Below are 115,343 nucleotides of genomic sequence, written 5' to 3'. Positions count from 1 at the left end.
TCGGATAATTAGTATTTCCACTCCTTTGCGGCTTCATACATGGCCACCACATTTTCAACGGGCGTTTCTACCTTTAGCTTGTGTGAGGGTCCCAAAATAAAACCACCGCCGGGTGCCATGGTGTCGAGCAGTCGCTTAACCCCTTCCTTTACTGATGCCGGGGTTCCCTGCCGGAGCAAAAGCTCCTCATCAAGCGCTCCACTGAAGGTTATGTAATGTCCGAAATCTTCTTTCAGACCATCAGGTGCCATGCCATTGGCTCTTGTCTGAATGGGGTCAAGCACATCAGCACCCAAACTGATAAACTCAGGTAAGAGCTTACGCACACCGCCACAGGAATGCATGTAAAATTTCACCCCCTGAGAACGAGGCAGCGCCACAAAGTCTTCAATAGCCGGCTTGCAATATTGCTCCCATATGTCATTACTAATGGCCAAACCCGACTGAGAGCCAAAGTCATCAGCCACCCTGATAAAATCTACACCCCCCTGGGCCTTGTCAAAAAACTTCTCGATAAAATCGAGGTAAAAAATCTTGACCTTAGCGCTTAAGGCAGCAAAAAATTTGGGGTGATACATGATGACATCCAAGAAGGCATCGCGCCCAAGCAGGCGCTGAATAATACGAAATAGTCCGGGCGAAGAATAACCCGGAGCCGTCATTACCGCATAGTTCTTGTACTTCTCAATTTTCTTTGGTAACGAGTCAAAATCAAACAAATCGGTTGTAGGCCATTCGAAATCATCCAGCGCGGCCGGGTCAGTCTGTCCTTCCAAAGGAAAATTAGTGGCTTCCCAATATGAGAAGTCACCATTTTTTACTTTTGAATAACCTACCCCCCATATATCGGTCTTTGTAAGACCATCATCACCCACTAAATTTTTTCCAATATAATCTGGTTCAACCCAACGAAAGTCAACATCCAGAAACTCCATCAACTGATCACGATTCTGAAACCCCAGATGCGCCATCAACTTCGCACCAAATTCAGGGACGTCCCAGTAAAAAAACGGCACCCGGTCCACCTCTTCGTGATCCAGTGCCTTCAGGACTCTTTCCTTGTGAATCATAAGCGTTGCTTTTGATTAAAAAAAATGATTTTTCTCATCGCAAAACTTGTCGAATTTAGAAAAGATATGATAAAAATCAAATTTTTAACGATGAAAGCAATCTTTAGCCGGATAAATATCCACCGGAAAAGTTGTCAGATAATCAGTGTTTACAGGTATTCTAACCCGATAGAGATAGAAATGTTAAATCTTTACCCTAATTACATAGATAAAGTTATACTACCTAACTTTTACCATTTCGTAGAGTAAAATGCCGGCTGCCACAGATACGTTTAATGACTCAATTTCACCTAAAATAGGAATCCTGCTTTTCACATCGGCTGTATTCAGTATTTTCGGATGAACACCCTTATCCTCAGCACCCATTACCAAAGCCACAGGCCCTCGGTAGTTGGCTTTATCATAGTCGATAGCTCCCTTTTCGGTAGCTGCCACAATCTTCAGTCCACTTGCCTGCAAAAACTCAACCGCTGAAATCAAACTTCGAACACGGCACACGGGCAGTGAATGCAAGGCACCTGCCGATGTTTTAATGGCATCCGCCGTTACAGCTGCGGCCCCGGTATCCGGAATCACAATGGCATGAACACCGGCACACTCAGCCGTACGGGCGATGGCGCCAAAATTTCGCACATCGGTAATATGGTCGAGCACCAATACAAAAGGATCTTTCCCTTCTTCAAACAAAGTAGGTAGCAGCTGCTCGATATTCTGATAGCTAACAGGTGAAATCATGGCAATAACACCCTGATGATTCTGACGGGTGAGGCGGTTCAATTTTTCCATGGGGACAAACTGAAACGGTACATTATTCGCCCGCACATCGTCCAGAAAGTTTTGAAAGAGTGTACCCTGCAAACCCTTTTTAATCATTACTTTCTCAATCTCTTTACCCGCGCTGATTGCCTCTTGTACCGCGCGAATACCAAATACCATTTGTTGTTCTTTATCTTGCTTTACCATTGTCTAATCCATTTCTGATTTTTGTACCTGTAATTCCTCCAGCTGTTCCTGTGCCGATTCCCAAGTGCTCATCTCCTGCTCCAGGGCATTCTCCACTTCCTTAAAGGTGGTGAATATTTCTGTGTCGGCAGCATACTCGGGCTGACTGATTTTATCTGTCAATTGTGCCATCTTATCCTCCAGCTCCGCAATATTTGTCTCACATTGCTCCACTTGCTTCTCGGCACGCTTAATCCTTTTATTTAATTCTTTGCGCTCTTCGAACGACAGCTTCGCCTGTGAACGCTCTGTTTTCTGATTATTATTTTTCTTAGCCGACAATCCGGCGTTCAGGTCATTAAGTGTATCCAGCTTCTTTTTTTGGAGAAACTCATAAATACCCCCCAAGTGTTCCTTTATCTGCCGGTTTCTGAACTCAAAAACCTTATCCACCAATCCATCCAAAAACTCACGGTCGTGCGACACCAGGATCACGGTCCCCTCAAAATCGCGCAAAGCCTGCTTCAATATGTCTTTGGAGCGCATATCCAAGTGGTTGGTAGGCTCATCGAGAATAAGCAGATTAACAGGCTCCAACAACAGGCGCACCATAGCCAGACGCGTTCGTTCCCCGCCCGATAGCACCCCTACCTTCTTATCCACATCCTCACCCGAGAACATAAAAGCACCCAGCAGGTCGCGTATCTTAGTGCGTATATCGCCTACGGCCACATGGTCAATGGTTTCAAACACGGTTTGTTTTTCATCCAGCCGCTCGGCCTGATCCTGTGCGAAATAACCAATTTTAACGTTGTGACCGACAGTAAGCTTACCCTGATGAGCCAGTTCGCTCATAATAATGCGCGCCATGGTTGTTTTACCTTCCCCATTGCGCCCCACAAAGGCGATCTTCTCTCCCCGCTCGATATTCAGATCCACGGCATCGAGTACCAACAGATCACCATAAGCCTTGGTCACACCTTCACCTTTTACCACTACATTACCAGATCGTGGGGCGGCCGGAAACTTAATGTTCAGCGCAGAGTTATCAAACTCATCCACCTCAATACGTTCTATTTTTTCGAGTTGTTTAATGCGCGACTGCACCTGCACGGCCTTGGTTGCCTTATAGCGAAATCGCTCTATAAACTTCTCGGTATCTTCAATCTTCTTCTGCTGATTATTAAAGGCATTAAGCTGTTGTTCGCGTCGCTCTTTTCGCAACTCGATAAATCTCGAGTAGCTGGCTTTATAATCATATATCTTACCCAGTGATATCTCTATACTACGCGTTGTAATAGCATCCAAAAAGGCCTTATCGTGCGATATGAGTACTACGGCACCGCTGTAGGTCTTCAGAAAATCCTCGAGCCACTGTATGGAATCGATATCTAGGTGGTTGGTAGGCTCATCCAACAGAAAAATATCGGGCTGCTCCAGTAAAATCTTAGCCAGCTCAATACGCATGCGCCAGCCACCGCTAAACTCCCCGGTATTACGACCAAAGTCGCTGCGTTCAAAACCTAAACCCTTAAGGGTTGTTTCAATCAGTGCCTCGTGGTTACTGCCTCCCAGAAGATTAAAGCGCTCCGTTAGCTCATTCAGTCGATCAAGCAAAGCCATGTATGCATCTGATTCATAATCGGTGCGCTCCCCGATCTCCGTATTCACGTTGGCAATCTTTTTCTCCAGCCCCTTAAGCTCTGAAAAGGCCAGCTCCACCTCTTCCGTTACGGTACGCGTATCGGTATATTTCATATGCTGCGGCAGGTATCCCACCTTTATCCCCTTGGGCATGGTCACAGCTCCACTGGTTGGCTCCTGATGGCCGGCAATTATTTTGAGCAAAGTTGATTTACCGGCGCCATTTTTTCCGATTAAGCCAATCCGATCCTTGTTATTGATCAAAAACGAGACTGCCTCAAACAGCTTAAAACCACCAAAATCAACCGTTAACTGATTTATTGATACCATTCATTAAAATTTGTGCAAAGATAGCATAAAAAAGCTGATGACTCGGTGTCATCAGCCCTTTGAATTTTTCACTTACAAGTTCAATATCCCTTATTGAACCGTCTCTATCTCAACCTCGTAATTGGGTCGAAAATTTATTAAAAATAAACCCTTATTATAAAAACCACCCCAATTTGAGATACGTTCGAATTGCAAGGCCGACTGCAGGGTATGCGGATGATGATATTGCAGGCAATGAGTAAACTCACGACCATAATCGCGCAGGGCACTCAAAAAATAATAGCTCAGGTCGTAGCCCCACAAGCTATAACGACTCATATTGGAATGCACGCCGGCTGTTTCAAAAAAGGGCGATATGGCCATAGGCTCCGTCCCAAACCACTGACGGTAAGCTTCGATACGCCCTTCAGAGAGGGTATCCTTATAATCCACAGCATAGTAACTAAACATCTGTCCGTTTAAACGATGGATATCCTCGGGGTTAACCGTATTATACTTCAGCCAGTCGGGTAAGCCCCACAGGGTTACATCGGCCTTTGTTTTATCAGCAGCCCCTTTCACCGTGGTGATGATGCGATTTACCTGAGCCTCCTCCACCGAGGGAATAAGTACCGTATTTTTCTTGTTTTTATCAAACATACGTTCCAGGCTTACCAAATCGTCCTGTTTAAATTTATACTCCACAAAGTCAGGTATTTCACCATTTTTAAAGCTCTCCCAGTATACTTTATCGCGCAGTAACTTACTGAGGCGTTGCTCAAATTCATTCTCTTCACTCTCGGTACGAATCATCACCATCCGGCTACCATTGGATTCCTCAATCATCTTCTGCGCCATTCGTTCGAGCATGAGCGTATCGGCGGCATTGGCCTGAAACAAGAGTGGGTTATTATACAACTCACTATTGGTTGTTGACAAGGGATACACCATAGGAATCGAAAACCTACGTGAAAAATCAGACACATACTTAAGGTTGGTTGAGTATGCCGGTCCAATAATCAGATCTGCATGCATCAGCTCGGGCTGCATTAATATTTCCTTCACCCGGTTGGTATCGGGCGCTGTGTCATACACAAACATATCAATGTTTACGCCTTCCTTCTTGAGGGTCTCTAAGGCCAGTAAGGTACCCTGATAAAATTCCACAAATACCTTTGAGCGAACTGATAATCGACGTTTTTCACGCACCACCTCAATGGTATCGCCATCTACCTCTTTCATCTCCAGGTTACCCTGCTGTGTGGCCTCCACATTAAACGGTAATAACAAGGCTACTTTTAGTGCAGGCGAGTTAAGGCCATAGTCATAACGCTCACACTCTTTCTTTTCAAAGGTCACAAACTCACTCATATCCACCGCATCCTGCACCTCAACGGTGCTTTGTCGCTGTGCATAGTAATCCTCCACCCATTGCTTAGTAGGCACTTTAATAACCATACCCTTGCGCCAGTCGGCAAGATCAATACCCTCGGCCTTGTTGACCTTTTCAATCAGCTCGACGGGTACACCGTAACGCTCTTCCACATCAGTGAGTGATTCACGTCTTTTGATTTTATGCTCCACAATGGCAGCATCAGCATAAGCATCTTCGTTTTTAGCTTGTTTTATACTTGCCTTGGGAATGCGCACCAAGTAGCCCAAAGGCAGATCGTTGGCATCCACCGAAGCGTTTGCTGCAGCTACTTCCTGCATTTTGGCATTGTAAGCTTCCGCAATGCTGTATAGTGTCTCACCCTGCTTAATGGTGTGATAAATAAAATTGGCATCTTCACTACCATCCAGTTCAACACTGGTTTCTTCCTGTTCTGCCACAGCCTTTTCCATGGGTATGCGCACCAGCGATCCCACGCTCAAAACACCCGACTCAAGGCCTTCGTTATGACGGATGATAGTAGGTATATCAACACCATACTGACGTGCAATACCATACAAAGTTTCCTTGGGTGCTACCTTGTGAAGGTGATACCCCTCTTCGGGAAGCACTTCTTCGTCAGGCACAATCTCATTCTTCGGAATTTTAATAATTACGCCTTCCAGCAGCTGTTGTCGGCTGCCGGGGTTATTGGCATAGATATCTTCCAGCTCTACCCGATAACGCTTAGCAATGTAATAGGCCGTCTGCCCTTTCTCCACCGTGTGATAGATGTATTGTTCGGCATTCAGTTGCGCTGCCGTATTATTGCGTCCCTTAATTACAGGCACACGTACCAGCTGACCTTCCTTTAACCCAAGTGCCACCGCCGGATTCACTTCCAGTATCTCTTTCTGCGATACACCATATGACACACTGATGCGATACAAACCCTCACCTTTTCGCACTTTATGGAGGTAATATTCCTTACCATCAATGATGATTTTTCCGGTTCCCTCCGGTATATTCTCCTGTGCCACAAGTGACTGCTGCGGCAAAGACAGAAAAATAATAATTAGACTTAACAGGGTAGCTGTAAAATACTTCATAGTTATACTCGTCCGTTATGCGCCATCGGCTGAACAACAGAAACTACTGAATGCTGCCGCCAGGCGTTTAAAAGTCCAAAAGTAAAAAATTGCACTGAAATGACATAAGGCAGGCGAAGCAATTAACCGTTTTTAGCTAAGTGAGAGGAACTATGTGTGAATAAAGTCGCCTATTTATTAAGCCCGGCAAGAAAAATGCAGGAATCGTGAGTCATGAAAAACAATGTTCACAACTTACAATTCCTGCATTTCTTTTAACATCCTTTACTTAAATCTTAAGTACCTGACATCCTCCTGTATTCCTACCTTAATAATAACTGCATCGGATAGTTCGGACTGGTCAACATGGTTTTATCGAAAGTTTTAAGCTTGCCTCGTTTCACGTAAGGTGCTCCCCGCTCCCTCAGGTGCTTTACCATGGCCTTGCGCCATGTCTTAAGCGCCTTCTTATAATTGTCATCATCAATCAGGTTACGTTCTTCGCCCGGATCCTTTATCAAATCGAACAACTGCTCCTCACCACTGCGAAAGAACCACACATACTTTTGCTGCCCATCAGTTAGTGCACACCAGTAATTATGAGCATCATAGGTAGTCGCATGCTCCAGATCGATGTAAGGGCGCCACCGGGCATCATGATGCTCCACTATATCCATCAGCGAACGACCATCCATGTTATTGGGCTGCTTTATGTCGGCCACACTCAGCATAGTAGGCAACACATCGCGCAGCTCCACGCAATTCAGAAGTTCAGTTCCTTTGTTCATCACGGCAGGTGTACTTTCGGGCCATTTCAATATAAAAGGCACCTTTGTAGAGCCCTCATAGGCGTAGGTCTTTCGCCAATGGTGATGGTCGCCCAACATATCACCATGATCGGATATGAATATTATTAAAGCATTATCGTACATCCCTTTCTGCTTAAGGGTAGCGATAAAGCGGCCTATCTGATCATCGATAAAAGTAATGGCGGCATAATAATGACGGCGCGATTTAATAGCATGCTCCTGCCCATAATCACCAAAGGCAGCCTCCTTATTCGGCGGATAAGCTGCAAAATCATCTGCCCAATCGCCGATGTAAGGTGCCGGTATGTCCGCATCCTTATAGAGATCGAGGTAACGTTTGGGCGGGTCATAAGGGCTGTGCGGACGCGCAAAACTCAGCTTCATAAACAGCGGCTTTTCGTCATTATAGGCATCCACAAAGTCAATGGCGGTTTGCGCCGCCCAATAGGTAGGGTGTAAATCTTCGGCCAACACATAGGTAGCAGCCCGATGCTCATTCCAGCCAATGCCTGTCGCATCAGGATTGAGCCCAGGCGCCTGTTGTGCAAACCACTGACGATAATCGCTGATAAAACCATCGGATTCTACACGCCCACTCTCATCCAATAATGTTTGATGAAAACCATGCAGGTTACGTTGTGGATGCCAGTGCATCTTACCAATACCCAGGGTGTGATAACCGGCATCACGGAGCATCTGCGGCATTTCATTGGGATATTCCTCAGCTACTCTATAATACCCCAGCATTCCATGCTGCCAGGGAGAACAGCCCGTTAATAATCCGGCACGTGCCGGCGTGCAGCTGGGCACCGACGAGTAACCATTGGAAAACCACACACCATCATCGGCCAGGGCATCCAGGTTGGGCGTTATAATCACCTCATTTTCCTTACCAATACAATCACCTCGCTGCTGATCGGTCATGATTAAGAATATATGTGGCTTCGTTTGTGCGAAACCAAGCGTTAGCCAAAACATCAGTAAAAAACCAAGCGTATATTTCATCGTCTTACCATTTAATTTTAGACCAAAGCTAAAGTAAAAAATTACCGATCATCGGGTCTTCCTGTTCAAAAAGGAGAAAGACCGTTATTCCGTCTCCAATTTACCATCCGCTTTGAGCACCAGGCGCGCATTAAATTTCTCCTGGGTTTGCAGGTTTACAAATCCTTTGATAACAGGTGTCTTCTGTTTCAATACCAGTGCCTCCACCTGCTTTTCACTTAACTTCTTGCCCATAAACTCAAAAGGAATACGCAGTCGACATCCGTTCTTAAAGTTATTACAGCCATAAGCCGCTTTTCCTTTTACAATCTCTCCCTGCTGACACAGCGGACAAGTCCATCGCACCGCTTCTGCCTCCTCCAGGCTAAGCTTAAAATCGCTATTCAGGATAAGGCTTCCATCCACCTTATCGCCCTCTTTATCAAAACCCTTTATCTTAGCTGTCTTTCCTTTAACTATAAGCTGTTCAATTTGCTTATCGCTTAACTTTTTACCCATAAAATCAAAGGGAATGAGCGTTTTACAGCCTTCCGTGTAGCGCGAACACCCCCAGGCGCTCTTGCCTTTCAGCATCTGCCCCTGCTTACACTGCGGACACTTTAGCACCTCGGGCTTTGTATCCTTTCGGGGGGCAGTTTTCTTCTCTGCCTCTTTAGCCGCTTCCTCAGCCACTTCAATTTTTTTCTCACTTCGATCGTGCTTCACATGAAACACAATGTCGGACACCATCTGCTTCAACTCATTCATAAAGGCAGCTGCATCGTACTGCCCCTTTTCAATCTCACGCAGTTTCTTCTCCCATATACCTGTTAACTCAGCCGATTTCAGCAACTCATTCTGAATCGTATCGATCAATTGAGTACCGGTAACAGTTGGATGCAGATTCTTACGCACCTTGGTAATATACTTACGTCGCAGGATGGTTTCAATAATGGCCGCACGCGTTGATGGACGTCCGATACCATTCTCTTTCATGGCATCGCGCAGCTCTTCATCATCTACCTGCTTACCGGCTGTTTCCATGGCACGCAGTAGGGTGGCTTCGGTGTAAGGCTTTGGTGGCTGGGTCTCCTTCTCGATCAGTAGCGGATCATGCGGTCCCTTTTCTCCCACGGTAAAATCGGGCATAATGTCATCCTGCTTCTTCTCAGTCTCTTTACCATCCATAAAAACAATACGCCAACCGGGCAATAACAACTGCTTACCAGTGGCCTTAAACTCAACCCCGTTGACATCGCCCATCACCTGTGTATTTGAGATACTGGCATCGGGATAAAAAGCCGCTATAAAACGACGGGCCACCAACTCATACACCAGCTTCTCATTGCGGCTCATTGCATTGGCATACACTCCTGTAGGAATAATGGCGTGGTGATCGGTTACCTTTTTATCATCAAATACTTTTTTTGACTTTTTAATTTTGCTCTTTAAAAGCGGAGCCGTCAATGCTTCATGATCCTTCATCCCTTTGAGGATATTAGGCACCTTGGGGTAGATATCGTTACTCAAAAAAGTGGTATCCACCCTGGGATAGGTAGTTAGCTTCTTCTCGTAGAGCGACTGGATGGTCTTCAGGGTTTCCTCGGCTGAGAAACCAAACTTTTTATTGCACTCCACCTGCAGCGAGGTAAGGTCAAAAAGGCGCGGCGGCGCTTCCTTACCCTTTTTACGGGAGAAATCCTTCACCACAAAATCATGCGGCTTGATGGTTTCAAGGTAGGCATTCCCCTCTTCTTCCTTGGTAAATCGTCCCTTGGTAGCCGAGAAAATCACATTGCGATAGGTGGTTTTCAATTCCCAAAAAGGCTCTGGAGTAAAGTTATCAATGGATTTTTGACGCTCTACAATCAATGCAAGCGTGGGTGTTTGCACCCGCCCTATGGACAGTACTTGCCCTTGCTGACCGTATTTTAGGGTATAAAGTCTTGTGGCATTAATCCCAAGCAACCAATCGCCAATAGCACGTGAACTACCTGCGGCATAAAGGTTAGCAAAATCGCGGGCATCCCGCAGTTTCTCAAAACCTTCGCGAATTGCCTCTTCGGTCAGCGAGGATATCCACAAGCGCTTTATCGGGCATTTGGTACCGGCCTTGTGCAACACCCACCGTTGAATCAGCTCCCCTTCCTGACCGGCATCACCGCAGTTAACCACCTGCTCGGCACCCTGCACCAGCGTGCGAATGGTATTAAACTGCTTCTGAATACCCGAATCGTTAATTAGCTTAATTCCAAAACGTGAAGGAATCATGGGCAGCCAGCCCATACTCCAGCGCTTCCATTCGGCCAAATATTCATGCGGCTCCTTCAAGGTGCACAAGTGACCAAAAGTCCAGGTTACCTGATAATTATTGCCTTCATAATACCCATCGCGCTTCGATTTTGCGCCAACAATCTGGGCAATTTCATAGGCTACACTTGGTTTCTCTGCAATACATACTATCATCGGCATTTTCGTTTCAATTACAGCGAAGATACTCATTTCTATAAACCATGTTTTTTTACTTTACAAAAGAGTTTTCAACAACGCTCACAATGAGCTGATTAATAGTCAAATGGGTGAATAATGAATATTTATCATCATCATTTGAGTTACAGCGAGATAAGAAAAATGAAAATTTTTACATTAAATACTTCAAAAAAGTCTGTATATGTCAAAATTGTTCCTACATTTGTTACCGAACAATTATTTACACGAGGCTCCTTATTACAAAAAATGCCTCACAATTTTATTTTTAAATGAATAAAGGTACAGTTAAGTTCTTCAATGATTCAAAAGGTTATGGATTCATTAAAGACGAAGAAAGCAGCAAAGAGTACTTTGTGCACGTAACAGGTCTTATTGACGAAATCAAAGAAAATGACGAAGTAACTTACGAGCTTCAAGAAGGTCGTAAGGGTTTAAACGCGGTGAATGTAAAACTAGCATAGATTAGATTTATATTTAATGAGATTAAAGAAAGGCTGTTTCGTTTGAAACAGCTTTTTTTCGTTTATTCTACTCCTTTCCCACCCCAACATTCTGCTTGCCCTTTTATCAAATTATTGATCGTATTTCCTATCTTGCGTCTTTCCTTAATACGCTAAAAAAAGATAGAGTATGACCAATGCACATAACCATGCACAAGCACTAATTGATTTTATACACCAGAGCCCCACAGCTTTTCATGTGATTGCCAATACGGCAGCCGAACTGGAAGCCAACGGATACCGTTACCTGGATATAACCCATCCATGGCAGATTGAAAAGGGCGGTAAGTATTATACTACCAAGAGCGGCTCTGCATTGTTTGCCTTCCAGATAGGTACCGATGAACCTGAGGAAAAAGGCATGAAACTGATTAGTGCCCACAGCGACTCGCCCGGCTTTAAGGTAAAACCACAGCCTGAGATACTGGCTGACGATTGCTATCTGAAGCTGAATACCGAAGTATATGGCGGCCCCATCCTTATGTCGTGGCTCGACCGCCCCCTATCGCTTGCAGGTCGTGTACTGCTAAAGGGAGATAATCCCTTAAACCCCAAGTCCAAGCTCATTGACTTTAAAAAGCCGCTACTAATTATCCCAAGTATGGCCATCCACCTGAACCGTGGTGTAAACGATGGGATGGAGCTCAACAAACAGGTTGATATGCTGCCCCTGATGGGCATGATTAATGACACCCTGGAAAAAGACAACTACCTGCTGCATCAAATAGCTGATGAACTAAAGTTGGACCCCAGTGAAATACTGGATTTCGACCTTTTTGTTTATGAGTATGAGAAGGGCTGCCTACTGGGGCCACAACAGGAGTTTATCTCCTCGCCCAAGTTGGATGACCTTGCCATGGTACACGCCGGCCTCAAAGCACTGCTGGCCAACACCAACACGGCCAATACCAACATCCTATGTATCTTCGACAACGAAGAGGTAGGCAGCGTAACCAAGCAGGGTGCCGGATCGCCTGTATTGCGGAATATTCTGGAGCGATTGATGGAACAGCTTGGTAAATCGAAAGAGGACTACCAGCGCGCCATCTACCAATCATTTATGATATCGGCTGATATGGCCCACTCCGTTCATCCTAATCATCCCGAAAAACATGACCCTGTGCTACACCCCATAATGAACGGCGGCCCCGTTATAAAAATTCATGCCAATCAGAAATACACCACCGATGGCGAGAGTAGTGCCATTTTTGAGAGCATATGTAAACTCGCTGAGGTACCCGTCCAAAAATTTGTAAACCGCTCCGACATGGTGGGAGGCTCAACCCTGGGCAACGTATCAACGGGTAAGATTGATATGCGCACCGTGGACATTGGCAACCCTATGCTGGCCATGCATTCGGTTCGCGAGCTGGGAGGAACACAAGATCATAGCTATGTAACAAAGGCATTTAACACGTTTTATCAGTTATAACGAGCGCTATTTTTTAGAATAGAAACGGCGGTACTCTTAGTGATACTGCCGTTTTTAATTAAAAAGATTATATTTATCACCTATTAATGCAACAGAAAAAGCCAACAGCAATCAGAAACCATACACAAGCTTGCTAATGGCTTATCACCAGCAGATCGCTGCGAATATATACTTTTACCACAACAAAAAACCATGACACACACAGAACTCTCCGATACTGACAAGGCCTTTTATCAGGATGGCCTTCGCCTGGCAGAAGCCGCCGGCAAAGATAAAATTGAAGCAAGACCCTTATGGCAATCCACCCGACAGGAGCAAGATGCCATGGAAGGACTCATAGAAGTACTTACAGAAGAAGCCGGTCGACAGAATATCACTATCGACTGCCATAAGGGTTGTAATTGGTGTTGCCATCAACCCATTTTTGGTGTGTCGCACGAGTTTCATTACCTGTGGCAGTTTATGCTGCTAAATATGAATGAGGAAGAACGTAAAAAGGTACTACAAAGGGCTTTTGACAATTACCAGAAACGCGGTCGCCTGTCGCAGGAGGCACTAGCCAAAAGCAAGCTGCCTTGCCCACTACTGATCAATGGTACCTGTGGCGCCTATGCAGCCCGCCCCATGGCCTGCCGCATTTACCTGTCCATGTCGGAGGAGAGCTGTAAAAAGTTTCATGACGATCCGGATAAGGAGGAACATTACCCGCAACTACTGGGTTTTCCCTTGCGTGCCGGACAGATGATGAACGAAGGCTTTAGTGCCGGACTGAAAAATGCCGGCCTCATCAATAACGAATACCTGATGGAGGAAGGCCTTTTGATTGCCCATAATCATGGTGAAGCCATCGATCCCGATAAGCTGCACGAACATCCTCTGTTTAAAGAACACTAAGGAAAGGGCAAAAAACAGAAGGGGATGTCCTCTGACATCCCCTTCCTCACACAACTAAACCTTTAATCTACTTTCCATCACAGCTTAAAAGTTTGAAGTTTTATATTATTGTGGTGTTAATACTAAAACCCAATTGTCGCCCCATAAATCAGCTACACCACTAATTGTAATTACTCCAGTTTCCGGATCCACAGAACCTGTTCCTGAAATTGGAGATCCAAATGGACCTGTTGTATTGAAATAGCTTAAGCCACCACAAACATCCTTAAGAAAACCGGGATACTCTCCGCTTAATCCGTAAATATCATACCAGTAAGTAAACAGACCACCTGAAAAATCAGAAATCGTATATTCACCATTGATATCTCCTTCCGTTAATGTAACAATTGATTCGAAGTCGACTGCAGGATTCTCGTCTGGTGTAGGACCCGGATCGGTAGATTGACCATTGGCAATACAGAGGTATGTGCCCGACAAATCAGATTCACACGCTACACTGGCATTAATAGCCACACTTGATCTGGTTGTTTGACCATTAGCGGTTACTAAAACTTCATAATTAAACACATCACCTAACGCTAATGAATTTTTATCAATACCAAGTGCTGATGTAATATTATCCGCAGTAATATAAATTGAAGCAGGGAAATCTGAACTTTTGAAAACCTCAACTCTTTCTCCTTGCCCATTATATGAACCCTGAACAATAATCTCACTAGCAGTATCTCCTTCTTTAAGAACTACCGTAAATTCAACATAGGAATTATCCAAATCATTTAAATCATAGAAAGACGATGTTACGTTTTCAATAACAGGAATCACTGCCCCCTTCTTTGCACTGGGAAGCAATATTTCCTCTTCGCTATCAAAGCAACCTGGGAGTACCATGAAAATGATAGCAGACAAACTACATATTATAATTTTTTTCATATTTACTTTATTTAATGTTCACACTACTTCGCCCACCAAACCTTACTAGCACTATTCCTATCCGGCACATTTGGATTAGAGGATACTTCATCATTCGCGTAAGGAATACGTTCAGGTGGCGCTGAAATGCTGTTTTGCATAGTTGGAATTCGCGTTCTGCGATAGTCATTATAGGCTTCGATCGATTGGAACAACCATAACGAAATATACTTTTGCTCCATAATATGATTGAGTGTCAAATTATCAGATCCAGGACTTACAGTTGATAATTCCAAATAGGCTGTCCTCTCATCTTCTTCAACCCCAGCGCGTATAAGAGCTTCTTTCACTGCTTCAAGATAAGCACTATAGGCCTCTGTTGCCTGGTTTAGTCGTAAATTGGCTTCTGCTTCAATAAATTTCAATTCATCAAATGTTATGATAGGAAGAGGCGATGTTGCTTTGAGATAGTCTCCACTTGCTCTTGAATAAATGTCGCCTGATTGATCGGTTGCTGCAGAACCATTCGGAGCCGGCACATATTCACCTCCTACTGTTCCAAACCAAAGGTCAATGCGAGGATCATTCAATCCATCCATCAAATCAAATAAAGTTTCACTAATGGCATGATGACTGCGATCATTAGATTCTTGATACCAGGGATGCTCTCCCGTTGCATCTGTTGTAAAGCTATCAAATACCATATTGTCATCCGCTGATTCAAAAGCGTTATTTATAGCGGCTAGTGCATCATCTGCAGAACCCGTGGCATCGATATTACTCTTTCTGTTATACAACCTTGCTTTTAATGCGTATGCCGCCTTAATCCAGGCATCAGCATCGCCACCATAGTAAAAATCAGAGGCACCCGGAGTTCCGATGGACTCCTTTCTAAGATCGGCAATGGCCTCATCTAACAAAACAAATAGACTATCATAAACCACCTCTTGACTATCAAACATCGGAGTACGATTTTCGCTACCAGCCAAGGCTTCTTTCATAGGCACCTCACCCCACAAGTCTGTGGCTACAGAGTAATTTAACGCGCTTAGAACCTTGGCAATACCCACAGTCGTCCAATTACCAGCTTCCGAGCCTTCGCTACCGGCTTCTATTACGATTCTCAGATCATTTAAAACTGTAGAATACAAACTATTCCAACTATTATTACCAATTGTTGAGTTAATACCAGTTCGTTTATCAGCCGTTTCTAACTGTCCATGAACTCCTGTTGTATGCTCACAAAAGACAGACGAATACCAAGCCAGATCCGTTCCTAATACGTCAAATGCAGTTGCCACGGTCGATTGTGAAATCAACAGCTTTGTAGGAACATCGGTAGGGCTGTTAGGGTTGGTTCCAATTTCATCCATGGTGTCTTCGGAACAAGCAACTACCAGCAGTACCATCATTATTAAGAAATAAAATATATTCTTTCTCATTTCATCATTTTTTAATTGTTAGAATTCCAAAACAACCTTTCCACCAAAACTAGAGGTCTGCGGGAAGGCTACATACTCTAAACCTTGTCCATTTACAGCACCAGTTGTACTAGTTTCAGGGTCGAAATTTGGATAGGATGTCCAAAGTCCAAGATTCCTTGCAACAAATGATAGGGAAGCATTTTTAATGAAAAGATTTTCGAGCCAACTCTTGGGAAGCGTGTAACCAACTGACAATTCTCTAAACCTCACATATGATGTTTCGTGCACATGAGCTTCATCGATACCGCCCAATATATCATTCCAATATTCTTCACCTCTTAGAATAGCAATATCATTTTCACCTGTAACAACCAATTCTCCATCAGCATCTAAATAGCCTTTTACACCATTTAATACCATAGGAGTTTCTCTATCTTCGGTTATATCAAGCATTCCATACAACCTACCCAATCTATTATTTCCAGAATACATTTCTCCACCATTTTTCCAATCAACTTGCGCAGTTACGGTGACTCCATAAATTGTGAAAGTATTTACAAAACCTAATAGAAAATCAGCTTGTACATCTCCTATCTTCTTTGAGTTTTCGTCAGCAATTGGCATCCCGTGATACGGATTACCGGGGTCATCTAAGAGGACAATATTCCCACTATCATCTCTTAAATACCCAACACCAAATATAGATGGATAGGTTTGCCCCTCTAGCGCTCTAATACTTGGAGTTGTAAACCCTCCTAAATAAATATCCGAAACACCCGGAGCCAACTCAAGAACCTTATTCTTATATTTCGTAAAGTTTGCGGCAAAATCCCACTGGAAATTTCTGGATTTGTATGGCGTAATTTGAAACATTATCTCGTGTCCAATACTTTCCAACTTACCAGCATTTCTCAGTTCTTCCTGATAACCAGTTGAAGCAGCAACGGGCACTGCAAATATCTGATCTTCAACTTTCGAATTAAAATATGTATAATCTAACGTAATTCTATTATCCCAGAAGTGCAATTCTGTTCCCAGTTCAAGTGTATTTGTATTTTGAGGCTGTAAATCAGCACTCCGCAGTGTGGATGATTGACTAAAGGCATTTACACCATTAAATGGGAATTCGATACCATCATTTAAAAATCCACTTCCTGCGCCACCTTTAACATATATGTTAGTTATAGGATAAGCTCCAGGAGGTGCCTGTCCAACCTGAGCATAACCAAAACGAATCTTACCAAAAGTTAATAACTGAGGTGAAACATCTAATAATTCGGTAAACACAAAACTACCCCCTATAGATGGATAGAAGAAGTCGCGATTTCCTCTTGCCAGATTTGATACCCGGTCGTTTCTTCCGGTCATTGTTAAATAAATCATGGATTTATACCCTAGCGTGGCACTTCCATATAAACCTGCAACCCTTCGCTGAGACACGGCTTCGGTGGTTACTTGTGAGGAAGTATTACTCATATTATGAAATCCTCCAATATCAAAGCCAGAGCCAATCACAGACAACTCCCTTGAGTACACATCATAGATTTCGTTACCTACGACTGCGCTAACGTCAAAATCTCCAAATTTCTTATTAAACATTGCACTTAAATTGGAGTTATACTGACGCTGAACATACATAAAATCAGTTATCTCTCCACCCGAAGGAGGATTCGTACGACCACCTGTTCGTCCCGATCCTAATTCATAAACTTCCTTTTGATGGTTCGAAATATAATCTATTCCAATCTGATATTTAAAAGTAAGATAATCAAAGGGCTGATAACTAAAATGTACGTTACCAATCATCCGATCATTATACTCTGAAAAATCATTATTAGCCAGCGACCACCTGGGATTATCCATTGCCGAACGATAATGAATCTGTGCATAAGGATCATCTTCCTTTGCATAAGGCGTTCCCCATAAATCATATGACCGAGGTGCAAAATAAGTTGTAAAAAGTGGATTAGATAAGTTACTACCACTTGGTAATTTACCTACTTCCATATCAGCAAACATGGCCGTACCACCCACTTTAAGCTTATCTGTAATATTAAAATCTGCATTAACTTTTCCGGTATAACGCGTCATACCGGTCGTCGGAATAATTCCTGTCTGATCTGTATAACCAAAGCTTACCGAATAATTACCCGTGTCAGTACCCCGGGAAAAATTCACATTTGTGGTGAGTGTTCCTCCGTCACGAAAAAGTGGATCAACATTATCGTAGACCCGTCCGGTTACAGTTTTTCCAACATTATTTACATATTCCCCAAGTTCCGAAATACGAGGTCCCCATGACATTGAGGTTCCCTGACTAAAGCTTCCACCATTACCTTGTGCAAAGGTACTTTGCAGATTAGGAGTTTTTGTTACCACATCCATTGTATAAGAAGTCGATACCGTAACTCTTCCTTCTTTCGACTTTAACCCTTTTCCACTTTTCGTAGTAATCAAAACAACACCATTACTGGCACGAAGACCATAAAGTGCTGATGCAGCCGGGCCTTTCAGTACATCTACCGACTCAATATCTTCCGGATCAATATCTAAAGAACGGCTGGAAGCATCACTACCAGACACGCGGTCAACGGTTGCTGCACTCACAAAAATAGATCCTGATTCGATAGGCATTCCATCTACCACAAATAAGGGTTGATTATCTCCTGATAAAGAGGTAGCTCCCCGAATTGTCATGTAGGAAGAGGCACCGGGCATACCCGATGACTGCTGAACCGACACACCCGCAACTTTTCCCTGCAAGGCATTGGTAACATTAGGCTGTGAAGCATTTGTAATTAACTCTGATTCTACTTTCTGAGTAGAGTAGTTAAGTGCTTTTTTCTCTTTCCGAATACCCATAGCCGTAACAACGACTTCATCTACACCGATGGATTCTGATTCGAGCACGATGTTAATACTCGTTCTTCCTCCAATTATCACATCCTGCGTTTTCATCCCCACAAAGGAGAATAAAAGGTTGGTGGCATCATCCGGCACACTCAAAGAGTAGTAACCGTCAACATTGGTAACCGTACCAATGGTTGTTCCTCGCACAACTACGGATACACCCGGCATGGGCTCACCCGACTCGCTATCGGTAACAGTACCGGTAATGGTCGTTGTTTGAGCAAACATTGCGTTCAGTCCTGTGAATAGCAACAAGGACATGATTAATGCTAATCTGCGCATAAAACAAAAGGTTTAAGTTAATAATAGTGATAAACGATTGGCGCCGGTGGCGCACATTCTGTATAATATTCCGAACTAACGTTGCTTGTGTAAATTCTGGCGAGTATCTGCACAAACCATCCCTCCGAAATACAATTAATAAATAGGAACTCTAATTTCTGTAAGAACTGTGTCAGGTAATCATTTGATTAAAGGTTTAAAAGGTGAATAATGGTGATAAAAGTTAAAGTTGATAAAATTTCTACGTGTGCAGATACAAGCTGTCAACTGGCGATTTTGACACTGTAAAACTATTTATTTTATAATTTGAAATTAATTCATCTTAAAACAAAGTATACTGTAAACACATACGCTGGATTCTTTGTATTTTATTATATCCTAAAAAAACAAAGAACTACCCAAATTTATGATATTGAACAACAAAGTCAAAATATTAATCAATTTTTGTTAATTTTCCTTAAATATTTAGTGGTTTGCCTGCAAGGAATTGTTTTCAGAAGGTTTATTACTACTAAGACTAAATATAAATTACTCAGATATTGCCATTTATCGATGGTTATATCTATTTATCTACATATTTTTGGTTTTGGATTATTAGATACAATGTTCAACCCGATTTATCATTTCCACCCTGCCTTAAGCAGAATGTAAGTGGTAAATTAACAAACAAAGCAGCGGATGAATAAAACAATAACCATCGCGGTATTACTAACGTTCATTGTTTTGTTACTGATGAATTTCTTTCATCGTGACAAGCCCCTTAATTTATCGCAATATCAGCTTAAGCAAAGCTTTGCCAATAAGCATGAGCCCTCGGTGGACCACCGTCAATTCGACATTCTCAAACAGAATTTTAAAACCCCTCAAGAAGTAACGGAGGCCTGTCTTACCTGCCATAATAAGCGGCACGAAGAAATTATGCGGTCGAGCCACTGGAACTGGGAACGGGTGGCCTATGTAGAGGGCAAGGGCATCTCAAAAATGGGGAAAAAAAATGTGTTGAACAACTTCTGCATTGGCGCCAGCACCAACGAGCAAGCTTGCGCTGCCTGCCACATCGGCTTTGGTATGTCGCACAATACTTTCGACTTTAACAATGCCCGTAATGTGGATTGCATGGTTTGCCACGACCGCAGCGAGGAATACATCAAAGGCTCGGCTCAGGCGGGTTACCCCGATCGTAGCGTGAACCTGATTAAAGTGGCCCAAAGCGTGGGACGTCCCAATAAAATCAATTGCGGTGCCTGCCATTTCTACAGTGGCGGCGGCAACAATGTGAAGCATGGCGATCTGGAAGAAGCACTATTATCCTGCGACCGTGATGTGGATGTGCACATGGCGGCCAATGGCATTAACATGGACTGTGTTGATTGTCATTCGGCCGATGAGCACCGCATAAAGGGAAAACTCTACTCGGTATCATCAACCGATGTTGATCGATTGCGCTGTGAAGAGTGCCACACTACCAAACCCCACCTCGATGATGTATTGAACCGACACTTCTCAAAAGTTGCCTGCCAGACCTGTCACATACCCATTTACGCCAAAGAAAACTCTACCAAGATGGCCTGGCGCTGGTCAGAAGCAGGCCGCCTGGATGAGCAAGGCATGCCTTATCACGAGGAGGATTCGCTGGGCAACCACACCTACCTATCGATTAAAGGTGAGTTCGAATGGGCTAATAAGGTAAAGCCTGAATACAAATGGTTTAACGGCAATGCCCAACATTACAAACTGGGTGATACGGTAACAAGTTTGCCGGTACAAATCAATCGTTTATTGGGCTCGGCCAGCGACAGTCATTCAAAAATATACCCCGTGAAGGTGCACCGTGGCGATCAGATTTACGATCCGAACACCCAACTGCTTATCCAACCCAAAGTTTATGCCGAAGCCAAGGGCGACAGTGCCTATTGGAAGGACTTTGACTGGAAACTGGCTGCCGAAGCCGGTATGAAAGGGGTCGGGCTACCATTCAGCGGTGAGTTTGAGTTTATCGAAACGGAAATGTACTGGCCCGTCAACCACATGGTATCCCCGGCAGAACAAGCCTTATCGTGCGAGGAATGCCATGCACGGGAGAACGGTCGCCTGGCATCGCTGAATGACTTCTACCTACCGGGCCGCGATAAAAACGACTGGATTGACCTATTGGGAAGCCTGCTATTGTGGGGCGCCCTGGCCGGTGTGACGATTCATGGCAGCGCCCGCCTGATTAATGCCTACCGTCGTAACGAACTGGAATCAAAATAAGACCATTATGAAACAAGTATATATCTATAAGAAATTTGAGCGATTCTGGCACTGGAGCCAGGCCGCACTCATCCTGTTTTTGGCTCTTACAGGCTTTGAAATACACGGATCCTTTTCTTTACTGGGCTTCGAAAAAGCAGTCAGCTTCCACCGTGTTGCCTCCTACTTATTACTGGCCCTTATAGCCTTCTCCATCTTCTGGCATTTCACCACCGGTGAGTGGAAGCAATACATCCCTACCCTCTCGAAACTAAAGGATCAGGTTCAATATTACACCGTGGGCATTTTCATAAATGCCCCCCATCCCACTATTAAATCAGCACGCAAAAAGCTCAATCCACTGCAGGCCATTACCTACCTGGGCTTTAAGCTGTTGATGGCGCCGGTTATGATACTTACCGGTTTACTGTATCTGTACTACAAAACCTTTGATGTGAATGATATTATCGTGGTTAGCGACATACCATTGTCCTGGATTGCCTGGCTGCATACCCTGGGAGCCTGGTTACTCATGGCCTTTATTGTTGTGCATGTGTACATGACCACTACGGGGCACAGCGTTACCAGTAATATTAAAGCCATGCTAACAGGCTGGGACTTACTGGAGGATGATACAGAAGAAAAAAAGGACCTTAACAACACTCAAAATGAAGCATCATGAACGAAGCACCTAAAAAATATATGAACCCCTATTTGGCCGGATTCTTTCTGGGATTTGTGCTACTAACTACCATTTATGTAACAGGACGTGGATTGGGAGCCAGCGGTGCCATCAAAAGTTTTGTAGTTCAAACAGTAGAGACGCTGGCACCGGCGCATGCCGCCACCACTGACTATTACATCAGTCAGAAGGAAAATAACCCCGGTGGGCCTCTTAAGTCGTGGCTGGTATTTGAGGTAATAGGAGTGGTTATCGGTGCCTTTTTGTCGGCCGTTATTGCCAACCGCGTAAGTGTGAAGATTGAAAAGGGGCCGGGCGTACGCAATGGTGTTCGCATTGCCGGTGCCGTTTTTGGCGGTGCCCTCTTTGGTTTTGGCAGTCAGCTGGCACGCGGTTGTACCAGCGGAGCGGCACTCAGCGGTATGGCAGTCATGTCTTTTGGTGGCATTATCACCATGATGTCGATCTTTGGCATGGCCTATGCGATCGCCTGGTTTTTCAGAAAATTGTGGATCAATAAAACGAATTAAGATGGGACCATTAGTACCGGATATTATCAGTAACGAATTCAACTTTATTATTGCCATCATCGTTGGAATGGGCTTCGGCTTTGCCCTTGAGCAGGCCGGATTTGGCTCAACGCGTAAATTAGTAGGGCTGTTCTACGGATACGACTTTACCGTGCTCAAGGTGTTTTTCACGGCCGGTGTGACGGCTATGGTAGGCATCACGGCTCTTAATCACCTCCAATTGCTGGATGTAGACATTATATTTATCAACCCAACCTTCCTGTGGGCGGCCATCATAGGCGGCGTAATTATGGGGGCCGGCTTTATTATCGGCGGTTTTTGTCCGGGCACCAGCGTGGTGGCGGCTGCCAGCGGTAAAATCGACGGCTGGGCCTTTGTGTTTGGTGCCGGACTGGGCATCTTTGCCTTTGTGGAGAGTTATCCGCTGGTTAAAGATTTAATGGTAGCCGAAAACCTGGGCTACCTGCTGGTATTTGAGATGATGGGCATCTCGCGCGAGGCCTTTGCGCTTATGATGATTTTTGTGGCTACTGGAGCTTTTATCGGGGTAACTTTTATCGAAAACAAAGTGAATAACCGAACCACACAATGGCTCAAAAAAGATATAAGTAAATACAGCATTGCTGTGGGCCTGGCCGTCATCACAGTACTCCTTACGATCATCACCCCCAGCAGAGGCGAGTTAATGAATAAACGCATTGATGCCAAGCTGGCCGCCGGGGAGTGTAAGCCACAGATGATGGCCGATGACAAGCTGGCTTACGAGCTAATGAACCAGTATTATTTATACAATGTGGTGGATGTACGATCGCCCGAAGAATTCAAGAAATTTCACATCCCCACGGCGATTAACATTCCACTGGAAGAGTTGCATAAACACGATAACATAAACCGAATAGTGCAGAATATTAAAACCAACGTATTCTATGGAGCCTCATATGAACAAGCGCAACGCGCCTGTTTGGTATCGAAATACCATGGAAAAGCCGACAACTATGCCCTCAACAGCACAGCCGATCAGTTTCAGCAGAACTTTTTTATGCTGGGTGATGAACAGCCCAAAAACAAAATGGATCATGAAACCTATGTCTTTAGAAAAGAAGCAGCACAAAAACTCATAGAAATTGGCGAAGCAGTGGCCAACCTGGATAAACCGGTGGTTAAAAAAACCAAACGCGTGCAAGGAGGCTGCAGCTAAAACACAAGACGATTCATTTACCGCACCACAATCCTCTGGCTCTATGTCAGAGGATTTTTATTTCAACATCGCCTTCGTAACAGCATAATAAAATACACGAACTACCCAAAAAGAATACACTATAGCAAGCACAGCACTAACCTAATATCGTTAGCATTATTTTGTTATATTTTGGTAAATCAATATAAATGATTAATTTATGCACTCAAAATACCAACATCAATTAGGCTAAGATGGAACCATTTGTAAGAGAAGCGACCAACAAAACGCCTTATTTGAATTTTAATGCCCGCGAGGGATATATTCAAATTAAAGGAAGATCTATTCCGGAAAATGCGCACTTGTTATTCGATCCGATCATGGAATGGCTTGATAAGTACATATCAAATCCATCACCGGTAACCCGCGTAGATATTCAACTGGAATATTTTAATACCATTTCATCCATTAACCTGCTCAATGTATTCAAAAAAATAAATGAGCTCTATAAACGCAACAACAAAGCTACTATCAGCTGGTATTGCGATAAGGACGATGAGGATATGATTGAAGCGGGCGAAGATTATCAGGCCGTCGTGGATATTCCCATCAAAATCATTGAGGTTTAACGGTTAGTCCAACCCGGTAAAAACTAAAAAGGACACTCCGAATTCAACTGCCGAGGTCAATAAGCTGAAAAATCCTCCATTACTTTTTAAAAAAGCATTATCTTTGTTCGCAATATTACGAACAAGTAGTTTATCTATGATTCAGGATCCACAAAAAAGACTTGCCCGCTACGCCAAAGCACTTGGTCATCCGGTGCGTATTTTTGTTTTGCAAACGCTATCGAATCAAGCCTGCTGCTACAGTGGGGATCTGACAGAAGTACTGCCCATTGCCAAATCAACCCTGTCGCAGCACCTGAAAGAGCTGAAAGAAGCCGGACTGATTCAGGGTGAAACAGAGGCTCCCCGCATTAAATACTGCATTAACAAGGAGAACTGGAAAGAAGCACAGCAACTATTAAAAGCATTTTTCGACTTGTAAAAATTTTTGATACATAAATTCGTATTTTCACGAACAACGAACAACTAAATAATTGACTATGGAAATTAAAGTATTAGGTACAGGATGCGCCAAATGTACATCACTGGAGGATGTAACCCGAAAAGCGGTTGAGGAGAAGGGCATCAGTGCCAACATTGAAAAGGTAGAGGACATTATGCAGATAATGACTTATGGCGTAATGACTACCCCGGCATTGGTGATAGACGGCAAGGTTGTGGTCAAAGGGCGAGTACCATCGCTTGAAGAGATTAAAGAACTACTTTAAAACAGAATATTATGAACAAATTAATCTACGCATTTTTGATGCTAGCCGGAATGACACTGGCTGCAAGCTGCAATAGCAGCACCAAAAACAACAAAGAAAAAACAGTTAGCAAAACGGAAACAGCCTGTAGCGGTTGTGCCTCTCAGAGCTGCGGCAGCTCAACACCCACTACCCCATCTATCGATGCCAGTAAAGTGAGCGTGGTTTACTTTCATGCCACACGCCGCTGTGCCACATGCGAAGCCGTTGAGAAAGTAAGTAAGGAAACGCTGGCTAAGTATTTTAACGACTCGGTTCCCTTTCATTCGATTAATCGCGAGGAAGAAAAAGAGTTAGCTAAAAAATACAAGGTAGACGGACAAACACTGATCATCATAAAAGGCGATAAGGTGAAGAGCTTAACCAACGAAGCCTTTTTGAATGCCCGCACAAAACCTGAAAAGCTGGAAGCAACCATAAAAGAAACCATAGAATCGATGTCGTAACATGGAGGTGCTACAGAATTTATTGGAGAACTCACAACTCCCCCTTCTTTCAGCATTTTTACTGGGGCTGATGACAGCTGTCAGCCCCTGCCCGCTGGCTACAAACATCACTGCCATAGGCTTTATAAGCAAGGACATTAAAAGCCAGAAACGGGTATTTATCAGCGGCCTGGTATACACTTTAGGACGCGCACTATCTTACACAGGCCTGGGGCTGATCTTTTATTTTGGCTTGAGCCAGTTTCAACTATCCGGCTTCTTTCAGGAATGGGGCGAAAAACTACTGGGGCCTTTGCTAATCATTGTTGGCCTGTTTATGCTGGGGCTTATCAGACTGACTATTCCCGGCCTTGATTTCATCAATAACAAACTGGAAAAAAAAGCGAGTAAGGGTTACTGGGGAGCACTTTTGTTAGGCCTTGTTTTTGCCCTGGCCTTTTGCCCCTATAGCGGTGTGCTATACTTTGGCATGCTCATCCCCATGACAGTAGCCAGTGCAAGCGGGCTTTTATTACCTATTGTTTTTGCGCTTGCCACGGGCATACCGGTCATCCTCTTCGCCTGGCTACTTGCCTACAGCGTGGGATCCATTGGTAATTTCTACAACAAGATAAAAAGCTTTGAAACCTGGTTTCGCCGTGTGATAGCCCTTGTGTTTATTGGCACCGGGGTTTACTTCGTGATTATACTGCTTTTATAGATAAACCGTATCACTATTTTTTTAATTTTTCAATTCGCCTTTTTACGAACAACCTAAGATGGAACAGCAAAGAAAATTAAAATGGATGGGCGCAATAATCATTATTTTGCCCTCTTTATTAGCGCTTTATACCCACCTGCAATCTCTTATTGACTATTTTACCTATCAAATATTGCCCTTATCTTCCGAAAGTCATTTTGGGCAGGCCATCAACTTCTTCTTGTACGACACAATAAAAATAGTGATTCTGCTATTTCTTATCAGCTCGTTAATGGGGCTGGTAAATGCCTATTTCCCGGTTGAGAGATTGCGGGTATATCTCACTACCAAGAAGATGTATGGATTACAATACTTCTTTGCATCCTTCTTTGGCGCCATCACCCCCTTTTGCTCCTGCTCCTCCATCCCACTGTTTATTGGTTTTGTGCAGGGCGGAATTCCGCTGGGTGTAACCTTTGCTTACCTGATTACATCGCCCCTGGTTAACGAAGTGGCCGTGGCCATGTTCCTGGGTTTATTCGGATGGAAAGCCACCCTGATTTACGCCGGCAGTGGTATTCTATTGGGCATGATAGGTGGCTACATATTGGGGAAATTTAAATTGGATCGATACCTCAGCGACTGGGTGAAGCAGATTCAGCAAAATGCACATATCGAGGCCGGCCGCTGGGAAGGTGAAAGAAGATCGTTTTTCGACCGCTTACCGGCCATTATTAAAGATGGCTGGGGCATTGTACAAAAAGTTCTTCTCTACATCATTATTGGCATTGCCATTGGTGCCACTATGCATGGTTATGTACCCGAAAACTTCTTTACCGAGTACCTCTCAGAAGATAAATGGTACGCCATTCCTCTGGCCGTCATCCTGGCTGTTCCACTTTATGCCAATGCGGCGGGTATCGTACCGGTTATTCAGGTGTTTGTTGCCAAAGGTGTACCGCTGGGCACCGCCATCGCCTTTATGATGGCCGTTGTAGGACTGTCGCTACCCGAAGCTACTTTACTAAAAAAGGTAATGCAATGGAAGTTGATCGGCATCTTCTTTGGCACCATCACCTTATTCATTATTCTGTTGGGCTATCTGTTTAACTGGATCATTTAATGAGCTTGTCTAAAAACATGACTAATAGCTCGCAAAGTCCGCAAGGTTTTGAATAACAACATTCTAAAACTTTGCGCCCTTTTGCGATATTCTTAGCGCACTTAGCGTGAAACTTTGTTTTTGGACACCTTCATATTAAAAAGCAATTAATTTTTAATCCTTAGAAAATTCAATCTTTAAGTGTAATTTCCCAAACGGATGCGTAGGCAATAGCCGGAATCATCCACCCTCCATGCTGTAACCACTGCTCTGACCAGCGCCAGCGTTGTGCCGGATCCTCATCATAGGGCAATGGGCGGAAAGCGATGTCTGTTTCATCATCAAAACCTGCGGTAATACCATTGCAGATGCCCCCAAGGTAATTCATTGACTTACCGTCTTCTTTATAATCGGGGTTATTACGTCCGGCGCCATGCAGCATGCACACATCATACGGATTAAGACCCAAGACCCAGTTAATTTGATCAGCCGCATAACGACGGGCTAAGGATTGAGTTTCACCCGATAAAACATGCTGTGCTTTTAACATGGCAGTAGCCAAAGAAGCCAAACGGGCATTCTCACCCTGCCACCAATAAGCCGTTTCATTTTGATGCGGTAAAAAGAAAGCCGAGCGTGGCGCAGCTTCATCAGCAGCCTTTACATACTGCCGGGCATAGCCAAAGGGGTTATTCACTTCGTTGGTGATGGTCAACTCAAAAGTAATTGCCTTATTCACGAAGTCTTTAGCCTGATTAATCCGTTCCGGCTCCGACTCTATACCCATATAATGCATCATAGCAATAAGCGGCAGACCCGCTTCCGCGCCATGAAAATAAGGGCGCTTACCCGCTTCATCTGCTCTTAGCCAATTACTGAAGTTAGTATCGGCTGATAAACGTAAGTGAAGTGACTCAGCCCTATTACGCGCATCGTAGAGGTAAGTCTCATCGTCGGTTGCCTTGAATAGCTCAATAGCAGCCATTAAAGCGCAATAATCATCAATAATATTTTCTTTCCCATCATCGCAATAGCTTAAATTATTGTGCTTTAAGTGCGCATATCCTTTTTTCGCAGCGCCTAGGTATTTATCGCTGTTAAACTCACCCTGAATACCCGCTGCAGCACTGCGCGCAAGAGCTGCTATGGCCATGCCTCCTCCTTCGCGAAAAGCTGCCTGGTAACGATCATTTCGTTTACCATCCTGCCCTTCATAAGCACATATCTCACGTTGCTCCGGATCCTTGGTCCAACCGGCAAAGATCGTAGCATAAAAATACCCTTCCGGATCCTGCACACGCACCAAGTAGTCGGCACCAAAGGCCGCTTCAACGAGCATATCATGCATCACCGACTCTGCCATATTCATCTCACTAGAACGAAGCACATCAACGGCCTCAAGCATATTCCATACCATCATGGGCAGTTGCTGTGGTATCATGAAATTAGAGAAACTAAGGTGACTTAAATACTTTCCCTTCTCACCCGAAGCATCGTACCAGCCACCACTTACATCCACCACATCATTGCGTTCTCCGTAGAAGGACAAAGCCTTATCTTTTGCATTATACGGATCAATACAGCGTTGCAGCTGAAAAGCTTTGGTCAGCAGCGGTAATATCTCACTTACCAAGGGTACTTCACTAATAGAAAAAGGAGCCGACATAATGTGGTTCTTCCCAACAATGGCCTTAAGGGTATAGATACCGCAAGTTTTAAATTCAGTAAAATCAGCGCGATAAGCATTGCCGGTATGCCAATTATCAATTTTTCCTCCCTGATCAAAATCTCCCGAATAGACTTCCTTACCCTTCTGATCGAGCAAGACAAAGCTTAGAGGCATATCCTCTCCTGTTGACTGAAAAACAGCGGATTTAAAACCATTTTGCTGATAGCCCAAATGATTAATTAACAGAATGCCATCGGCCTGCTCACCAGCATGACAGGCCATTAATAAGATACTTAACAAAGTAAACACTAAGGATTTAAACATCTTGGGTTATTTTTGGGTTTGTTTTTAAAAAGGTAATTGGTATCGGCTGGAGCTGAGATATGCATGATAAAGCTGCATTACATTATTGCATCGTAATACAGTGCTGCTGCCCCCAGTACTGCAATATCAGGCTGCTCGCTTACTTCAATCTTCAGTCGTTCAACGGTTTTCTCATATTGAAATTTACGCACCACCTTCCACATGGACGCTTCGAAGTAGGGAAAGAAACGACTGACACTGCCGCCAATTACAATGCACTCCGGGTCATAGGCGTAAAGAATGGTTTTTATGGCATTACCAAAATCAAAACCAAACTGTTCCAGAATGGCCAGGGCTATCTTGTCCTGCTTACGGGCACGACGGTACAACACATCGGGCTTTAAACCATATTTGGTTTCGAAATACTGGGTGGTGCAGTAGTACTCATAGTTATGATCGCGATAGGGAATGCAACCAAATTCTCCGGCACCGCAATTGGTACCGGAGTATAAATGATTGTCAGTAATTACGCCACAGCCTAGTCCTACCCCAACAACTACACCCACCACATTGGCATATTTTTTTGCTTTGCCAAAATATTTCTCACCCATGGCAAAGCAGTTGGCATCGTTATTTACATAAACCCCCACTTTATAGCGCTGCTGCAACAGGTCACCCAGATGCACCTCGCGCCATGAGGGCACGTGTTCAACATTGTACACAATACCTTTTGCCACATCAACAAGACTGGGCACTCCAATTCCGATACCGCCTACATCATCGGTAAAAACCTGATCAATAGCGTCCATTATTTCTTTCAAAATCACTTCTTCAGAATTGTAATTATCAATTTCCAGAGCCAGAGAGGCCTCTACGGTATTGTTGCGTACGCGACCCGCCAACAGGGTTTTTCCTCCCAGAAAAACACCTACAGCACACTGATTGCGAACGGTCATGTCTTGTATCATATTATTGGTATCAAATACATTATTATCTATCAGTCGGCAGCCGCATCAATATAGAGGGCCGCCGCTCCCAAAATAGCAATTTCCTTCACAACAGAGGGAACGATTACAAAGTTTTCGAGTACGAACTGATAGGGAAAAGTAGCTATTTCGCGCCACATGGCTTCCTTATAGTACGGATAAGATCGAACTACGGATCCGCCTAGTACCACAGCATTAGGATCAACACTAAATAATATCGTTTTAATTGCATTCCCCAGTTGCTTACCATATTCAGCAAAAATTGCCAGAGCCTTGGCATCACCAGTGGACGCTCTCTGCGCCAGCTCAGCACCACTTATGCCATGAACACTTTCGAAATACTGGCCACTGCAATAATATTCATAATGATGATCACGGTAAGGAATCATACCAAACTCACCGGCTCCACAATTTTGATCCGGCAAGAGATGCCCGTTTTTTATGATGCCGGCACCCAGACCGGTGCCGGTGATCAAACCTACAAAATCATCATAATCGCGACCTGCACCATACACACGCTCACCCACGGCAAAGCAGTTGGCGTCATTATTAATGTATACCGGCCTGTCAAATTCCTTTTCTAAAATTTTTTTCAGTGGTATTTTTTTCCATGAAGGAATATTCTGCAAATCATAAACAACACCTGTACTAGCTTTCACCAAACCGGGAACACCAATACCAATGCCTTCCACCTCCGGCGTAATGATGTTATTTATTGTGTCTATCAGCGCTTGGGTGACCACATCGGCATCCATGGTTTTGGGCACCAAACATTGCGACACATCCCGCAGCTGATCTCCCACCACCAGACCGGCACGCATATTAGTACCGCCCAGGTCAACACCTATAATTGTTCTATTTTGTTCCATTTGCTTACTCTGTTTTATTCCATCCCTTCACCCAAAAGTCAAGCTCTGCGGGCAAATCTTTAGTAGCCACACGGGCGCGCAGTGTTTTTGTTTCTCCGGGCATCAGGCTCACATAATTATCATCCCAAAACACAGGTACTACGCGTCGGTTATTTTGCTTATTAACAATGGCGGCCTCATTGAAAAAGGCAATATGATTGCTCGCATTTTCAAGCTGACAAGTAAATACGGTAAACTCACCATCCTCCTCTTGCTGCCATTTTTCGCGAAGCTCAACTTTAGGCAGGTTATTTAAGGCTTGCAGATTGGCAAATTCAGATTGTGGGGTGTAAACCCAGGTTGTTTTATCAAAATCCATTTTATCGGCCTTGGTAGATAACCAGTAGAAGTTATCGGCCACCGTACTTCCCGCTTCATTCTGTAATTTTAGTTTTACGAAATAAGTATCGCTCACCTTCTTCAGCTCCGGCATATCAAGGGCAAGCCCGGCACTGTGTGCCTCCATCGCAACTGTTACATCTTTTGAAAATACCTTATTGGATTGAATATCATACACCTCAACTGATAAGGTATGATTGAGTACATCATGGTTATAATCATTCACCCAATAAATATTTTTATCGCCATAATTATACACAGCGCTCAGGGGCTGACAGGCTTTTTTGGCACCATAGTAGGCTCCGTTGGGCACCAGGTAGTAGTCGTACAACTGCCAGAAAAATTCGGGCCAGGCTGAGTTAAGCATCCATTGTATCACCCCGGTTGCTTCGTATTTATTGGTTTGAAAAGCTTCAAACATAGGACGGATAGCTTCGTAGTTGGATATCTGCGACTTAAAGGCAAACTCTTCCAGGCTGCCCGCCTCACCATAGCGCTGATTAAAAGCATTCAGGTAACGATCCAAGGAGCCAAACTGATGGCGTCCGCAATGAAAGTTCCAGTCCTCGTTAATGGGCCACAGCTTATCTTCGGGCAACATACGCTTGATGCTCTCCAGAGGTGGCACCTGCGGACCAGGACCCGTTTCGGTATTAAAGCCGTAAGCTCCACCGGCAATACTATCGATATACCAATATACAGGAGGCACATAACCATAAGGCCCTAACATCTTCACGGCTGTGGCGCCGCTTACCTCGCTATGATTGTAATGATCGGTACCAAAATCCTGATACTTACACGCTGCCAAAATGGGACGTGAATCATCCACACCGGTGATGTAATCATTTAGTTTTGCTTCCAACTCGGGCACCGGCAACTTATCGCTGCCAAACACCCACAGAAACACACTTGGATGATTACGCAAGTACAAAACCTGATCGCGATAAGACTGAGCATGGCGCTCGATTTCTTCCTTTCCGGTAATGGCCATGAAATCCGTTTCCGGACGCCCACAGTATGGCTCCCACTCCCAGTGACAGCTCCAACCCACCATGATGAGTAGTCCTCTTTCATCAGCTCCATCATACAGGGTTTTATCACGTCCCCAAAAACCTTCCAGACGAACGCAGTTCAGGTTCATCTCCTTCACATACTCCAGCTGCGCCTCCACTTTTTCGGGACTATCGGCCAAAAACATATCATCGACCCATCCGGCACCCTTAATGGTAAGGGGTTTACCATTTATTTTCCAACCTTTATGTCCGGCAGCATTCACATACTGCTCAATTTCACGAATACCGAATCGGCTATTGAGCGAATGCGACAGCTTACCTTCCACGCGTACACTCACCGTCAAATTGTGCAATGTAGGTTCGCCCAGATTATTGGGCCACCACAACCTTGCATCTTTCACATTCAGTTCGGGATAATCCTTGGGCGACAACGCCACATCGCGCGACTCACCGGGCTGCAACTCCACTGCGCGTGAAATTATGCCAATCCCTTCGATTTCAACTTGAACAACCGCATCCTGTTTCTTTGGTGAATGATTCGTCACTAAAGTTGTTACACTTAATTCGGCATCCTTACCATTTTTACGATTCAAGCGTGTTGTAACATAAGGCGACTCAAGTGATACTTCTTTACTCATGAGCAGTTCAACACCTCGCCACAGCCCCATGTTCTGGTCGGGCGCTGCCGGGTTCCAGTCCACAAAACCAATGGTTAAATCACCCCGCACAGGTGGTATGATCTCTACGGCAATTGTATTTTTGCCAGTTTTTAAATACTCGCTCACATCAAAAGTCCATCGACTAAAGGGGCCTTCCACCTTTTTCTCATCGCCAATTTGCGTTCCATTCACCCAAATATTGGCTTTATAGTTTAATCCCTCGAAACGCAGACGATAAAAGCTATCATCTGCCTTTTTGCTCAGCTCAAAATCCTTACGATACCACCAGGGCTGTTGAAATCGTGTGGCATCAATTTTATCGATATTATCACCCATAAAAAGGTTTGGGTACTCACCGTTTTCCCGTAAAAGGGTCATCACCGTGGCCGGTATATCACCCCTTACCCATTGACTATCGTCAAACTCGGGCAAGCTAATTTGAGCTGCCTCTCCACTCAATTGATCAGCCGACTGAATGGACCAGTTATCATTTAATGTCATCATAAACTCCTTTTTGTGGTCGGCCTGACAGCCCCCAAGTATTCCACTTAGAGCAGTCAGCAAACCGGCAATTAACACAGATCGTTTCATTTAGTTAAAATTTTGGTTTGCAACAAAGATGCATATTTGTAATATATCGTGCAAGCGTTTGCACAATATTATCTACTACTAGCCCACATTTAATTTTTTTCAAATTTCATTAATGCTTAAAAGATGAATTACGAATGAGCAGCTGTATGGGTTTAAGGGTGATAGAAGCATCATTCTTACCACTATCAATGCAATCTATTAACTTACTAACAGCTGTTTTACCCATATCATAACCCGGCATATCCACGGCCGATAAGGAAGGCGTTACAAACTCGTTACAGCGCTCGTTACCCAATGAAATAATGGATAAATCGCGGGGCAATTCAACGCCCATGCTCTTGGCTGCTGCTGCAATGACAAGGCCGGTGGTTGCACTGCCTGCCACAATACCATCGGGTCGCTCGGACAAACTAAACCATAAACGCACTGCATCGCGGGCATCCTGCTCCGTCAGGTCGCTGGCCAGGAGAAATTGTGGCAGTAACGACAGATCATGCTTTTTAAGGGCATCTTTGAATCCTTCTGCCCGCTCTTCAAATATCTTCGATGAGGGGGCGCCCGCAAGGTGAGCAATGCGCTGACAGCCCAGGTTAATGAGATGTTCAGTAGCCTCAAAGCCTGCTTCATAATTATCAACCACTACCTTTGGGCCGGGCACGGCATAGTTAACACGATCGAACATGGCCACGGGAATACCTCGCTTAACGAATGCACTAAAATGCTTCACATCCTTGGTTTCCATGGTGAGACAACACACTAATCCATCCACACGCGCCGAATTCATTACCCGCGCCATTTCTACTTCCTGCTGCACACTTTCGTTGGACTCACTAATAATAACACTATAACCTTTTTCGCGCGCTACCTCCTGAATACCACTCAGAGCTTTGGCAAAGAACTGCGAACCAATGTGCGGAATGATCACACCGATTACATTGGTTTTATTTTTTGAAAGGCTGGATGCCACCCGGTTAAGCTCATAGCCCAAGTCCTGTGCCACCGACTTTACACGAACTTTGGTAGCTTCGCTGATCTTCGGATGATCGTTCAGCGCCCGTGACACCGTTGAGGGTGCAATATTCAGCTCGCGGGCTATATCATTAATTGTTATTTCACCTTTCTTATCGTATGCGTGCATGATGCTATTATTAATTTAAGCATGCAAAGTAGCAAAAAAGTTAATAGGCTTCCCAATTTACCAGCTGTGCCCTAAACATTCTATCCCCCATCTTCATCTCCCACAGTTTTTGTCCTTCCCAATTAAGCCCTGCTATTTTTTTTGTGATCGACGAGGCAACAATATACCCATCGGGATAAGGCTCAACGGCACTCATAAAGGGCGAAAACAGATCCTGAGGCAGATTAATGCAGGTACTCACCTGCTCCACTTCACCGTTTTCATTCAGCAGGTACTTCATGATACGACTTGAGGGACGCTCTGTAAAATGACCATTGTCAAATAACAATAACTCATTGGCTTTAGGTAACTGTGCATGATGCTGATACATGGGCAACATATCTTTGCCAATGGCTCCTTGGGAGCCTTGCCCGAACTTCATCAAAACCTTACCGGTAGCAGAGTTAACAGTCCATATCTGACTTAAAGCCCGGAAGCTAAGCAGGTAATTACCGTCCTCATCCTCAAAAATAGAGTTACCCCAGGGCTGATTGAAGGTTTGTCCCGGCTCAACGGGCAAAACATGCTGTGCCATATCCCAGTCCCAGACTTTATCACCATAAGCGTTTAATTCCGTAATACCATCTACCACCATGCCATTTACATTCACATTGGTAATAAAAGCGTAGGTACCCCTGGCGGTTAGCACCACATCGTGATGTGCCATTCGGTCAAAACCACCCTTTCCATATTCCAAAGCCACAAGGGTATCACCACTTAAGGTAGTTTCATAAATCAGGTTACCGTTTCCAAACTTATCGCCGGTGTTATCTTCCAGCGTCAATAAAGTACCCCGCTTCGTCATTTTGACCATCTTAACGAAGTTATCGGACAAACGGGACCATACAACCTGCCCGTTTTCATCGAAGAGAAAAACACCGGAAGGCATACTCATCTTATTTACCAACAAGCATTTGCCGCCCATATCAGGCTTACCTTCAGTTTTCACATCAACAAAAGCGGCATAATCATCCGGTAAGGTCGGCAAGGTTATTTGCCCCTCATCGATCACCTGGTCATCCAGCTGCAGCTCGTAATCAAGCAATTGACCAGACTGAAAACCACCTACAACAAATTTATTGCGATGCTTGTCGGCTTTGCGACTCCAGATTACTTCCTGAGAGCCCGCATCCACCAACTTGATGTAGGCTGTTTCATCAGCATCAAAATCCGCATTAATAATCACGCAATGAGGCAACTGTGCATAGGTATCTACTGTAGCAAAGCCTTGCTTTAGCTCATCGTGCTTATCGCAAGCTATCAACGCGCAGCAAACAGCGAAGACTATAAATAATATCCGTTTCATGGCTTTTAAAGATTAGAGGGTGCCCCATACGCATTAGTATAGGCACACCTCGTAAATCTAATTTCTTATTCAACATCCCACCAAACGCGGGTTAACCAATCGTTGGTTCCCCCCATGCGATCAATGGCCTCCTGATAGCTTTCAGGATTATTAATGGCCTCAAAATCGGGATAGAAGAAACGGCGGGGTATGACACCTCCCGTGCCGCTTGAGTACCACTCAACTGATTCAAAGGGCACCAACTCCGGGTAACCCGATCGGCGAAAGCTACTATAAGCCTCAACTCCATTCATGTATAGATTAACCCACATTTGGTTGTGAATGGCCTTTAAATTATCCGGCGATGTTGATGGTAAAGGATTTGCCTCCAGGTAGGCATCCACCACATCTGACTGTATGGCCGGCGCACCGGGATACATAGCACAATGCTCCATGGAAGCACGCACCGCTTTTTCGTAATGCCCGGCAGCTCCTGTTGCACCCCAATCCAGCACCGCTGCCTCTGCCAATAACAACTCAACTTCGGCGTAGGTCATATGGAAGAAAGGTGCCGTAAAATCAGCCACATATTTACTGGGCATCATGTGCTTATGCCCTTGGGGCACCCAGGCAATGTAATTCCCCTCATCATCAATTAAATCACCATAATCGCTCCACTCATTCCACCACATGGCACCATGAGTAATACCCATCTGAAGATACTCGGTAATATCCTGTCCGTACTTCCCACTTACAACCCCCAGATATGTACCTCCATAAACAAACAAACGAGGGTCGTTGGTAGCTTTCAGGTGGTCTACAAAAGTGTTGGTAAGGCGATACCCTTCCGAATCGTCTGATGCATGAAAGACCTGCGAGCGGCCATTTCCACGGTTCTCGCCATCAACAAAATCAAAATCGAGATGCACCACCTTGCACAAATCATCATTACTTTGCATTACGCCGCCTTCAATGGCTGCTCTCACCTGTTTTTCAGCTTCGGAAGGATTCACTTTCTGCAGGCGGAAACCCAAACGCATCCGTAAAGAGTTACCAAAACGCTTCCATTTTTCAACAGAGCCTGCATACATAATATCGCCCCGAACACCTTCTTTGGAAGCATCCAGCTCATTCACCGCCTCTTCCAGCTCTTTAAAGAAGTCTGCATAGATATCTTCCTGCTTATCATAGCGTGGCTGAAACACCTTATCGGTGAAGCCTTTTCCGGCATCGAAATAAGGCACATCACCATACAAATCCGTCAGTATCGAAAACATATACACCTTCAGGATACGTGCAGCTGCCCTGGTGTTTTGATAATACTCCTCGCCTTCAGTACGATGAATAACATCCACAATATTTTTAATATCGCGCGGATACATCTCCTCCCAAAGGGTAAACCAGTGATTTTTCTCAACAATGCGGTACTGCCCACCGTGCTGACACCACCACGAACCGGCAAAATACTGCATCATAGGACTGCAAATTCCCAAATCGTAACGCCACAGCTCTTCACGGTTTCCACTCAAATCGAGCTGAATTTTTGTCATCTGCACGCCCGGATCGATAAAATTAAAGGCCTGCGGATTAGTATTAATATCCTCAAAATCATCGGTACACGCGCCAAGTCCTAACAGTAGTACCGATATAACCAATAAGTATTTATTTAGTGCTTTCATTATTTACTTAATTTATTAGAACTTAATATTCAAGTTAAAACCATAGTGACGGCGCGTAGGCAATGAGCCATACTCAAGGCCTTGTCCGTTACCGTTGTTATAAGTCGATTCCGGATCGATGTTAGGCACATTTTTGTGCAGGGTAAACAGGTTACGCCCAACAACCGTAAGGGTAAGACCCTGTATGGGCGTATTCTTGAGGAATTGCTTGGGTACTGAATACCCTAAACTCAAATCTCTTATTTTAACATAGCTGGCATCATAAACATTGGATTCCGGAATATTGGCAGAGGTATGTCTCCAGTAGCTCTGCGGATTGGTAATCACATCATTTTTCTCATATATGTTATTACCTTCCTCATCAACACCTACCAACTTAACACCCTGTCCTACAAATCCATTGTCAAATTCGAGAGGCACATAATCATCCGGATTATTACCACCTCCTATCCATTCATTTCGGGCATCGTCATTGCGCTTAGCCCAATCGTTGAATCCTTCGCGACCAGGCTGAGTAATAGCATGCGTACCTCCATCTACCATCTGACGGTTGGTAATCGAATAGATATCACCACCAATGCGAATATCCAGATTTGCCTTTAGTGTGAAATTCTTATAAGAGAAGGTGTTGATCATACCACCTGTCCAGTCCGGCAGGATGCTTCCAATCTTTTGCGGAGTCTCAGAAACAAGGGGCATACCGGTAGAGGCATCATGCACTACATTGCCTTCCGGATCGCGCACATAGGCATTACCCATGATGGTACCAAACTCTTCGCCTGCCAGAGCCACTACCGTCACTCCCGACCAGCGCGCATTGGCTATGGTATAAGCATCCACATCTTCATGAAGACTCACCACTTTATTCCAAACCTTAGTATAGTTCACAACAATGTCCCACGAGAAATTACCTTTAAAAGGCCTTGCCGTCAACTGAAGTTCAATGCCTTTATTTTCGAGCGAACCAGAATTAAGAATGGCATTTTTATAACCTGATACCACAGGCAGTTCAACATTCAAAATCTGGTCATCGGTAGTTTGCTCATAATAAGTAAAATCCAACCCAAGAGCATTGTTAAAGAAGCGTAAATCGGTACCCACTTCCCACGAGCTGGTGGTTTGCGACAACAAATCGGAATTGGGTACGAAATCACCCATTATTTCACCTGTTGGCATTCCGTTGTATGACTTTCCTGTTAAGGCATAAGTTAATGCCAGACGATAAGGATCCGTATCGCTACCTACCTGAGCATACGAGGCACGCAACTTACCATAAGTCAACCAGGGCAAATTCAAATCAGCAGCATCGGTAAAAATAAAGCTACCAGAAACGGATGGGTAGAAATAGGAATTATTGTTGGAGGGTAGTGTCGAAGACCAGTCATTACGACCTGTTACATCGATAAATGCAAAATCCTTATAACCCAATTGGGCAAAGGCATATATGCTCTGAATCTCCTTACGATATTCACTGGGCAACACCTCAACATTGGTAAAGTTGATGATGCTGGCAATACCCGGCTCTATAATATTGGAACCGGCAATATTATTGGTTTTAATATTGTTCTGCATAATATTTCCACCCACATTGGCAGAAAGATCCCAGTCTCCGAAAGCTTTTGTATAACTCAGAAGGGCTTCGTAATTTATTTCCTGAGCATCCGTATTGATTTCATTATAAACACCTCCGGCTTTGGTGGGCGTATTTTTATCGTAGAAATTAACAAAGCGACTGCTGTATCGATCAATACCAGATTTTAACCTTAACTTCAAGTCCTTAGTCAGGCTCACGTTTAATGATGCAAAACCTACAAATCTGTTTTTTCGACTTTGGTTAAAAGTTTCGTTCAGTGTCCAGTATGGGTTAGCACGATAATCATTCCCTGTGTAGTCTATGTAATTACCATCCTCATCGGTATACGTTTGCAACCAGGCCTGATCGAAGTTAGGCGCCAGACCCACCAGTCCGTTACCAATATTAGTCACCTCGTCGGTCATTGCCGGACGGTTATTAACCTTATCGGCTATATAAGTAGCCTTTGCATCCAACTCCATAAAGCTGTTTATCTCTGTTAAGGCCCGCAAGTTAAAAGTGTTACGGTTCAGGCCACTTTGTGGGATAATATCTTCGTTGTGCACATTGGTATAAGAAAAACGAACACTTCCCTTTTCGCCACCCGATGATAAAGCTACACTATTATTAAAGGTTTTTCCCAACCTGAAGAAACCCTGCACATTATCATCTACCAAAGCATAGGGATACTCATTCCCATCCTGCTGACGAAGCATAATGGAAGGATTGAGCTTTGGCCCCCAGGCCGTTGTCGCGCTGTTCGCCGGCTGTCCCTCGCGAGGCAGTAGCCCATTATTTCCCTGCCCATAAACCGTTTGATAATCATCCAGCTTGGTGGATACCTGATCGATGGTTGCCGAGGAGTTGATTTCCACGCCCAGCCCCTTCTGACCTTTGCTTCCGGATTTTGTGGTGATTAAAACAACACCATTCAACGCCCGACTACCATACAAAGCTGAAGCCGAGGCACCTTTTAATACTGAAATAGACTCAATATCTTCGGAGTTAAGATCAGATGTACCATCTCCCAGATCGAAGCCGCCCCATTCGGTGGCCTGCCCCATGCTTGAATTATCAACCGGAACACCATCAATCACATACAGCGGCTGATTAGATCCTTCCAATTCGCTAATACCACGAATAACCACGCGCTTTGAACCAGATGGACCAGCGGAGGTTTGGGTGATGTCCACTCCAGCCACTTTACCGGCCAAACTGGCCATAGCATTCATCTCTCCATTACGAGCTATATCTTCGGCACTTACCTCGGTAACCGAATATCCCAAGGCCTTTTTATCACGCTTAATACCCAGAGCGGTAACCACCACTTCACTTAAATCTGTGATATCCTCCTCTAGAATCACGCGAATAACAGATTGACCAGCTACGGGTATTTCCTGCATTTTGTACCCCACAAAACTCACCTGCAAAACGGCGTCGCTGGCCACAGTAAGGGTAAAATTGCCTTCAGTATCAGTAATAGTTCCATTGGTAGTACCCTTCACAGATACATTCACGCCCGGCAGCGTAAACCCTTCGGGATCGCTGACGCTTCCGCTTACTAATATTTGCTCTTGTGCAAAAAGTTGCACTGGAACAAGCAACAAAGCAGCTACTAAAATACAAAGTAATCGCCTGTTGAATTTCATAACACCTCCCTGGGGGATAGCGTTATTGATAGATTTTTCATTCATCTGACTTAATTTTGGTTAAACGATATTCGGATTTATTATTTGCATACAAATATTAACCAAAATTAGATATTGCGCAAGCGCTTGCATTATTTATTTCACATCATGCAATAAACTATCCTTACACACAATACGCTCAATCCCTTTTTCCATATAGGATTGAGTTAAATTGAAGAATGTTAGATTTTTTTTACATTTTTTAAGAAGGACGAGATGAGTGTGCAGTAGGTTTGATAGAATGGTTCACAATTTCAAGGCAGCTATAGAGTCGTTCCGCAAATGAAACTTCACTTCATGACAAGAAGTAGACATACACAGATGAGGACCATAATCGCTATTCCAACTCGAAGGTTTGATTATCGCGAACCAGCACCGTATTTTCAAAAATCGCTTTGGCCTCCTGCTCAAAGGGCTGTAAATTATGATACCGGCTGGAAAAGTGTCCTAGAAGCAATTGTCCAGCCCCGGCATCGCGGGCAATAGTAGCTGCCTGTTTCGCAGTGGTATGACTGGTTCGTTTGGCCAGATCTTTCAGCTCATGCAGGAAGGTAGCTTCGTGGTAAAGCAAGCTAACCTCTTTAATAATGGGAATAATACGTCGAAAATAGCGGGTATCAGAACAAAAGGCATAAGACAAGGGCTTGGGTGCGGGAATCAGCAATTCCTCAGTGGGAACAGGCTGTCCATCTTCCCCAATAAACGGCTGCCCTGCTTTGATCGCCACAATCTCGGGCACCGTAAGGTTATAACGCGCAATGGCGGCCTTGCGAACATTGGGCTGTTTCGCCTTCTCCTCAAATAAAAAACCACAAGTAGGTACACGATGCGACAGCGGAAAAGACTTTACAATTACCTTTTTGTCTTCGTAAATAAGCTTGGGCTCATCATAGTTCAAAGCCTCAAAAACAATCTGATAAGGCAAATCGGCACAGAAATATTCAAGATGCGGTTTCAGGAGGTCTTCCAGATCGGGATGCGCATGAATAATTAAGGCTTTGCGGCGCCCAAGAAGGCCAAAAGTAGAAATCAATCCCATCAAACCAAATACATGATCGCCATGCAGATGAGACAGGAAAATATGATTAATCTTTGAAAAATTAATCTTATTGCGGCGCAGCTGCATCTGCGTGCCTTCGCCACAGTCAATTAAAAAAAACCGCTCAGATACACGCAGTATCTGAGCGGTAGGATATCTATCCGATGTAGGTAATGCTGAATTACTACCGAGGATGGTCAGCGATAGGGCCATTAATTAGCTTCAATGGCTTTACGAATCATCTGAATACCATCATCGAGCGATGGTGCAATGTTCAATACCGAATCGAGCTGCGACACCGTAATCAGGCGTTCGACAGCAGGCTGTAAGCCGGCCAAAACAAAGACACCATCAGCATTTTTACACAAGCGATTGGCCACCAAAATCGCACTTAAACCAGACGAATCACAATAATTACACTTCCCCAAATCCAGCAAAATATTCTTTTCACCATTTCCAGACAAGAGTACCAGTTCCGACTTGAGTGTAGGTGCCACATGGGTATCCATCTTCTCTTTTAACACCTGAACCAGCGTAAAATCATCTAATTTGTCAATCTTGAAGTCCATATATCGTTGTTTTTAACTTATTCCTTATCTCCTTCGGCTTTTCCTTCGCTAGCTTCCAGCTTATTTTTTAGCTTGGCCAACTCCGAAATATCTCCTAAAGTAGTCTTTTCTAAGTTATCATTCAACTTCTTCACGCCTTTTTTAGTTGCTTTTGCAGCAGCTTTCTTGGCAGAAACCTCTTCCGACTTAATATCATCTTCGAAGGTACGAGAGTGAGAAAGGATAATACGCTTAGCTGCCTTATTAAACTCAATTACTTTAAAATCAAGTTTCTCATCAACTTTAGCAGGGGCTCCATCTTCTTTCACCAAGTGACGTGGAGTAGCAAATCCTTCAACACCATACTGCAATGCAATTACAGCGCCTTTATCGAAAACGTCAACAATGGTACCTTCGTGAATTGAATCCACAGTGAAAATATCTTCGAATACATCCCATGGGTTCTCTTCAAGCTGCTTGTGACCTAAGCTTAAGCGACGGTTATCTTTATCGATTTCCAACACTACCACTTCGATTGAATCACCGATTGCTGTAAATTCAGCAGGGTGCTTAATCTTCTTAGTCCATGACAGGTCAGAGATGTGAATCAATCCATCGATACCCTCTTCGATCTCAACAAACACACCGAAGTTAGTGAAGTTACGCACGGTAGCGGCATGCTTCGAACCAACAGCATATTTCTCTTCGATCTTCTCCCATGGATCAGCCTTCAGCTGCTTAATACCCAATGACATCTTACGCTCTTCGCGATCCAGTGTCAGTACCATAGCTTCAACTTCGTCACCCACTTTCAAGAAGTCTTGTGCGCTTCTCAAGTGCTGCGACCATGACATCTCAGATACGTGGATAAGACCTTCAACACCGGCAGCAATCTCAACGAAAGCACCATAGTCAGCCATTACAACCACCTTACCTTTAACAATGTCACCTACCTTAAGCTCTGAATCCAACGAATCCCATGGGTGAGCAGTCAGCTGCTTCAGACCCAAAGCAATACGCTTCTTCTCATCATCAAAGTCAAGGATTACAACGTTCAATTTCTGATCCAACTGAACGATTTCTTCCGGATGATTTACGCGACCCCAAGACAGGTCAGTAATGTGAATCAATCCGTCTACGCCACCAAGGTCAATGAAGACACCGTAAGAAGTGATGTTCTTAACTGTTCCTTCCAGTACCTGACCTTTTTCAAGCTTAGAAATAATATCTTTCTTCTGCTGCTCAAGCTCAGCCTCAATAAGTGCTTTGTGTGATACAACAACGTTTTTGAATTCAGGATTAATCTTAACCACCTTGAATTCCATTGTTTTACCCACATACATATCGTAATCGCGAATAGGCTTAACGTCAATTTGCGAACCTGGTAAGAAGGCCTCAATACCAAATACGTCAACGATCATACCACCTTTAGTACGACACTTGATGTAACCTTTGATAACTTCATCGTTATCCAACGCTTCATTTACTCGGTCCCAAGAACGTAATGCACGTGCTTTCTTGTGAGAAAGTACCAGCTGTCCTTTTTTATCTTCCTGGCTCTCTACGTAAACCTCTACTTTATCGCCTACGGCCAACTCAGGATTATAACGGAATTCGTTACGGCTAACGATACCGTCAGACTTAAAGCCAATGTTAATTACCACCTCACGCTTAGTAAGTGTAATAACTTCACCTTCAATAACTTCTTTTTCTGAGATAGTAGATAAAGTCTTATCATACATCTCTGCTAATTCTTCTTTAGAAGCACCGCCACCTACAACGTCGCCTGCTTCATAGCTATCCCAATCAAATTCTTCAACTGGTACATTAACTAACGCTTCGTTTGCTTGTGGAGCCTTTTCCTGCTCCTCTGCATTTACTTTTTCTTCTGCCATTTTTGTTTTAATTATTACTTAATTAGTAGTTAGACATTATATTGAAAAATCGCTGCAAAAGTAGAAACTTTTTTTGATGTTTAAAAGCTTCTAAGTCAAATAAAATTAACCGTTTAAAAATACGATCTCTATCACCCATCGTCAAGGCCATCATCCGATTAAAACACCATTGATCAATGATTTGAACACGACATAAGACTAACTATAAAGGCATCACCACCAAAAAAAGCCCCTTTTCAACGCCCAGGAAATAAGCAAACAGTCGATAAAAATTATACTTTTGCCTATTATAATAAGGTATAAAATGCTACCTTATCATTTTTATAAAACTAAAAATACTTGAAAAGCCTTTATATAAAATACAATCGCTTATGAAAATTTCAATCGTTGGAACCGGTTATGTTGGATTAGTAACCGGCACATGCTTTGCCGACACAGGCATTAACGTTACCTGTGTCGACATCAACGAAGAGAAGATCGCCAAACTTAAACAAGGTATCATTCCTATCTACGAGCCCGGCCTGGATCAGATGGTGCTGAAGAATGTTGAAAAAGAGCGTCTGCATTTCACAAGCAACCTGCGTGATAGCCTGGATCACTCAGAGGCCATTTTCATTGCTGTGGGAACACCTCCGGGAGAAGACGGCAGCGCCGACCTGAGCCACGTTCTTGAAGTAGCCCGCCAAATAGGTAAATACATGAATAACTACCTGGTGGTAGTAACCAAGAGCACCGTGCCCATTACCACAGCGCAAAAAGTGAAAGCTGCCATACAAGACGAACTGGAAAAACGAGGTGTGGAACTTGAATTTGACGTGGCCTCCAACCCCGAATTTCTGAAGGAAGGTAATGCCATTGAAGATTTCCTGAAACCCGACCGTATTGTAATTGGTGTGGAATCAGAAAGGGCAGAGAAATTGATGAGCCGCCTCTACAAGCCCTTTTTATTAAATGGGCACCCCATCCTTTTTATGGATGTTCCCTCGGCCGAAATGACCAAATACGCTGCCAATGCCATGCTGGCTACCAAAATTAGCTTTATGAATGACATTGCTAACCTATGCGAGATTGTAGGGGCAGACGTGTCCAATGTAAGACGTGGCATAGGGTCCGACACCCGCATTGGCAATAAGTTTATCTATGCCGGTGCCGGCTATGGAGGATCCTGCTTCCCTAAAGATGTGAAGGCCATTATCAAAACAGCACAGCTTAACAACTATAACCTACGCATACTAGAGGCCGTGGAAGCGGTGAATGACGATCAGAAAAAAGTACTGTTCAAAAAGATTAAGCAGCACTTCCCTGACCTTAAGGGAAAGACTTTTGCCATGTGGGGACTATCTTTTAAACCCCACACCGACGACATGCGCGAAGCACCATCTGTTGTAGTTGCCAATGCTTTAACAGAGCTGGGGGCAACCGTTAAAGCCTACGACCCGGTGGCTATGGACGAGGCCAAACATATTCTGAAAGACAGTATTGAGTATGGCAAAGACCCTTACGATGTACTGATTGAAGCCGACGCCCTGATATTAATTACGGAATGGCCCGAATTCAGAATGCCGAATTATAAGGTAATGGACAAACTTATGCGCAACAAAGTCATTTTTGATGGCCGTAACATATACGACCCGGCTGAAATGAAAGAGTTTGGTTACACTTATTACAGCATAGGACGACCCAACATAAATGCATAAATACAAATAATTTACACGAGGAGCCTGATTGTTTTTTTTTACTACCTTTCAGGCTTTTCCCTTTTATTTACAAAGACATAAACAGGATGAAGAACAGGGTATTGATAACAGGTGGTGCAGGCTTTATTGGTTCTCACTTATGCGAACGCCTCCTGAATGAGGGCAACGAAGTAATTTGTATGGATAACTACTTTACCGGATCAAAAGGTAATGTGGTGCACCTGATGGACAATCCTTATTTTGAATTGATACGCCACGATGTGACCCATCCCTACTTCGTGGAGGTAGATCAAATATATAACCTGGCCTGCCCGGCATCACCGGTTCACTACCAGTACAACTCCATTAAAACCATTAAAACATCGGTAATGGGCGCCATTAATATGCTGGGACTGGCCAAGCGTATTAAAGCACGCATATTGCAAGCCTCTACCAGCGAAGTATACGGCGATCCGCTTGTACATCCCCAAAAGGAAGACTACTGGGGTAACGTAAATCCCATTGGTATCCGCTCTTGCTACGATGAAGGAAAGCGCTGCGCCGAGAGCTTGTTTGTCAACTACCACCAGCAGAATGATGTGGATATCCGTATCATCCGCATATTTAACACCTACGGCCCCCGCATGAACCCCAACGACGGGCGTGTGGTATCCAACTTTATTGTGCAAGCCTTAAGGGGTGAGGACATCACCATCTTTGGCGATGGTAAGCAAACCCGCAGCTTTCAATATGTCGATGACCTGGTGGAGGGGATGATTCGCATGATGAACAACCCGGATTTTAGTGGCCCTGTTAACATTGGCAACCCCAACGAGTTTACCATGCTTGAACTGGCACAGGCGGTTATTGAACTTACCAACTCCAAGTCAAAAATCACCTATCTGCCTCTGCCGGCCGACGATCCCTTGCAGCGCCAACCCGATATTGCTTTGGCAAAGGAGAAACTCAATAACTGGCAACCCAATATACAACTACGCGAGGGATTAACTCATACCATAGAATATTTTGATAAACTCTTAAAAAACGGCGAGGCCTAAATATCAAAACGTACTTAATTACAATAACTATGAAAAAACGCAAAGGCATAATTTTAGCGGGAGGCTCAGGCACACGCCTCTACCCCATTACCAAAAGCATCTCAAAACAAATTATTCCGGTATACAACAAACCGATGATTTACTACCCATTATCGGTTCTTATGCTGGCCGGCATACGCGATATCCTTATTATCAGCACTCCGCAGGATCTGCCCCTTTACCAACACCTTTTTGAGGATGGTGCTGAGCTGGGTCTCAATATCAGTTATGCCGAACAGCCCTCTCCCGATGGTCTGGCACAGGCCTTCATTATTGGAGAAGAATTTATTGGTGATGACGATGTTGCACTGGTACTAGGGGATAACATCTTCTATTCCTTCGACTTCAGTAAGTTACTGCACGAAGCCAGCAAAACCGAAGACGGAGCCGTAATATTTGGCTATTATGTAAATGATCCGCAGCGCTATGGAGTGGCTGAGTTCGATGAGGAGGGTCAGGTGCTATCCCTCGAGGAAAAACCTGAAAAGCCCAAGAGTAACTATGCCGTTACAGGATTGTATTTTTACTCCAACGATGTGGTAAAGAAAGCCGAGGCATTAAAGCCATCGAAGCGCGGTGAGCTGGAGATCACCGACCTCAATTCTCTTTACCTGAAAGAGCAGCGCCTTAAGATGATGATGCTGGGCAGAGGATCGGCATGGCTCGATACGGGCACACACGACAGTCTTTTGCAGGCTTCCAATTTCATCTCCACCATCGAAAACCGTCAAGGACTTAAGGTGGCATGTATCGAGGAGATTGCCTTTTCGAGAGGTTACATTGACAAAACTCAACTACTGAAACTGGCCGAGCCACTCATGAAAAATGAATACGGGCAGTACCTGGTGAAAATTGCCAATCAATAATTTTTAACACCACTTTACTTATAAATCATTAAAGGATTTGGATAATAAACTTATTATCTCGCTATATTTGTAGTCAAATCGTAATTCATGGAAATAATAAAAACAGACATACCCAACCTCCTTATAATCAAACCGGAAGTTTATCGTGATAAACGGGGTGCATTCCTCGAGTCCTATTCTGCTATACGGTATAAGGAGGCCGGTATCACAGCAGATTTTATTCAGGATAACATCTCCAAATCAAGCTATGGTGTCATCCGCGGATTGCACTATCAGCTTGCTCCTTTTTCGCAGTGTAAACTCATTCAGGCAATTGAAGGAAGGGTACTTGATGTGGCTGTTGATTTACGAAAAAACTCGCCCACTTTTGGGCAACACTATGCCATAGAGCTATCAGAAGAGAATGAATACCAGTTTTTTATCCCCCAGGGGTTTGCACATGGCTTTTCAGTTCTGAGCGAAAAGGCTACCATAATGTATAAGTGCGATAATTACTATAATCAGGAAGCTGAAAGAGGGATTGCCTTTAATGATACTACCCTGAACATCGATTGGAAAATACCGGCAAATAAAGTCATCATATCATCCAAAGACAGCATATTGCCATCCTTTAAGGAAGCCGATCGTAACTTTGTTTACAGCATATGACACCAAAAATTTTAGTTATCGGATCGGAGGGACAATTGGGACTGTCCATCAAGGCGAAGTGCAATAGTCTGGAGGCTCATTTCACCTTCACTTCATTAGAAACCCTGGATGTTACCAATACTGAAGATCTAACCCGTACCATCAGGGCTGATCATTATTCATACATCGTTAACTGTACCGCCTACACAGCCGTTGATAAAGCCGAGGATGAATCCTCACTGGCCTTTAAAATCAATGCAGAGGCGCTGAGAACTATTGGCAGGTCGGCACACGAAAAAGGCGCCAAAGTAGTGCATGTATCCACCGATTATGTGTTTGATGGCACCAATTATCGTCCTTACACGGAAGAAGACAGCACCGCACCACAATCGGTCTATGGTCAATCAAAACGCGATGGCGAAAAGTACCTGCTGGATCATAATCAGCAATCCATTATACTGCGAACATCGTGGCTATATTCGCCCCATGGCAATAACTTTGTAAAGACCATGCTGCGACTGGGTCGGGAGCGTAACGAGCTGAAGGTTATTTACGACCAGATTGGAAGTCCCACCTACGCCGACGATCTGGCCGATGTTATCCTGCGCATTATCAGGCACGACATGGCGGGCACCATCCCCTTTACTCCGGGCATTTACCATTATAGCAACGAAGGCGTTGCCAGCTGGTACGATTTCACCCTGGCCATACACAGGCTGGCAGGCATACAGTGTAAAGTACTACCCATCGAAACAAAGGACTATCCTACGCCTGCTCCCCGTCCGCACTACAGCGTGCTGAACAAGGCCAAACTAAAATCGACCTATCAACTTGAAATACCGTACTGGATCGACAGTCTTAAACACTGTATATCTGTACTGACGAACGAATAAATAACTAACACCAACTATTATAATTATGCAAAATCAGGATGTATTAAGCGACGTTGTTAAAAAAGCCCAGGCGTGGCTCGATGGCAACTACGATACCGAGACGAAAGACGCCATCAAAGCCATGATGGAGAAGGACGATAAAACAGAACTAATCGACTCTTTCTATAAAGACCTGGAATTCGGCACAGGAGGTCTACGCGGCATTATGGGAGCCGGATCCAACCGCATGAACCGTTACACCGTGGGAGCCGCCACACAAGGTTTGGCCAACTACCTAAAAAAGAACTTTAGCGAAGTAGAGCAGATAAGCGTGGTAATTGGGCACGACTGCCGCAATAACAGCCGCTTATTTTCCGAGGTAGTAGCCGACATTTTCAGCGCCAATGGTATTAAAGCTTATATGTTTGACGACTTACGTCCTACACCTGAAATATCCTACGCCATCCGCCAGCTGGGCTGCCAGAGTGGTGTTATTATAACCGCCTCGCACAATCCCAAGGCCTATAATGGATACAAAGCCTACTGGAACGATGGTGCTCAGCTAACAGCCCCCCATGACACCAATGTGATTGACGAAGTGAATAAAATTACTTCAACCGATGAAATTAAATTCCAGGGCAATAAGGCACTGATCGAAACATTGGGTGAAGAAATGGATCAGCAATACCTGGAACAGGTGAAGAGCCTAGTGCTTGATCAGGATGTGATAGACCGTAATAAAGACCTTAAAATTGTGTACTCACCCATCCACGGCACAGGTGTGAAAATGATTCCGGCGGCTTTGCGTAAGTGCGGCTTTGAAAACGTGATTAACGTACCGGAGCAGGATGTAGTAAGCGGCGAGTTCCCTACAGTTATTTCACCCAACCCCGAAGAGCCGGCCGCACTGGAGATGGCGCTTAACAAAGCCCGCGAGACAGCGGCAGATATTGTAATGGCCTCCGACCCCGACAGTGACCGCCTGGGCATTGCCGTACGCAACGAAAAGGGTGAGTTTGTGCTGGTAAACGGAAACCAAACGGCCATCTTACTTACCTGGTACATACTTAAGAAATGGAAGGAAACAGGACGCCTGACCGGCAAAGAATACATTGTTAAAACAATTGTTACATCGGAGCTGATGAAAGACATTGCCGTAAAGAGCGGCATTGAGTATTTCGATGTTTACACCGGTTTTAAGTGGATTGCGAAGGTTATTCGTGAACTGGAAGGGCAGAAAAAATACATCTGTGGCGGCGAAGAGTCCTATGGTTTCTTACCCGGCGACTATGTGCGCGATAAAGATGCAGTGGCAGCCATCACCATTGCAGCAGAAATTGCTGCTTGGGCCAAAGATAACGGCAAAACACTGTTTGATGTGTTGCAGGATATTTATATGGAGTATGGCTTCTCAAAGGAAAAAATGATTTACATCGTGCGCGAAGGAAAATCAGGTGCTGATGAGATCAAACAGCTAATGGCTAATTTCCGCTCAACGCCTCCACAAACTCTGGCGGGCGATAAGGTGAGCGTAATCAAAGACTACAGCAAGCTGGATGCTTTTCACGTGTTGGAGAATAATCATGAAACCATTGACTTGCCGGCCACTTCCAATGTGCTGCAGTTTTTCACCGAAAATGGCTATAAGGTATCTGTTCGACCCTCGGGTACTGAACCTAAAATTAAGTTTTACTTTGAGGTGAAAGTGCCGATGAACAGCAAGGACGAGTTCTACCTGGCCAACGAAAAAGCAGATACCATTATCAATAATATCGTTAAAGATTTAGGTATTTAATAATACTCAAAAACACATTAAAAACGGGATGCATCATTGCATCCCGTTTTTTAATTATATCACTTCTGCCTGCTTCGTAAAAAATCAATCTTCTTCAAAAAACTCATCCTTAAAGTTAACCAGGTAAACACGCTCTGTTGCGCGGGTGATGGCCGTGTATAGCCACCTGAAATACCCAAGCCCCATCTGCTCTTCGGGTATGTATCCCTGATCGATAAATACCGCCTTCCACTGCCCACCTTGCGATTTATGGCAGGTCATGGCATACGCATACTTCACCTGCAATGCATTATAGTAGGGGTTTTCTTTTACTTTCTCATATTTCTTACGCTGCGATTTCTCCTCCTCATAATCCTCCATTACACTGCGAAAAAAGGCCTCCTGCTCCTCCTTTGAAAATCCGGCAGTATCGGTGTGCAAAGCGTCTAAAATCACCTTCACATCGATTTCGAGATGCTCATAATCAGTAAGGCGCAAGGTAAGATTGGCAAAACGACGATCATACAACTCCTCATAACCATTAATACGTACCACTTCGGCAATATCGCCATTGGCAATAAAATCGGCCTCTTTACTATCCTTTAACCAATGATAGTTATTTTTCATAATTAGCAAGTGGTCGGTCACCGTCAGCTCCTCCTCACGATATAAAACACTGGCTCTTATCCCCTTGTTAAACAGGTTAGCACGCTTATTGCTCCGGCAGACCACCAGGGTTTCGTCCAGCCCGTAATGCTCCTGACACCAACTCAAGGCATCAATCAGCTCCTCGCCGCTAATACGTTTAAAATCGGGGTAACTCTTGGCCTCCAGTGCCGGGTAGACCGGTGGTGTCAAATATTCATCCATCATCAATCGCAACTTAGTAGCATTGTATAAAATACCACTATCTTGCTCCTGACGCACTACGTCACTTAAAAAGAAATCCTGCACCTGCATGCCCAAACTCTCAAGGTACAACTTATCCAATGCAGGGCTCTCCTCAAATCCTACCGGTGGCAACTGAGCAACATCACCAATAAGCACTAATCGGCAACCTTTATTACTAAACACAAAGTTGAGCAGATCCTCCAAAAGACGCCCACTACCAAAAGCAGTGTAATCCAAGCAGTTATTAGAGATCATAGACGCCTCATCAACAATAAAAACTGCATCCTTTGCCTTATTATAATTGAGATTAAAGCTGCCAAAATCATCGTTCGATGATTGACGACGATAGATAAGCTTATGAATGGTATAAGCCGGCTTACCAGTATATTTACTCAACACCTTGGCTGCCCGTCCCGTGGGTGCCATCAGCTGGCAAGGCATCTTCATCTCAGCCAGCACATCAGTAAAGGCTTTCATCAGCGATGTTTTACCCGTTCCGGCAAATCCTTTTATAAGACAAACGGCCGGTGATGCCTCCTGCACCAGAAAATCACCTAAGCCATCAATCAAAGTTGACTGCGACTGGGTGGCTTGGAAGGGAAATTTATTGCGTATTAATGTCGAAATATGATTATTTAGCATTTTTAATATAGATATAAGCTAATAAAAAACCGTAGTTTGATTTTTTTTTTAAATTTGTGACTTCAAACTAAAACAAAAATCCGAAGATAATGAAAACAGTTATTCAGATTGTTCTTACTATTGCAATTATCGCGCTTGGTTATTTATGTGTTGAGAGTATCAATAAGCCAATTCGTTTTCAGGAGCAGCATGCCTTGCGACAAGCCGCTAACGTTGAAAAACTGATGCTCACCAGAGATGCCCAGGTGGCTTACAAGTCTGTTTTTGGTAAGTATACAGGTAGCTACGATACATTAATCAACTTCATCCTAAGCGACTCGCTTCCATTGGTTAAAAAAGAAGGTAGCTTAACCGACAGTATGCGTGAAGCAGGCATGACCGAAGTAAAAGCACTGGCACTGGGAATTATCAGTCGTGACACCATTCGCGTGAGTGTGAAAGACTCTCTATTCCCCGACAACTACCCGGTTGACTCATTAAAATTTGTTCCTTTTGTTAATGGCGACAAAACTTACGAAATGGGAGCTGGTATCGTAGTTACTGGTTCTGGTGTGAAGGTGCAGGTTTTTGAAGCCAAAGTGCACAACAACATTTACCTGGCCGGACTTGAGAAACAGGAAATTATTAACCTAAACGACAAGACCGAGAAGCTGGAAAGATATCCAGGTCTTAAAGTAGGTTCGTTAGAAGCCGCTAACAATAACGCTGGTAACTGGGAATAATTATATGACCAAGAAATACGTTGTCGATCAATCGTTTGACACGAACATTACAACATCTTATTTTCTGTCCATCCGATCCTCATCGGGTGGACTTTCTTTTTGTGTGCTCGACCCGGTAATCAACACTTATATTGCCTTCGCCAATATACCGTTTAACGACAATAGCAAGGACAATATTAAAACTCAGGAGGTACTGCTGAAAGAGGAATTATTACAACTGTCCTACAAAAAGGTTTTTTTCCTTTACGAGTCACCGCGAGCCACCCTAGTGCCGGGTGCTTTGTATGACAACACAAGGCATACTGACCTGTTCAGCCTGAATCATCCGCTGGGTAATGATCCCGTGGAGCTGGTAGCACAGAAAATTAAAATGGCCGATGCCTGGAATCTTTTCAGCATACCCCGATTTATGTATCATCTGGCGAAAACGCAATTCGACAACATTGAGTTTTACCAACACTACTCGCCTTTTATTGAAACCTGCCTGATTGCCAGTCAGCAAAAGAAACGCGATGTGGTGATGCACATAGGTATACACAGTACCTTCTTTGATTTGCTGGTGATTAAAGACCGTAAGATGGTGTTGTGCAACTCCTATTCGTACAGCAACACCAATGACTTTTTGTACTTTGTTTTATTTGCCTTTGAACAGCTTAAGCTGGAGGCCGATAAAACGAATGTACTAATACATGGGCTGGACGATAAACAAAGTCCCCTATTTAGAGAATTAAAAAACTATCTGCGGCAAACAAAAATAAGCGATCCAACCACTCATTTTAAATTCAGCAACAGTATGCGTATTAAAGATGGTGATAAACTTAACTTTCATAACCTGTTTAATCTGGCAATATGCGTATAATAAGCGGCAAACTTAAAGGCCGGCGTTTCTCACCTCCCAAAAGCTTTTCGGCACGTCCAACCACCGACATCGCCCGCGAAAGTTTGTTTAACGTGTTGAACAACCGCCTGTATTTCGATGAGCTTACCGTACTGGATTTATTTGGCGGCACCGGCAGTATCTCCTATGAGTTTGCTTCAAGAGGCTGTAGTGATATTACAACGGTGGAGCTCAACTATAAGCATTTCAGCTATATCAAGTCAATGGTTAAAGAGTTTAACCTGGAAGATGCCATTAAGGTCTTCAAAGCCGATGTGCTAAAGTTTATCAAGAAAAGTCCCAAGCATTATGATCTGGTTTTTGCCGATCCTCCATTCGACATGAAGGATTTTGAGACACTACCCGACCGCTTTTTTGAAAATAACTTACTCACTGACGAAGGAGTCTTTATTTTAGAGCATTCTGATAAGATGAGCTTTGACACACATCCTCATTTTAAAGAAGTAAAAAAATACGGCAAGGTGCATTTCTCCTTTTTTCAAGCCTAAGGAAGCGTCTCAAAAAATTATGGGGCTATGGCTACCAAAACGGACTGAAACTTATCGGATGACATGAAAATTACTACAAAACTCAAGTCATCCGATAAACAAGCTATTTAAAGTCTAAAATAGGCGATGGACTGCATAAGCTCATCTGCCTGCTTAGTTAGTTCAACCGAACTGGCTGCTAAGGCCTCGGCCGCCGCCGCATTTTGTTGCGTTGTTGCATTCATTTGCTGAATAGCACCATTCACCTGATCCACTCCATTGTTCTGCTCAATGCTTGCCATGGATATCTCCTCCACCAGACTAGCTGTTGCCTCCACTTGTGGCTGCATCTCCTTAAGCATAGCATTTGCCATCTCCGTTTCACTGCGGCTCGAATCACTCATGCTCACAATTTCATCAGCTGCCTTTTTACTATTTTCTGCCAGCTTACGCACCTCTGCTGCCACAACAGCAAAACCCTTACCCATATCGCCTGCACGAGCTGCTTCCACAGCAGCATTCAAAGCCAAAATATTGGTTTGACGAGCAATTTCATGAATCACGGTAACCTTTTCGGAGATGGTACTTACCGCCTTGTAACTGGTATCAGAAACATCAGCCACCTGCACAATCATAGCCGACGATTCTTTGGCATTGAGCGATGTTTGCCGCGCATTATCGGCATTACTGGCCACATTACCGGCTATCTCCTCCATGGTTGTCGATACTTCCTCCAATGAGGAAGCCTGCTCCGCTGAACCAGATGACAAGTCCTCGGCTGTTTTATTTATTAGATGACTGGCCTGCAACACCTCATTGGCACCACCTTCAATATTTTGCATCACTTCTTTCAGGCGGTCTGATAAATTCTTCATGGCATTGTTTAACTGCCCCAATTCATTGTTGGATTCGATGTACTTCAAGTCATTGTTCAGATTACCTTCTGCCAGCTCTTGCAATTCCACAATGGCACTGTCAAGAGGTTGACGAACCATTTTATTAATATACATAAAAACACCCACCCCAAGCAAAATATTAACAGGCGTAACGATATATGTAAAAAAAGAACCTAGATAAAACTCTATGGTCTTCAGCATTGCCACCAAAATAACAAAAGACACGAGCAACAAGCTCATCCTGAACATGATTGATTTTTTAAAAATCAACTTCAATATGATAATTGCCACCGGAATGGCCACTGACGATTTTAATAACTCCAACAATAATTCACTCATAATTTTTTCCTTAGTTCATAGTAGATTCAAGAGTGCCCTGCGGCAAATCAACTCCTAAGTACGGAATAGCTGTGTAAAGGTTATCCTGATTAACTTAAAAAATGTGAACGAAAACAGAATATTCTACCAATTCATTCGTAACCTAGAATTAACTGATCGCTTCTGCTAGTGAATCCTTTTCAGATTATGGTGAAAAAAAAGACCAGCCCCTTTATCTTTGATAAGACTCTGGAACTGGTCAATAGTTTATACTCTATTAGGTTCTTTACTAGTCCATTACCCACGGTATTTGATCTGACTGGTAAAAGTTAACCTCTAAATCTTTCAAAACCTTTCCGTGCTGTGCCAGACGTTTTCTAAAACTCTCCCAATTTAAGTGAGAAGCCGGAGACCAACCAATTTCGGCGTGCCCAATTAAACGAGGAAAAGTAAGGTAATCAATATCATCCATCGTTTCCACTGTTTCAGTCCAAAGTGGCGATTCAATACCCAGGATGTGGTTATTATCAATTCCTTCAATCAATTCTGCAGGATACCAGTTATACGATTGATCTATTTCAATCAGGCCTGACCAAGCCAAGCCAATGTGCGTAGTTGAATCGTATTTCATATCCAGATAGGTCCGTGTTGAAGGCGATAAAAGCACTTTAGCGCCTTTTTCTGCCCCTAAGCTGGCATTTTTATCCTTAGCCCAATACTGTACAATGTCTTCAGCATTGACATCAGCATGCGCGATTTCATCCCACCCAATCATTATTTTATTATACTTCTTAACAATTTCTTTGGTGCGATTAATGAAGTACACATAATCATCATCTTCTGTTACGTGCGACTCATCGCCTCCAATATGCAAATAAGGCCCCTCGGTCAGCGCAGCCATCTCGCGGATCACATCATCCACAAACTGATAGGTCACTTCCTTGCGCGTGGCCAAGGTACTGAACCCCACTTTAGTGCCGGTATATAATTGGGCCTTCTTTTTATTCCCGTTGAGCTCAGGATAAGCCACCACAGCCGCGTTGGTATGCCCAGGCATATCAATCTCCGGTACCACGGTTATATATCGCTCGCTGGCATAGCGAACAATATCCTTGAATTGCTCTTGGGTGTAAAAACCACCTTCGCCACCGCCTACTTGGGTACTTCCACCCACAGTAGCCAGCTTAGGCCACGATTTGATTTCAATACGCCAGCCCTGATCATCTGTTAAATGCAGGTGCAAAACATTGATCTTATACATAGCTGCTAAATCAATCACTCTTTTCACATCCTCAACCGAGAAAAAATGACGAGCCACATCCAGCATCATGCCACGGTAAGCATATTGCGGGTAATCAATAATTTTTCCGGAAGGAATAAGCCAAACAGATTGCTCCTCCCCGCCTTTAACAAGACTTTGAACCAGTGTTTGAACACCTCTGAACAAGCCAGCGGGCGCTTTTGCACTCAGCTCCACTTTTCTTTCTCCTATGGCTAACGAATACCCTTCACTATTTTTTGTACTTTGTTCGGTATTAAGATGCAGATATATCCCTTTAGCCGGCGTATGAGCCACTTCGGTAACCGCAGGCTGAATACCGGTAATTCGCGCTATCTCGCTGGCCAGACTCTGCGCCACCAGGGTTAATTCGCCATTTCCTTCACTTACATAAATATCAGACTTCTCGGTAAGTTGAAAGGAGCTTCCACCTGCATTTAACTCTACCGGAAGAGGAATCAGGCTGGCTTTGGATAAATCAGCTGGGATAGGCTGATGGCACGAAACTACCAGCTGCATTATCAGCACTACAGCAATTGCTGTCATTACATTTCTACACATAGTAATTATTTTAGTTTATCGGTTTTAGAGCATACTTATGGCATGTACTAAGGAATATAAGTACGCAGTCAAATATACACAATTCAAAGAAACTGTCCCTGTTAAGGCATTGATCATTCAGGCAATCTCGTAAAACAAATCAAGGCCCTTTTCAAGCATCTTTAACTCCTTCTCTGAAAACGCCGTTTTAATAAACTAAAAATTGTACCTGGGTTGTTGCTTTTTTTGCATCGCCTAGCTGAGAACTATCGCAATACTTACACCAATAAAAGTACCCATCACATACCCTAAAATACCCACTAGAATTGCCGGTGTTACCATGCGCTTTTGCCCCAACGAAGCTGCCATAGGTGCTGCCACAGAAGGTCCCATGACATTCGCAGCTGAGGCTACAATAACGTCGTATACATTCAACTTGAACAAACGGGCGCTTGCCGTAAGAAACAAAAAATGAAACACCATTATTATCAGGTAAAACAAGAGCAGTGAGGGTCCAACCTTTAAAACCTCATAAATATTGGTGGAAGCACCAATAACCGCCAAAAAAGCATACATCATCCACAAGCCTATGCTAAAAGATGTGTTTTCCAAAGGCTTTAAACGTGCCGGAAAAAGGTTAGCTACCAGTAGTGCCAACAACGTAATTAGCAGAATACTTAAATTTAACTCGGTACCAATTAAATGCTGAATAAATGGGGACAGCCAGCCTCCCAAGGCTGCAATACCAATGGCTAAAAACAATGCAATAGCCATCCGTTCCATGGTAACAGGAGCCTGTTCCCCCTGTTCTTTACCTTCGTCTGCCGGCTCTACAGGCGTTGGACTCCAAAAGCGCTTTAAAAAGGCCAAGGCAGGAACCAGGAATAAAAACAAGACATACAAATTGGCAGCGAAGTTATCTACCGCAATGGTGGCAGAAAAATAGGGATTGGTGCTGAAATTTAAGGTTTCGCCCGTAGCCACAAAATTGATACTGCCTCCCACCAGGGTGGCAGCAATCACGCCGGCTGTATTGCCTGAATCGGCTCCCAGATCGATCACAGAAGCTGCTACAAAACAACCAACAACGACCCCCACTGCGCCAACGATAAAGGCCAGTAGCAACTTACCGCTTTCCCTTATTATTTTAAGAATATTAGAGCTGAATAAAAGCAGTGGAATCGACACCGGTATAAAATAATCAAATACCATATCGTAAACAGGCACCGACACATTAGTACCCGAACCCACAGGCACAACACCTGCCATGGCCAATATAGACATGGAAATCATGGTGACTAAAATGCCTGATACCTTGCCAAACCACTTTTTATACTCTGACCAAATACCAAAAGCGGCTGCCGCCACCACCATTGTTAAAACTAAAAAATGCTGATCTGCCTGTATTAAAGAATTCATATTTTCAAAAGCTTATAGCTACTAGCCGCTAGCTGATAGCGATTGGCAGCTCGATAATTATTGTAAAACTCGAAATCCAAGTCCGAAGTCAGTAATCCGTATTACATTTCAACAGTCCCACAGTTTTTTTGCAATTTCTCACTTCCCATTTCTCATCGCACCCTACTCATTACTCACCTCTCACTTCTTACTTTTTCTAATTTTATTAACTAAACAAAGCCAACTGCTCCTCCCCGATGATTAACACTTCTGATGGCGCATAGCGATTGGTAGGCAAAATACGATAACGATTTGAAAGGTGCTCAAAGGCCTTCATCGCAATCTCCACACGGTTATTATCGGCTGAAATGTGCGAAAGAAAAAGCGTCTTTAACTTACCCGGCTTCAATTGCTCAACCAATTCAACCGCCTGACGGTTACTCAGGTGTCCATGATCGGATTTAACCCGCTGCTTAAGGTAATAAGGGTAGGGTCCTTCCTCCAGTAGGCGCTCATCATAATTGCTCTCTAGAAAAACATGATCGCAGGCCGCCAAATGGGATTTCACAGCATCGCAGGCACAACCAATATCGGTCATCACACCTATGCTTTGCCCCTCTATTTCTACGCGAAAGCTCGTGGGGTCGATGGCATCATGTTGCTTACCGAAGGTGTGAACGGTAAATGGACCCACACAAAGCACATCACCTGCTTCGAACACCTGCGCTGTCTCCGGATGATAATTACGATGTGCCTTTTGTAGTGTATCGCGTGTAAGGTAGGCATCAATGCCATGCATATCGCACAATACACGTAATCCCTTAATATGATCAGAGTGCTCGTGTGAGATAAACACGGCCTTCACCTTAGCAATATCCAGACGCATCTCGCGCATCCGCTTCAAAATCTGACGGCGCGAAATACCCGCATCCACCAATATGGCTTCCTTTTCATTTCCGATGTAATAACAATTGCCGTTACTTCCCGAGGCGATCGCACAAACTTGTATCATTGACTGTTAGTTGTTAGTGGTTAGTTGCTAGCTATTAGCTATTAGGGGTTAGTTGCTAGTTGTTAAGGGTTAGTTGTTAGCTGTTAGTTATTAGGGGTTAGTTGTTAGTGTCTATCAATTGAATTCCTGTAATTTTTGGCAGAAAATATAAGCAAGCTGCCAATAGTCTTGATACTCAAATCTTGATACTTTGTACTTTTCTGGCTTGTCCAAATTAGTTGTTAGTTATTAGGGGTTAGCAGCTTGTGGCGCGTGGCGGGAAGCTAGTTAAGATCCATAATCCTACTGCTAGACTCACCTCACTCCCCTCTCATCCCTACCTACTCCACAAAAAATCGTTCGATCTCTTTTCCTTCCGCATATTTTTGAAGCAAATGGAGGGTATCATCCAGAGCATCATTGATGGCGTCTTTTCCGTCAAAGCCAATAACAATCATCAAAAACTTTGAAGTAACATCACTCACCATAGTGCGTGTTGAATCACTGGTAGGATTACCAAATGCACCTAAAGCATCGCGAAAAACCGGTAATCTCTCAATATTCAAATCCCCCCTGCCAATGCCCTCATAGGCTTCATTAGCCTCACCAATACCCATACTCACATCTCCTTCAATGGCATCATAGTTATAGCCACAGATTGAGAAACCGGTTTTCAATGAGGTAATATTTAGTATATCAACCACATTATTAATGCGATACAATCCTTTACCACCAGCTACTCTTCTCAATAGGGATTCGGCAGCCGGACGATAGCGATTGGGATCTTTGCCCAGGGTTCGATAAGCATTTTTATTCGCTTTTACGGGCGATAATTCACGGATTAACGCAGGTGTATATTGGGCAGCCAATACTTCAACCTCCTTATCCATTAATGATTGTAGCTGATCATTAGCGGCAGCCACCTTCACATCAGTAACAAAACCTCCTAATATCAAATCGGGAAGTTTTGCCCTTAACGGCTCTTCAATTTTAATTAGCATGCAATGGAATTAAGCCTGCAAAATAAGTAAAAAAATATATTACTTTGGGGCCAAAAGTAAAGCCAATGCAAGTCCTCGATGATATAAAAGCGGTGTTTTTTGATATGGATGGTGTTTTGTTTGACTCCATGCCTAGTCATGAATACACGTGGATCCATTCACTTAAAAAATACGGCATCAATTTTCCGCCAGAAGAGGCATATATGAATGAAGGACGAACCGGCTATGCAACCATCAGAATCGCTTTTGAAAAGTACCTTCACCGATTACCCACCCGGGATGAAGAGGAAGCTGTTTATACTTTAAAGACGGAACTTATGGCAAAACGCCCTAAAGCTCCGGTGTTACCCATGATGCAAGAACTGATTGAGTTTCTGAGAAAAAATGGGGTTCAGGTCTTTGTGGTAACCGGATCCAGGCAACCCTCGCTCGTTGATAAATTAAATGCCCAATTTAAGGTGGAGGCGAGCAACATTATCAGTGGTGCAGATGTAAAACAGGGCAAACCCCACCCTGAACCTTACCTGATCGCCTGGCAACGCAGTGGACTGAGCAAAGACCAATGCCTTGTAGTGGAAAACGCACCTATGGGCGTTGAATCGGCCAAGGCGGCTGGCTTACGCTGCCTTGCTGTTAACACGGGTAAACTGCCGGATGACGTCTTAATCAGTGCAGGTGCTGATTCTTTATTTGAAAACACAACAGCTCTGTACAAGGCTTTTATATCTCACTAAATCATTTAATCAGTAAAATACGAGGCTAATTGTGAAATCAAAAACAATTGTTGCCTGTGCATAATGAGCACGCAAATAAAGGAATTTTACTACTTTTGCCGCTCGTTCATTCAAATTTTTGTCATTAAGACACCCCGTAACAAGGGTTTAATAGGGAACCATGTGTAAATCATGGGCTGACGCGCAACTGTGATCTCGTGCCGTATAGACGGTATGTACTTTTAGCGGATTAACCACTGACTGCATATGACAGTTGGGAAGGTGTTAAGAGTCGGGAAAGCCAGGAGACCTGTCTTTAATATTTGAATGATATTTGCTTTCGCGACACAAAGCAGGTATCGGATCTTAATTCTATCCCTGCATTTATAGCGTCTGCGACAGCACATTTTTATTTTTCCACGAACTCTGTTTACACAGATTTTCGTGCTGTTTTTTGTTTAATAAACAACTTAAAGCCTTCAATCGTTACTTTGCCAGTTTGGCCTGGTAACAGAAGCATATCAATACATTAACTAACAAATACTGAAATAATCATGGAGGAAAACAGAAAGGCTTACAAAGTTTTTCATGAGCGGAAAGATAAGCTGAATGATCAATACACAGGTGATTATTATAAGAAACAACACGATAAGGGCAAGCTAACAGCCCGCGAGCGTATCGACTTTTTATTCGACGAGGGCAGCTTTCACGAGATAGGCGCCTTGATCAAACCCGATAAAGAAGCCAAAAATTATGGCGATGGTGTAATCTGTGGCTACGGCACCATCAACGGCCGTAAAGTAATGGTGTACGCCCAGGATTTTAATATTATGGGAGGCTCCCTGGGGCTTGTTCATGCGCAAAAAATTCAGAAAGTGCAGGAACTGGCGGCCAATATGGGGCATCCTGTCATCGGACTCATCGATTCGGGTGGTGCACGCATACAGGAAGGGGTAGCCAGTTTGGCCGGTTATGCCGGTATTTTTCGTAATAACGTAAAAGCCTCGGGCATTGTGCCGCAGATATCTGTTATACTCGGCCCTGCTGCCGGCGGTGCTGTCTATTCACCGGCTCTCACCGACTTCCGTTTTATGGTAAAACACACCTCGCACATGTTTGTTACCGGCCCACAGGTGGTAAAAGAAGTATTGAACGAGGACATTACCTTTGAAGACCTGGGCGGTGCCGAAGTACATGGCTCTGCTTCGGGCGTAACCGATTTTGTGTATAACGATGAGGAACATTGCCTGCTGGGCGTGAAGAAGCTCCTGTCGTACCTTCCTTCTAACCACCTGGAGCAGCCTCCCGTATTAAACTGGGATGACATCACGCCGCGCAACAGCGAAAACATCTCCTACATATTGCCCGAGGACTCAGGCAAGCCCTACGATATGATTGATATTATCGAGCGCATTGTGGATGTGGATTCCTTTTTTGAAGTGGCAGAAGGACACGCGCAGAATATCATTACCGGCTTCGCCCGCCTGGATCGAAAAGTTATAGGAATCATCGCCAATCAACCAAAAGTAATGGCGGGTACACTGGATATCAATGCATCGCGCAAAGCCGCCCGTTTTGTGCGTTTTTGCGATGCCTTTAATATTCCGGTGCTGGTACTGGAAGATGTGCCGGGCTTTATGCCGGGTAAAAACCAGGAGCACAATGCCATTATTATGCACGGTGCTAAACTACTGTATGCTTTTGCCGAAGCCACCGTACCCAAAATTACAGTAATCATTAGAAAAGCCTATGGTGGCGCCTACATTGTGATGAACAGTAAAAACATGGGCGGTGATATGAATTATGCCTGGCCATCGGCTGAAATTGCGGTGATGGGACCCGAGGGCGCCATAAAAATACTGAATCGCAAAGAGCTGAGCGAGGCAAACGATCCTGATGAACTTAAGCGTCAGCTGGTGGATGATTATAAAAACAACATTGCCAATCCATTTATCGCGGAAGAAAAAGGCTATGTTGACGAGGTGATAGAACCCGCAAAAACACGTGAGGTATTGATCTCTGCTTTCTCACTACTAGAAAACAAGTTCGAACAGAAATCTCCGCGTAAACACGGAAATATTCCAATGTAAAAAACTGAATAATGATTAAATCGATATTAATAGCCAATCGCGGAGAGATTGCCATCCGCATTGCTCAAACGGCCCGCAAAATGGGTATCCGTTCATATATGTTCCTAACCCATCAGGAGCCCAATGCCCACTATTTATCCTTTGCCGACGAACTGATAGATGTATCGGGCGACACCTTTACCAATATTTTTCTAAGCGTTGAAAAGATTGTAGATGCCGCCGTTGAAAATAAAGTTGATGCCATACATCCGGGCTATGGCTTCCTGTCTGAAAATCCATTCCTGCCCAAAGAATGCGAGACACGAGGCATCATCTTTATTGGGCCATCGCATCAGCACATCGAGAAGATGGGCAATAAAGGTGTGGCACGACAAACCGCCAAATCATGCGGAATACCCGTTCCGGAAGGCAGTAAAGGACTCATCAATACCGAGGAAGAAGCCCTTGAGGTGGTGGCCAATATTGGTTATCCGGTAATGGTGAAGGCCGTGGCCGGTGGCGGCGGTAAAGGCATGCGTGTGGTTGAAAATGAAGAGATGCTGCCCAAGATGCTGCGGGCTGCCATGAACGAAGCGCGCTCAGTATTTGGCAATGGCGCCGTTTTTATTGAGAAATACATTGCCCGTCCACGGCATATCGAGGTGCAGGTACTGGCCGATAAACACGGCAATGTAATTCATCTTTTCGAGCGCGAGTGCAGCATACAGCGAAAGCACCAGAAATTAATGGAAGAAGCTCCCTCGCCTGCACTAACTCCCGAGCTTCGCGACACCATCTGCACCCATGCAGTGAATCTATGCAAACAAACGGGCTACTTTAATGCCGGCACCGTGGAATTTCTCCTGGATGTGGATAACAATGTTTATTTTATGGAGATGAATACGCGCATACAGGTGGAGCATCCGGTTACCGAAGCCATTACAGGCGTTGACATTGTAGAGCAGCAGATCATCATAGCCAGCGGAGAGGCGCTGACCATAAAACAAGATGACATTCAGATAAAAGGAAGCGCCATTGAGTTTAGAATCAATGCCGAAGATGTGCAGGCTGATTTTGCGCCCTGTACGGGCATCATCGAACACATTGAGGTACCTGCCTCCGACCATCTGCGCTTCGACAGCGGCTATGTGGCCGGTAAAGTAGTACCGGCCTGCTACGACTCCATGCTGGCCAAGGCCATTGTGCATGGAAAAAACCGGGCAGAGACGCTGGAACAAGCGGGTGAGATCTTAAGCGATTTGAACATTAAAGGTTTAAAGACAACCCTTCCCTTCTTTCGCAAGGTACTGACCATTCCGGCTTTTATCAAAGGCGATTATTACACTGATTTTATTGAAACACAGATGGATCAGTTGCACTATCAGCATCCCAACGATCAGGAAGCTGCCGCATGTATTGCGCTCACCGCTTACTTGCAGGAAATGAATAAGCTGGAGGAAACACAGTCGGTGGAAGCATCGTCCAACGCCTGGTTTCTAAAACAAAATCTTAAATCACATTAACGCCATGAAAGCTACAAAATATATATTGGTCAACGGCAAAACCACTTCAATTGATGTTGTGGATAATCAGATTGCTAAGATCGACGAAAAAGAGGCCACCCCAAAAATAAGTCGCAACGAAAATAACGAGTTTGAGGTGGAGCTAAACAAACACACTTTTGCGGGTGAGGTGGTGCGTTTAAAGCAAAACCAATGCACGGTATTATTGAACGGTAATACTTACAATTTCACCATTGAGACAGAGAAATCGTTTAAACGACGGAAGAAAATCGCCAAAAAGAATGCCGTCAGCAAGGTGGCGATAACGGCCATGTTACCGGGTATGATCTGTGATGTGATGGTTGAGAATAATCAAACCATTCAGAAAGGAGAAGTACTGCTTACCCTTGAGGCCATGAAGATGCAGAATGAGATTGTGGCGCCCATCAGCGGTGTGATTAGTAAAATTCATATTAAAGCGGGCGACAATGTGCTAAAAGATCAGATGATGATTGAGATCGATCCGAAAATAAAAAAATAATGCACTAAGCATCTTGCGTATCCATGCGTATATCGGAACTCTTTGCTATTTTAGCCTGTAAACAGCGCAATTATGTCGGATATTGTCACCATAGAACGAATTAACCAACAGCTGCACCGTCCCATTAAGCAAGTGCAGAAAATCAGTTGGATAAGCAAAGGCTATGTGTTGAATGACCGGCAGGAGGTGACTCACCTCAGCCTGTTTAAGGCCCGGCTCAAAGGTGTTATACCCGCCGAATTATTTGAGCTGCAGCACCTGCGCTATCTTGATATCAGAGAGAATAATATTCAACAGCTGCCCGATGCCATTAGGCACTTAATGCAGCTTGAATACGCTGACATGCGCAATAACCGGCTCACGGAGTTACCCAAGAATTTTTCGCAATTGAGCCGCCTGGAGAAGCTGTACCTGGGCTTTAATGCCTTTAGCCTGGTGCCTCAGCAGCTGAGCAGACTGGATAAGCTTCGCCTTATTGACCTTAGCGAAAACACCATAGCGGGCAGTTGTCACATTTTGCTACAACTGCCCGCTATCAAAAATATTTACCTCAACAACAATCGTTTAAGATCCTTTCCTTTCGATCAGCTTAGCGCAGGTCAACTGAAGGAACTGAACTTAGGCGATAATCCCCTGACTGAAATGCCGAAAGATGCTGCCTTTAAGGCCGAAAAACTGCTGCTTTAATTTCTACTGGCCAGAATTACTTCGGTAGCAGCGCGCCCCGCACGCAAGGCATTGATATTTGATTCCACCACCGCATCGCTCTTACGTTCAAAAATTTTACGCAAACCCTCTTCCAAGGCCGACATCTCAATGTCGATAAACGGGGAAGCAGCACCCAGCATAACAATATTAGACGAGCGTTTGGTGGCCACTTCAACGGCTATCTTCTCCGCATCAATGGCAATATGATTCGTCTGCTCGGCTATTTTGGCCATCACCTCCTCCATTTCCGGATAATTGGGGATATTAACAAACGGCGTTGTATTCGTCACCAACCAGCCTTTCTTCGACAGGTAAGGCAAGTAACGCAATGATTCCATGGGTTCAACCGATAAGATAATATCGGCCTTGCCCCTGGGTATCAAATCCGAGGCGATGGGCTTGCTGCTTACACGCAGGTGCGACTGCACATCGCCCCCCCGCTGACTCATACCATGTACCTCGGCCTGTTTCAGGTGCAAATTTTTATCCACTGCAGCCATACCTATTGTTGCAGCTATGGACAAGATACCCTGCCCACCTACGCCTGCTAAAACTATATCTGATTTCATAATTACTGATAATTTTAATGAGTGCCTGATACCTAGTGCACGGTGCACTGAGTACTAAGCACTGTTATTTTACAAGCCCAACTCCTTTACTTTTAGCACCAGGCTCTTATTGCGTAATGTTTGAATGCACTGACGACGCGGAATGATCACCGATACGCCCGGATAGTCAAATTCTTCTTTAATGATGGATACCATCTCATCGAGGTTGGCTGCCGTAGGCTTAAATACACGGATATGATCCGGATCCACACCGATACCGGCGATAATTTGCTCCAAATGCCCAAGCGCCTGTGAGTCCTGACCTCCCGTCATACCGGTAGTATAGTTATCGGACACAATTATGGTGATGGGCGTTCCCTCGCTCACCACATCGAGCAAACCCGTCATGCCCGAGTGAGTGAAAGTAGAGTCACCAATCACTGCCACGGCAGGTGTCAGGCCGGCATCGGCGGCTCCTTTAGCCATGGTAATGGATGCACCCATATCTACACACGAGTTAACGGCATTGTAAGGCGGCAAGGCGCCCAGTGTATAGCAGCCAATATCGGCAAACACACGCCCGGGACCATAGTCCTCCAATGCGATATTCAGCGCCTTGTAAGCATCGATATGACCACAGCCCTTGCACATGGCCGGCGGTCGACCCACCACCAAGTCAGGTACCGGAGCGCCTTCCTCAAAGGGGAAGCCCAGCGCATTGGCCACAATATTAGGTGTTAACTCACCATCGCGTGGCAAAGTACCATCCAGACGACCTTTTACCGGTGTACCGGCCTCCTGATAACCTTTGAGCAGCTCCTCAATCACCGGATAGCCATCCTCCAATATCAGAATTGAATCACACTCACTAACCATGCGTTCGATGTCCTTGCGAGGCATTGGATATTGCGACAGCTTCAGCACCGGATAATTACATTCCCGCTCCTGAAAATTTTCCATCAAATAGTTATGGGCAATACCACAGGCTATGATTCCCATGGAACGATCTGAACCATCGGCATAGCTGTTATAGGGCGATTCCATTGATAGCTTCTCCAGATCAGGACGCGTCTCAATCAATTTCTTATAGTTACGTCGGGCGATCGCCGGCAGCAGAACAAATTGCGTGGGATCTTTGGGTAAACTAAGTTCACGCTCTTCCAACAAAGGCTTGCGAACAACACCGGCCCGCGAGTGCGCCAGACGCGTAGTGATACGTATCATCACCGGCACATTAAATTTTTCCGACATTTCAAAGGCAGCATAGGCCATGTCGTAAGCCTCCTGCTGATTAACTGGTTCCAATATGGGAATCATGGCAAACTTACCATACACACGGCTGTCTTGCTCATTCTGACTCGAGTGCATGGAGGGATCATCGGCTGCCACCACCACAAAACCACCATTCACTCCGGTGATAGCCGCATTGATAAAGGCATCGGCTGCCACGTTAAGTCCTACATGTTTCATGCAGGTCATGGCACGCTTACCGGCATAGGCCATGCCCAGCGCCGATTCCATGGCGGTTTTTTCATTACTGGACCATTGGCGGTGAATATTTCGCTCTTTGGCAATGCGCGAGTCCTGAATATACTCGGTTATCTCGGTAGAGGGAGTGCCCGGATAGGCATATACGCCGGAGAGACCGGCATCGATTGCACCTTGTGCTATCGCCTCATCACCTAATAATAATAACTTTTGCATTTTGCTGATTGGGTTTTATATTATTACTTCTTTTCTTCCAATGGCTAAGTAACGAATATTAAAACCCTTTCGTAATGACATATGTCAAAGCTTACAATTTGTAGGCGTTCTTAATAATAAAGGGTAAGCACGAGGCGTCGCGACCCTCCATTATTTCGGAATTCACACAGGTAAATACCCTGCCAGATGCCCATATTAAGCCGTCCCCGGGTGATGGGAATACTCACAGAAGCACCCACAAGACTTGTTTTGATATGCGCCGGCATGTCATCGGCGCCTTCCAGCGTATGCCGGTAGTCCGGATCATTCTCCGGCACCAGTTTATTAAATACCGTTTCAAAATCATCGCGCACGCTATCATCGGCATTTTCATTCAAGGTAATACCGGCCGATGAATGTTGAATAAAGATATTCAACAGACCCGCTTCAGGCAGGGCTGGCAAAGCAGCTATCACCTCATCACTTATCAAGTGAAAGCCACGACGCCGCGACCGCAAGCTTATTTCAAATTGTTCCACCATATAATCAAATAATCACAACCTATTTCAGTTTTATCATCTTCCCTACAATTGTCCGATGCTTGCTTAAAAAGTCAAACACGCTGTCTGCTGTGTAGGGAAGCTAAACCACTATGGTCGCTTAAAGATAAAATCATTTTGCTATACTACCAAGCAGCTTTTCACTTGCCAATTCTGTTTTTTCGCGCTAATTTGTTCTTCCGTTTCTAAAAACTGTGTAAACCTTGTTTTTACCAACGATATGCCTTATTTGCATTCGAGATATGAAGTTCCCGGTGATGATGGTCATCATGATGTGCTGCCCAACCTGAAAGGCATTACCTCCATCGATGCTATTCATAAGCTGGAATTTGAAGGCTTTTTAAAGGCCCAGTATCAGTTACTGGAAGAATTAACCAGTCACACCACATTTAACTTCGCCTATATCTGCCACATTCACCATCTTGCCTTGCAGGATATCTACGATTTTGCCGGACAACTACGTAGTGTTAATATGACCAAGGGTGGCTTCCTGTTTCCCACAGCTAAGTTTCTGCCCCACATCTGCCACGACTTTGATAAAAAGATGCTACAGCCCATGCCTCATTATTATCCCGATAAAGAAGCGCTGATTAAAGACATAGCGCGTGTGCATGCCGAGCTGCTCTTCATCCATCCCTTCCGGGAGGCAAACGGACGCGTGGCGCGCATACTGGCCAATATGATGGCGGTAAAGCAAGGCTTTGACTTTTTGGGTTTCTATAAGATTACCCAACGACAGTTTAAACATTATATCGTAGCAGTACAATCGGCGGCCGAACAAAATTATGAACCTATGACCCAAATTATAAGGTCTATTTTTTGAGCTCACTCTCCACTTTCACCACCATTTTCTGCAGTTCTTCATCCGAAAAATGAATTCCCTCTAGTTGAAAAGAAACGACAAGTGAGTCCAGTATTTTTCGAAAACGATCCTCATATCGGTTAAGGAAAGGATGGTCATCAATTATCTTTGTTTCCATACAATAAAGATACGAAAAATCAATTATTTTCGTTAACAATCAAAGGAAGGATTAACGCTTGAATAGGCATTTTTTTCATTGCGATATCCTTCCTATTTTTACACACATCAAGCCCCAGGGCATTAATTCATACCAAACGACAGCCACCCGTTTACTTGTCGGCTTATAACACAAATTGAAACAGTGAGAAACAAGCTTATTCTATCTTATTTAGTCATCGCCATAATAAGCGGCACAACCCTGATGGCGCAACAAAAAACAACCATTAAAGGACTAGTTACCGATAGCCTGAACACGCCGATTCCCTTTGCCAACATCAGCATTCAAGGAGGCAAAGACGGCGGTGTAAGCGATGTCGACGGCTACTTTTCTTTTTCCACAACTCAGCCCCTTCCCTTCACTCTTCAGGTATCATCGCTGGGCTACCACACTGCCCGGCTAAAAATTAACAGCCCAGGGCAGGCAGCACAGCTACACATCAGCCTACTCATACGGCGGGAAACTATTAAGGAGGTGAGTATAGAAGGCACAGAAAGAGCAGCTTCCTTTACTAAAATAGATCCCAAACTAATTAATAGATTGCCCGATGCAGGAGGCGGAAATATCGAGGGTCTAGTTAAGAGTCAAATGGGTGTATCGTCCAACAACGAGCTAAGCGCTCAATATCGCGTGCGGGGCGGCAATTACGACGAAAACCTTGTGTATGTTAATGACATTGAGATCTATCGGTCATTTTTAATACGTGCCGGTCAGCAGGAAGGGCTCAGCTTTGTCAACCCTAACCTGGTATCCTCGCTAAAGTTTTCACCCGGCGGCTTTGAGGCGCAATACGGCGACAAAATGTCATCAGTGCTCGACATACGCTACAAGCAACCCACCACCCTAAGCGGTAGTGTTAGTGCCAGCCTGCTGGGTGCCTCAGCTCACCTGGAAGGAAGCTCAAAAAATCAACGCTTCACGGCCGTTACCGGTGTGCGCTACAAAAGTAATCAATACCTGCTGGGATCGTTGGATGTAAGCGGCGACTACAGTCCTAAGTTTCTCGATGCCCAAACCTTTTTGACCTATCGCTTCAGCGAGCTGTTACAACTGGAGGCACTGGGCTATTATTCGCAAAACAACTATTCCTTTGAACCGGTGGATCGCGAAACTTCCTTTGGCACCATCAGCGAGGCCAAGAAGCTGAAAATCTATTTTGAGGGACAGGAGAAAGATCTTTTCCAAACGGGGCTGGCCGCCATCGCCCTTAAGATAACACCCAACACCGATAATCAGATAAAAATAACGGGAACAGGTTATCGCACCTACGAAGAAGTGAGTTATGATATACTTGGGCAATACTGGCTACAAAACATTGAAAATCCAGATGGCACAACACCCAATCCGCAGGAGGATGGGGTGCAAAACATTGGTGTGGGCTCCAATCTGGAGCATGCCCGCAATGATTTATTGGGCATTATTCAAAATGTGGCTGTGCAGGGCAGGCATCAGCTCAAGCGTCACCTGCTCAGCTGGGAGCTTAAGTATCAGTACGAATACTTCAAGGACGCTATCAATGAATGGGAGATGCGCGACTCCGCCGGCTATTCACTGCCTTACTCCGACAAGGAGCTGAAACTGGTATATGCCTACAATGCCGGCCACGAAACACACAGCAACAGAATAACTGCTTACGTGCAGGATGCCATTAACCTTAATTTGGGCGATGGTTTGTTGACCATTAATGCCGGAGTGCGCACCAATTACTGGGATTTTAACAAGGAATTTCTCATTAGTCCGCGCGTTAACCTGCTGTATTACCCCGGCAAGGAAAAAAACACGCGATACCGGCTGGCCGGAGGCATTTACTATCAATCGCCCCTCTATCGCGAGATGCGTGCCCCCGATGGCAGCATTAACTACAACACAAAAGCACAGAAATCGGTGCAGATAAGTGCCGGCATCGATCGCTTGTTTACCGCCATGAACCGCCCGTTCAAATTCACCTCTGAGGCATATTATAAGCAGATGACGAACCTAAATCCCTATCAGGTTGATAACGTACGCATCCGCTACGCTGCCCTAAACAATGCCAAAGGCTATGCCGCAGGTATTGATTTTAAGCTGCACGGCGAGTTTGTGCCCGGCATAGAATCCTGGGCCAATCTATCCTTTATGAAGACGGAGGAAAACATACTTGACGATTCGTACATACAAAAAGACAACGAAGGCAAGGAAACGGTGATCTACCCCGGCTATCTGCCGCGTCCCTCAGATCAGCGTGTCTCTTTCAACTTATTTTTTCAGGATTACCTGCCCAACAATCCCACTTTTCGGGTAAACCTTAACCTCTTATTTGCCACGGGTCTGCCCTTTGGCCCTCCGCAATCGCCGCGCTACATGGCCACTAACCGCATGCCGGCCTATCGCCGTGTTGATATCGGTTTCTCCAAAGACCTGAGCCAGTGGGTAAACAAAAACAACAAGTTGGTGAAGGATTGCTGGATTGGCCTCGAGGTGTTCAATCTTTTTGACATTAGTAATACCATTTCCTATTTTTGGGTAAATGACATTCACAATCGCCAGTATGCTGTGCCAAATTATTTAACATCAAGAAGAATCAACCTGAAAGTGAGTGCCAGCTTTTAACCAAACCCAATGGCAGCGGTGCAAACAGCACTATTGACGATGAAAAAAATAAAACTTTATACCGTTTATTGCGTAAACCTGTCAATCAAATATTTTTTTGGGAATAGAATACATGACTCAATTTGAACCCACCATATTGCTTGTTGACGATTCAGCGGTCAACCTTGAGATATTACAGGATGCTCTGTCGCGCTACAACACGGTGACTGCCTGCGATGGTGATGCCGCTATGGAGATCGCTTTCTCGCGTAACAAGCCGGATCTTATCCTGCTGGATATTGTGATGCCGGGACTTGACGGTTACGAAGTATGCAAAATACTGAAACAAAACGACCTGTCGAAAGACATTCCCATCATTTTTATTACCGGACAAACAGATTCGGACAGCATATTAAAGGGCTTTGAAGCCGGTGCCATCGACTATATCACCAAACCCTTTAACATACTGGAGCTAAAGGCTAGGGTTAAAACACAGCTGACCATAAAAATGGCACGCGACCAGAATCAGCGCCTTATAAAAAGAATTGAGGCGGTCAATAAAAAGCTGACCAACAGCATTGAATACGCACAGAAAATACAAAATGCCAGCCTGCCCCCCAAGGAACACCTGGATGAGATGCTGGACGAATATTTTACTTTTCTGAAACCCCGCGACATCGTAAGTGGCGACTTCTATTGGGCAGAGGAGGTAGATAACAAATTGATTTTTGTGGCCGCCGACTGCACCGGCCATGGCGTACCGGGTGCCTTCATGAGTATGTTTGGCGTGGCCTACCTAAATGAGATTATTGGTAAAAATAAAGTGACGCAGCCTGCCGAAATCATTAACGAGCTAAGGCGCATTGTTATCGAGTCGCTAAAGCAGGAAAAGGACAGTGAGGTGAAAGATGGCATGGACATCAGCATCGTGAGCATCGACAAAGAAAAGATGGAACTGGAATTTGCCGGTGCCTTTAACGACCTGCTGCTGATTCGTAACGGTGAGATGCAGATTTTACAGGCAGATCACATGCCCGTATCCATTGGCGAGTATAACACCCCTTACACCAACCACCATATTCAGTATCAGAAAGGCGACAGCATCTACCTGTACAGCGATGGCTTTCCCTCGCAATTTGGTGGCCCCAAGGATAAGAAGTTGATGCAGAAAGGATTTCGCAACCTACTACTGGAAAACCATCAACATCCCATGGCGCAGCAGGCAAAGATCTACGAGAACTTCTTTGATGTGTGGAAGGGCATTAACGACCAGATTGACGACGTACTGGTGGTAGGCATACGCCTGTAGCTGGCAAATCGAAATGAACAAATCTTACAGCCTGATAATAAAATAACTCATCTTTTTTACTAATTTTGTGGCTTCAAATAAGTCGTTTAGTGCAGACTGTGGAAAAAAGAGGCTAAAATACTCTTTTTCATCTTCGCTAATCGACAGAAATAATGTGATTTAATCACCAACAGTTCGTAACCATCCTGTTGTAAAACAAAACTAGGAGACATCATCTTTCGATTGATTGGAGATAAGCATTCTTTATTTCCCCTCCCCGTTTACTTGCAATACTGGTAACAGCTGTTTTTAAATATTTACAATGAAACGAGCTGTCGTATTACTCTCAGGCGGTCTGGATTCCGCCATTGCCCTGCACCTTGCCAAGTCAGAAGGCTATGCCGTTCATGCACTGTCATTCGACTACGGACAGCGTCACAGCCGCGAACTGGATGCTGCGAAAGCCATAGCCGCCCAAGCAGGAGTGGAAGAACATCAAGTGGTGAGCCTTAAGCTGGATCGATGGGGAGGCTCATCGCTTACCGATAGCACCATGGCAGTGGAAGATGGTGATGTGAACCGTAGCGACATACCGGTAACCTATGTACCGGCGCGCAATATGGTGTTTCTATCGGTGGCGGCATCGCTGGCCGAAGCCGTGGGTGCCCAACACATCTTCATCGGGGTAAGCGAAGTGGACTACTCGGGCTATGTTGACTGCCGCCAGGCATTTATCGATGGCATGGAAAAGGCCATTAATCTGGGTACGGTAATGGGGGCCGAAAAAAACCAACCCATAAAAATACACGCTCCCTTTGTACACAAGACCAAGGCAGAAGAGATACAGCTGGGCGCACAACTTGGGGTTGACTTTAGCTTAACCTGGAGTTGTTACCGCGGTGGTGATAAGCCCTGTGGCACCTGCGACAGCTGTCTGTTACGCGCCAAAGCATTTGCCGAGGCCGGCGTCATCGATACTGCATTATAAACCCCTGACGAAGCAAACGAATATGGAAAAGCTAGTATTGGCCAAAGAAGGCGTCTTCCCCGTGGTGAAAGATGCGCAAGGCCGCAAAATTGATGAGCAACCCAAGACGGGATTGCTGCGTCCGGGCACCATACAGGGCGAAGGAAAGCTGGCCGGCGTGCCTTCTCTGTTTGTGCGTCTGTCAGGATGTAACCTGCGCTGCATCTGGCAGATGGAAAACGGAAGCTTCTGCCGTTGCGATACCACCTATGCCTCTTTTCATTCAAGCGAAACGCTGGAAATGGAGGTAGATAGTGTTTTTGATTGGATTAAACATAATACAAACAACCTTAAGCATATAGTAATAACCGGCGGCGAGCCCTTATTACAGAAAAAAGCCCTGGCGCCCTTATGCAAGCGACTTAAAGAAGAGCTGAATCTACACATCACCCTGGAGTCCAATGGCAGCCTATTTGATGAAAAGGTAGCACAATGGATTGATCTGTTCAGTATCTCGCCCAAGTTGCGTAACTCGGTTCCCACGCCCGAAAAACTGGCAGCTTACGAACTGAGAGAGGCTGGCCCTTATCAATATCACGATCAGAAACGCGTCAACACAGCTGCACTTCAGTCCTACATCGACCTTACACGCTCGTCGGATAAAGACTTACAGCTAAAATTCGTGGTGGGCAAAAGCGATGATTTGGAAGCTATCAACAACGACTTTCTAAGTCATCTGAGCAATTACAAGGCAGAAGATATTTTACTGATGCCCCTGGGTGCCACACGCGAAGAAATTGCGCAATCATCACCCCTGGTGCTGGACATGGCAATTGCCAAGGGATGGCGTTTCAGCCCGCGCGTACACATCGAACTATTTGGCAGCAAAAGTGGGGTTTAAAGAATAATGGTGAATGACCTGGCCAAATGCATTTAAGCATAATAAACCTCCCCGCCTGTCGGCACCCCTCCTAAAATTCAGGAGGGGAAGCATTTCTGTCACTCCTCCCTCCAAAGGAGGAACCCCATGCAGTGGGAAGGAGGATGAAGCTATTATGTAAAAGTACCCCGGAACATCAAAACCGCCAAATAAAACCTAAAGCACTAAGTAACAACTAACCATTAATAATTAACCATTAAACTTTACCATTACCTTGGAAGATCGTTTTTTAGGCAAACAAGTAAGCTACCCGCAAGAATATGCACCGGAAATGCTGGTGGCGGTGCCCCGTCATCTCAACCGTGAGCAATATGGCCTAAAGGCCGATAAGCTGCCCTTTATGGGTTACGACACCTGGCATGCTTACGAGTTGAGTTTTCTCACGAATAAAGGACTGCCGGTTACCGGACTCCTGAAAATTGTTTACCCGGCTACCAATGTTAGCATCGTGGAGAGTAAATCACTTAAGCTTTACCTTAACTCCTTTAACATGCATCGTTTTGGCAACACGGCTCAAGAAGGCCTTCAGCTGGTACTCGACACCATTAAGAAAGACCTGAGTGAGCTATTAGAATGTACAGTGGAGCTTGGTTTTCATACTCATGCCAATGCCCCTGTAGCTTCGGATTTTAATGATTACACCACGCTGGAAGATGATGTAACGACAGATAAGCTAAGCTTTGATCACTTTAATGAAGAGCCGAACCTATTAACGGCCGGTGAACAAAGCGGCAGCTTAAAACTGGCCTCTCACCTGCTGCGAAGCAATTGTAAAATCACTAATCAACCCGATTGGGGCAGTGCCTACATTTATATCAAAGGGGCGGTGCTACCCGATCAGCAGGCCTTGCTAAAATACCTGGTGTCCATACGCAACGAAAACCATTTTCACGAAGAAATCTGTGAGATGATTTACAAACGCTTGTGGGACATCTTTGCACCTGTCGAACTGGCAGTGAGCTGTATTTACACCCGACGGGGTGGTATCGATATCTGCCCGGTCCGTGTGAGCCATCAGCATCTGCTCCCCTCAAACCTGACTAATGCCGCACTGCTTTCGGAAAAATTATTACGACAATAAACCCCTATTTTTGCAAAAAAAAGAATGACACGCATAGGCCTTATCTCAGACACTCACTCCTATTTCGACCCTAAATTCCAAACCCTTTTTGCACAATGCGATGAAATATGGCACGCGGGGGATATTGGCGATATATCGGTATTGGATAAAATGCAATCATTGAAAACCACGCGTGCCGTTTATGGCAACATCGATAACGCAACCATCAGAAGGGAGCTGAAAGAGATAGAACGATTTACCGTCGATGGTGTTGATGTGATGATGGTTCACATAGGTGGCTATCCTAAAAACTATTCGCCGGCCATCAAAAATCATCTGCTCAAAAAAACACCGAAACTCTTTATATCGGGTCACTCGCACATTCTCAAGGTAATGTATGATAAAGACCTGAATTTGCTGCATATCAACCCCGGAGCTGCCGGTAAGCAAGGATTTCACGCTGTGCGCACAGCCCTTCGCTTTACCCTTGACAACGGAGAGATAAAAGACATGGAAGTTATTGAGTTAAGCAAAAGACCGTAAGCCTCCTCATTCCAGGCTGAATCAAAGAGAAAGGTATCAGGCAACAAAATATGAGTACCGTGATTCTATTCACAGCTGGCATAAAAAACCCACTGCCTCAATCTTCTCACCTAATCACCAGGCTAATTCGCTCATCCTTATACTAATGAGTCAGCATCGTATTAGTCTAGTATTTTATTCCTTCCTAAATGTTAAAAATCATTGTCAAATTTACCCTATTTTTAATATTTTTAGGGGACTAGATGCTAAGACCATGCTCATCGAACAGCAATTTTACAACCGCGATATCAGTTGGCTTTCTTTCAACCACCGTGTTCTTGAAGAGGCGAAAGACGGCAGTCTGCCCCTATTTGAACGCCTCAAATTTTTGGCCATATACTCCAATAATCTGGATGAATTTTATAAGGTGAGAGTAGCTGAATACCGCAACGCTACCCTGCACCCCGAAGGCTACCCCGACCTGCCCAACGCAGGCCCTGTTCTTGAGCAAATTAACACCATTGTAAGGCAGCACTGGCGCGAATACAGCCGCATCTTCAAAGGGGAAATTATGCCCCTGATGAAGCAAAACGGCATCATACTGCACCGCGATGGTTACTCCAACGAACCAAGGCATTTGCAATTTATACACGACTTTTTCCATACCGAGCTCATTCCCTACTGCCAGCCCGTGCTACTTAACAAAGGTACGCGCAGCTTTATGCGCGACAACCGCCTTTACCTGGCAGTAAAGCTCTACCGCAAAATAAAAAAAGACAAACCCGATAAAAAGCGGCGACCGCGGTATGCCCTTATCAAAGTACCCACCAACGATCACCCCCGCTTTATTGAGCTACCGAAGATTGATAATCAGTACCATTATATGTTTCTGGATGATGCACTTCGCTACGGTTTACCCGAGCTGTTTCCGGGATATGATGTGGTGGGCAGCTGGGGCGTTAAGATAGCCCGTAACGCTGATTTGGGTATTGAAGATGAGTTTTGGGGCGACTTGGTAGAGAAAATAAGAAAAAACCTGGCACTGCGAAAAACAGGTACACCGGCCGGCCTTTACCACGACCGTTCCATACCCGCCGATGTACTGGGCTTCCTAATGAAATCCTTCGACATAAAGCAGATTGAACTGGTGGAAACAGGCAGCTACCAAAACCTGCACGACTTTTTTAATTTCCCCAACCCGTACGCGCCCCAACTTCAATGGCAAGCACCCCAACCCATCAGACCCTACGAGCTGGATAAGGCCGGCTCCATGTTTGAAGCCATCAAACGCAAGGAGCGCGTGCTGCATTTCCCCTATCACTCGTTCGACTATGTAATACAGTTTTTACGTGAGGCGGCAACGGATGAAAAGGTAGATGAAATAAAAGTGACACAGTATAGGGTGGCGAGTAATTCTGAGGTGGTAGGTGCCTTAATATTTGCGGCTCATAACAAAAAGAAAGTAACAGTATTTGTAGAGGTGAAAGCCCGCTTTGATGAGGCCAATAACCTGCATTTTGCACGGCAGATGGAAAAAGCGGGTATTAAAATTATCTACAGCATACCCGGCCTGAAAGTGCATGCTAAAATGGCGATGGCCATACGACGTTCCCGCGGTGTGCGCAAGCGTTCCTTTGCCTACTTAAGCACTGGTAACTTTAATGAGAAAACAGCCCGTCAGTATGCCGATCACGGCTTCTTCACTTGCAACGATGCCTACCTCGATGACATGGAGGCTTTATTCAACTACCTGGAAGACCAAAGTACAAAGCCAAAACTCAACAAACTACTGATCACGCAAATTAATCTGCGCAAGGAAATTATGAAGCGTATTAACCGCGAGATTGATCTGGCAAAAAGTGGAAAAGGAGGCTACCTACTGCTGAAGATGAACGGAATACAAAACAAAAATCTTATCAGCAAACTGTATGAAGCGAGCAGAGCCGGTGTAAAAATAGATTTGATTGTGCGGGGCATTTGCTGCCTGGTACCCGAACAGGAGTACAGTCAAAATATAAGAGTGCTAAGACTGGTGGATAGTTACCTGGAGCATGCCCGAATATGGGTATTTGGTAACGATAACGATACCGAAATGTTCCTCTCATCGGCCGACTGGCTTAACCGCAACATTAACCGACGCATAGAAACGGCCTTTCCCATTGAACAAGCCGATCTTAAGGCTGAAATACTTACGATGCTGGAGATGCAGCTGCAAGACAATATTAAACTTCGACGTATAGATAAAGACCTTAAGAATGTACCCGTGAATCAAGGCGATAAACCACTGCGGGCGCAATACGCAAGCTATCAATACCTGAAAGAGCTCGACCAGTTAGCTCGTCAACATGCCGGTAACACAAAAAAAGCAAAGTCATGAGAACACTGATCCTTACGCGCCACGCCAAAACAGAACAACTGGGCTATAACAGCGATAAATCCGATTTCGAACGCGAACTCAAGCCCAGAGGCTATGATGACAGCAAGTTGATCGCCCAGGATATGACAACACGCGGCATACATCCGGATCTACTGATTAGCAGCACTGCAGCACGTGCCACACAAACCATGCGGGTGTTTGCAGAACTGCTGAATATTGAAAAACATCACATCGTGCGCGAACAGTTTCTTTACGATGGTTACACCACTTCTGAATTGCTGCTTTATCTTGCCCAATACAATGAAAAGTACCCATGCATTATGATTATTGGACACAATCCGGAAATTGCCATGTCAGCCATTACACTGAGCAATAGTGATTATCTACACTTTCCCACCACCGGAACCATCGCAATCTCCTTTGATGTGGAAAGCTGGGAACAAGTAAATGCACGCGAAGGTAAGATCGACTGGTTTATCAGTCCTAAAATGTTTAAATAATTAGCTGATTACACCCGAACCAATCAACTCATCCTGATCGTACCAGGCGGCAAACTGACCGGCCGTGATGCCCCGCTGCGGCTCGTCAAATACAAGAAACAGACCATTGGCACGATAATGGAGCACTCCCTGCTGAAGGGGCTGACGATAGCGGATACGAAGATTCAAACGACGCGATTCACCCACCGTCATGGCCAAATCGTTGCGCACCCAATGTACCTCATCGGGCATAATGCGCAGTACCTTACGGAACAAACCGGGATGCTGCTTGCCCATGCCGGCATACACCTGATTATAATCCACATTGGTACCAATAATGAATAAAGGTTCTGGAAATCCACCGATATTCAGACCCTTGCGCTGCCCTATGGTATAAAAATGCGCCCCGTTATGGTCACCGATACGCTTGCCATACTTGGGATGAAAAGCATAAGGCAGGGATAGCTCCGCCAGATCCTCATCGGTCGGTGCCTCTCCTTCGGCTTTGCTCCAGTCGCGCTTAAAAAGCTCACAATCGGCATCAATCATAAAAACCCGGCCTTTTTTAGGCTCCAGTTTCTGCTGCAGGAAAACCGGCAAATCCACCTTACCCACAAAGCAAATGCCCTGCGAGTCCTTTTTATGAGCCGTAATCAGGTTCAGCTCATTGGCAATACGACGCACCTCGGGTTTAACGATATCCCCGATGGGAAACAAGGCTTTGGCCAGCTGCTGCTGACTGAGCTGACAAAGGAAATAACTCTGATCTTTGTTATCATCGCTTCCGGCCAACAGGCGATGTACCTCGCGGCCGTCAACCAGCACCGTTTCCTTGCGGCAGTAATGACCCGTTGCCACATAATCGGCACCCAGCTCCAGTGCTTTATCCATAAACACATCGAACTTAATCTCGCGGTTGCACAGCACATCCGGATTGGGCGTGCGGCCTTTCTCGTACTCCGAAAACATATAATCCACCACGCGCTGACGATAAAAATCGCTTAGATCTACCGTGTGAAAAGGAATATCCAGCTTCATGGCCACGGCCTGGGCATCAAACTGATCGTCTAACCACGGACAGTCCGATTTAAGCACACCGGTAGTATCGTGCCAGTTCTTCATAAAAAGCCCAATCACCTCATAGCCTTGTTCCTTAAGTACATAGGCTGCAACACTTGAATCAACGCCTCCCGACAGGCCTATTACGACTTTTTTCTTTTGCATGATAGTTGTCTTCTTTATTGCCAATTAGCGCACAAAAGTACAATTTTTATTTATTCCTGCCATCAATTGACAAACACTTCGCAACAAGCACAGAAAGAGCGTCGTATGGAACATTAGGATTCCACACATCAAATAAAGAAACTGAAAATGGCTTGCACTATAGAAGCTTTCTCTAATAACAATGTCTCTATACCCCAGTAGTTATTAATTCACCAAGATTATTTAATTATTCCGTCATGAACTAATGTTGTTTGCAAGGGAACAAAATTTTGCATTACAGTATCTGGCGAAACCTGCCAAAGTCTGAATCCAAAAGGTTTATTGTCGAAATTTCTACTGAGCGTTTCTCCACTTACCATTTGAATATTGTCATAATTGTTAATGATTAACTTGTGAGCATGACCTGATAAGTAAGCAACAACATTGTTTCGTGAAAATAATGCCAGCAGCTCTTGCCTTTTAAGGGATGGAAAGTTAAAATACCCTTCCTCCTCTTCAGGCTTTTCAGAAAACAAGGGATAATGCCCAACTACAACTACAGGATAATTCTTAGCGCTTTGATTCTTTAAAGTCTGCTTAAACCAAAGATCATGTCTATCTGACTCATTACCGGAGTTTCCTTTCCACAATTGGCTATTGGTCACTATAAATGAATATCCTTTATGATGAAATTCATAATAATCCTTTCCGATCGTTTTACGATAATAAGTAAGCGTACTATCTGTCGGATTATTTCCAACATCATGATTTCCCGGGGCATTATAACATGGCATTTTCAAACCTGCAGCAATTTTTTTAAAGTCTGAAAATGTACTGTCAACTGGAATATTAACAAGGTCGCCACACACAATCACAAAATCTGGGTTGAGTTCATTAATTTGAGCAACAGCTCGCTTGAACTTATCAACATCATTCTCATAACCCTCAGAATCAAAGCCTAACTGAGTATCGCATAATTGAACAAAAGAAAAAGACTCATCTTCTTTTTCTGTACATGAGATACTGAATATAAGCACCGCAATTAGTAAATATTTATTGATTTGTAGCTTCATAATACTATTCTTTTATAATTGTTGATTATAGTCTTATTATAAGACTATAAGGATGTACTTTTTATCTCCATGGACGTTTGTGAAACCAGTCCAGGTATAAAATTTTTCAAGATTAAAGTGATGCCTGTATTTTCGCCAGCGGCCTGTCGCATGATGTCGTAAGGCGATTTAACCTTACCAACTTCCCAAAAGGAGCGGAGCCAATGCGCATATTTGTTTTACCTTTTCATGAAAGCCAAATCAAAGATTTGGCGGTGTTCAAAAACCCCACTCAACTTCCTAAAAATCATTGTACCCATATGCTTTATTCTAGCGTGTTGTAGCCTGAGCTTTATCTATTATTATGATTGTATCTAACTTATTCGCTGAAATAATTTCATTGAGTTGCATACGATTTAGTTTAAATTCAACAGAATCAGTATTAATTAGAATTTTTCTTATTTCATTGAATTCTTTCTTCATATTATGATATTCTATATAACTTGAATTTGAAGAGCTTATTGAAATAAATATTGAAATCAAGGCAATACCAACTGAAATAATTGATAAATACAACGTTCTTCTTGACAATCTAATCGCCTGTCTATTAAAGAAAGCCGAAGAAGCGACACTTTGAAAAGTTCTATTTCTCAATGCTTCAATTCCAGCTTCAGTAATTGAAAAAGACTGTTGTTCTTGGTTTCTTAATTCTGGAATATGCTCCAAGTCTATTAGTCCAATAGAAACCATTTCTAACAAGTATATATTCAATTGTTTCACAGACGCGCTCAACAAACTAGGATTGCTTTTCTCAACAACATATTCAAACAATTCCTTAGAAAGCATTTTTTCGTTAAAAGTCAATGCCTCTAAAATAAGAAATTGCGCATAACTCTGAGCGAAAAAATTAAATTCTATTTTATCGTCTTTCATATTTCACTTCTTAATAGTTTCTTGTTTTAGATAATTCTACTCATCTGTAGCAGCTTTGGCTACAACGGCCTGCCGTATGATGCGCAGCCTGTGTTGCGCCTGCGGCAAGCTATGCATTATTACGGTTTGTTATGGCATGTTATTTTTTAGTTTTAAACTTAAGCTTAAAGCTTTCTTTAAGAGGAAACTTATATCGATCGACATTAAATGGCGGATGGAAATGAAGCGCGTAATCAGTATCGCTTTCTAAAACAACCTTAACACTCAAAATTGTATGCTGCTGGTCTTTCCACTCCACCTCCAATTCCGGTGGATTGCCCTTATCAGAAATACCATAACTTGCCATCGGCCTATCGTATTCGATTATAATTTCGCTTAAGCTTGGTGATACATCTTTAGCTCCATTAGTAATTGATGAACTTATAATACGCGGGCAGTTACTATTATAATTTTTAAGAAGCTCCTCAGGTAATAATGAATTCTGCAAACTCACAACTTGCGGCATAAAATCATCAAGAGTTGCATATTTTTCACGATTGCTGGTATAATTATTAAAGCTCTGATAAAGAGTATCAATCCACAAAAAACCATTAGCCTGTTCACTGAGCAACATTCTATCAATAGAAGTTTCATCTACTCCCGTATCTTCAAAATATCTAATCGTACTGGCCCTAACCAATATTTCATTAATCATAGTTTGCGATGAACCATAGGCTTGTCTGCGCATTAACTTTGAAACAGTTTTATAAAATTCGGTTGCCTTTGGTTCCATTTGCGGGATATACTTTTCTCCCAATTGATTGCAAAATGAATGGCAAAATTCGTGAACTAAGGTTCCCTTTTGATTGGCATGATATTTAGGAGTTCCACGGCTGTCTGTTTCCCATGCACAAAGAATAGAATAGATGTTTTCTTCTCCTGATTTGGCTAATGTTTTGGGACCATAGTTTCCATAATTTAGTAAACTAAGAACAATGTGATATTTGCCCTTTGGCTGGTATCCATAAAAGTTCTCGAACCATTCTATATCTAGCGACTGACTAATATTACCAAAGCGCTCTTCTGCAATTTCATACAGCGGTTTGTTTCTATTAAAGAATTGTTTGAACTCGCTTTTGCTGTAAAAATCAGAAAGTTTAGTGACGAAATTGTCGCTGTACTTCCCCCAACGGTTATCGAGGTTTTTACGCGTTAAGGATTCATCAAATCGTATTGTGTTATTATCAATGCGCAAATGAATTGCCATGGACATAACAGCATCATAGGCAACACCATTTTTCTTACGTAGCTTTTGGGCTAGTTTTACCACTTCATGATTTTTATACTGATTGAAGTAGGCATCTACGGAATCAGAATACAACTTTATTGAATTATTGATGTATTCGGGTGATTCAGCCAATCGAAAAACAACGCTTAATAATTCTATTCGTTCATCAAATTTTGGAACTAACTTATTCTGAGCTAATAATGAGCTGCTCAATAATAAAGATAGGAAGATAGTTAGTTGTCTCATAGTATAGTTGGTTTAGTTTTTAATTTGCCATAACTCCCCAATACAAATCATATTATTTATATTGCCCTTGAAGCTACATAATATATTTAATATACCTATGGACTAATTGGCATTTGATAAGGCTGCTCCGCATCGCCACAAGAAACAGGCTTTCTGCTGACCCCCTTCATACATGCAAGCTCTCCATTGCTAAAATTCTCTGTAAAACAATAAAAGCCGCTATATCGAAAAAGATACAGCGGCTTTTATATATTAAGTACAAACAAATATTACACGTTAATCATCATCGGCATCAACAGCATCAACTCATCTTCGTTTTCATTATTCTCAAAGGGCAGAAGAATACCGGCTCTTGAAGGATCCGATAATTCAAGAATCACATCAGTGGAATTCAGATTATCGAGGATATCAGCCAAGAAGCCCGACTTAAAACCAATTTCCATCTGATCGCCTTCGTACTGACAGCTTAATCGCTCGTGTGCCGAGATGCTAAAGTCAATATCCTGCGCCGACACCACCATTTCACCGGGCGTCATCTTCAGCTTCACCAGATTACTGGCCTGATTAGAGAAGATGGATACACGTCCCAGGGTGTTATGAAACTCACTGCGATCGATGATCACCTTGTAAGGATTATCCTGTGGTATCACTGCATTATAACTTGGGTAATTACCCTCCACCAAGCGACACACTAACTTATAGTTGGGCAGGGTAAAAAAGGCATTCTTATCATCAAACTCAATGGATACATCACCACTCTCCTTAGGCAATACATTCTTAAGCAATCCTGCCGGCTTTTTGGGTAAAATAAAGGATGCTGTAAATTCAGTGGTGGCATCCAGGCGACGGTAACGCACCAGCTTGTGCGAGTCAGAAGCCACAAAAGTCATATTATCGGGCGACAGCTCCACCAAAATACCATTCATCACCGGACGCAACTCATCATCAGCTGTAGCGAACAAAGTTTTATTGATACCTGACTCAAGAAGGTCAACCGGCACTTGCAGTCCCGAACTCTTGTCTGCATCCAGTGTTGGCAATTCCGGAAAGTCTGCTCCATCTTGCCCCACAATACTAAACTTACCCTTTTCAGTAATGATATCAACACCAAAAGTATCCATGTTAATTTCAAAATTCAAGGGCTGCTCAGGAAATTTCTTTAGCGTCTCCAGTAAAATACGCGAAGGCAATGCAATTACCCCATCCCCATCGGCATTTTCAAGCATCAGCGACGTTACCATGGTCACCTCCAGGTCAGACGCTGTCATCACCAGTTTACTGTCTTTCAGATCCAATAAAAAATTATCAAGGATTGGTAATGTACTTTTATTACTAATCACACGACTAATAGCTTGCAGATGCGATAGTAATTCCGTACTGGAAACTACAAATTTCATAGGTTATTTCGTTATTAGTTTTTATCAAATATATCAAAAAAACAGATAATTACGACTATTCACTTCGTCTTTTGAATGAATAAATGCGTAGGTATGCAAGATACGAAAAAAGGCATGGCTGCAAAGCCCTGTTTTCTTTAATTTTTCATGAGTTATTAACAATAGCAAACAAGCCGCGATAGACAATCGAAACAAGACAAAGCAAGCCGGTAACACACCATATTTTATCGGCCAAAGCGGCGATAACGAAGGTACACAAACAGGATACTACCCAATAGCACAAGCACGATGGGCAAGCCCACATTAAGCCACTTCCAGCTAGCCGTGCCCTGCGATAACTTTTGTTTATCGAGCAATCGCAATGTAAGGTGACGCCCCCGTAGGGCCATCCACCCTTCATCGTCGCATAGGTAATTAACAGCATTTACAATGAAGTCCTTGTTACCATAGAGCATGCGCGAGCCTTCATCGTAACCCAACGGAAGTATTTGCGGATTAGCCTGCTGCTTAAAGCGTACTTTATTACGGATAATATCACCATCGGCCACCACAAGCATTTTGGTGGGCACACTCTTGCCCCTGAACTTATCCACTCCCGTAAGACCTGCCGGCACCTGACGATTGGCAAAAACCGAAGGAAACCGCCCCTCCTGAACAAGGGCCACCGCCTGATGCGATGCGTTAAACTCACTCTGCTTAGGCTGCTTATTCACATCGGCCATGGAAATAAAAACCGGTGTTTGATTCACCTTGGTATATTGCGAAGTACGCAGTAAGACCTGACGGCTTAGCTCCAAACCAACACCCACCGTATCTACGGTGCCCGTAAAAGACCCCCGCACCAGATTAATATTACGTGTGATAACGTGATTTTGCGCCGATGACAACAGCGGACTATACAGCCACGGAACAGGCACCATCTGCGGCTGCCCCTGCGGCCTGGCATTGAGTATAATACGACCCGCCTGCACATCCTCCACAACTACCGGATTAACACGTACTCCGTATTTGAAAAGCTGATCATCTAAATTCACATCGTTATACAAACCGATAGTTTGCGGTGACGAGCGCAGACTGTCCAGCGTCAGTCTCACAGCATCCATCAGGTAAAGAATGCGCCCGCCCTGCATCAGGTATTGATCAAGCACGTACTTTTCCTTCTCGGTAAAAGGCTGGGTGGGCTTGGCAATAATCACCGCTTTGTAAGGCTTTAAAATACCGGCATCACTACCTATCTGTCCCCTATCCACCTGATAGTAGGCCGACAAAGCATCGGTAGCTTCAATCACCTCCAACTCATCCAGCTCGCCATGCCCCTCCAAAAAAGCAATGCGTGGCTTCTCACGGCTCAGCAAGCGCTTAAAGGCATTGGTAAATTTATACTCCAGGCCTTCAATGGAGGTATTCAGATTCTCAGCGCCACTGCGCGAAGGCAGGTTATCCAATAGGTTAACACCCACTATCCGATCCTGATAATACACAAGGGCATAGGGAAAAACATTAGATTGTATCTGGCGGCCATCCTCAGCACTCTCAAACACCGCCTGGGGCTCAAAACCATATTCCGCCAAAGTCTCCATCAGTGCTTTGCGATCATCGGCTCCGCCCTTATCGGGGTTGACAAACTCGAAATACATGGAAGTGCCCCCTTCCGACTTGAACTCTTCCAGCATCTCGCGCGTAGCATTGGATAAACGCCGGAATCCACTGTTCAGGTTGCCATCCAGATACACCTTGACATATAGCTCCGACTCCAGCTCCTGCATAAAGCGCTGTGATGTTTCCGTTAATGTGTAACGCTTCTCGCTGGTCAGGTCGATGCGAAAGAAAAACTGTTGACTTATCCAGGCAATAACCAGCAAGGCAGCCAACAAAAGAGTCACTTGAATAAGTTTTTGGGTTTGATTGAAACGAATAGACATAGGAACAACAAAATATTAGCGCTTGTTACGGAGCAGTGACAATTTGGTTAAATATAGAAAGAAGAACACCAGGGAAGTCAGATGCACAAGGTCGCGCGAATCGATTACACCGCGGCTCAGCGAGCGGTAATGACTATCGATGCCCAGGTAACTGATTAGCTCGCGATAGTTCTCCAAGGCCGGCAAAGAAGCCAGTGTATCAAAACCATCATAAAACATAAAGGCGAGGAGCACAGCCAACACAAAGGCCACAATCTGGTTCTCGGTGAGCGAGGAGGCAAAAACGCCAATGGAAACATACACAGCCGCTAAAAACAAAAGGCCAATGTATGAGCCCCAGGTACCTCCCATATCCATATTCCCAACAGGCAGCCCCAGCTGATATACGCTAAACACATAAATAAGCGTAGGCACCAGGCTGATAATAACCACAGACAGCCCTGCCATAAACTTGGCACTCACAATCTGCATGGGTGACACGGGTCGTGTCATCAGCATATCAAGGGTACCCATTTTTTTCTCATCAGCAAAAAAACGCATGGTAACCGCCGGCACCAGAAACAAATACACCCACGGTGCGATGTAAAACAAAGAGTCAAGGCTGGCATATCCGGCATAAAGAATATTCAGCTCATTGGGGATGAGCCAAAGAAATAAACCTGTGAGTAGTAGAAATACCGAAACGACTAGGGCGCCGGTTACTGAACTAAAAAATACAGTTAATTCACGCTTAAATAATGCAATCATAGGCAATTATCTTTCCTGTTTGTTTTTTAGATCTGCTTTAAGGGCAGTCAACATCAGCTGTGCGGTACGCCTACTCGATCCCGCTTCCCCCATGCGACGATGCAACTCCTGGTAGTCGTCCATCATGGCCTGACGCCTTGGTCCTTCCTGCAGCAGCAGACCAAGCTCCTGCTCCAGCTTAGCAAGTGAGAAGTCACGTTGAAATAACTCCCGTACCGCTTCTTTTTCCAAAATTAAATTAACCAGTGAAATATGCGGTACCTTAATTACTAATCTTGCCACCCAATCGGTAAAAGCTCCCCCCCACATGCGGTAACACACTACCTGCGGACAGTCTAGAAGTGCTGTCTCCAACGTAGCCGTTCCGGAGGTAACAAGCGCTGCTCTTGCCTGTTGCAGCAGCGAATAAGTCTCGCCTGTCACTAGCGCCACATCGGCATCTCCCACAAACGGTTTATACTCCTCCACACTAAAGGAAGGAGCCCCGGCAATCACAAACTGATAATCCGGAAACTTATCCACCATCTGAAGCATGGCAGGCAGATTGTAGCTTATCTCACCCTTACGGCTACCGGCCAGCAAGGCCACCTTGGGGCGCTCATCCAAGCCATTTCGCTTGATAAAATCAGCGAAGGATTCATTTTTATTCGGTCGGTTATCAATGGCATCCAGCACCGGGTTGCCACTGTACTGCACCTCTACCCCATGCGCCTGAAAAAATTTGGTCTCGAAAGGCAAAATGGTAAACATACGATCCACACTGGCCTTTATCTTTTTTACGCGACTCTGATTCCAGGCCCACACCTTGGGCGATATATAGTAATATACCAAAATATTATGAGCATGAGCAAAACGCGCCATACGCAGGTTAAAACCGGCATAGTCAACCAATATGAGCACATCGGCTTTATAGGCTAACAGATCATCCTGGCAACTCTTAAAATTCTTTTTTATGGTATTCAGGTTCGTCAGCACATCCCAAAGCCCCATAACAGCCGTATCTTTATAATGACGCACCAGCGTCCCGCCCTGTGCAGCCATTAGGTCGCCGCCCCAGAAACGAAACTCAGCCGTTTCGTCCTGCGTTTTAAGAGCCTTCATAAGATTGGCTGCATGTAAATCGCCTGACGCTTCGCCGGCAATGATATAGTAACGCATAGTATAGCTTGTTTTAGCTTACATCAGAAAACGCAATACAAACACGGCAATGGCATACAGTATGGTAGATGTAACAATGCCTCGTGCCGCCAGCAAACGCTCCTTATTAACTGCAATGAAAAATACGAGCAGGTTGGGCAGCACACTCACACTCAGGAGGCGCCCCATATTACCTGTCCTCACCAATTGGCTGAGAAACGATCCATAGACCAGGTCGCCCCGGTAAACAAAAAAATAGAGTACTAAAGACATGATAATTGGCAGAACAAGGCCAATTACCATGCCGATATACAGTTTATTGCATTTACAATTCATAGTTTTGCTCCTTCATATAGGACAAGAGATTGTAATTGGTAGCATCCAGATGACAAGGCACAATAGAGGCATAACCCTTGCTTAGAATGTACTCATCGGTATCTCTGGCCTCAGGTTCCAGGTTTTCAAAATGTCCGGTTAACCAGTAATAGGTACGTCCCCGTGGATCCTGCCGCTCACTGAATTCCTCAACCCATTTTCCTTTGCTCTGGCGCACCACACGGGCCCCCTTAACCGGGTTAATATCAGGGATATTCACATTAATAAAGGTGCCCACCGGCAACTTATCCTCCAGCACCGACTTCACAACATGACTGGCAACTTTAACAGCCTCACTGAAATCAGCATCATAACGATAGTTCAACAAAGAAAAACCCACCGCAGGTATTTGGTTGAGCGCTCCCTCACGCGCAGCCCCAACGGTGCCTGAATAGTGCAGGCTAATGCTGGAGTTGGTACCGTGATTAATGCCTGATACCAATAAATCGGGTTTGCGATCGAGCAGGACATTAATGGCCAGCTTAACACAATCGACAGGTGTTCCGTTCACCTTATACAGCTTCAGACCCTCTTTTTCTTTCACCAACTTAGCATACAAGGGTGATTTTACCGTAATGGCGTGCGACATACCCGAATACGATTCATTGGGCGCCACCACTACTACATCACCAATCTGCATCAACATTTTCACCAATGACTCTAACCCTCCGGCCTTAATACCGTCGTCGTTAGTTACTAAAATCAAAGGTCGTTCCATCTCAGTTTTCGACATATAAACATTCCTTTTAACCGACCAAAGATAGGCATATTGTATCAATTCCCATGCGCCCCTGCCCTTTCTTCGCCCGAAAGGCCGTTGGGCGCCTGGCGCTATTTCTGGTCGCTATCCACCAAAGTACCTGTTGTCCGGCACGCATACATTCTCATCTGAAAATCATAAAAACACGGGCAAATAATTAGTTTACAGCAGTCAAAATAATTACTTTTGTTTGCTCTTTTTGAAAGAGAGGAAAGATACATACGTATCATTTTGATGTTCAACAAATAATGATTTTAGACGAATGAATATTTCATACAACTGGCTAAAGAATTACCTGAATATTGATTTAGCGCCTGAGAAGGCCTGCGAAATACTGACTGACATCGGACTTGAGGTGGGTGGAATGGAAGAAGTACAATCAATAAAAGGTGGATTGGAAGGCCTGGTGATTGGTGAGGTGTTAACATGCGAAAGGCATCCGAATGCCGACAAACTGAGTGTTACTACCGTTGATGTTGGTGGCGAAGAATCCTTGCCCATTGTATGTGGCGCACCCAATGTAGCAGCTGGCCAAAAAGTGCTTGTGGCAACGGTGGGCACCGTGCTTTACAGCGATGATGACAGCTTTACCATTAAAAAGTCTAAAATCAGAGGGGAGCTATCCATGGGCATGATCTGTGCCGAAGACGAAGTGGGCTTAGGCGCCGGCCATGATGGAATTATGGTTTTGCCGGCTGAGCTGAAGCCCGGCACCCTGGCGAAAGATTATTTTGCCGTAGAAACCGATACCGTTATTGAGATTGACCTAACCCCCAACCGGGTAGATGGCGCTTCTCATTATGGTGTAGCACGCGACCTGGCTGCCTACCTGAAACAGCAAAACAATGATGTTTCACTCACCCTACCATCGGTGGATGACTTTAAAGTAGATAATACCAACTACCCCGTAACGGTGAAGGTGGAAAACACCGAGGCTTGTCCGCGCTACTGCGGCCTTACCATCAGTGATGTTACCATTCAGGAGTCACCCGAGTGGTTACAGAATAAATTAAAAGCCATAGGCCTAAGCCCTATCAATAACGTGGTGGACGTAACCAACTTTGTGCTTCACGAAGTAGGACAGCCCCTTCACGCCTTTGATGGCGATGCCGTTGCCGGCAACCAGGTGATTGTTAAAACACTGAGCGATGGCACATGCTTTGAAACACTGGATGAAGTTAAACGTGAGCTATCAGACAAAGACCTGATGATATGCAACGCCGAAGAAGGTATGTGTATTGCCGGTGTATTTGGCGGCAATAAAAGCGGGGTGACAGAAAAAACAACAAAGATATTTCTTGAGAGTGCCTACTTCAATCCTGTGTGGGTGCGTAAAACGGCCAAACGCCATACATTAAGCACCGATGCCAGCTTCCGTTTTGAACGTGGCATTGATCCTAACATAACGGTATATGCGCTAAAACGTGCTGCTCTATTGATCAAGGAAGTTGCCGGCGGTACTATCTCAAGCGAAATTACAGATAACTACCCTACACCCATCAATCCCTTCGAGGTAAATGTAAGCTACCACAATATCCATCGCCTCATTGGTAAGTCGCTTTCGAAAGACACTATCAAAAGTATTCTGGTAGCACTGGATATCGAGATCACGAACGAAACCGATACTGATCTGAAGCTATTGGTACCTCCTTATCGGGTTGATGTGCAGCGCGAGGCCGACATCATTGAAGAAATATTACGCATCTATGGCTATAATAACATAGAGATGCCATCATCGGTGAACAGCACTATTGTATATTCACAAAAACCCGATGACCATAAATCGAAAAACTGCATAGCTAACCAATTGACAGCACAGGGCTTCAGTGAGATTATGTGCAACTCATTAACCAAGGCTGCCTACTACGAAGCAAGCAAGACTTACCCGCGCGAAAACGTGGTGGAGCTCGCTAACCCACTGAGTAATGACCTGAACGGAATGCGTCAGACCCTCTTATTCGGAGGCCTTGAGTCTATACAGCACAACATCAACCGACGCAGTGGCGACCTTAAGTTTTTCGAATACGGTAACACCTATCATTATGCCGATGGCAGCGATAAAAGTGACCTGAGCAGCTACAACGAAGAGCAAAAGCTCGCACTGTTTATGGTGGGTAATAAAGCTACAACCAACTGGAATACGCCGGAACAAAAAACCAGCTTTTTCGATCTTAAGAACCAGGTTGAGAACATCCTGATTCGTTTGGGTCTTTCCTTCAGTGATTTTAAGGAAGAAGAGACCAAGTGCGATTTGTTTGCCGAAGGCTTATCCTTAGCGCAAGGTGATAAATCAGTGATTGATTATGGCTTGGTAGACAATAAAATACTGAAAAGCTTCGATATTGATGTCGTAGTATATTTTGCCGAAATTAAATGGGATATCATCCTGAAAAAAAGCAGCAAGAAAACCGTTACCTTCACCGAGATACCTAAATTTCCGGAGGTAAAACGCGACCTGGCACTGGTAATCAATAAAGATGTGAAGTTTGAACAGGTAAAACAAATTGCCCTGAAAACAGAAAAGAAACTTCTTAAGCAAGTATCTTTATTCGATGTATTTGAAGGCGAGAAACTGGGAGCCGACAAGAAATCATATGCCGTTAGCTTTATTCTCCAAGACGAGAATAAAACACTGAACGACAAACAGATTGATAAAATAATGAAGAAAATGATGAGCACCTACGAAAGAGATTTGGGCGCGCTTATCAGAAAATAATATTAAAGAGCATCAACAGGAAAGGCGAAAACAATGTTTTCGCCTTTTTTAGTGTACAAAAAAAAGGAACTATCACTAGCTCCTTCTTTCTTCCTAACCTTAACTCAAAAATCCAAATCTATGAAAAAAATCTAACTAATATTTAAACACCTTAATACTTAAAAGGTTCAATATAAGACAAAAAAAGAGGAATGCTTGACTTTTCAAACATTCCTTCTTCAACCTAACCTTAACCCTAACTTATGAAGAAAGCTTCATAAATCCTTATACTCAATTCGCGAAATCTAAGTTCAATAATAATTGCACAAATGTCAATCTCTTAAACCTTTTTAACACTAATTAAATACACCAAGCATTAAATGATTCAGACATAACGAATATTTACATATTTTAACACATGCAAATATGTGACTTTTTCCAATAAATAAAAACAATTGGCAGAAAAAACATAAAAAAACCACGGCCTGCCTGCTAGCGGCAACCGTGGTTTATTATTTCATTCGCTCTCCTTACCGGGACTATTTCAAACCAAGCTTTTTCTTCAAATCTTTAGTAAGGGCGTTTTTATTAATCATGATAGACATAGTTTTGTACTTCACAAAGGCCTCTGAGGCATAGAAATAACCATCGTACTTATTATTGGTATTCCATGAGTTTTTCACCTTAAAATACTTGGTACCATTCTGATCTTTTACCATACCGGTAATCTGCATACCATGGTCGTCGGTGGTTTGATAATTATCGTAGGCTTCCTGACGCATCTCCTGGGTGATTACTTTTTCTTTCACCGGCTTATCAAAGCTATACATCATTTTATTACGGTCAGCACGCGACATACTTTCCCAGCGGGCACGCTCCGAACCCGACATCTCTTTACTATCACTCTCTGGAACAATGGCTACCCCGTTGGTATGAGAAAAGCCTTTCTCGCTCACATCAGCAGCCCAGCCAATGCTATAACCCTGCTCCAGGGAATGCTCAAAAATTGTCATCAGATCATCCAGTGTTACATTATACACTTCGCCCCACAACCAGTTATCGGGTACCTCAATAATAAAAGTATCATAAAAAGGATGGTGCGTATAAGAAGAAACCTGAATGTAATCATCCATATCCAAACCTACCTTCTCTTTCATGTAGGTTTGTGGTGTATAGGTTTTGCCATCTACCTCAAACGATGCAGGCTCCTCGCCCAGATAGGCATCCAAAACGCCATCGAAACCCTTCTTCCAGGCCGTACTTAATTTCTTATTCTTATTTTTGATAACAGCGTCTACATAACCCTTTAGAACAGCATCCATCTCACCATGCACATGGGACTCTTCACCATATTGCAAGCCATTGTAAGCTTCTTCGGGTACCATACCGTACTTCTTCATTACATACACTGCATCGTGAAAAGCACCACCGGGACTAAAGTTAAGCGAACCATGCAAACGCACATATTTTTCAGCCTTATCGGCATAACAGTGGCGCACCACAAACATTTCTGACAGGTTAGCAGGCTCCTTGCCAATGCGTATCATCTCAGACTCGAAAAAACCCAAAGCTGAGAAGCTCCAACAGGTTCCGGAACGATGCTGATCTTTAACACTGGTGGCCTCCAAATCATAAATCGTTTCAAATTGATAGGTCTCTACCTTGTCCTGCGCAAAAACCGACAAGCAAAAAATACTTAGTAGTAATGTTGATAATTGTTTCATAACGATATAATTAATTCAATTTAATTCTGTATTTAATCAGATATTGTGAGTTGTAGGGACAACGAAACACCAACCCACAAATAAACAAAAGATGCGTCAGCTGAATAATGACATTATTCATAACTCAACGAAGACAAGCTGAGGCATTCGTTTCCGACGATTGCTGTTCCTGCATTTTAGGTCAGAATATTCTACCAAGCCAGAAATAATGCTAATACTATTCCGGCTTGTCCCCGTTGGGTAGCGCCAGCTCATGCAACACCTGGCGCCCATTACCAATCATTTGTGCCGCACTCTCACGTGGTATGCGGTTAATCACAAAGTCACTGAGCACCTCATCCAGCTTCTCCAATCGCTGCTGAGCAACTACATCTCCTTTTGCTAGTTCCTGATCGCGTATCATACGCAGCTTCTCATAATCCTGAATACCTTCGATCAATCGTTCATAACGAATAGAACTGCGACCCTCGGGATAAATTAAGAAGTTACCCCCCGAGGACTGCTTACTTACGCGTGCATCGAGCAATGGCTTATCCAGCCAATTATTAAAATCCTTTACGTGCAAGCCGTCAATACCCTGGGCCATAGCATACCACCCCAACCATGCTGCTTCGGACGATGGTGAATGCAAAAAGATATTGGGCACACGATTATTAGCATCCAAATGAAAAAAGGAAGCCTGTCCTTGCTGATTGCGAATCTTAAACCACTCCTTCAGGTTACTGTACTGTGCCGGCACATTGGCCGCAAACACGCCATCCATCAGCCCGGGGGTCCACTCCTGCACCAACAGCTCTAACTTAACATCGGGTTGAATACCCTGCAGCACCTGCTTAACACCTTCAACAGCTTTCATATTATCCGATCCGTAGGCAAACACACTACGATCGTACCAACCTTTCGATTCCAAGTGACTTATTACTGCCTCCAGACACTGACTTAAGAGGACTTTATCTTCCTGCACACTTATAGTACGGTGCACATACCCATTGACCTGAGGATCAAACACAGCAATACAGTGTTCGTCATTAAAAAACACATTACATTCGATACGCGCAGATATACCCTGCTGCATCATAAAAGACACCCATTGGTCAAAATGAGTAAAATCAGCATCAAGTCCTTTTTCCTGCACTGTCCATTTAATGAGCGGTGACTCATACTTTATGTCCTCCAAAGAGCTAAATATATTGGTGGTAATTGTCTTTTGGCCGGCACGTTTCAATAAGGCCACATAAGGATCCATCACATCAAAATGAGCCGGCGACCAAGAAGTCACCTTGTGCCAACGTGCTATTGAAAGCGGATTTATGGCAAGGTTTGTCTGGAATGACCATAGATCAACCGGCGGCATCTTCTTATCGATTACCTTTAAGGTAAGACGCAATTCCTGGGGCGAATTCTTCTTCGAGTACACTTTCAGGGAGGTGCGATACACTCCGGCAGTCATATCATCTGGGAGGTTCAGGGTAATCCACAAAGGCCTTACCGATCGGGCCTCCATATTCATACACGGCAGCTGATCCAGCATATCGGGCATCAGGCAGCCTTGCTGATCATCGGCTAAGGTATCGCCCGCAGGCACAAAACCGGCATCACTCATGATATACCTCACAAAGTGAGTTTGTATAATATTGCGAGAAATAGTATCACCATTTGCCGATACCAGATCACCCCACTCACACTCAACCTGGTCCACATCGTAAGCGCTCCATATCACCGCTTGCAATGAAACACACTCGCCCTGCCAGGCCTGCACATTGGCATCTTTTATGACAGACAGCATGGGAACCTTCCCTTTTTTATATTTTTTATCCTTCGAACCATAGGAAAGATGCAAACCGCGGCCGGTAAGTTCCCAGGCTTCCACATCTATGGGCTCAGGATCGGCAGGCTCAACATAGGTGACATGCTTAATATCGGGACGCTGATTATAACAAGATACTACCAATAAGGAAAGTACAAACAAGCTCAGCAATAAGGATGACTTCATTTTAACCATACATTTATATTGAGCACAAATATAATTAATGCCCTGTCAAAACACTAAGGCCGGGCAATTACTTGCTGTAATTTGACGCGCTGCACCTTACCGGTTACCGTGCGGGGCAACTCACTCAGATAAACTACTTCGCGAGGCAGCTCATGGCGCTTCAGGTTCACTTGTTCAAAAGAAGGGCATGGAAAAGATGCATCAGCTTCGATGACCAGCACCAACCTCTGCCCCAACAGAGCATCCTCCTTCCACGACACAATGAAGGGATACGGTATCAAAGGCTTTAGGCGGGACTCTATGAGCTCGGGCACCACCTTAATGCCGCCCGTATTGATGATATTATCGTAGCGACCCAGCAGATGGAATTCGTTTTCCGACACCAGCTCCACCAGGTCGTTGGTAAGCAAACGATCCTCATTAAGCGCTGAAGGCTGAATAACGAGGCAGCCCCGTTCATCGGCCTCAATGGCAATGCCGGGCAACAAACGAAAAGGTACTGAAGGATCCTTCAAGGGACGCAGCGCAATATGAGAGACCGTCTCTGTCATGCCATAAGTCTCCCACACATTAATATCATTATGCTGAAGTGCTTTACGCACCTTATTGGATACAGCCCCTCCACCGATTATCAGACATCCAAGCTTGAACAGGGCTCCAGGATCCTTCTCCACCAGGGTAGCCACCTGCATAGGCACCATGGCTGCAAAATCAAGGCGGCGATTAATGCCCTTAAGAGGATGAGAGGAAACAGGTACCGAAAGCAGGTTAAGCCCCCCTACCAAAGCCCTTACCAACATCATTTTACCGGCAATATAGCGGGCCGACATACACAAAAGGGCTGTGGCACCCGGGGGCAAATCAAAAAAATCCAGGGTACGCTTTGCCGATGCTACCATGGCTGCCTTCCCCACCTCTATCAACTTAGGTTCACCGGTGCTTCCGGAGGTATGCAGCCGAATACTGGCTTCATCGCTCACCCAATCCTTTAAAAACTGTGCGATATGAACACTTTCATCATCGGCCTGTGCCATTAGCTGATCACTGAGCATCAGTAACTCCTGCCGACCCGAGTAACAACGATCGTTGAAAGTGAGCTTCTGATATTGAATAGCTATAGGATCTTTCATACCTGCTCACTAAAGGGGTTAGACCACATTCTTTCCGGTTGATAATAAAGCTGTTCCCCCTTGAGAAACAGTGGCGATGTCAGATTATTGGTGAACACTTGTCCCGTTCCTAAGCCCTGCCGCAGAGGGTTATTTTTCTGAAAGACCCACTGAGCAATGGCACTGAGTCCCAGGTTAGACTCCAGGGCTGAGGTGGCCCACCACCCTATTTGATGATTCTGGGCCAGCGCGATCCATTCATCAGCCGACTGAAATCCACCAATCAAACTGGGCTTCAAGATAATATACTGCGGCTTTATGTCTTTCAACAGGCTTTCTTTATCTGCCCTGTCAGAAATACCTATCAGCTCCTCATCAAAAGCAATGGGAATAGGCGATTGCTGGCACAGGGCATGCATGGCCTCCCACTGTCCGGCTTTAATAGGTTGTTCTATAGAATGGATATCGTAGGCCGACAAGGCCTCTAAACGCTCAAGCGCATTTTCCGGCGCAAAAGCACCATTGGCATCCACTCGCAACTCCAGATCATTTCGGCTGTAATGCTGCCGGATATGTTTAAGCAGGCTTAACTCTTTTTCAAAATCGATGGCACCCACTTTCAGCTTAAGACAGGAAAAACCATCCCGCAACTTTGCTTCAATACGTTTGAGCATGGTATCATGATCTCCCATCCATATTAATCCATTGATGGGGATAGATGCCTTGCCCTCAATAAAAGCACTGGGAAATAGTGCGTAGGCACTTTGCTGAGTTAATCCTTTCAAAGCCGTTTCAAGCGCAAAACGCAAGGCTGGATAAGCACGCAAGGTGGTGTGGTAGTTCTGGCAATAGTTGTTAATATTACTACATACCTGATGAATGACTTCCGGCAGCTCAGCCGTATCATCCGGACTCAAACCCGGTATCACCGAGCACTCACCCATGCCCACATCACCTTTCTCATTCTCCAGCCGTATAAACCAACTGGGCTTGGTCAGCAGCACACCCCTTGAGGTGCCGCCTGCCTCTTTGAATACAAGATCTCTCTTTATATAACTCGCACGTAACATAACTAACACATTACTAATCCACTGCCAAACAAAATAACATATAATAAAGTTGAAAGAGCCAGCTTTTTCAGCTCGGGATCAAAATTCTCTGCCGTCACGGCATGTCTTACTACGCTCAGATGGCGAATAAAAAGCGGCAGGGACAGGATAAATAAGTAATGAGGCCAGCAAAAGGTCTGTACCAAAACAAAAACCAAGGAACATAACATGGCCGTAATGATAAGTATAAAATGATAGCGCTTGGCCCATAGCAAACCATTCTTAACCACCAGGGTTCTTTTACCGGCTTGTGTATCGCTTTGTTCATCGCGCATGTTATTCAGGTTAAGTACACCAGAGCTCAACAAACCCACAGATAATGCAGGTAAAACTACCTCCCACTCCACTCTATGATGATGCAGATAAAAAGAACCGCCCACCCCCACCAGGCCAAAGAACAAGAGCACAAACAGATCTCCCAAGCCATTATAACCGTAGGGATTTTTTCCCATCGTATATTTCATGGCAGCCGCAATGGCCAGCAGACCTACTACAAAAAACAACAGACTGCCCATCTGCTGTAATGTTTGAAAAGCAGTAATAATAAGGGCAATACCGGAGATGAATGAAAACAGAACGAATAAAACGATAGCAACTTTCATGCGTTTAGGCGCTATCAAACCGGCCTGCACCATACGCTGTGGCCCTTGTCGCCCCGCATGATCGGCTCCATTAACCGTGTCGCCATAATCGTTAGCCAGGTTAGACAAGACCTGTAAAAACAAAGTAGTGAGTGACGCCCATAGAAGCACGGCCCAACTAAAAGAGCCGTAGAAAGCTGCCAAAAAACCTCCCATTATTATTGATGATAGAGCCAAGGGCAAGGTGCGCAGACGAAAGGCACTCACCCAGGCGCGTAGCTGAGTCATAATTTTCGTTGTTTTGCACAAAAGTAAGTTAATTGGGGCATATAGCAACATAACCCAATGCAGCCTTTGCGGGAAACTCAAATTTCATACTTCCTCTTATTGTGGCTAAAAACATATTTCCTATATCTTTGCCGGTTCAAGCATAACAGCATGATTCAGATAAAACACGACTTCCAACTCAAGTCTTTTAACACCTTTGGCTTTGACATAACAGCCGGGGAATACATTGCCTGCCACAATAATACCGAGGTAGCGAAAGCCCTCGCCTATGTGCAGCAACAAAACAAGCCTTTTCTGGTACTCGGCGGTGGCAGCAACATCCTATTCAGCCAAAATTTTGAAGGCACGATCATTCATCCTATAATGAATAATATTACCAAGGTGAGGGAGAATGAGGAATATATCTGGCTGGAGGCATCGGCCGGTGTGGTATGGGATGATCTGGTAGCCTACTGCGTGGATCGCAATTGGTATGGACTGGAAAACCTATCGTACATACCCGGAAATGTGGGCGCTTCTCCGGTGCAAAATATTGGTGCCTATGGCGTAGAGGTAAAAGACTGCATCGAAAGCGTGAAGGGGTATTACATAGCTGACGGCCATCCTTTTGAAATGAGCAATGCCGATTGCCATTTTGCCTATCGCCAAAGCATATTTAAAGGAGAACTGAAGAATAAGACTCTGATCACCTCCGTGATCTTTAAACTCAATAAGTCTGCCAGCTTTCATTTAAGCTATGGCCCGGTTAAAGAGCAGGTGCAAAAAAACGGCCGCCTGACTCTGAGTAATGTGCGCAATACCATTATTGATATACGCCGCAGCAAGCTACCCGAACCAGAGGAGCTGGGCAATGCAGGTTCCTTCTTTAAGAATCCGGTGATTAATTGTGAGGCCTTTTCCACCTTACAAGAACAACATGGCGATGTACCCCATTACCCACTCGACAACAGCATGGTAAAAGTACCCGCAGGATGGCTCATCGAAAAAGCCGGTTGGAAAGGCAAAAGCATGGGACGCGCTGCTGTTCACACCCAACAAGCTCTGGTACTGGTAAACAAGGGAGGAGCCACCGGTTACGAGGTACTTCATCTGGCCCAACAGATTATACAGGATGTACAAGCGATGTTTGGCATCAGTATTGAACCGGAAGTGAATATTTTATAAAGAAATTTTGACCAATCATACGATTTAAACCATGGCGATTAAACAACGAAGTAAACACAAACGCACGAGCCGGCTACTGCTGCGTCTACTGTCCATTATCCTGGTAATAACGGCAGTAGCGCTTTATATGGGCAAGCGTTTTTACGACCGTATATACGCACCCAACGTAACTGTAGATGCTGCACAGCCTTATTTTTATATCCCCACAGGTGCCGACTTTGAGGACGTGATGGTAGCCTTGGAAGACGGTGCTTACCTGAAGGATGCCGCTGCCTTTAGATGGGTGGCTCAGAAAAAAAATTACACCCGTATTAAGCCCGGGCGCTATAAGCTGGTAAACAACTGGAGTAATAATGACCTGGTGAACCTGCTGCGGGCAGGCAGACAAACAGCCGTTAAGGTTACCTTTAACAATATCAGAACGATGGCTGAATTGGCCGGCGAAGTGAGCGACTACCTTGAGTGTGACAGCTTGAGCTTACTGGAAGCCCTGAGCAATCAGGATGTGTTCAGGCAATACGGTTTTAACGAGGCTCAGGCACCGGCTTTGTTTATCCCTAACACCTACGAGTTATGGTGGAATACCACACCGGAGAGTTTTATCAAACGCATGCACAAGGAGTACCAGCGTTTTTGGAGCCAGACACGACGCCAAAAGGCAGAAGCTGCCGGGCTGACACCCATTGAGGTGAGCACCCTGGCGGCTATCGTTGATGAAGAGACCATTAAGAGCGATGAAAAACCACTGGTGGCAGGTCTTTATATCAATCGCCTACGAAAAGGCATCCGGCTGCAGGCCGATCCAACGGTTAAATATGCCATTGGCGATTTTTCGATACAACGCGTACTGAGCAAGGACTTAAAAACCGACTCGCCCTATAACACCTATAAATATGCCGGCCTTCCACCGGGCCCCATCCGCGTGCCGTCGGTATCGGGCATAGAAGCAGTGCTGAATTATAAAAAACACGATTACCTGTATATGTGTGCCAAGGAGGATTTCTCGGGCTATCATAACTTTGCAAAAACCTTGCGACAGCACAACATTAATGCACGAAAATTTCAACGTGCACTGAACAGTAATCGTATCTACCGCTAAGCTGAAACCATCAAAATCCAACTAACCCATTCTTGCGATCAACAGTACCGGTTTTTGGCTTGTCCAACCCAGGCACTTTACCCGGAGAAATTTACGATATTATCAAAAATGACTATTTTAAGCCAATCAGAAAAGTTAGTAACATTTAATATCAAGAATATGAAATTAATCAAAACCTTAGCAGTAACTACCATTTCATGCCTTGCCATTTCATGCGCCTCACTCAACGGGGGATCCTCCAGCTTTGAGGACAGCGACAGCCCTTATGTTGAAGAAGAAACCCAACCGGTGGTAAAAAAGGAAACACCCCAACCCAAACAAGATAAGATTGTGGTGAAAGAAGAAAAGGTAAGGGTAATAGATGAGCAGGATGAGACCGTATTCAAATATTATGTAATCATTGGATCGTTCCGCGTGCTGGAAAATGCACAAAACTATAAACGTCAACTGATCGACGAGGGTTTTCTGCCTGTATTACTAGAAAACGAGAATGGCCTCTATCGCGTTTCCGTATCGGCCTATAACAATGAAGAGCCGGCTCGTGAAAAGATTAATTCCATCCGCAACAAGTATAAGAAATACAACGATGTGTGGTTACTCATCCGAAAAGCATAAATAAGAACAGAAGCCGGTACTATTATGCCGGCTTTTTTGCTGATTTAACGTATCATTGTCAAGGGATAAGATACATTTTGCTTTAGCTTGCGTATCTTTTTATTATTTTTGCGCATTCGATCACCGAAATAAAACAACATACAATATAAACAGACTAGGAATGTACAGACCGGTAAATCTTTCAGAAGATATTTTTTATGTGGGCGTGAACGACCGTCGCACAAATTTATTTGAAAATATGTGGCCGCTCGACCGTGGTGTGTCCTACAACTCGTATGTGATAGCTGATGAAAAAGTAGCCATCATCGATACCGTTGAGGCGGGGCATTTCGAAAAATGGATAGCCAAGGTACGCACCATCCTCAACGGACGTGCAGTTGATTACCTGGTGGTTAACCATATGGAACCCGATCACTCGGGGGCTATACGCATCCTCACCGAGCTATATCCCAACATGAAGATTGTGGGCAACAAAAAAACCGTTCCCATGATTGAGGGATACTACGGCATAACCGGTGATTTCGAGGTGGTAAAAGAGGGCGACACCCTTGATTTAGGAAAACACAAACTTACTTTTTATACAGTACCCATGGTACACTGGCCCGAGTCGATGGTTTGTTTCGAAGAGACACAGAAGGTGCTCTTCTCATCAGATGCCTTTGGTAGCTTTGGTACCCTCGATGGCGGTATCTTCGATGATGAGCTGGATTTTGAACACTATGTGGACGAAATGCGCCGTTACTACTCAAACATAGTAGGTAAATATGGTAATCCGGTACAGAAAGCACTTAAAAAACTTGGCAGCCTGGAGATTCAACTGCTGGCTCCTTCTCATGGTCCCATATACCGTGAAAATATCCAACGCATGATTAGCATGTACGACCAGTGGAGCCAGTACGAAGGCGAAGAAGGTGTTGTGGTGGCCTATGCTTCCATGTATGGCAACACTGAGGAGATGGCCGAGGTAACTGCCCGTGCCATTGCCGAAAGTGGCATCAAAAATGTGCGTGTGTACGATGTAAGTAAGACCCATCCCTCCTTTATCATTTCAGATATTTTCAAATATAAAGGTCTGATATTGGGCAGCCCCACCTACAGCAACGAACTGCACCCCAACATGGAAGCGCTGGCCAACAAACTGCATCACATGGGTGTTACCAATCACTACTATGGCGTACTGGGCTCCTTCACCTGGGCCGGTGCATCGGTTAAAAAACTGCGCGAGATAGGCGAAAGCCTCAAATGGGAAGAAGTAGCCGAGGCCGTGGAAGAAAAACATGCCCTGAAGGAAGATAAATACGAAGCATGCTGGCAGCTGGGCGTGGCCATGGCCAATAAGCTCAAGGCTCTGCAATAAAAATAAAGATATCAATTACACTAAAGAGCAATCGCTGTTGATTGCTCTTTTTTAGCACCTAAAAAAAGCCCGAAGCAAAACTGCTTCGGGCTTACTATTTTCATTGCAATAAGTTTATAAAAACTCGTAGCGAACAAAGGCCTCAACTGCCTCGTACTCGGCCATACCCAACTCATTATAAAGTTGTGCAGTACCCCGGTTACGATCTTCGGCACGTTGCCAGAACTCGCGGTTATCACCCCCCAGGAACATAGCTCCATCCTTCTGCGACTGATGCTTAAAGATGGCGTTACGTTTGCGCATAAGCTCATCCGGACTAATGGGCACAGCCATTTCAATATTATGAATCTCCCACTCGTGCCATGCACCACGGTACAACCACACCCAGCAGTCTTTCATAAAGTCTTCCTTCTTCAGTACGTCGATGGCCTGGAAGATAGCATCCAGACACACACGGTGCGTTCCGTGAGGATCAGACAGGTCGCCGGCAGCAAAAATCTGATGCGGTTTTACCTCTTTAATAAGATCCGAAACGATCTTTACATCAGCTTTACCCATCGGGTGTTTCTCTACGCTACCTGACTCATAGAAAGGCAGGTTAAGGAAGTGTACATTTTCATCCTTCACCTTGGCATAACGACATCCGGCCTTGGCCTCTCCTACCCTGATCAGTCCTTTGATACGACGTACCTCGGGCAAGTCAACCTGATCGGATTTTTTATTAGCCAGGAACTTACGGATTTTATCGTGCTCTGCTTTAATAGCTTTATCATCACCGGTCATTCCGTTAGTGTAGTCACCCACGAAATCCAGATAACGCAATACATCATCATCCGATACAGCGATACTACCCGACACCTGATAGGCTACATGCACTTCGTGTCCCTGATCAACAAGGCGGAGCATGGTACCCCCCATCGAAATCACATCGTCATCGGGGTGTGGGCTAAAGATGATAATACGCTTCTTACCCGGCGTTTTGCGCTCAGGACGGTTGGTATCGTCAGCATTGGGCTTACCACCGGGCCATCCGGTAATAGTATGCTGCAATTCATTAAAAATGCGGATGTTAGTCTGATAGGCTGAACCTCGTTCTGCAAGAATGTCACCCATACCATTGTCGTTATAATCACGATCGGTGAGTTTCAAGATCGGCTTATTCACCTTCTGACATAGCCACAATACAGCCTTTTTAATTATGCGATCGTTCCACTCAACGCTGTCGATCAGCCACGGTGTTTGAACGCGGGTAAGGTCGGCAGCAGCTGCCTCATCCAATATCATTTTACAATTCTCATGACGTTGAAGGAATGAAGCAGGATTCTCCTCGGTAACATTTCCTTCAATGGTCTTTTTCAGAATAGATGCTTTACCTTCGCCCCACGACAGTACACGTACCCGTTTAGCATTCATAAGGGTTTTAATACCCATGGTGATGGCTTTGCGAGGCGCATTATCAAGGCCAAAGAAATCTGAAGCAGCCTCGGTGCGGGTAATATTATCCAAAGGCACAATACGTGTCAGTGAATTATAGGATGAGCCGGGCTCGTTAAGGCCAATATGACCAGTGGCACCAACGCCCAATATTTGCATATCAATGCCGCCTACCTGCTGAATCTTCTCCTCAAAAGCATGGCAGAATTCATAAATATTCTCCTGCGGAAGAGTGCTGTCCAGGTAATTGATATTTTCTTCCGGAATATCAATATGGTTCAACAACTTCTCGCGTATGTTACGATTAAAACTTTGTAAGGCATCCGGTGCTATCGGATAATACTCCATCACGTTAAAAACAATCACGTTTTTAAAGCTCAGCCCTTCTTCCTTATGCAAGCGAATCAACTCAGAGTAAACTTCGCTGGGCGCTGAACCTACTGCTAAACCCAGTACACATTTACCGCCTTCCAGCTCTTTGATTTTGATAATCGATGCAATCTCAGAAGCTACAGCTTTTGATCCTTCGGTTGAAGAACCATAAATTTTTGTGCTGATTTTCTCATGCTTGGTAATTAAGGCTCTCAAATAAGGATCGTCGTGATAACCTTCATTCTTAAATTTCCCCGCCGGAGAAATTTTTTGATTGAATTTTTCTATCATATCTACTCTAAATTGAAGTTTTGTGGTTTTAGATTAGATGCAAATTTACAATTTATAATGATTAAAAATAAAAATATTAGAAAGATTTAATTGCCTTTTAGCAAGAAATTAAAAGCAACCGTAACTTTCGCTTGATTACTTAAGCCCCATCAGTGGGGCACCAGACTATTGTAAATTACATCTTGTATTTGTGTTCTCACATTCATCTCAATCAACTTTTTATTGTAAGCCCATGGATGAATTCGATTGGACAGGAAAATATACATCAAATTATGCTCGGGGTCAAGCCAAAAGATGGTACCGGTAAAACCTGTATGACCATAAGAAGCCGCCGACACTCTTTGTGATACATGACTATTCTCGCCCGGCTCAAGCTCAGGTTTATCCACCCCCAGGCCACGCCGGTTACCATGATTCACTGTCTGCGTAAAGCGGCCAATGGTTTCGGGCTTTATGAAACGCTGCCCGCCATAGGTACCTTCATTCAAGAGTAGCTGCCCCAGCTTAGCCAAGTCACCGGCGGTAGCAAAAAGGCCGGCATGAGCACCAACACCGCCTAACATAGCCGCTCCCTGGTCGTGCACATAACCATCAAGCAAACTGCGCCTAAAGGCCAGATCATTCTCGGTAGGTATTATCTCGGTATCCGCAAAACGTTCCAAGGGTCTGTAGAGCATACGCGAGGCACCCAGACGAGAGGCTATAACCTGGTTAAACAGCTGATCGATGGTCATTCCGGCTTGCCGCTCAATCACCTTCTGCAAGAGATAATACCCCAGGTCGCTGTAACGATAAGTTTTATCGTAGCGCTTCGAAGCATATATTTGTGCATACATGGAGTCCACATAACTCTCATTCATAAACAGGCCTTTGCTCACCTGGCGCGTATACATCCCCTGCTCCTTTTTATTAAATACATCGCTCCGAAAACGAGCATTTTTATTCTGATAAAGGCGGGTATCAACGCGAATATTGTATAAACGCGAATAATGCCGACTATACAAAGTACGCTTGCCCAATGAAGAGCGATCCAGCGCGTTAATATGAAAAGGCAGATAACTGATAAGTCCACTCTGATGTACCAGTAACTCGCGTAGGGTGATATCACCCTTATCAGTAGTGTCAATACCCGGGATATATTCCGATAAGGTGGCTTCCAAATCTATGCGTCCCTGCTCGTACAGCTTCATCACCAAAGGGAAGGTAACCGCCAGCTTTGTGATGGATGCCACGTCGTAAAGATCGTTCCTTTTCACTTCCTGCTGCTTATCGTAGGTATGATGCCCATAGCACTTATCTACCACAATACGACCATTTTTAACCACCAATAGCTGGGCGCCGGGGGTTGCCTTCTCCCGTATGGCATCATGCACAATGCTATCAATCTTAGCCATCGAGTCACGAGGGAATGCTGTTTCCGGAATCAGCGCATAAGACAGACGCTGTGCCGCCGTATTCACCCGCTGAAAGCCTTGCTGCTGCAACCAACTATCGAGGGCAGACTGACCACTAAGGGGCAAGCCTCCATAAAGCGCTTGTGCCATCATCGACCACGAATGATGCATGCGTTGAGGCATAAGAATAAGCACATCGAAAACAGGAAGCAAGCGATCCACATCGCTCCTATGGAGTATACCCCCGTATACCAGCACATTAACATCCCCCAAGGCGCCCTTTTCTTCATAGTCTGCCAATGCCTCCCTCAGAAGGGGCAGACTATCGGAAACAAGCACCCGAAGGGCATTCGACACCTCCTGTGCCGGCTGCGGGTGATACCGCTTAAGCTTTTCTATAAAAGGACGCACATCGCTATCAGTAGCCACCCTTATTGTACAGGAAAGTGTATCCACCCGATTTAAAGGTAATACCTTACGTCGCTGATAGGCTGATACAGCACCGCAAAACACTTGCTCGCGAATGCCTCTTTGTGGCCTCACCTCATCCCTTACGGAAGAAGCATCTCCCATCACATACCGCATCAAACGCCTGAGCTTGGCATCCAGTATGTCTCCTGACAAAAAGCCGGTCTCAAAGGCCTTCAGCAACAACTTCCGACAAGTCTCATCACCGTCCTGCCAAAACAGGTAATTAAACTTCATCATCTCCCGAAAGGAAACCGCTGCATCCAATGGCCGGTGTAATGCTCCCAGCAATGGCATACCTATTTGTGCATAATCTATATCCTCCTCCCCTTCATTTCTCAAGTAACGAAACAGCTGCTTATCCAACAACTCACAGGGAAAATCAATAATGCGGGGCAAGTCATCCAAAGCCTTACTGCGGCCGGTATACACAACGCCTACATTGGGAAGGCGGTCAGGCACCAGCACGCCACACAGACCATTAGAAATATGCGCAGCATAGTAGCCTTTGTAAAACTGATGAATTAAATTAGAATCGGTGAGAGCCGACAGTGTATAGGCGTTGGGCATAGGCCATCCGACCGTATCGATATCCATCTCTTTGCCATGTAAAAACGGGTATTGGTGAAACAACATGAGGGTATCACCAGGCAGCGAATCGCTTCTGTCGACAAATAACAAATCCACTTTTTCGGCCAAAGTCAGACGCTGAAGCATTGAGTCGATACGTGCCATGGCAAATAGCGGCTGGCCACAGCCACAGAGGAATATGAAAAAGAAAAGTCTGATCACCATTGTTCTTCACGGATAATTGTGCCAACGAAAATAATTGAATTTAATGAACCTGCCATGCCTGAAACCGAACACTACAGAACATTACCAACACATGGGATACAGCAGCGATAAACATAAGACCTTTATTCGCGATGTGTTTTTTTATCATCATGTCTTGGATAATCGGTTAACAACCGCTACTTTAGAATGCTGAAAATAGATTATTAACCCATCTATCGAAAAAATGAGTGTAAGTGATTCAATAAACAATTCGCTGGTACAGGATTGGGCAGACAAAGTGATTTTAGTGGTGGAAGATGTAGATACCAATAAGATATTTTTCGATGCTGCACTTCGCAAGACCCACGCCAAGATACTGTGGGCCAAGGACGGCAAGGAAGCCATTGAGCTTTTTAAGGAAAATGAGATTGATTTGGTACTAATGGATTTGCAACTGCCTATTATGGATGGGTATACGGCCACACGCGAGATCAAGGCGATCAACAAAGCCATACCCATTATTGCACAGACTGCCCACGTAATGTCGGGTGAGCGTGAGAAATGCATGGAGGCAGGCTGCGACGATTACCTCGCCAAACCCATTCGTCTTCAAATACTAATGGATACCCTATCGAAATACTTGAATAACTAAAAAACTGCCCGAAGGCAGTTTTTTTTTATTCTTCTGTCACCTTAAGTTCCGTTCTCCGGTTCTGTGCCCTGCCGGCTTCTGTTTCGTTACTCTCCAGCGGCTGATCAAAACCGTAGCCCCTGTAACTGAGCTGAACAGCATCTACACCCTGCCCTATCAGATAATCATAAACGGCCTGTGCCCTTTTGTTCGACAGCGTGAGGTTATAGCTCTGTGTACCCACATTATCCGTATGTCCACCAATCTCAACCTTCACGCCCGGGTTAAGCTGCATCAAGTGCACCACGTAATTCAGTTCGGTATGTGAAGCGGGATCCAGCTCGTAGGAGTCGGTGGCAAAAAACACATTACGCAACACAAAGCGAGCTCCGGCTTTTATCTTACTCAGGTACACATCCATCACTTGCGGCTTATCCATAGAGGCCTTTTCACTTACTTTAAAATTATCGGAATAAAACAAATAACCCTTTTTGTGTATATTCAAAGCATAGCTACCACCCGATGGAAGACAGAAAAGAAACTCACCCGAGTGCTGTGCTGTGCTCACATTGGCCGACAACTCACCATTGGGCATTTTATTAATACGTATCTCGGCCGACAGCTGCTCGCCTGATGCACCATCGAACACCCTGCCCCTTACATAGGTAACGGGTGTTGGGCGTATGCTTTGGGGTATGGTAAACTGATAGATGTCTTTATCATCCCCCTCATGGAGCCCGTCGGAAGAGAAATAGCCCAGATCTCCCTTGGCCGTTATCACAAGCCCAATCTCATCCTTCTCGGTATTTAAGGGATAGCCCAGATTACTGGCGCGCCCCCACTGTCCTTCATCATTCTTCTTGGAAAAGAATAAATCCATATTGCCCATGCCCGGCCATCCATCGGAAGCAAAATACAAAGTTTTATTATCGAGATGAATAAAAGGAGAATTCTCGTCCCCTTCCGTATTAATGTTATCCCCCATGTTTTGGAGCTTACCAAAGAAGGGTGTACCATCCTTTTTATAACCGGTAATATAGGCCTTCCATATATCTTTCTTCCCTTTTCCACCGGGCCGGCTGCTAACAAAATACAGGCTGCGTCCGTCGGATGAGAAGCTGGGCTGCGACTCCCAGAAAGGGGTATTCACCGGCGCTCCAAGGTTGCTTGGCGTACTCCATCCATCGGCGGTACGCTGCGAAAACCAGATATCGCAACTGCCGCGCCCTCCTTTACGGCCACAGGCGGTGAAAAACATCCAGTTACCATCGGCACTTAAAGTCTGGGCCCCTTCGTTGCTATTGGTATTGAGCGATACTACGGGCTGCCGCATCTGCCAAACTCCATCGTGCTGTTGCGACACATAAAAATCCTCACGAAAGTTAATGGCATTCTTCACAAGCCCTGTAACATCGTTCACCAATGGATCCTTAGGTACCAACACGGTGAATATCATGGTTTCGCCATTCGCACTAAGGCTGGGCCAATATTCATCCAACTCACTATTAATATGCTGTCCCAGATTAACCGGCTCAATAAAGATAGGATTGACAATGGCATCGCGGGCAAACTCGGCTTTCTCAATCCAAAAATCAGGATTAAGCTTACTGCGCTTATTGCGGTTGTATTTTTTAAAGGTCAGCATCCACGGACGCACCTCATCATAGGCTCCCGTATTGTACTTGGCCACGCCCATATTAAATAAAGCCGGCACAAAAAAGGTGCTATCAATAGCCAATGCCTTCTCCAGAGCATGCACCTCACGATTATACTGCCTTTGCGAGAAGTGAATATCAGCCTTCAGCAGATAAGCTTCAATAAAACTCTTCTCCTTACGAAGGGCTGCGTCAAGGTACTTCAGCGCCTCTTGCGGCTGATTGTTGGCATAACTGTTTTGCGCGGCCTCAAAGCTGGCAATGGCCTTGCGCGATTTAACACTGTAATGTTGCGCCCGGCCGAAAGTAACAAGCAGAACTGCAAATAAAAGTAATACGAGATGCTTCATAAGTTAGTGTACTACGCAAAAAATGCCATTTGGTTATGTAATCATTCACACAAAACCCAAGATACAGCAAAACCACTGTAATTAAAGTAAACGATCAATTGCAATACAAGTAATAACCGGGTAGAGCGCTCAATAAGTTTTAGGGAACGGTTCCCTATGATAAAGTACCGTTCCGCAAATACAATCACATATCCGCCTTGTGCTCATCTGCTAACGCAAGGCCGATTGTATAATATTATATGTTTTATCAATCAGCTCATTGGGCTGATCCATGTATTTACGTGTATCGATTGGGGGATGGATAACCATTTCAACACTGCCCGGTAACAGATTCAAGCCCTTATTATAAACCTTATATGTATCTACTATGGTAATAGGAAGTATGGGAAGCCCCAGCTCAAAGGCAATTTTAAAAGCACCCTTTTTAAAGGGGCGCATGGTATTAGAGCCGCTACGTGTTCCCTCCGGAAAAATAACCACGGATGAACCACCACTTAATTTTCTTTTCGCCTCGTCTATGGAAGCCAAGGCCGCCCGTGGCGATGAACGATCGAGAAAGATGTGACCCACCTTATGGCTGGCATAGCCAATGCCGGGTGCATGACGCAACTCCTTCTTCATAACCCACTTAAAATCAACACCCAACCAGCCGTATAGCAAAAATATATCATACCCGCTCTGATGATTGGCTATGATCACATACGATTGATTCTTACGAATATTCTCCCGTCCGCTAACCTTTACAAACATGGGCGTGAGACAACCCGTTACACGCGCCCAGGTAGCGCCCCAAAAGCTGCCCACTCGTGGGTTAACCAATATGGAGAAACTCGCAGCCAAAAATGAAAACAGAATACTTGCCGCTGCAAAAAGCGGGATAAAAACTAAGAACTTGTAAGGTTGATACAGCCAATAAGCAAACTTCTTCATTGCACGACAAACATCAATAGAGGCCGGTCAAGCACCTCTTAAATCATAAAATAATTTAGAATACTTAAAAACAATGCGGATATCAGGCAGCTAAAATCCTGACTATAATTTTATTCATATAAAAGTCAAGAACAAAAATAATGATTCCCGCAAAGGCCACAAAAAATAAGGCGACAAATAAAACCGCTCAATCTGTATATTTGCTTTATTAAATACCACAACGAATGATTGAAATTGACATGACGCAATGCCGCAAATGCAAAAAATGCGAGCTGATATGTCCGGTTGCAGGCATCAACATTAACAAGCAAACCATCAGCAACGACTGTATTGAATGCCATCACTGCGGTGCCATCTGTCCACACGACGCCATCAATGCCCAACATCTTATAGGAGAAACCTCGCAAAACAACATTCAGCCCTACGATTTTGAGCTACTGATGCAGCAACGTCGCTCACATCGCATCTTCAGTAAACGCCGGGTAGCGCCTGAGCTGCTGCAGCACTTTATTGAAAGCATGCGCTTTAGCCCCACGGCCAGCAACCTGCAAAGCCTGCAATTTACTGTTGTGAGCAATACAAGCGTGATGGACGAAATTAACACGCTCACAATTACTACCCTCACCAAAGCTTTTAAAGGCATTAATAGCTTCACCCAACCACTCATCCGCTTGTTTGCCGGCGGCGCCACCCTCAAAAAAATGATGACAGCTAAAGACAAATTCATGAATAAGGCAGCCATCAATAAGAAGATGATTACCTATAACGCCCCGGCAATGATTGTGATACATAGTGAAACCACCCCTGTAGGCATGCCCGTGCACGATGCTGCCATCTGGACAGGTATGGCCACGCTCTATGCTGAGCTGCTTGATCTATGCACCTGCATTAATGGATATATTGTAAATGCTGCTCGTCGTAACAAAAAAATAAAACACTCGCTGCAAATACCCGCACACCACACCATTCACAGCGCTATACTCATTGGCTATCCGCAAATGAAATTCGAAAACAGGGTGGAGCGCAATATGCCCACTATCAATCACATTGTGCAATAATTAGGCTATAGTTTAATAATGCGTTGTAAAACCGATTAGTTGTTGATAACATAGGTCTATTTTCAAAAACCTTTCCTTAG

The 115,343-nt window shown here is 44.5% G+C and carries 92 protein-coding genes and 1 riboswitch; of the genes, 43 read left to right on the top strand and 49 right to left on the bottom strand.

The genetic code is table 11. The features are described 5' to 3' along the window. Window positions 1-8: 8 nt before the first annotated feature. The 6 genes from ACRD7A_RS00460 to ACRD7A_RS00435 form a co-directional block, all read right to left on the bottom strand. Window positions 9-1,070: a uroporphyrinogen decarboxylase family protein gene (locus ACRD7A_RS00460; RefSeq protein WP_430809367.1), complete on the bottom strand. Its 1,062-nt coding sequence runs from the start codon at window positions 1,068-1,070 to the stop codon at window positions 9-11. A gap of 219 nt (window positions 1,071-1,289) precedes the next feature. Next, window positions 1,290-2,033, bottom strand: a complete 744-nt coding sequence (gene rlmB / locus ACRD7A_RS00455) for a 23S rRNA (guanosine(2251)-2'-O)-methyltransferase RlmB (protein WP_430809366.1) — start codon at window positions 2,031-2,033, stop codon at window positions 1,290-1,292. Between the two features lie 3 nt (window positions 2,034-2,036). Continuing rightward, window positions 2,037-3,986, bottom strand: a complete 1,950-nt coding sequence (locus ACRD7A_RS00450) for an ABC-F family ATP-binding cassette domain-containing protein (RefSeq protein ID WP_430809365.1) — start codon at window positions 3,984-3,986, stop codon at window positions 2,037-2,039. 90 nt (window positions 3,987-4,076) lie between these two features. Beyond that, window positions 4,077-6,446: a LysM peptidoglycan-binding domain-containing protein gene (locus tag ACRD7A_RS00445; RefSeq protein WP_430809364.1), complete on the bottom strand. Its 2,370-nt coding sequence runs from the start codon at window positions 6,444-6,446 to the stop codon at window positions 4,077-4,079. Window positions 6,447-6,748: 302 nt separating this feature from the next. Then, window positions 6,749-8,239: an arylsulfatase gene (locus tag ACRD7A_RS00440; RefSeq protein ID WP_430809363.1), complete on the bottom strand. Its 1,491-nt coding sequence runs from the start codon at window positions 8,237-8,239 to the stop codon at window positions 6,749-6,751. Between the two features lie 84 nt (window positions 8,240-8,323). Beyond that, the gene (locus ACRD7A_RS00435; protein WP_430809362.1) at window positions 8,324-10,684 is read right to left on the bottom strand and encodes a type IA DNA topoisomerase; all 2,361 of its coding nucleotides are present in this window, start codon (window positions 10,682-10,684) and stop codon (window positions 8,324-8,326) included. 293 nt (window positions 10,685-10,977) lie between these two features. Between ACRD7A_RS00435 and ACRD7A_RS00430 the strand changes: the two genes are divergently transcribed. From ACRD7A_RS00430 to ACRD7A_RS00420, 3 genes are all read left to right on the top strand, one after another. Continuing rightward, on the top strand, window positions 10,978-11,169 hold the full coding sequence (locus ACRD7A_RS00430; protein WP_430809361.1) for a cold-shock protein: 192 nt from the start codon (window positions 10,978-10,980) through the stop codon (window positions 11,167-11,169). A 169-nt stretch (window positions 11,170-11,338) separates the two neighbouring features. Then, window positions 11,339-12,640 carry a M18 family aminopeptidase gene (locus ACRD7A_RS00425; RefSeq protein ID WP_430809360.1) on the top strand — a complete coding sequence of 434 codons (1,302 nt, stop codon included), beginning with the start codon at window positions 11,339-11,341 and terminating at the stop codon, window positions 12,638-12,640. A 192-nt stretch (window positions 12,641-12,832) separates the two neighbouring features. Next, a complete protein-coding gene (locus ACRD7A_RS00420) occupies window positions 12,833-13,534 on the top strand; it encodes a YkgJ family cysteine cluster protein (RefSeq protein ID WP_430809359.1) in 702 nt (233 codons plus the stop codon). A 105-nt stretch (window positions 13,535-13,639) separates the two neighbouring features. On the opposite strand, the gene ACRD7A_RS00415 is transcribed toward ACRD7A_RS00420, so the two are convergent. Genes ACRD7A_RS00415 through ACRD7A_RS00405 form a run of 3 tightly spaced genes read right to left on the bottom strand, consistent with a single transcriptional unit; the run spans window position 13,640 to window position 19,059 of the window. Continuing rightward, window positions 13,640-14,464 (bottom strand): BT_2262 family domain-containing protein, encoded by an 825-nt coding sequence (locus tag ACRD7A_RS00415; protein ID WP_430809358.1) that lies wholly within the window; start codon window positions 14,462-14,464, stop codon window positions 13,640-13,642. 23 nt (window positions 14,465-14,487) lie between these two features. Then, window positions 14,488-15,885 (bottom strand): SusD/RagB family nutrient-binding outer membrane lipoprotein, encoded by a 1,398-nt coding sequence (locus ACRD7A_RS00410; RefSeq protein WP_430809357.1) that lies wholly within the window; start codon window positions 15,883-15,885, stop codon window positions 14,488-14,490. 18 nt (window positions 15,886-15,903) lie between these two features. Further along, window positions 15,904-19,059: a SusC/RagA family TonB-linked outer membrane protein gene (locus tag ACRD7A_RS00405; RefSeq protein WP_430809356.1), complete on the bottom strand. Its 3,156-nt coding sequence runs from the start codon at window positions 19,057-19,059 to the stop codon at window positions 15,904-15,906. A 678-nt stretch (window positions 19,060-19,737) separates the two neighbouring features. Between ACRD7A_RS00405 and ACRD7A_RS00400 the strand changes: the two genes are divergently transcribed. The 10 genes from ACRD7A_RS00400 to ACRD7A_RS00355 all read left to right on the top strand — a co-directional run bounded on the left by ACRD7A_RS00400 (window position 19,738) and on the right by ACRD7A_RS00355 (window position 27,303). Beyond that, window positions 19,738-21,312 (top strand): tetrathionate reductase family octaheme c-type cytochrome, encoded by a 1,575-nt coding sequence (locus tag ACRD7A_RS00400; protein ID WP_430809355.1) that lies wholly within the window; start codon window positions 19,738-19,740, stop codon window positions 21,310-21,312. A 7-nt stretch (window positions 21,313-21,319) separates the two neighbouring features. Continuing rightward, window positions 21,320-21,973 carry a cytochrome b/b6 domain-containing protein gene (locus ACRD7A_RS00395; RefSeq protein ID WP_430809354.1) on the top strand — a complete coding sequence of 218 codons (654 nt, stop codon included), beginning with the start codon at window positions 21,320-21,322 and terminating at the stop codon, window positions 21,971-21,973. Continuing rightward, a complete protein-coding gene (locus ACRD7A_RS00390) occupies window positions 21,970-22,503 on the top strand; it encodes a YeeE/YedE thiosulfate transporter family protein (RefSeq protein WP_430809353.1) in 534 nt (177 codons plus the stop codon). The genes ACRD7A_RS00395 and ACRD7A_RS00390 overlap by 4 nt, the downstream gene beginning before the upstream one ends. Before the next feature lies 1 nt (window position 22,504). After that, entirely contained in the window at window positions 22,505-23,701 is a 1,197-nt protein-coding gene (locus ACRD7A_RS00385; protein ID WP_430809352.1) for a YeeE/YedE thiosulfate transporter family protein, read from the top strand. A gap of 233 nt (window positions 23,702-23,934) precedes the next feature. Further along, on the top strand, window positions 23,935-24,309 hold the full coding sequence (locus ACRD7A_RS00380) for a DUF1987 domain-containing protein (protein WP_430809351.1): 375 nt from the start codon (window positions 23,935-23,937) through the stop codon (window positions 24,307-24,309). A gap of 136 nt (window positions 24,310-24,445) precedes the next feature. Continuing rightward, on the top strand, window positions 24,446-24,730 hold the full coding sequence (locus tag ACRD7A_RS00375) for an ArsR/SmtB family transcription factor (protein ID WP_430809350.1): 285 nt from the start codon (window positions 24,446-24,448) through the stop codon (window positions 24,728-24,730). A 58-nt stretch (window positions 24,731-24,788) separates the two neighbouring features. Beyond that, a complete protein-coding gene (locus ACRD7A_RS00370) occupies window positions 24,789-25,016 on the top strand; it encodes a thioredoxin family protein (protein WP_430809349.1) in 228 nt (75 codons plus the stop codon). A gap of 11 nt (window positions 25,017-25,027) precedes the next feature. Continuing rightward, window positions 25,028-25,501: a nitrophenyl compound nitroreductase subunit ArsF family protein gene (locus ACRD7A_RS00365; RefSeq protein WP_430809348.1), complete on the top strand. Its 474-nt coding sequence runs from the start codon at window positions 25,028-25,030 to the stop codon at window positions 25,499-25,501. A gap of 1 nt (window position 25,502) precedes the next feature. Continuing rightward, window positions 25,503-26,201: an aromatic aminobenezylarsenical efflux permease ArsG family transporter gene (locus ACRD7A_RS00360; protein ID WP_430809347.1), complete on the top strand. Its 699-nt coding sequence runs from the start codon at window positions 25,503-25,505 to the stop codon at window positions 26,199-26,201. 85 nt (window positions 26,202-26,286) lie between these two features. Continuing rightward, window positions 26,287-27,303 carry a permease gene (locus tag ACRD7A_RS00355; RefSeq protein ID WP_430809346.1) on the top strand — a complete coding sequence of 339 codons (1,017 nt, stop codon included), beginning with the start codon at window positions 26,287-26,289 and terminating at the stop codon, window positions 27,301-27,303. A gap of 169 nt (window positions 27,304-27,472) precedes the next feature. Here the strand turns inward: ACRD7A_RS00355 and ACRD7A_RS00350 are convergent, their stop codons facing one another. The 11 genes from ACRD7A_RS00350 to rpsA form a co-directional block, all read right to left on the bottom strand. Next, window positions 27,473-29,275, bottom strand: coding sequence for a glycoside hydrolase family 9 protein (locus ACRD7A_RS00350; RefSeq protein ID WP_430809345.1), 1,803 nt, complete (start codon window positions 29,273-29,275; stop codon window positions 27,473-27,475). A gap of 77 nt (window positions 29,276-29,352) precedes the next feature. Further along, window positions 29,353-30,222, bottom strand: coding sequence for an ROK family protein (locus ACRD7A_RS00345; RefSeq protein ID WP_430809344.1), 870 nt, complete (start codon window positions 30,220-30,222; stop codon window positions 29,353-29,355). 29 nt (window positions 30,223-30,251) lie between these two features. Next, window positions 30,252-31,109 (bottom strand): ROK family protein, encoded by an 858-nt coding sequence (locus tag ACRD7A_RS00340; protein ID WP_430809343.1) that lies wholly within the window; start codon window positions 31,107-31,109, stop codon window positions 30,252-30,254. A 4-nt stretch (window positions 31,110-31,113) separates the two neighbouring features. Next, window positions 31,114-33,750, bottom strand: coding sequence for a glycoside hydrolase family 2 protein (locus tag ACRD7A_RS00335; protein WP_430809342.1), 2,637 nt, complete (start codon window positions 33,748-33,750; stop codon window positions 31,114-31,116). Window positions 33,751-33,859: 109 nt separating this feature from the next. Continuing rightward, window positions 33,860-34,888, bottom strand: a complete 1,029-nt coding sequence (locus ACRD7A_RS00330) for a LacI family DNA-binding transcriptional regulator (protein ID WP_430809341.1) — start codon at window positions 34,886-34,888, stop codon at window positions 33,860-33,862. A gap of 40 nt (window positions 34,889-34,928) precedes the next feature. Beyond that, complete coding sequence (locus tag ACRD7A_RS00325) at window positions 34,929-36,233, bottom strand: aryl-sulfate sulfotransferase (protein WP_430809340.1); 1,305 nt, start codon at window positions 36,231-36,233, stop codon at window positions 34,929-34,931. Between the two features lie 65 nt (window positions 36,234-36,298). Beyond that, window positions 36,299-37,891, bottom strand: coding sequence for a SusD/RagB family nutrient-binding outer membrane lipoprotein (locus ACRD7A_RS00320; protein ID WP_430809339.1), 1,593 nt, complete (start codon window positions 37,889-37,891; stop codon window positions 36,299-36,301). 15 nt (window positions 37,892-37,906) lie between these two features. After that, window positions 37,907-41,158 carry a SusC/RagA family TonB-linked outer membrane protein gene (locus tag ACRD7A_RS00315; RefSeq protein ID WP_430809338.1) on the bottom strand — a complete coding sequence of 1,084 codons (3,252 nt, stop codon included), beginning with the start codon at window positions 41,156-41,158 and terminating at the stop codon, window positions 37,907-37,909. A 331-nt stretch (window positions 41,159-41,489) separates the two neighbouring features. Continuing rightward, window positions 41,490-42,404, bottom strand: coding sequence for a ribonuclease Z (locus ACRD7A_RS00310; protein ID WP_430809337.1), 915 nt, complete (start codon window positions 42,402-42,404; stop codon window positions 41,490-41,492). Next, entirely contained in the window at window positions 42,404-42,760 is a 357-nt protein-coding gene (locus ACRD7A_RS00305) for an STAS domain-containing protein (RefSeq protein ID WP_430809336.1), read from the bottom strand. Before ACRD7A_RS00305 ends, ACRD7A_RS00310 begins: the two co-directional genes overlap by 1 nt. Before the next feature lie 17 nt (window positions 42,761-42,777). Next, the gene (rpsA, locus tag ACRD7A_RS00300; protein ID WP_430809335.1) at window positions 42,778-44,634 is read right to left on the bottom strand and encodes a 30S ribosomal protein S1; all 1,857 of its coding nucleotides are present in this window, start codon (window positions 44,632-44,634) and stop codon (window positions 42,778-42,780) included. Between the two features lie 371 nt (window positions 44,635-45,005). On the opposite strand from rpsA, the gene ACRD7A_RS00295 reads away from it, so the two are divergent. The 6 genes from ACRD7A_RS00295 (at window position 45,006) to ACRD7A_RS00270 (ending at window position 51,567) form a co-directional block, all read left to right on the top strand. After that, window positions 45,006-46,331 carry a UDP-glucose dehydrogenase family protein gene (locus ACRD7A_RS00295; RefSeq protein ID WP_430809334.1) on the top strand — a complete coding sequence of 442 codons (1,326 nt, stop codon included), beginning with the start codon at window positions 45,006-45,008 and terminating at the stop codon, window positions 46,329-46,331. Between the two features lie 86 nt (window positions 46,332-46,417). Further along, complete coding sequence (locus tag ACRD7A_RS00290; protein WP_430809333.1) at window positions 46,418-47,368, top strand: UDP-glucuronic acid decarboxylase family protein; 951 nt, start codon at window positions 46,418-46,420, stop codon at window positions 47,366-47,368. 29 nt (window positions 47,369-47,397) lie between these two features. After that, a complete protein-coding gene (gene rfbA, locus ACRD7A_RS00285) occupies window positions 47,398-48,273 on the top strand; it encodes a glucose-1-phosphate thymidylyltransferase RfbA (protein ID WP_430809332.1) in 876 nt (291 codons plus the stop codon). A gap of 87 nt (window positions 48,274-48,360) precedes the next feature. Further along, window positions 48,361-48,921 (top strand): dTDP-4-dehydrorhamnose 3,5-epimerase, encoded by a 561-nt coding sequence (gene rfbC / locus ACRD7A_RS00280; RefSeq protein ID WP_430809331.1) that lies wholly within the window; start codon window positions 48,361-48,363, stop codon window positions 48,919-48,921. Further along, on the top strand, window positions 48,918-49,793 hold the full coding sequence (rfbD, locus tag ACRD7A_RS00275) for a dTDP-4-dehydrorhamnose reductase (RefSeq protein WP_430809330.1): 876 nt from the start codon (window positions 48,918-48,920) through the stop codon (window positions 49,791-49,793). Before rfbC ends, rfbD begins: the two co-directional genes overlap by 4 nt. A 25-nt stretch (window positions 49,794-49,818) precedes the next feature. Beyond that, window positions 49,819-51,567 (top strand): phospho-sugar mutase, encoded by a 1,749-nt coding sequence (locus ACRD7A_RS00270; protein ID WP_430809329.1) that lies wholly within the window; start codon window positions 49,819-49,821, stop codon window positions 51,565-51,567. An 84-nt stretch (window positions 51,568-51,651) separates the two neighbouring features. Here ACRD7A_RS00270 and ACRD7A_RS00265 read toward each other — a convergent pair whose 3' ends face one another. Beyond that, entirely contained in the window at window positions 51,652-53,079 is a 1,428-nt protein-coding gene (locus ACRD7A_RS00265) for an ATP-dependent DNA helicase (RefSeq protein ID WP_430809328.1), read from the bottom strand. An 89-nt stretch (window positions 53,080-53,168) separates the two neighbouring features. Here ACRD7A_RS00265 and ACRD7A_RS00260 point away from each other — a divergent pair, with 89 nt between their 5' ends. The 3 genes from ACRD7A_RS00260 to ACRD7A_RS00250 are packed head-to-tail and all read left to right on the top strand — an operon-like array spanning window position 53,169 to window position 55,187. Beyond that, entirely contained in the window at window positions 53,169-53,801 is a 633-nt protein-coding gene (locus ACRD7A_RS00260; RefSeq protein WP_430809327.1) for a hypothetical protein, read from the top strand. Window positions 53,802-53,805: 4 nt separating this feature from the next. After that, complete coding sequence (locus ACRD7A_RS00255; protein ID WP_430809326.1) at window positions 53,806-54,660, top strand: DUF3822 family protein; 855 nt, start codon at window positions 53,806-53,808, stop codon at window positions 54,658-54,660. After that, window positions 54,651-55,187 carry an RsmD family RNA methyltransferase gene (locus tag ACRD7A_RS00250; protein WP_430809325.1) on the top strand — a complete coding sequence of 179 codons (537 nt, stop codon included), beginning with the start codon at window positions 54,651-54,653 and terminating at the stop codon, window positions 55,185-55,187. The genes ACRD7A_RS00255 and ACRD7A_RS00250 overlap by 10 nt, the downstream gene beginning before the upstream one ends. 107 nt (window positions 55,188-55,294) lie before the next feature. Here ACRD7A_RS00250 and ACRD7A_RS00245 read toward each other — a convergent pair whose 3' ends face one another. The 5 genes from ACRD7A_RS00245 to ACRD7A_RS00225 all read right to left on the bottom strand — a co-directional run bounded on the left by ACRD7A_RS00245 (window position 55,295) and on the right by ACRD7A_RS00225 (window position 61,589). Next, on the bottom strand, window positions 55,295-56,401 hold the full coding sequence (locus ACRD7A_RS00245) for a methyl-accepting chemotaxis protein (RefSeq protein ID WP_430809324.1): 1,107 nt from the start codon (window positions 56,399-56,401) through the stop codon (window positions 55,295-55,297). Window positions 56,402-56,669: 268 nt separating this feature from the next. Beyond that, window positions 56,670-58,220 (bottom strand): beta-N-acetylhexosaminidase, encoded by a 1,551-nt coding sequence (locus tag ACRD7A_RS00240; protein WP_430809323.1) that lies wholly within the window; start codon window positions 58,218-58,220, stop codon window positions 56,670-56,672. Window positions 58,221-58,454: 234 nt separating this feature from the next. Next, entirely contained in the window at window positions 58,455-59,618 is a 1,164-nt protein-coding gene (locus tag ACRD7A_RS00235) for a DUF819 family protein (protein ID WP_430809322.1), read from the bottom strand. A 205-nt stretch (window positions 59,619-59,823) separates the two neighbouring features. Next, window positions 59,824-60,609, bottom strand: coding sequence for an MBL fold metallo-hydrolase (locus tag ACRD7A_RS00230; protein WP_430809321.1), 786 nt, complete (start codon window positions 60,607-60,609; stop codon window positions 59,824-59,826). A 320-nt stretch (window positions 60,610-60,929) separates the two neighbouring features. Beyond that, window positions 60,930-61,589, bottom strand: coding sequence for a B3/B4 domain-containing protein (locus ACRD7A_RS00225; protein WP_430809320.1), 660 nt, complete (start codon window positions 61,587-61,589; stop codon window positions 60,930-60,932). 65 nt (window positions 61,590-61,654) lie between these two features. On the opposite strand from ACRD7A_RS00225, the gene ACRD7A_RS00220 reads away from it, so the two are divergent. From ACRD7A_RS00220 to ACRD7A_RS00200, 5 genes are all read left to right on the top strand, one after another. Further along, the gene (locus ACRD7A_RS00220) at window positions 61,655-62,323 is read left to right on the top strand and encodes an HAD family hydrolase (protein WP_430809319.1); all 669 of its coding nucleotides are present in this window, start codon (window positions 61,655-61,657) and stop codon (window positions 62,321-62,323) included. Window positions 62,324-62,433: 110 nt separating this feature from the next. Next, window positions 62,434-62,634, top strand: a riboswitch (cobalamin riboswitch). Between the two features lie 222 nt (window positions 62,635-62,856). Beyond that, window positions 62,857-64,392 (top strand): acyl-CoA carboxylase subunit beta, encoded by a 1,536-nt coding sequence (locus ACRD7A_RS00215; protein ID WP_430809318.1) that lies wholly within the window; start codon window positions 62,857-62,859, stop codon window positions 64,390-64,392. Between the two features lie 11 nt (window positions 64,393-64,403). Next, window positions 64,404-65,894, top strand: a complete 1,491-nt coding sequence (locus ACRD7A_RS00210) for an acetyl-CoA carboxylase biotin carboxylase subunit (protein WP_430809317.1) — start codon at window positions 64,404-64,406, stop codon at window positions 65,892-65,894. A 4-nt stretch (window positions 65,895-65,898) separates the two neighbouring features. Continuing rightward, window positions 65,899-66,414, top strand: a complete 516-nt coding sequence (locus ACRD7A_RS00205; protein ID WP_430809316.1) for a biotin/lipoyl-containing protein — start codon at window positions 65,899-65,901, stop codon at window positions 66,412-66,414. A 72-nt stretch (window positions 66,415-66,486) separates the two neighbouring features. Then, window positions 66,487-67,101, top strand: coding sequence for a leucine-rich repeat domain-containing protein (locus tag ACRD7A_RS00200; RefSeq protein WP_430809315.1), 615 nt, complete (start codon window positions 66,487-66,489; stop codon window positions 67,099-67,101). On the opposite strand, the gene ACRD7A_RS00195 is transcribed toward ACRD7A_RS00200, so the two are convergent. The 3 genes from ACRD7A_RS00195 to ACRD7A_RS00185 form a co-directional block, all read right to left on the bottom strand. Then, the gene (locus ACRD7A_RS00195; protein ID WP_430809314.1) at window positions 67,098-67,691 is read right to left on the bottom strand and encodes an indolepyruvate oxidoreductase subunit beta; all 594 of its coding nucleotides are present in this window, start codon (window positions 67,689-67,691) and stop codon (window positions 67,098-67,100) included. The genes ACRD7A_RS00200 and ACRD7A_RS00195 overlap by 4 nt on opposite strands. A 69-nt stretch (window positions 67,692-67,760) precedes the next feature. After that, window positions 67,761-69,374, bottom strand: a complete 1,614-nt coding sequence (locus ACRD7A_RS00190) for a thiamine pyrophosphate-dependent enzyme (RefSeq protein WP_430809313.1) — start codon at window positions 69,372-69,374, stop codon at window positions 67,761-67,763. A gap of 110 nt (window positions 69,375-69,484) precedes the next feature. Continuing rightward, complete coding sequence (locus tag ACRD7A_RS00185; protein WP_430809312.1) at window positions 69,485-69,895, bottom strand: secondary thiamine-phosphate synthase enzyme YjbQ; 411 nt, start codon at window positions 69,893-69,895, stop codon at window positions 69,485-69,487. Window positions 69,896-70,133: 238 nt separating this feature from the next. On the opposite strand from ACRD7A_RS00185, the gene ACRD7A_RS00180 reads away from it, so the two are divergent. Then, the gene (locus ACRD7A_RS00180) at window positions 70,134-70,736 is read left to right on the top strand and encodes a Fic/DOC family protein (RefSeq protein ID WP_430809311.1); all 603 of its coding nucleotides are present in this window, start codon (window positions 70,134-70,136) and stop codon (window positions 70,734-70,736) included. On the opposite strand, the gene ACRD7A_RS00175 is transcribed toward ACRD7A_RS00180, so the two are convergent. Next, window positions 70,726-70,893 (bottom strand): hypothetical protein, encoded by a 168-nt coding sequence (locus ACRD7A_RS00175; protein WP_430809310.1) that lies wholly within the window; start codon window positions 70,891-70,893, stop codon window positions 70,726-70,728. The genes ACRD7A_RS00180 and ACRD7A_RS00175 overlap by 11 nt on opposite strands. Before the next feature lie 183 nt (window positions 70,894-71,076). Between ACRD7A_RS00175 and ACRD7A_RS00170 the strand changes: the two genes are divergently transcribed. The 8 genes from ACRD7A_RS00170 to ACRD7A_RS00135 all read left to right on the top strand — a co-directional run bounded on the left by ACRD7A_RS00170 (window position 71,077) and on the right by ACRD7A_RS00135 (window position 81,154). Beyond that, on the top strand, window positions 71,077-73,521 hold the full coding sequence (locus ACRD7A_RS00170; RefSeq protein WP_430809309.1) for a TonB-dependent receptor: 2,445 nt from the start codon (window positions 71,077-71,079) through the stop codon (window positions 73,519-73,521). 112 nt (window positions 73,522-73,633) lie between these two features. Then, window positions 73,634-74,809, top strand: coding sequence for a PP2C family protein-serine/threonine phosphatase (locus ACRD7A_RS00165; RefSeq protein WP_430809308.1), 1,176 nt, complete (start codon window positions 73,634-73,636; stop codon window positions 74,807-74,809). A gap of 301 nt (window positions 74,810-75,110) precedes the next feature. Beyond that, window positions 75,111-75,776 (top strand): 7-cyano-7-deazaguanine synthase QueC, encoded by a 666-nt coding sequence (queC, locus tag ACRD7A_RS00160; protein ID WP_430809307.1) that lies wholly within the window; start codon window positions 75,111-75,113, stop codon window positions 75,774-75,776. Window positions 75,777-75,798: 22 nt separating this feature from the next. Continuing rightward, entirely contained in the window at window positions 75,799-76,656 is an 858-nt protein-coding gene (locus ACRD7A_RS00155) for a 7-carboxy-7-deazaguanine synthase QueE (RefSeq protein WP_430809306.1), read from the top strand. A gap of 253 nt (window positions 76,657-76,909) precedes the next feature. After that, window positions 76,910-77,776 carry an NADPH-dependent 7-cyano-7-deazaguanine reductase QueF gene (locus ACRD7A_RS00150; RefSeq protein ID WP_430809305.1) on the top strand — a complete coding sequence of 289 codons (867 nt, stop codon included), beginning with the start codon at window positions 76,910-76,912 and terminating at the stop codon, window positions 77,774-77,776. 24 nt (window positions 77,777-77,800) lie between these two features. Continuing rightward, window positions 77,801-78,298 (top strand): metallophosphoesterase family protein, encoded by a 498-nt coding sequence (locus tag ACRD7A_RS00145; protein ID WP_430809304.1) that lies wholly within the window; start codon window positions 77,801-77,803, stop codon window positions 78,296-78,298. 253 nt (window positions 78,299-78,551) lie between these two features. After that, a complete protein-coding gene (ppk1, locus tag ACRD7A_RS00140) occupies window positions 78,552-80,654 on the top strand; it encodes a polyphosphate kinase 1 (RefSeq protein ID WP_430809303.1) in 2,103 nt (700 codons plus the stop codon). After that, the gene (locus ACRD7A_RS00135) at window positions 80,651-81,154 is read left to right on the top strand and encodes a SixA phosphatase family protein (RefSeq protein ID WP_430809302.1); all 504 of its coding nucleotides are present in this window, start codon (window positions 80,651-80,653) and stop codon (window positions 81,152-81,154) included. The genes ppk1 and ACRD7A_RS00135 overlap by 4 nt, the downstream gene beginning before the upstream one ends. On the opposite strand, the gene mnmA is transcribed toward ACRD7A_RS00135, so the two are convergent. From mnmA to surE, 10 genes are all read right to left on the bottom strand, one after another. Further along, the gene (gene mnmA, locus ACRD7A_RS00130; protein WP_430809301.1) at window positions 81,155-82,357 is read right to left on the bottom strand and encodes a tRNA 2-thiouridine(34) synthase MnmA; all 1,203 of its coding nucleotides are present in this window, start codon (window positions 82,355-82,357) and stop codon (window positions 81,155-81,157) included. It lies immediately after the preceding gene. A gap of 218 nt (window positions 82,358-82,575) precedes the next feature. After that, complete coding sequence (locus ACRD7A_RS00125; protein ID WP_430809300.1) at window positions 82,576-83,409, bottom strand: metallophosphoesterase; 834 nt, start codon at window positions 83,407-83,409, stop codon at window positions 82,576-82,578. 309 nt (window positions 83,410-83,718) lie between these two features. After that, entirely contained in the window at window positions 83,719-84,321 is a 603-nt protein-coding gene (locus tag ACRD7A_RS00120; RefSeq protein ID WP_430809299.1) for a hypothetical protein, read from the bottom strand. Between the two features lie 139 nt (window positions 84,322-84,460). Continuing rightward, window positions 84,461-85,834: a DUF4932 domain-containing protein gene (locus ACRD7A_RS00115; protein ID WP_430809298.1), complete on the bottom strand. Its 1,374-nt coding sequence runs from the start codon at window positions 85,832-85,834 to the stop codon at window positions 84,461-84,463. A gap of 269 nt (window positions 85,835-86,103) precedes the next feature. Next, the gene (gene dnaN, locus ACRD7A_RS00110; RefSeq protein WP_430809297.1) at window positions 86,104-87,231 is read right to left on the bottom strand and encodes a DNA polymerase III subunit beta; all 1,128 of its coding nucleotides are present in this window, start codon (window positions 87,229-87,231) and stop codon (window positions 86,104-86,106) included. 224 nt (window positions 87,232-87,455) lie between these two features. After that, window positions 87,456-89,114 (bottom strand): gliding motility-associated ABC transporter substrate-binding protein GldG, encoded by a 1,659-nt coding sequence (gene gldG / locus ACRD7A_RS00105; protein WP_430809296.1) that lies wholly within the window; start codon window positions 89,112-89,114, stop codon window positions 87,456-87,458. A 54-nt stretch (window positions 89,115-89,168) separates the two neighbouring features. Beyond that, window positions 89,169-89,900, bottom strand: a complete 732-nt coding sequence (gldF, locus tag ACRD7A_RS00100; RefSeq protein WP_430809295.1) for a gliding motility-associated ABC transporter permease subunit GldF — start codon at window positions 89,898-89,900, stop codon at window positions 89,169-89,171. Window positions 89,901-89,906: 6 nt separating this feature from the next. Further along, window positions 89,907-91,058 carry a lipid-A-disaccharide synthase gene (lpxB, locus tag ACRD7A_RS00095; RefSeq protein ID WP_430809294.1) on the bottom strand — a complete coding sequence of 384 codons (1,152 nt, stop codon included), beginning with the start codon at window positions 91,056-91,058 and terminating at the stop codon, window positions 89,907-89,909. 18 nt (window positions 91,059-91,076) lie between these two features. Beyond that, window positions 91,077-91,373, bottom strand: a complete 297-nt coding sequence (locus tag ACRD7A_RS00090; RefSeq protein WP_430809293.1) for a hypothetical protein — start codon at window positions 91,371-91,373, stop codon at window positions 91,077-91,079. Continuing rightward, window positions 91,363-92,145 (bottom strand): 5'/3'-nucleotidase SurE, encoded by a 783-nt coding sequence (gene surE / locus ACRD7A_RS00085; protein WP_430809292.1) that lies wholly within the window; start codon window positions 92,143-92,145, stop codon window positions 91,363-91,365. The genes ACRD7A_RS00090 and surE overlap by 11 nt, the downstream gene beginning before the upstream one ends. Before the next feature lie 289 nt (window positions 92,146-92,434). Here surE and pheT point away from each other — a divergent pair, with 289 nt between their 5' ends. Continuing rightward, window positions 92,435-94,888 carry a phenylalanine--tRNA ligase subunit beta gene (gene pheT, locus ACRD7A_RS00080; RefSeq protein ID WP_430809291.1) on the top strand — a complete coding sequence of 818 codons (2,454 nt, stop codon included), beginning with the start codon at window positions 92,435-92,437 and terminating at the stop codon, window positions 94,886-94,888. 518 nt (window positions 94,889-95,406) lie between these two features. On the opposite strand, the gene ACRD7A_RS00075 is transcribed toward pheT, so the two are convergent. From ACRD7A_RS00075 to ACRD7A_RS00055, 5 genes are all read right to left on the bottom strand, one after another. Beyond that, the gene (locus ACRD7A_RS00075; RefSeq protein ID WP_430809290.1) at window positions 95,407-96,591 is read right to left on the bottom strand and encodes a C1 family peptidase; all 1,185 of its coding nucleotides are present in this window, start codon (window positions 96,589-96,591) and stop codon (window positions 95,407-95,409) included. 217 nt (window positions 96,592-96,808) lie between these two features. After that, the gene (locus ACRD7A_RS00070; protein WP_430817920.1) at window positions 96,809-98,593 is read right to left on the bottom strand and encodes a DUF4091 domain-containing protein; all 1,785 of its coding nucleotides are present in this window, start codon (window positions 98,591-98,593) and stop codon (window positions 96,809-96,811) included. A gap of 44 nt (window positions 98,594-98,637) precedes the next feature. Further along, window positions 98,638-99,714 carry an AMP-binding protein gene (locus ACRD7A_RS00065; RefSeq protein ID WP_430809288.1) on the bottom strand — a complete coding sequence of 359 codons (1,077 nt, stop codon included), beginning with the start codon at window positions 99,712-99,714 and terminating at the stop codon, window positions 98,638-98,640. Further along, window positions 99,711-100,763 (bottom strand): o-succinylbenzoate synthase, encoded by a 1,053-nt coding sequence (locus ACRD7A_RS00060; RefSeq protein ID WP_430809287.1) that lies wholly within the window; start codon window positions 100,761-100,763, stop codon window positions 99,711-99,713. The genes ACRD7A_RS00065 and ACRD7A_RS00060 overlap by 4 nt, the downstream gene beginning before the upstream one ends. Window positions 100,764-100,765: 2 nt before the next feature. Then, window positions 100,766-101,671 (bottom strand): 1,4-dihydroxy-2-naphthoate polyprenyltransferase, encoded by a 906-nt coding sequence (locus ACRD7A_RS00055; protein ID WP_430809286.1) that lies wholly within the window; start codon window positions 101,669-101,671, stop codon window positions 100,766-100,768. Window positions 101,672-101,821: 150 nt separating this feature from the next. Between ACRD7A_RS00055 and murB the strand changes: the two genes are divergently transcribed. The 4 genes from murB (at window position 101,822) to ACRD7A_RS00035 (ending at window position 105,906) form a co-directional block, all read left to right on the top strand. Beyond that, window positions 101,822-102,835: a UDP-N-acetylmuramate dehydrogenase gene (gene murB / locus ACRD7A_RS00050; RefSeq protein ID WP_430809285.1), complete on the top strand. Its 1,014-nt coding sequence runs from the start codon at window positions 101,822-101,824 to the stop codon at window positions 102,833-102,835. A 31-nt stretch (window positions 102,836-102,866) separates the two neighbouring features. Then, window positions 102,867-103,934 (top strand): endolytic transglycosylase MltG, encoded by a 1,068-nt coding sequence (mltG, locus tag ACRD7A_RS00045; protein WP_430809284.1) that lies wholly within the window; start codon window positions 102,867-102,869, stop codon window positions 103,932-103,934. Window positions 103,935-104,093: 159 nt separating this feature from the next. Next, window positions 104,094-104,549: an SPOR domain-containing protein gene (locus tag ACRD7A_RS00040; RefSeq protein ID WP_430809283.1), complete on the top strand. Its 456-nt coding sequence runs from the start codon at window positions 104,094-104,096 to the stop codon at window positions 104,547-104,549. 160 nt (window positions 104,550-104,709) lie between these two features. After that, window positions 104,710-105,906, top strand: a complete 1,197-nt coding sequence (locus tag ACRD7A_RS00035) for an FprA family A-type flavoprotein (protein WP_430809282.1) — start codon at window positions 104,710-104,712, stop codon at window positions 105,904-105,906. A gap of 114 nt (window positions 105,907-106,020) precedes the next feature. On the opposite strand, the gene ACRD7A_RS00030 is transcribed toward ACRD7A_RS00035, so the two are convergent. After that, complete coding sequence (locus tag ACRD7A_RS00030; RefSeq protein WP_430809281.1) at window positions 106,021-108,003, bottom strand: glucosamine-6-phosphate deaminase; 1,983 nt, start codon at window positions 108,001-108,003, stop codon at window positions 106,021-106,023. A 149-nt stretch (window positions 108,004-108,152) separates the two neighbouring features. Then, window positions 108,153-110,660 (bottom strand): serine hydrolase domain-containing protein, encoded by a 2,508-nt coding sequence (locus tag ACRD7A_RS00025; protein ID WP_430809280.1) that lies wholly within the window; start codon window positions 110,658-110,660, stop codon window positions 108,153-108,155. Window positions 110,661-110,883: 223 nt separating this feature from the next. On the opposite strand from ACRD7A_RS00025, the gene ACRD7A_RS00020 reads away from it, so the two are divergent. Next, window positions 110,884-111,291 carry a response regulator gene (locus ACRD7A_RS00020; protein WP_430809279.1) on the top strand — a complete coding sequence of 136 codons (408 nt, stop codon included), beginning with the start codon at window positions 110,884-110,886 and terminating at the stop codon, window positions 111,289-111,291. A 25-nt stretch (window positions 111,292-111,316) separates the two neighbouring features. On the opposite strand, the gene ACRD7A_RS00015 is transcribed toward ACRD7A_RS00020, so the two are convergent. Together ACRD7A_RS00015 and ACRD7A_RS00010 are read right to left on the bottom strand one after the other, a co-directional pair. Continuing rightward, window positions 111,317-113,275 carry an OmpA family protein gene (locus ACRD7A_RS00015; RefSeq protein WP_430809278.1) on the bottom strand — a complete coding sequence of 653 codons (1,959 nt, stop codon included), beginning with the start codon at window positions 113,273-113,275 and terminating at the stop codon, window positions 111,317-111,319. Between the two features lie 210 nt (window positions 113,276-113,485). Then, a complete protein-coding gene (locus tag ACRD7A_RS00010) occupies window positions 113,486-114,205 on the bottom strand; it encodes a lysophospholipid acyltransferase family protein (RefSeq protein ID WP_430809277.1) in 720 nt (239 codons plus the stop codon). Window positions 114,206-114,429: 224 nt separating this feature from the next. On the opposite strand from ACRD7A_RS00010, the gene ACRD7A_RS00005 reads away from it, so the two are divergent. Further along, a complete protein-coding gene (locus ACRD7A_RS00005; RefSeq protein WP_430809276.1) occupies window positions 114,430-115,263 on the top strand; it encodes a nitroreductase family protein in 834 nt (277 codons plus the stop codon). Window positions 115,264-115,343: the final 80 nt, after the last annotated feature.

Origin of the sequence: Carboxylicivirga longa, assembly GCF_050589825.1 — a bacterium.
Taxonomy (GTDB): domain Bacteria; phylum Bacteroidota; class Bacteroidia; order Bacteroidales; family Marinilabiliaceae; genus Carboxylicivirga; species Carboxylicivirga longa.
This window is presented reverse-complemented; position numbering and strand designations above follow the sequence as displayed.

What these genes read in the sequence shown, in the direction of transcription:
- ACRD7A_RS00460 (WP_430809367.1), bottom strand. Translation starts at nt 1,070, where the DNA reads ATGATTCACAAGGAAAGAGTCCTGAAGGCACTGGATCACGAAGAGGTG.
- rlmB (WP_430809366.1), bottom strand. Translation starts at nt 2,033, where the DNA reads ATGGTAAAGCAAGATAAAGAACAACAAATGGTATTTGGTATTCGCGCG.
- ACRD7A_RS00450 (WP_430809365.1), bottom strand. Translation starts at nt 3,986, where the DNA reads ATGGTATCAATAAATCAGTTAACGGTTGATTTTGGTGGTTTTAAGCTG.
- ACRD7A_RS00445 (WP_430809364.1), bottom strand. Translation starts at nt 6,446, where the DNA reads ATGAAGTATTTTACAGCTACCCTGTTAAGTCTAATTATTATTTTTCTG.
- ACRD7A_RS00440 (WP_430809363.1), bottom strand. Translation starts at nt 8,239, where the DNA reads ATGAAATATACGCTTGGTTTTTTACTGATGTTTTGGCTAACGCTTGGT.
- ACRD7A_RS00435 (WP_430809362.1), bottom strand. Translation starts at nt 10,684, where the DNA reads ATGATAGTATGTATTGCAGAGAAACCAAGTGTAGCCTATGAAATTGCC.
- ACRD7A_RS00430 (WP_430809361.1), top strand. Translation starts at nt 10,978, where the DNA reads ATGAATAAAGGTACAGTTAAGTTCTTCAATGATTCAAAAGGTTATGGA.
- ACRD7A_RS00425 (WP_430809360.1), top strand. Translation starts at nt 11,339, where the DNA reads ATGACCAATGCACATAACCATGCACAAGCACTAATTGATTTTATACAC.
- ACRD7A_RS00420 (WP_430809359.1), top strand. Translation starts at nt 12,833, where the DNA reads ATGACACACACAGAACTCTCCGATACTGACAAGGCCTTTTATCAGGAT.
- ACRD7A_RS00415 (WP_430809358.1), bottom strand. Translation starts at nt 14,464, where the DNA reads ATGAAAAAAATTATAATATGTAGTTTGTCTGCTATCATTTTCATGGTA.
- ACRD7A_RS00410 (WP_430809357.1), bottom strand. Translation starts at nt 15,885, where the DNA reads ATGAGAAAGAATATATTTTATTTCTTAATAATGATGGTACTGCTGGTA.
- ACRD7A_RS00405 (WP_430809356.1), bottom strand. Translation starts at nt 19,059, where the DNA reads ATGCGCAGATTAGCATTAATCATGTCCTTGTTGCTATTCACAGGACTG.
- ACRD7A_RS00400 (WP_430809355.1), top strand. Translation starts at nt 19,738, where the DNA reads ATGAATAAAACAATAACCATCGCGGTATTACTAACGTTCATTGTTTTG.
- ACRD7A_RS00395 (WP_430809354.1), top strand. Translation starts at nt 21,320, where the DNA reads ATGAAACAAGTATATATCTATAAGAAATTTGAGCGATTCTGGCACTGG.
- ACRD7A_RS00390 (WP_430809353.1), top strand. Translation starts at nt 21,970, where the DNA reads ATGAACGAAGCACCTAAAAAATATATGAACCCCTATTTGGCCGGATTC.
- ACRD7A_RS00385 (WP_430809352.1), top strand. Translation starts at nt 22,505, where the DNA reads ATGGGACCATTAGTACCGGATATTATCAGTAACGAATTCAACTTTATT.
- ACRD7A_RS00380 (WP_430809351.1), top strand. Translation starts at nt 23,935, where the DNA reads ATGGAACCATTTGTAAGAGAAGCGACCAACAAAACGCCTTATTTGAAT.
- ACRD7A_RS00375 (WP_430809350.1), top strand. Translation starts at nt 24,446, where the DNA reads ATGATTCAGGATCCACAAAAAAGACTTGCCCGCTACGCCAAAGCACTT.
- ACRD7A_RS00370 (WP_430809349.1), top strand. Translation starts at nt 24,789, where the DNA reads ATGGAAATTAAAGTATTAGGTACAGGATGCGCCAAATGTACATCACTG.
- ACRD7A_RS00365 (WP_430809348.1), top strand. Translation starts at nt 25,028, where the DNA reads ATGAACAAATTAATCTACGCATTTTTGATGCTAGCCGGAATGACACTG.
- ACRD7A_RS00360 (WP_430809347.1), top strand. Translation starts at nt 25,503, where the DNA reads ATGGAGGTGCTACAGAATTTATTGGAGAACTCACAACTCCCCCTTCTT.
- ACRD7A_RS00355 (WP_430809346.1), top strand. Translation starts at nt 26,287, where the DNA reads ATGGGCGCAATAATCATTATTTTGCCCTCTTTATTAGCGCTTTATACC.
- ACRD7A_RS00350 (WP_430809345.1), bottom strand. Translation starts at nt 29,275, where the DNA reads ATGTTTAAATCCTTAGTGTTTACTTTGTTAAGTATCTTATTAATGGCC.
- ACRD7A_RS00345 (WP_430809344.1), bottom strand. Translation starts at nt 30,222, where the DNA reads ATGATACAAGACATGACCGTTCGCAATCAGTGTGCTGTAGGTGTTTTT.
- ACRD7A_RS00340 (WP_430809343.1), bottom strand. Translation starts at nt 31,109, where the DNA reads ATGGAACAAAATAGAACAATTATAGGTGTTGACCTGGGCGGTACTAAT.
- ACRD7A_RS00335 (WP_430809342.1), bottom strand. Translation starts at nt 33,750, where the DNA reads ATGAAACGATCTGTGTTAATTGCCGGTTTGCTGACTGCTCTAAGTGGA.
- ACRD7A_RS00330 (WP_430809341.1), bottom strand. Translation starts at nt 34,888, where the DNA reads ATGCACGCATACGATAAGAAAGGTGAAATAACAATTAATGATATAGCC.
- ACRD7A_RS00325 (WP_430809340.1), bottom strand. Translation starts at nt 36,233, where the DNA reads ATGAAACGGATATTATTTATAGTCTTCGCTGTTTGCTGCGCGTTGATA.
- ACRD7A_RS00320 (WP_430809339.1), bottom strand. Translation starts at nt 37,891, where the DNA reads ATGAAAGCACTAAATAAATACTTATTGGTTATATCGGTACTACTGTTA.
- ACRD7A_RS00315 (WP_430809338.1), bottom strand. Translation starts at nt 41,158, where the DNA reads ATGAATGAAAAATCTATCAATAACGCTATCCCCCAGGGAGGTGTTATG.
- ACRD7A_RS00310 (WP_430809337.1), bottom strand. Translation starts at nt 42,404, where the DNA reads ATGGCCCTATCGCTGACCATCCTCGGTAGTAATTCAGCATTACCTACA.
- ACRD7A_RS00305 (WP_430809336.1), bottom strand. Translation starts at nt 42,760, where the DNA reads ATGGACTTCAAGATTGACAAATTAGATGATTTTACGCTGGTTCAGGTG.
- rpsA (WP_430809335.1), bottom strand. Translation starts at nt 44,634, where the DNA reads ATGGCAGAAGAAAAAGTAAATGCAGAGGAGCAGGAAAAGGCTCCACAA.
- ACRD7A_RS00295 (WP_430809334.1), top strand. Translation starts at nt 45,006, where the DNA reads ATGAAAATTTCAATCGTTGGAACCGGTTATGTTGGATTAGTAACCGGC.
- ACRD7A_RS00290 (WP_430809333.1), top strand. Translation starts at nt 46,418, where the DNA reads ATGAAGAACAGGGTATTGATAACAGGTGGTGCAGGCTTTATTGGTTCT.
- rfbA (WP_430809332.1), top strand. Translation starts at nt 47,398, where the DNA reads ATGAAAAAACGCAAAGGCATAATTTTAGCGGGAGGCTCAGGCACACGC.
- rfbC (WP_430809331.1), top strand. Translation starts at nt 48,361, where the DNA reads ATGGAAATAATAAAAACAGACATACCCAACCTCCTTATAATCAAACCG.
- rfbD (WP_430809330.1), top strand. Translation starts at nt 48,918, where the DNA reads ATGACACCAAAAATTTTAGTTATCGGATCGGAGGGACAATTGGGACTG.
- ACRD7A_RS00270 (WP_430809329.1), top strand. Translation starts at nt 49,819, where the DNA reads ATGCAAAATCAGGATGTATTAAGCGACGTTGTTAAAAAAGCCCAGGCG.
- ACRD7A_RS00265 (WP_430809328.1), bottom strand. Translation starts at nt 53,079, where the DNA reads ATGCTAAATAATCATATTTCGACATTAATACGCAATAAATTTCCCTTC.
- ACRD7A_RS00260 (WP_430809327.1), top strand. Translation starts at nt 53,169, where the DNA reads ATGAAAACAGTTATTCAGATTGTTCTTACTATTGCAATTATCGCGCTT.
- ACRD7A_RS00255 (WP_430809326.1), top strand. Translation starts at nt 53,806, where the DNA reads ATGACCAAGAAATACGTTGTCGATCAATCGTTTGACACGAACATTACA.
- ACRD7A_RS00250 (WP_430809325.1), top strand. Translation starts at nt 54,651, where the DNA reads ATGCGTATAATAAGCGGCAAACTTAAAGGCCGGCGTTTCTCACCTCCC.
- ACRD7A_RS00245 (WP_430809324.1), bottom strand. Translation starts at nt 56,401, where the DNA reads ATGAGTGAATTATTGTTGGAGTTATTAAAATCGTCAGTGGCCATTCCG.
- ACRD7A_RS00240 (WP_430809323.1), bottom strand. Translation starts at nt 58,220, where the DNA reads ATGTGTAGAAATGTAATGACAGCAATTGCTGTAGTGCTGATAATGCAG.
- ACRD7A_RS00235 (WP_430809322.1), bottom strand. Translation starts at nt 59,618, where the DNA reads ATGAATTCTTTAATACAGGCAGATCAGCATTTTTTAGTTTTAACAATG.
- ACRD7A_RS00230 (WP_430809321.1), bottom strand. Translation starts at nt 60,609, where the DNA reads ATGATACAAGTTTGTGCGATCGCCTCGGGAAGTAACGGCAATTGTTAT.
- ACRD7A_RS00225 (WP_430809320.1), bottom strand. Translation starts at nt 61,589, where the DNA reads ATGCTAATTAAAATTGAAGAGCCGTTAAGGGCAAAACTTCCCGATTTG.
- ACRD7A_RS00220 (WP_430809319.1), top strand. Translation starts at nt 61,655, where the DNA reads ATGCAAGTCCTCGATGATATAAAAGCGGTGTTTTTTGATATGGATGGT.
- ACRD7A_RS00215 (WP_430809318.1), top strand. Translation starts at nt 62,857, where the DNA reads ATGGAGGAAAACAGAAAGGCTTACAAAGTTTTTCATGAGCGGAAAGAT.
- ACRD7A_RS00210 (WP_430809317.1), top strand. Translation starts at nt 64,404, where the DNA reads ATGATTAAATCGATATTAATAGCCAATCGCGGAGAGATTGCCATCCGC.
- ACRD7A_RS00205 (WP_430809316.1), top strand. Translation starts at nt 65,899, where the DNA reads ATGAAAGCTACAAAATATATATTGGTCAACGGCAAAACCACTTCAATT.
- ACRD7A_RS00200 (WP_430809315.1), top strand. Translation starts at nt 66,487, where the DNA reads ATGTCGGATATTGTCACCATAGAACGAATTAACCAACAGCTGCACCGT.
- ACRD7A_RS00195 (WP_430809314.1), bottom strand. Translation starts at nt 67,691, where the DNA reads ATGAAATCAGATATAGTTTTAGCAGGCGTAGGTGGGCAGGGTATCTTG.
- ACRD7A_RS00190 (WP_430809313.1), bottom strand. Translation starts at nt 69,374, where the DNA reads ATGCAAAAGTTATTATTATTAGGTGATGAGGCGATAGCACAAGGTGCA.
- ACRD7A_RS00185 (WP_430809312.1), bottom strand. Translation starts at nt 69,895, where the DNA reads ATGGTGGAACAATTTGAAATAAGCTTGCGGTCGCGGCGTCGTGGCTTT.
- ACRD7A_RS00180 (WP_430809311.1), top strand. Translation starts at nt 70,134, where the DNA reads ATGCCTTATTTGCATTCGAGATATGAAGTTCCCGGTGATGATGGTCAT.
- ACRD7A_RS00175 (WP_430809310.1), bottom strand. Translation starts at nt 70,893, where the DNA reads ATGGAAACAAAGATAATTGATGACCATCCTTTCCTTAACCGATATGAG.
- ACRD7A_RS00165 (WP_430809308.1), top strand. Translation starts at nt 73,634, where the DNA reads ATGACTCAATTTGAACCCACCATATTGCTTGTTGACGATTCAGCGGTC.
- queC (WP_430809307.1), top strand. Translation starts at nt 75,111, where the DNA reads ATGAAACGAGCTGTCGTATTACTCTCAGGCGGTCTGGATTCCGCCATT.
- ACRD7A_RS00155 (WP_430809306.1), top strand. Translation starts at nt 75,799, where the DNA reads ATGGAAAAGCTAGTATTGGCCAAAGAAGGCGTCTTCCCCGTGGTGAAA.
- ACRD7A_RS00145 (WP_430809304.1), top strand. Translation starts at nt 77,801, where the DNA reads ATGACACGCATAGGCCTTATCTCAGACACTCACTCCTATTTCGACCCT.
- ppk1 (WP_430809303.1), top strand. Translation starts at nt 78,552, where the DNA reads ATGCTCATCGAACAGCAATTTTACAACCGCGATATCAGTTGGCTTTCT.
- ACRD7A_RS00135 (WP_430809302.1), top strand. Translation starts at nt 80,651, where the DNA reads ATGAGAACACTGATCCTTACGCGCCACGCCAAAACAGAACAACTGGGC.
- mnmA (WP_430809301.1), bottom strand. Translation starts at nt 82,357, where the DNA reads ATGCAAAAGAAAAAAGTCGTAATAGGCCTGTCGGGAGGCGTTGATTCA.
- ACRD7A_RS00125 (WP_430809300.1), bottom strand. Translation starts at nt 83,409, where the DNA reads ATGAAGCTACAAATCAATAAATATTTACTAATTGCGGTGCTTATATTC.
- ACRD7A_RS00120 (WP_430809299.1), bottom strand. Translation starts at nt 84,321, where the DNA reads ATGAAAGACGATAAAATAGAATTTAATTTTTTCGCTCAGAGTTATGCG.
- ACRD7A_RS00115 (WP_430809298.1), bottom strand. Translation starts at nt 85,834, where the DNA reads ATGAGACAACTAACTATCTTCCTATCTTTATTATTGAGCAGCTCATTA.
- dnaN (WP_430809297.1), bottom strand. Translation starts at nt 87,231, where the DNA reads ATGAAATTTGTAGTTTCCAGTACGGAATTACTATCGCATCTGCAAGCT.
- gldF (WP_430809295.1), bottom strand. Translation starts at nt 89,900, where the DNA reads ATGATTGCATTATTTAAGCGTGAATTAACTGTATTTTTTAGTTCAGTA.
- lpxB (WP_430809294.1), bottom strand. Translation starts at nt 91,058, where the DNA reads ATGCGTTACTATATCATTGCCGGCGAAGCGTCAGGCGATTTACATGCA.
- ACRD7A_RS00090 (WP_430809293.1), bottom strand. Translation starts at nt 91,373, where the DNA reads ATGAATTGTAAATGCAATAAACTGTATATCGGCATGGTAATTGGCCTT.
- surE (WP_430809292.1), bottom strand. Translation starts at nt 92,145, where the DNA reads ATGTCGAAAACTGAGATGGAACGACCTTTGATTTTAGTAACTAACGAC.
- pheT (WP_430809291.1), top strand. Translation starts at nt 92,435, where the DNA reads ATGAATATTTCATACAACTGGCTAAAGAATTACCTGAATATTGATTTA.
- ACRD7A_RS00075 (WP_430809290.1), bottom strand. Translation starts at nt 96,591, where the DNA reads ATGAAACAATTATCAACATTACTACTAAGTATTTTTTGCTTGTCGGTT.
- ACRD7A_RS00070 (WP_430817920.1), bottom strand. Translation starts at nt 98,593, where the DNA reads ATGGTTAAAATGAAGTCATCCTTATTGCTGAGCTTGTTTGTACTTTCC.
- ACRD7A_RS00065 (WP_430809288.1), bottom strand. Translation starts at nt 99,714, where the DNA reads ATGAAAGATCCTATAGCTATTCAATATCAGAAGCTCACTTTCAACGAT.
- ACRD7A_RS00060 (WP_430809287.1), bottom strand. Translation starts at nt 100,763, where the DNA reads ATGTTACGTGCGAGTTATATAAAGAGAGATCTTGTATTCAAAGAGGCA.
- ACRD7A_RS00055 (WP_430809286.1), bottom strand. Translation starts at nt 101,671, where the DNA reads ATGACTCAGCTACGCGCCTGGGTGAGTGCCTTTCGTCTGCGCACCTTG.
- murB (WP_430809285.1), top strand. Translation starts at nt 101,822, where the DNA reads ATGATTCAGATAAAACACGACTTCCAACTCAAGTCTTTTAACACCTTT.
- mltG (WP_430809284.1), top strand. Translation starts at nt 102,867, where the DNA reads ATGGCGATTAAACAACGAAGTAAACACAAACGCACGAGCCGGCTACTG.
- ACRD7A_RS00040 (WP_430809283.1), top strand. Translation starts at nt 104,094, where the DNA reads ATGAAATTAATCAAAACCTTAGCAGTAACTACCATTTCATGCCTTGCC.
- ACRD7A_RS00035 (WP_430809282.1), top strand. Translation starts at nt 104,710, where the DNA reads ATGTACAGACCGGTAAATCTTTCAGAAGATATTTTTTATGTGGGCGTG.
- ACRD7A_RS00030 (WP_430809281.1), bottom strand. Translation starts at nt 108,003, where the DNA reads ATGATAGAAAAATTCAATCAAAAAATTTCTCCGGCGGGGAAATTTAAG.
- ACRD7A_RS00025 (WP_430809280.1), bottom strand. Translation starts at nt 110,660, where the DNA reads ATGGTGATCAGACTTTTCTTTTTCATATTCCTCTGTGGCTGTGGCCAG.
- ACRD7A_RS00020 (WP_430809279.1), top strand. Translation starts at nt 110,884, where the DNA reads ATGAGTGTAAGTGATTCAATAAACAATTCGCTGGTACAGGATTGGGCA.
- ACRD7A_RS00015 (WP_430809278.1), bottom strand. Translation starts at nt 113,275, where the DNA reads ATGAAGCATCTCGTATTACTTTTATTTGCAGTTCTGCTTGTTACTTTC.
- ACRD7A_RS00010 (WP_430809277.1), bottom strand. Translation starts at nt 114,205, where the DNA reads ATGAAGAAGTTTGCTTATTGGCTGTATCAACCTTACAAGTTCTTAGTT.
- ACRD7A_RS00005 (WP_430809276.1), top strand. Translation starts at nt 114,430, where the DNA reads ATGATTGAAATTGACATGACGCAATGCCGCAAATGCAAAAAATGCGAG.